The sequence below is a fragment of the Noviherbaspirillum saxi genome, assembly GCF_003591035.1.
Classification (GTDB): domain Bacteria; phylum Pseudomonadota; class Gammaproteobacteria; order Burkholderiales; family Burkholderiaceae_D; genus Noviherbaspirillum; species Noviherbaspirillum saxi.
Genome location: NZ_QYUO01000003.1, coordinates 1,153,271 through 1,267,823 on the forward strand (window position 1 = coordinate 1,153,271; position 114,553 = coordinate 1,267,823).

Genomic DNA, 114,553 nt, shown 5'->3' on the forward strand with positions numbered 1-114,553 from the left:
AAGGTAATTTAGTGGTCTGGACTGCCCGTTGAAATAAATCAAATGAGATAAACTTTTAGATATCACGGCTTTTTGTATATTTGGTGTTTTATATAGCACTCTGATTTTCCAGTACTTATTGGAGCATTACGTAATCTTTTCCATTTGGGATCAAGGCGTGATCGTCCGGTTTGTAGCCATCAGATCGCTCAACGGAAAAAGCCACTCTGCCAAGGGAGGGGTACTCGATCCATACGTAAACAAACTCATCGACCAGCATTGTGCGGTTTCCCCACGCCGGATCGGCGAGCAGGACACGATTGCCGCGCATTCCTCGAAAGACAACGAAGTGGTTATATCCGTTAGTTTTGATTGGCACAAGTAACGGAGCTCGTGAAACGAGATCCTTGAATTCCATCTTTCCAAGACCTATGCCTTTATAGCCAAGGGACTCGGTGTAACGCTTGAGGTCAAGTAGAGAAAAGCCTTCGCGGATCTGGATAAGTTGTGGGTTATCGATGTACTCCGGTCGATTCATTAACGTTACGGCAACTTCTTTTTCCGTCAGATTTTCACCATGCTGAAAATTCAAAAGAGTGGTGAGAGCGGCGGCTCCGCAACTTAAATCCCACTTCTGGATAACAACGTTTTGATGGCGAAATTCGAGCAGGGACCGCACGGATCCTTGGGCATGTATGGTGTCGACGGGGAAAAGAAAAGCAATTAGTATGTGCAACAAAAGGCGCACTCGTATTTTGGAGAACGCCGAATCGGCTGGTGAATAACGCGTAGTATCAGGAATAGTTGGCATAAACTCCGGCATTCTCATTTGCGACTCGATGATTGAATGTATTGGCGTGGTCATGGAATGCAGTAGGGTACAGATTAAATAAAGTCCAGAAGCATCGACTGCTGCTCTGGACTAAGTTCCTGATGGGGTAGGTAAACCTCGCCTGCATTACTATATTGAAAAACGCCTTCTCTCTCTTTTCAGGTGGGCCGAATAATCCGAACAGTATGTGTGAATGTTGTGCCGTTACCTCCCAAGCCAACTTGAGCAGTGAAGTGGCCGTCAATGACAACTACCACACCTGGCGTTGCTGACGCTTGGCTCATTGCCCAAGCAAGGGCGCCAATGGAAGAAAGCTGGCCGGCATTGGGAACCCCCGCGATGCTGCCCGCAGAGATGTGGTCCATCTGGTGTTCAGACAACGCTAAAGGCTCCGTTGCGCTGACTAGTGCGGAAGCTGCCAGCAAGGAAAATCCTGCTGCGCTCTGGACAAGCGTTTTTAACATGATGATTGCTCCTTTTAATAAAAGCCGGTAGATATGCAAAAAGCGACTGATTTTTGGGTACTGTGTGCTACCAGCATAACGCCTGATCCGGCTTTCCGAAGATGGGATTACCATGACTGGGCGCGCCAGCCATGGCACCCCTACCGCCTCATTTAGAAGCTGGATCCTGCCGACGCCGTTGTTGCCACAAACACGCCCGAGGCTAAGGACGCTGAGCTGGCAGTGGTGACCTTGGTTACCGAGCCCCAGCGATAACGAGCGTAGGTGCTAGTGTCTGCGCCGCTGGCGACAGTGCCGATCAAGGCAAATCCGCTAGTAGTTGCAATGGAGGTCTGACCAGCTGCTACAGAATCCATCTGGCTATCGCTCAGCTGTACCGGTTCAGCTGCGCTGGCTAGGCCGCCCAACGACATCAATGTGCTTGCAGCAATGGTGGTAAGGACTTTCTTCATGTTCGTTCTCCTAGTTACGGTTGATTGCACTACAAAGAGCCATCTGCATGACAGATGAATCAATCCCTGTTGCATTGACTCAGAAGCTGGATCCTGCCGACGCCGTTGTTGCCACAAACACGCCCGAGGCTAAGGATGCTGAGCTGGCAGTGGTGATCTTGGTTACCGAGCCCCAGCGATAACGAGCGTAGGTGCTAGTGTCTGCGCCGCTGGCGACAGTGCCGATCAAAGCAAATCCGCTAGTAGTTGCAATGGAGGTCTGACCAGCTGCTACAGAATCCATCTGGCTATCGCTCAGCTGTACCGGTTCAGCTGCGCTGGCTAGGCCGCCCAACGACATCAATGTGCTTGCAGCAATGGTGGTAAGGACTTTCTTCATGTTCGTTCTCCTAGTTACGGTTGATTGCACTACAAAGAGCCATCTGCATGACAGATGGATCAATCCCTATTGCATTGACTCAGAAGCTGGATCCTGCCGACGCAGATGCCAATGATCCAAAGCCGGTGGCAACGCTTAATGCGCCGGCTCGAGTAATACGCACTGACCCACCGGAATAAGCGTAGGTGGTTGCCCTTACGTGTGCCGTGCCGAATAGAGAAGAAGCGGAGCCGACGGCTGCCGATGTTTGTCCAGCTGACACGGTGTCCATTTGCGATTCGGTTAGCTGCATCGGTTCTACGGCGCATGCTAAATCTGATACAGAAAAGAGAGAACCCATGAGCATGGGTAAAAACGCTTTTTTCAGCATGTCAGTTCTCCTAAATAATAAAGGCGATTGCGTCCTTAGCCGGCTGGTTCTTGATGATCCGGAAAGGCGTGACGGAACTTTAGAGGAGGGCTGCGCTAAAAAAAAATAGAAAATATCGATCTACTAAGCGTTCAGGTGGTAGGTGAAAGGCATATGGCGTATAAAGAAGGACGACCTTGCCGCAGGAGGTTATCTCATGGCAAAGAAGCGGTATAAACGGGATTTTTAGGCACTGGAGCTACGTCCCAAGATAGCAGAAAAGTTTCTTGAGAAAGGTATGAAGCAGGCAGAGACGACGCGTGAATTTCATGTAAGCCGGAAAAGCGTATCTGTATGGGCTAAAGCGCAGGCCGTAAACAAAGAAGGATGGCGTCGCAAACTATTGGGCTCTCTCCCTGGCCTGAATCCGGCGCAACGGCAGTGGCTGTGCAAGGTTCCCGTCAGGAGAGCGCAGGCGAACGGATTTCCCAACGATGCCTGGACACGGCGTCGGATTGGGCAACTGATCGAGCAGGAGTTCGGCATCGCGTATGGCAAGACAACCATCTGGTGGCTGCGCAAAGCAATGGGTTTTTCCTGTCAACGCCCGGCGGGGCGTGCCAGCCAGTGATCTGAAGCCAACATCGGGAAAGGTCGTTGTTGACTATTTGCCTGGCTACGCACCTGAACTCAATTCCTCTGAATACATCTGGACCTATATGAAGCAACGAGAACTAGGCAACTTATGTCGCAGCACGATTGGCGAGGTCAAGGCATTCGCCTGCCGTCGCCTGAAATCCATGCAGCGTCGCGTCGGATTGATAGCATTGTTTTGGAAGCATGCTGGCCTGAAGCCCTACTGTCATCTATATCCTAAACACACGGTAAGTATGCATAAAATAAATCGATTGTTGTACGGTGTGAGGGGTGAGATAGCGCTGCTACTTATTGAGCGTGGTAAGCGAGCCATGAAGGCCGTCTGGACGTAGAGAAAGGAAGTGGCCAAAGTGGTGCCCAGCAAAAAGTAGTGGGGGCCATGTTGACGTCAGTGAACAGAACGGGCAGCAGAAAGGGGCTGCCGAATTACGCCTTCGATTTTAAAAAGGCGTCCGTTGCGGCGTGCCTATCTGGCGTGTCCATCGCTGGAGTCGCCATGCAGTATGGCGGTCTTGGTGGATGCTGTCTCGGCCCGGACCTCCTGCTTGCGCGGCCACTCCCCCCTTGAATTTGAGCGTGTAGCTTTGATGCACAATGCGGTCGAGAATCGCATCGGCCAGCGGGACGTTCAGGTATTCGTGTCAGTGTTCGATCGGAAGCTGGCCGGTGATGATCGTCGAGCGTGCGTCCACCCGGTCGTCGATGATTTCCGGCAGGTCGGCGCGTTCATCATGAATCAGTTTGATCCTATTTCTTCCCTTAGTTTGCTGGCAAAACGTTCTAACTCCAACGCGGCTTTTAGCAGATGACGTGAGCGATTCAGGAGCGTTTTTCCGTCCTCTGTCAGGATGGATTTTCGCCCTTCATTCTTAAACATGCGTACGCCAAGTTGCTCCTGAAGTTGTGCGATAGCGTAGCTAATCGTGGGCTGAGTCAGATGCAATCGCTTTCCTGCTGCCGCAAAGCTGCCGCTGTCATAAACCGCATGGAATATCCGCCACTGTCTTAGGGAAATCCGAGTGCCTATCCTGTCGTGAGATCTTCTTATCATGCGTGCATGCTGCTGTATGCTTCGTTGTAAATGTTTAGCTGAATCGAGGCTCTCCGCGTTATCCATACAATTTCCCTTCTATGCTAGACGTGTAAACGAAAATGTGTGATCGCAATGAGTTCGAAAAAAAGATACGCAACGCTTCTATAGGATTGAACATTCGTTCAATATGCGCGCGCAATATTGTCCGGTTGAAACTAATACAAATTCAATTGGTTAGCGCCGAGCGGCAATTCCGGAGCCGACCCATCTGGCTGCAAGGCGCATGAAATCTGGGTCTTCTCAAATACCGGGACAGAATGAATCTCTAGCAATGTGTGGAGCAAGGGCATTGAATTGAAGCTCCATCTTGACGATAGCGGTCAGCAGGTAGGTGAATGAACGCCGGAATGGCGCCGCGTAAGTCCAGCAGCGTATGCAGCTTGATCGCAGCCTTGGTCTTGCGAAACGGCGCCCAATCGAATAGGCTCAAGCACAAGTCGATGGTGGTGGCATCGAGCGCATAGACAGTCGCATCGAGATCGATGTCCAATTGCTCCTTCGCATAAAGCTCTCGGGCGCGTGTAAAGCACCGCATCGCCAGTGCATGATAGATGCGCCAGCCGCGCAGGTTCAATGCATCCGACAGCGTCGAGTGCGCCGGCACGTTCTTCAAACCCATGTGGAACAGCTTTGTGCGATTGGCCGCGAGACACACTTCGATGTCGCGCAAGGATTCGCGCCAGGTCAACTGCACAAAGTCCATCACGCGAAACAGATCGGCACAGCCCAAGGTGCGCACGCCTGCATCGCCACGATGACGTTGAATGATCCGGCCAACCGTCTTCCACGGCACAAACTCCATGACTTGCGCATACAGCGTCTTGCCCACGTTCATGCGTCACCCCAGGTCGTCTAAACCCGAAAGGATCGCAAATATTGAATTCCAAATTCAAATCGTGGACACCCATGATCCTCTCAAAACCCGCGTCAATATTGGCTTGGCAGCGTTCCTGCCTTAATTAAATCGGATATTACTGATACGCGTGAATGAATATGCCTGCGCATAAAGGCGCTCGTCGCAGACAATGGACTGAAAGTTAGGATCAATTTGCAACCAAATCAATACTTCTAGTGGAACGAAAGCCGGTGTAGTAATCATCGCTTAACTTAGATCAAACGCATTTATGACCACGATTCTTGTCATGCATATGGTTAGAATTCAGATCGGCAACAAGCCTGGCGTAGGCGGCACGATTGCACTCAACAAATCCCCCTGTGAACCCTGACACAGCCCACGCCAATTGCACGCCTGAGTGGCGAATATGATGTGCTGGTCCTACCGCCAGTTCCCCGGCCTTGCCAGGCAACAGCGGCTCCAGTTTTTCCATTGGTCGTCGCGCAGCAGCTTTCTGATTCCTTGCGTCTTCGGTATTCGCTGATTCAAATACCGAATGTAAACATACTTTTCTAATTGTTAACAGAGCCTAACAGGAGCGTGCCAAAGAAAATTCAAGTCGCTTCGTTTAGCGCGTGCATCAACACCGGCAGTATTGCCAGCATCTGGCGCTCGTTCCATACCAAATAGACCTCGGACTTGTATTTGGATTGGCCAAACGGCACGAAGCGTACGCCGCCAATTCCTGCATCGGCAAGTGCACGCGGTACCAAGGCGATGCCCATTTCCTTCGATACAAGAGAAACCACACTGAGCCAGTGCCGCACTTCGTGGCGGACCGCCGGTCGGAAACCCTGTTCCTCGCATAAACCCAGGACACGCTCGTAGTAATCAGGTGACGCACTTCGTGAAAACATGACGAGCGGTTCAGTTGACAGCTCGCGGAGGTCAATGGACTCTGCCCCTGCCATTGGATGGTTGCTCGGAAGGCAACAGAGAAACGGCTCCGACACATAAATTACCCGGTTCAGTTCCCGCGGGATGCGCTCCGTGTGCACGAACGCAAGATCGATTTGGCCGCGTATCAAGGCGTCCACTTGTTCACTTGAGTTGCCCTCGGACAGGGTCACTTCTACGCGCGGGTGCAACTTCTGAAAAGCTTTCAGGCGCTCCGGCAAGCCGCGAAACAGCATCGAGCCCACGATCCCGATGCGCACGCGACTGCCGGCCCCCTTTGCTATCTGCCTCACCCGTTCTTCCCCTTCTGCCGCTTCTGCGAGCAGGCGCAGTGCGATTTCACGGAACGCGACGCCGGCCGGGGTGAGTTTTACAGATTTGCTGTTTCGTTCAAAAAGTGCAGCACCAAGCGAGGCTTCCAGTTGCTGGATGTTGAGACTGAGCGGCGGCTGCGAAATCGCAAGACGCTTGGCCGCCCTACCAAAGTGGAGTTCATCGGCCAGGACAACGAAGTATTTGAGGTGTCGAAATTCCATGAGACAACGATTTTATTTATATATCGTATGATTATAAATCGATATTGGACATATATCGATCGTCGACGCAGAATGAATCAAGATCAACCAAGGAGACGCGAATGAACGCTTGTGACGCCACGCTTGACGATGCCATTCCAGATCGTTTCGGCACCAATTCCTTCGTTGAAGACCAGGAGCTTCAGTCGCTGCTGAAACTCTACCTGCCCCGAGATCTATGGGATCACCTGAAGCCTCATCTGCACCGCCTCGGCGAACTGACCGGCGGCGTTCTCGATTCCTTAGCCCACACGGCAGACCATAATCCGCCTACGCTGGAACACCGGACTCGCACCGGGAAGGATTTTCAGAGGATCATCAAGCATCCCGCTTATGTGGAGATGGAACGGCTGGCTTTTTCAGAGTTCGGGCTGGCTGCGATGTCGCATCGAGGTGGTGTACTAGGCTGGGATTCGCCTCTTCCTGCAGCCGCAAAGTACGCACTGACCTTCCTGTTCGTACAGGCTGAATTCGGGCTTTGCTGTCCGGTCTCGATGACCGACTCCTTGACCAGGACCCTGCGCAAGTTCGGTGATCCTGCCCTCGCTCAACGCTATCTACCTGCCCTCACATCGCAGGATCTCGATGCACTTGCGCAAGGCGCGATGTTCATGACGGAACAAGGAGCGGGATCCGACATTGCCGCAACCGCAACTATCGCCCGGCGCGACGGCGATGCCTGGACACTGACCGGCGACAAGTGGTTTTGCTCAAATCCTGACGCGGCGCTCGCCATGGTGCTGGCTCGAGTAGAAGATGCGCCCGAAGGCATGCGCGGCATATCGCTGTTTCTCCTTCCGCGCCGACTGGAAGACGGTTCGCCAAACTCTTACCGCATCATCCGGCTCAAGGACAAACTCGGCACGCGATCCATGGCAAGCGGCGAAATCCGGCTTGAAGGCGCAAGCGCCTACCTGGTCGGCGAACTCGGCCGGGGGTTCGTGCAGATGGCGGATATGATGAACAACTCCCGCCTCTCCAATGGTGTGCGCGCTGCCGGCATGATGCGACGCGCCGCAGCAGAGTCGCTTTATATCGCTCGCCATCGCAAGGCATTCGGCCGGCGCCTGATCGACATGCCGCTCATGCAGCGTCAGCTTGCGAAGATCATGCTGCCGGGTGAGCAGGCGCGCACCATGATGTTTCAGGCGGCGGATGCGCTGAGGCGCTCCGACGCCGGTGACAGCAACGCATATGCCTTGGTGCGCATCCTCACGCCGATGTTGAAATTTCGCGCTTGCCGCGACGCGCGTCGGGTCACCGGCGATGCAATGGAAGTACGCGGCGGCTGCGGTTACATCGAAGAATGGGGCGACGCGCGCCTGGTGCGCGATTCCCATCTCGGGTCGATCTGGGAAGGTACAAGCAACATCGTCGCGCTGGATGTGATCCGGGCAATCGTACGCGAAAACTCCTTGGCGGTGCTACAGGACCATCTCTCGACTCTGTTGCAGCAAGCAGCCCTGCACCCGGCTGTACATTCAAGGCTGCTGGCCCTGATCGCCGACGTATCCAAGCTCGCTGAAGAGGCTGCCGCAACAGGAGAAGAACGTTTGGCGCGTCAGGCGGCATCCGCCTTGTATCACCTCAGCTCCGCAGTGGCGATGGCATGGGAGGCAAGCAAAACCGGTTCACTGCGCCGCATGGTGCTGGCCCAACTCGTGATTCTGCACCGGCTATCGCCTCGCGATCCGCTTAAACCTGACAGTGATGCCGGGGTACGCATGCTGTTTGACGACTCCGCCGGCGGTCAGCCGGCAACGCTGTGCCTGCTTGATCACTGAAGCAAAACCTACCGAAGACAGAAACTAGAGGAGACCACAATGAAGATCGCTGCAATTATTCTTGCCACCCTGCTTGGCGCCGTGACACTTCCCGCCGCTCAAGCCCAGCAACAGGACGCGACATCAGGCAAACCGCTGTCGCTGGTTGTGCCATTCTCGCCGGGCGGCCCCACCGATGCGATGGCGCGGTCAATCGTGAACGAACTGAAAGACATCCTCGGACAAACGGTCCTCGTCGACAATCGCGCCGGCGCAGGCGGAAACATCGGCGCAGACTACGTGGCCCGGGCTGTGCCCGACGGGCAGACCCTCCTTTTCGGCACGTCCGGCCCGCTCGCCATCAATGCGAGCCTGTACAAGAAAATCAGCTACGACCCGCTGCGCAGCTTCACGCCCATCATCAATCTCGGCTACCTGCCCAACGTCCTGCTGGTCCATCCAAGCATCCCTGCAAAGAACGTGCAGGAACTCGTCAACTACAGCAAGGCTAATCCTGGCAAGCTGACCTACGCATCTTCGGGTAACGGCGCCTCCTCCCATCTCGCCGGCGTCATGTTCAACAAGCTGGCGGGCACCGACTTGCAGCACATTCCGTATAAAGGGACAGGGCCGGCCTTGAATGATCTCGTCGGCGGGCATGTATCGGCGGCCTTCACCGATGTGCTCACCGCCCTGCCCTTCATCAAGTCAGGAAAACTCCGCGTACTTGGCGTAACGACTACCGTGCCATCACGTGCACTGCCTGACGTGCCAACCGTGGCCTCCCAGGGGGTTAGCGGCTTTGACGTCAGTGTCTTTTTCGGCATCGTCGCCCCTGCCGGAACGCCGCCTGACGTGGTCGCAAAGCTGAACCGCGCATTTGCTACGGCATTGAAGCGGCCGGAACTGGCAAAGACGCTGGCGCAACAAGGACTCGAAATGCCCAGCAGCACCGACCCCGACAATCTGCGGACCTTCATGGCGAGCGAAATCGTTCGCTGGAAGGATGTCGTTAAAAGCTCGGGTGCACAACTGGATTGAACGAAATGGAAACCATATCGGCAGGGTCCCTGCAAGGGATCAAAGTAATCGACGCTTCGCGTATCCTCGGTGGTCCCTATTGCGGCCAGATCCTTGGCGACCACGGCGCCGACGTCCTCAAGATCGAGCCGCCGCAGGGTGACGATACGCGTACCTGGGGTCCTCCCTTTTTGAACGGAGTCGCATCCTATTACCTAGGGCTGAATAGGAACAAGCGCGGCATGCGCCTCGACCTGAGCGGTCCGGACGGGCGCGACGTTCTGCTTGAACTTCTGTCCGACGCAGATGTGCTGATAGAAAACTTCAAAACCGGCACGCTGGAAAAATGGGGCTTGGGATACGAAGCGTTGAAGGAGCGTTTCCCCCGCCTGATCCACTGTCGTGTCAGCGGCTTCGGCGCCGACGGCCCGCTTGGCGGTTTGCCCGGTTATGACGCCATGATTCAGGCCATGAGTGGGATCATGAGCATCAATGGCGAAGCGGATGGCGAGCCGCTTCGCGCCGGCCTGCCGGTAGTGGATATGGTGACGGGGCTGAATGCAGTGATAGGGATACTGCTCGCACTGAATGAACGTGCCCGAAGCGGGAAAGGACAGTTTGTCGAGGCCGCGCTGTATGACAGCGGGCTGTCCCTGCTTCATCCGCATGCCGCAAACTGGTTCTTGAACGACAAGACACCAAGGCGTACAGGAAATGCGCATCCCAACATCTATCCCTACGACAGTTTTCCGACCCGAACCGCGCCCATTTATCTCGCTGTCGGGAACGACCGCCAGTTCCAGATACTGTGCAGGGTATTAGGGGCACCGGAGCTTGCGTTTGAAAGTAAATTTATTGACGCCGGATCACGATCGGCGAACCGAGATCTCCTGCGCGACAAGCTAGTGACATTGCTCAAAGACTGCGACAGCGAGACCTTGATCGAACAGCTCCTGAAAGAAGGCATTCCCTGCGCCCCTATCCTCGATGTCAAGCAAGCGCTGGAGCATCCACACACAAAACATCGGGACATGCTGGTTCGTATGCCGAACGGGTATACCGGTCTGGGTTCGCCGATCAAGCTAAGTCGCACCCCGGCGACCTACCGGCTCCCTCCTCCGGACAATATTGACGACTGAAGTAGTGCCACCGCAAATCCAACGAAGGATAACAATGAGCCTCCAGAACAACAAAGTGCAATTCCATTGGGACGATCCGCTGCTGCTGGACCAGCAGTTGAACAATGACGAGCGCATGGTGCGCGATGCCGCCGCAGCCTACTGCCAGGACAAGCTGCAGCCGCGCGTGCTCGAAGCCTTCCGTCATGAAAAAACCGATCCGGCCATCTTCCGCGAAATGGGCGAACTCGGCTTGCTCGGCCCCACCATTCCCGAGCAATACGGCGGTCCCGGCCTGAACTACGTGTCCTACGGCTTGATCGCGCGCGAAGTCGAACGCGTCGATTCCGGCTACCGCTCGATGATGAGCGTGCAATCGTCACTGGTGATGGTGCCGATCTTTGAATTCGGCAATGAGCAGACCAAGGAGAAATACCTGCCCAAGCTGGCGACCGGCGAATGGATAGGCTGCTTCGGCCTGACCGAACCCGATCATGGCTCCGATCCGGGTTCCATGGTCACGCGGGCGAAGAAGGTCAATGGCGGCTATAACCTCTCCGGCAGCAAGATGTGGATTTCCAATTCCCCGATCGCCGATGTGTTCGTGGTCTGGGCCAAGGATGATGAAGGTGCGATTCGCGGCTTCGTATTGGAAAAAGGCTGGAAGGGATTGTCGGCGCCCAAGATCGAAGGCAAGTTTGGCTTGCGTGCGTCGATCACTGGCGAAATCGTGATGGATGACGTGTTCTGTCCGGAAGAAAACGCGTTTCCGGAAGTGCGTGGACTAAAGGGACCGTTCACCTGCCTCAATTCTGCCCGTTACGGCATTGCCTGGGGTGCCTTGGGTGCAGCCGAAGCCTGCTGGCATACCGCACGCCAGTACGTGCTGGACCGCAAGCAGTTCGGCAAGCCGCTGGCAGCCAACCAGCTGATCCAGAAAAAGCTGGCCGACATGCAAACCGAAATCACGATGGGTTTGCAGGGTTGTCTGCGGCTGGGGCGGATGAAGGATGAAGGCACGGCGGCGGTGGCGATCACCTCGATGATGAAGCGCAATTCCTGCGGCAAGGCCTTGGACGTGGCGCGGATGGCGCGCGACATGCTGGGCGGGAATGGCATTTCCGACGAGTTCGGTGTGATCCGGCATATGGTGAATCTGGAAGTGGTGAACACCTATGAAGGCACGCATGACATTCATGCACTGATCCTGGGGCGCGAACAGACCGGTATCGCCGCATTCTAACGGTCGATTGTTAAAGTCCGATATATAGGTTGATGCCACCGGCAGCAATAAGGAATTCAAACAAAGCTGGGAGTTCGCGCAGTGGGGACTGGGCGGAGCAAGCACTCGAACTTCGGCGGTTTCATGCCTCCAGTCAGACGACCTTCCGGCGTTTACGGCATCACGTGCAGCGGGTGTCTACTACGGACATAGAATTACATGCATGTTTACTGAGAAATCTCTTTCAACAAGTACTTCATGTTGTCTCTTTAGACGCCTTTGGCCATTCACAGAAGTATTCACAGCATCTCCGCCGCATATAGCGGTGAAGTGATGCGCAATACCATCTACCTCCGGTCGGTGATCCAATTCCTTCACGGTTCAGCTTCCAGGCTATCTTGGTATACGACTCTCCTTGTAACCGCATTGCAAGGACTGATTCGACGAATGTCTCATCCTTCAATCGTTGAGGAACAGATACGACACCCACTGTTCTTGACGGATCGTATCGCCGAATTCGGCCAGATGAAGTTCGCATTGCCGATTGCAGGCGGTTTAGCTCGTCGTGTAAATGCGATTCGGTCTTCATTTGAGCACAGCAGTAGGATCTAAAAAGCAGTTCCGCTTTAGGCTTAATGCACCTTGACGGCATGAAGCGCTTCGTGCCGACGACGTAAATTTCGTGTTTTTATTCAAAGTTTATAGCGGGATGGTACATGCGGAATTACGATCAAAGCTCGAAAAGCGAAAGCTGAAACTTGCTCCGCGTATAGCTCCGACCGCTCTGGCAGCCCGCGCCGTTGCTTACGGCACGGACCACAAGCACATGGCTACCTACTGTGTACCAAGTACGCTAGGCAGCGACTTGACCATCACTCAATGTTGATCTTCGCGTCTTTAACCAGACGGCCCAACTTCACGTTTTCGGCCTTTACGTGCGATGCCAATTCTTCAGGCGTAGAGCCCTGAATGACAAATCCCTGATCTGTAAGCGCCTTTGAAACTGACTCGCTCTTCATAGCAATGGCTACTTCTTTTTGGATTTTTTGCGCGAGCGGGGCGGGCAGGCCTGTCGGCGCGAACAGGCCGTACCATGAGGTCACTTCAAATCCGGGCAACCCCGACTCTGCTACCGTAGGCACTTCTGGCATCTGCGGGATCCGTTTTGCACTTGTCACGGCAAGCGCTTTCAACTTTCCGGATTTGATGTGTGGCAGCGAGGAAGGTAAAGCGTCAATCGTCGAACTCACATGTCCTCCTATCACATCAGCCAGAGCGGGACCAGTTCCTTTGTAGGGAACTATCGGAATGCTGATTTTCGCATCGCGCTTGATTGCCTCCTGCGCGAGATGGCCTGGGGAGCCCAATGCGGCAGTGCTGAAGGTAAACTTGCTCGAGTCAGTTTTTGCAGCCGAGAGAAATTCGGCTAAGTTCTTGTATGGCAGGTTCGGATTTGCCGTCATAATCATCGGCACTGAGCCAAGATTTGAGATTGGAGTGAAGTCCTTCTCCACCGTGTACGGCACATTCTTCAGCAGCATTGGGGTAACCAGAAACGTAGATGTCTGGATCAGAAGCGTGTACCCGTCCGCCGGCGATCGATATACGGAGGTGCTGCCGATTACGCCGTTGGCTCCTGGACGGTTGTCCACAATTACCTGCTGCCCGAACTGGGTTGACAATCTCTGTGCTAGCAGCCTTGCGATCGTGTCCACAGTGCCGCCGGGTGCGTATGGAACAACAATGCGTACGATTCGGTCCGGGAATGTCTCAGCTGATGTAACGCTAGCCGACACCGCTAGAAGCACGCCAATAAATGCTCGTTTCAAGAGTTTCATGTTCTCCGCCTTATAAAAATGACCAACTTTTATCAAAATCTACTGCCCGTTAAACCGAAATACTATTTTTCATTGATGGGTTGTTTCACCAAGTCTTATTCCCTACGCTAGCAGCGAGGGCAACTCGCTCGCTGAGGGAATAGAGCTGCGAGAGCTTTTACATCGTTATATTGAAATGCCCAAGGAATTACCTCCACTAATCTGACTGCATCGTACACAACATGATTGGCGCAAATATCTTCGTTGAGGACCACGCTATTCTTGGTCATTACCAAATATCGTCCTGACAGCTCTGACGTTTCGTCGAGTGGGAAGCCTCGATCACGGTGGACGATAGATGCATTGATCAATGCAATCTCCCATTCCCCACGCAAATCGTTCAGGTCTATTTCCTTTAACGATGGTTGGGCTGAAACATTTGAAAAGCCCAAGGACTTGAAGACGCCCGTTAGCAATCTGATCTGAAAATCATCCTCTTCCACGATGAGTAACCTATAGGGCGCTGGGCTATCTGATTGCAGAAGAGGATTGTTATCACAGGTGTTCATGGATTTCATTCCTCACACCCTTCCTATGAAGCGCGGTCAGCGCGTAGGTCGGTTCGCATCGCTTGACCGCTTTCCATCATCCACTGTTACGAAGGCCTGCCGCGACGCCGTTAATCGACAGCAGGAGATTGCGCCTGAGCCGATCGTCCGTCGAGTCGTTACGGAATCGCTTCAACGTATCAACCTGTAGCTGGTTCAGCATCCCCAGATAGACGCTACGCGGCGTTACACGCGTAGCGTGCTGGTCCTTCTCTACTCCCTTGATCACTTGAACCGCATGAACGGTACGATGGTACTCCTCAGCGACGCTCGCGAAGATCCGATCTCGGGTCAGCTGATCTTCAAGCAGACATGCGTACTTGTACACAATGGAGAGGTCAGTTTGTGCCAAAGCGGCCTCTACATTGGAGATAAGTCCTGCGAAAAACTCCCACTTACCGAACATTTCCTGCAATGTGCTTTCCCCTACTCCGGGAGTCTCATCCAAAAGTGCGCGTACAGCACTTCCGAGTCCATACCAGCCGGGTAGCATCGCACGGCATTGTGACCAGCTCAATACCCAAGGAATGGCGCGTAGATCCTCTATGTTACGGCTTGACTTTCTCGATGCCGGACGGCTACCCACATTCAGATTGGCGATCTCCGATACAACCGTGGACTCCCAGAAGTACCGGTCGAATCCCGGTGTCTCATAAACCAGAGAGCGATACGCGGCCATCGCACTTTTCGACAAGGCTTGCATAGTCAAAATGTACCGATTGTCTACTGCCGAACCGGCCGAAGTAGTCAGGCTCGCCTTGAGCGTGCCGGCAACCAGGCTTTCAAGCGTTCGCAGGGTCGCCTGCTGACTGCCATATTTAGCTTCAATTACTTCACCCTGTTCGGTTAGACGAATGGAGCCACGTACGGCGCCTGACGGCTGCGTCGATATAGCGCGAAAGCTCGGGCCACCACCACGTCCGATTGAGCCGCCACGCCCATGGAAAAATCGCAGGGGAATCTGGTGCGCGTCGCACACCTCAATCAGGGCAACCTCAGCTTGATACAGCTCCCAGTTTGATGTCAAAAAACCGCCGTCTTTATTGCTGTCCGAATAGCCAAGCATGATCTCGATCCCTTGTCCTCTACGGTCGAGAAGCTGCCGATATTCGTTATTGGAAAGTAAATTGTCAATGACCGTGGAAGCACGCTGCAAGTCGAGAATTGTTTCGAACAGGGGAACAATATTCAATGCCAATTCACCGGTTACGGGATTGAGCAATCCTGTCTCCTTCAGGAGCAGTGCGACTTCCAAGACGTCCGACGCTTCACTGGCCTTGGAGATGATGTAATTCTGAACTGCGTCCTTGCCAAAGCGTAGCTGCGATTGGCAGGCAGTATGGAAGATGGCAAGTTCGTCCTGCGTTTTCTGCGAATAGTCTGCGTATCGACTAAGAAGTGGGCGCTGATACATGAGCTCGCGAGACAAAAATTGTACTCTCTGGGACTCATCCAAGGATAGGTAATCAGTCTCTGGTGCTGCACGCTCCAGTAATTCCGCCACGACCCGCTCATGGACATCCGAGTTTTGGCGTAAATCTATGGGTGCAAGATGAAAGCCAAAAACACTTACCGCGCGTCTTAGGTTACGTAGCCTTCCTTCTGTGAGAAGCGAAGACCCACAATGCAATAACGATTGGTGGATAATATCTAGATCTGAAGAGAGTGCTTGCGCCGTTGGGTAAGCGATTGCAGCGGGCTTCGCCTGGACAGTGGACGGTTTGAGTAGCGAAGCACGTGTCTGCTCTAAACGAAGCTTGATACCGATCAGCGCCCGACGGTAGGTCTCATCGTTGTGGTGCGGAGAGCGATCGCCAGAGCGATTGGCAAGATCAAGCAACGCATCTGTGTGTCCAACTAACCAGTCTGCAAGCGACATTTCTGCAATCAGCTTTGAAAGCTGAGCTACGTAATAATCGAGCGCGCAACCACTGTGAATTACAAAGGCAGACTCAAGAACCTCCGCGGTGACAAAAGGGTTGCCGTCACGATCGCCGCCGATCCAGCTACCAAACTTGAGGAAGCTTGGCAGTTTATCTACCCAGGACTCATCCCCAACCGCGAGCGCATCTTCAAGACGTTCGTAAAATGCAGGCACTGCATCCAGAAGATGCTTTTCAAAATAGGCTACGCCGTTCTGTATTTCATCGACAACAGATAGCTTGTTAGTGCGAAGGATCCGGGTTTGCCATAACCCCAACAAAGCGCGACACAAAGCCCTTTCACAATCAGTTGGCGTCGTGCCAACGGCGAGTTCGTATTGCCTGCGGTCCAGCAACGCCACGATCTCTTCCTGCTTGTTAAGAACACTCCGGCGCCGCACTTCCGTAGGGTGAGCCGTAAAGACAGGGCTGATTAAGGCATTGTCCAATGCACGATGCAGAGTTGCGTCGTTCGATCCATCATCTGAAATCGACTTCAAAACATGAGACAAACTATCCAGTGCTGCTTCGGATGTCGCATCGTCACTGCGGCGCTCCAATTTTAACGAAGCACGATCCTCAGTGATATTCGCTAAAAGCAACAGATAACTTAACGCTCTTAATACTGGCGCGCGTTCTTCATCTGTTAACTGCTCCAGTGTGGCCACCTCGTCCGCGATCAGGTGATCGTCCTCTGAGCTGGTGCTCCCCCCTGAAAGCGCGTGGAGACTTGAGATCGCCACGTAGAGCTTGTCGCTCACGTTTTCGCGGATAATGTCGTTGAATAACTCGGCCAGAAGCTGCGCTTCACTTCGTACATGGGTTATAGCGATGTCGTCGTTTTTCATATTGCTCGTTGTTGTGGCGCATAGGCTAGCAGAACTTCGAAATGTGCCTGCCCTGTCGTTGGTAGTCTCGCGTGAGTAACCGATTCAGGTACGGCGACGAGGGTGCTCAGCGTTATCACTCAGTCCACGGTGTTCGCCAAGCGAATCCAGAATCTGCCTTCCCGCCTTATCGTCGGCATTGGTATCAGTGATCAGAATGGCGCGAAAGTCGTTGACATTCGTTTTTGTAGGCCCGGTAAACACCGTGTCACCAAGTCGTGCAAAAAAACTATAAGCATCATTTTCCCCAAGAAAAGTGCTAGCGTCCTTGCCTAGTTCACTCGCTCTACGAAGGGTGTCCGGCTCTGCGATCGCACCGGCGATGGCTTCCGTCCCATCAATGCCGTCTGTATCGGCTGCCAGGGCATAAACACCTGGCATACCATCGAGTTCGATCGCCAGCGCAAGGAGAAACTCGACGTTGCGCCCGCCACGCCCGCCACCTTTGACGGTCACCGTGGTTTCTCCGCCAGAGAGTATGACGTAAGGTCTCTTTACGCTGTCCTTGGCGGCTATTTCTCGGACCATATCTGCGTGTTCGCGCGCCACCGTCGAGGCTTCTCCTTCAATCGCGCCGCCCAGTACCAACGGCAGTACGCCCGCGCGGTCGGCTGCCTGGGCAGCGCCCCTCAAAGCGTCCATGGCAGTACCGATCACCATCGTCCGGTTACGCGCCAGCCCTTTATCATCGGGTTTGGGCGCTCGGGTCGTCTCGTTGAACAGCGCGGCCATGACGTTGGGTGACACGTTAATCTTGTACTTTTCGAGGATCTGCGCCGCCTGCTCCGAGGTGCTCCAGTCTGGGAACGTAGGACCCGAAGCTACAACGGAAGGATCATCGCCGGGCACATCGGAGATTACCAGGGTCACAACAGGAGCCGGATAACAGGCGAGCGCGAGGCGGCCGCCCTTGACGGCAGACAGATGTCGACGCACACAGTTCATTTCAGAGATCGAGGCGCCTGACTTCAAAAGGTCGCGATTTAGCTGGCGTTTATCTTCAACAGTAATGCCATCGATCGGTAACGAAAGCAATGCGGACCCCCCGCCTGATATCAGACAGATCACAAGGTCGTCTTCTGTCAGGTTTGATACAAGGTTAAGCATACGCTTAGCGACCTCGTTGCCGGCTTCATCTGGTACTGGATGAGCCGCCTGGACCACCTCGATCTGGCTGCAGTCCTCTTCATGCCCGTAACGGGTCACTACAAGACCCGACAAGTCCGCAGTCCAATTTCTTTCGACAGCGAGCGCCATCCGAGCCGACGCCTTGCCAGCACCAATTACTACCGTACGTCCCTTGGGAACAGAAGGTAAGTGAGGGGGCACCAAATTGAGTGGGTCCACCGCCTTCAATGACGTGAGAAACAGACCGCGCAAGAACGCGGAATATAATTTATCTGTAACCTCAGGAGTATCTACGTTAGTAACTTTATCGAGCATATCCATGTAATCCGGAAGTTCATCTCTCGCGAGCAGGCTAGGGCCATCACCTTTGCCTGCTCTTGCCTATTTAAAACTGATGACGGATGCCAACTGCATAGCTGTTGCCAGCACTGTTGCCCGTTACCTTGTCACGCAGATAGACGGCATAGAGGTCTGTACGTTTGGAGAGCGTATAGTCGTAACCGATTGCTGCTGTATTGCGAGTCGTCTCGCGCACTGGCGTTACATCGGCTTTTGTCTGTGACCAGGAAGCCAAGACCTTGCCGGCCTGCGAAACCGGAATGGATGCGCCCAGCTGGTATGTGCTCGACTCCAGGTCGGTGACAGTGCGCTCGGTTTTCTGGACCGATCCGAAAAGCTTTGCAAATGAGAAGTCGTAGCTCACGCCGCCCAGGTAAGCATACTGCCCCGTCGACGGTGCGGTTGCGCCCACTCGGACACGTTGTGCGGACGCGGTTGCAAGGAAAGGCCCTTGTGCATAACGGGCGGTAAGTCCTAAGTTGCCTACACCGTTGCTACCAGCGACTTCACCTAGTCCATAAATCGCCGTTGCGGAGAATCCGTTCATCGTCGGGATTGAGTACTGAATCGCATTATTCCAGACGGTGTCGCCGATGATCGTTCCGCCAAACGGCGCTATGTACGACTGCAGCACGACAGGGGAAAATACTGTCGAGGCGACGAACGGATTGACCGCTTGCATCGCGAGGTAGAACGGAGTGGTATGCCGACCTAACGTCAATTGGCCGAATCCACCTTGTATCCCCACCCAAGCACTACGGGACGCGAAGCTTGGATCGGTTGCATTGCGTCCTGCCGCGCCGGTATCCGGCTGGAAGAAGTTTTCGATCTGGAAGATTGCCTTCAGTCCGCCGCCGAGATCTTCCCGTCCGCGGAAGCCAAAATAGGAAGTTGTCAATCCGCCATGGCCGAGTTGGGTCACGCGCGGTGTCATGTCGCTGCGCTTAATGCTGCCTGCATACACTCCGACCAATCCGTAGATTTCTACATTCGATTGTGCCAGTGCGCTTTGCATTGGCATGGCGGTCAATGCCAGAGCTGCCAGACCAAGACTACACGCTTGAATTTTTTTAATGGTCATTTCTACTACGCCTCCATTTGTTATGCTGCGTGGAATGTTTAGTGAAGCCGAAATTAGCGCTCGGCTTCATCATGATTTGGTACTTCGCATCAGACGACGGTGGTATGTCGCTCGATGCAGGTGTCCAGCACCATTTCTCCAGGGCGATTCCACCACTGCTCCGAGAAAATTTCGACTTCGGCGAACCCGCTATATCCGGCAGCCTCGACCCAACTACGGCATTTTTTAAGCTCGATGACACCATCACCCATCATGCCGCGGTCATTCAATAAGTCCCGCGTCGGCGTAAGCCAGTCACATACGTGATAGGCGAGCAATCGGTCGCGGCCTGCACGCTGAATTTGCTGTTCGAGCTTTGGGTCCCACCAGACGTGGTAGAGATCAAGAGCGACCCCCAACATGCCGGTGCGTGCAGGATCGAGTGCGTCACAAATGTCCAACGCATGTTCCAGGGTATTGATACAGGCGCGCTCAGCGGCTTGCATCGGGTGCAGTGGTTCAATCGCAAGCGGCATGCCGACGTTCCGCGCATACTCAAGGCTTGCTGCAATGCCGTCCGCGACTTCCTGGCGTGCGCGACCAAGGTCTTTGTATGACGCCGCGCCGATCAAAGCACCTGGTAAAGCACCGACGACCAGGACAAGGCACGGCGCATCAAGGGTCTTGGCCTCATCGATCGCTCGCCGGTTATCATCGAGTGCTGCGAGCAGCCCCTGCTTATCAGGAGCGGTGTAGAACCCACCTCTGCAGTAACCGGACAAGACGATACCGGTCTCCCGCAAACGCTGGGCGGTTTCCTTCAGCCCGACGCTCGCCACCTGATCACGCCACGGGCTGATTGCGCGGATGTTGCGTTTTGCGCATTCGTCAATGATTCTGTCTAGCGACCACTGCTTTCGGACCGTCGCCGTATTAAGCGACAATGCTTCATGACTTGCTGTGAAGTCACGCATTGTGAACTCCGTGCACGGCCAATACCGCCGCCATGCGCCTTGCCGCCTCTTCCGGATTGCTCAGCAGGCCGGCCTGGTCCGCAAGGCGGAACAGTTCGGACAGATGAGGTAACGAACGGGCGCTTTGCTGTCCACCGATCATGGTGAAATGGTCCTGCATCCCGTTCAGGTATGCCATAAAGACAACGCCGGTTTTGTAGAAACGAGTCGGTGCAGCGAAGATGTGGCGCGACAAGGGGACTGTTGGCTCCAGGATGTCGTTGAACGTCTTCCTGTCGCCGGCTGCTAGCGCGGACAGTGCAGCCGATGCGGCCGGAGCAATCGCGTCGAAGATGCCTAGCAGCGCATGGCTGTATCCCTGATCATCTCCGCCGATCAACTCCGCGTAGTTGAAGTCATCGCCTGTGTACATCTTGACGCCGGGAGCCAACCGACGACGCATGACGATCTCTTTTTCCTTATCCAGAAGCGAGATCTTGACACCATCGATGTTGGCTGCATTGCGATTGATGACGTCAACAGCAACATCCATTGCCGCCATATGGTTCTGACTACCCCAGTATCCAAGGAGGGTCGGGTCAAACATCTCGCCTAGCCAGTGAATGATGACTGGATTACTGACTTGGGAGAGGATTCGGTGGTAGACCCGATGGTAGTCGTCCGGTGTTTTGGCCACACGGGCCAAGGCACGACTGGCCATCAGGATAATGCGTCCACCGAGCTTTTCGATGGCTTCGATCTGCTCTTCATAAGCTTTGATGACGTCATCGATCGAGCGAGCGTCTTCCGGCGCAAGATGGTCGGTACCGGCTCCACTGGCGATCAGGGCATTTGGAACATCACGTGCCGCATCGAGGGAACGACGGATTAACTCGAGCGACGTGGGCCAATCCGTCCCCATGCCGCGTTGCGCTGTATCCATCGCCTCGGCTACGCCGAGGCCCAGTTCCCACAGATAGCGACGGTAATTAATGGTGGCGTCCCAGTCGATGGCACTTTCAGTCCAGGGATTGTGCTGGGCGAAGGGATTAGCGACCATATGGGCCGCGGAATAGGCAATCCTTGTAAAAGGAACACGTGCGGGAACACGTGCGGCGGTATTGAATGACTTCGGCTCGCTCAGCTTGTATGGCTGGATCGATCCATCTGCGCCTGGTAGAGCGATCTGCAGGGATAATTTGCTTATTGCGTTCATTGCCGCGACTCCTTAGGCAGTCAGAGACGGGACATCGACCCAACGGCGCTCTTTCCACGATTCGAGCGCACATTCAACCATCTGCACACCCTTGGCGCCTTCGAGCAGATTCCATTTGAAAGGTGCATCTTCAACCACGTGACGGATGAACATTTCCCACTGAACCTTAAAGCCGTTGTCGAGGTTGGTTGTATCCGGCACCTTCATCCAGTCTTCGAAGAAGTTCAGTGGTTGCTTTGTATCGGGACTCCATACGGGCTTCGGTGTATTAACCCTCGATTGAGTGAAGCAATCGAACAGACCTGCTACGGCCGATCCATGCGTACCATCGACATGGAAGGTAACCAGGTCATCCCGGCGCACACGGGTAGTCCACGAGCTGTTGATCTGGGCGATGACGCCACCATCAAGCTCGAAGGTCGCGTACGCTGCGTCGTCGGCTGTTGCCTTGTACTTTTGACCCTTTTCGTCGAAGCGTTCAGGAATGTGGGTAGCGCCCAGGCAAGACACCGACTTGACTTCACCAAACAGATTGTCAAGCACGTAGCGCCAGTGACACAGCATGTCGAGGATCATGCCGCCGCCGTCTTCTGTGCGGTAGTTCCACGATGGGCGCTGGATCGGCTGGAGGTCGCCCTCAAATACCCAGTAGCCAAACTCGCCGCGTACCGACAACATTTTGCCGAAAAAGCCGGCGTCATTGAGGAGCTTGAGTTTTTGCAGGCCCGGGAGGAACAGCTTATCCTGAACAACACCGTGCTTGATGCCCTTTTCTTTAGCGAGTGTGTAGATATCGAGCGCTTCTTTCAGATTGGTAGCAACTGGCTTCTCGCAGTAGATATGCTTTCCAGCGTTGATAGCCTTTGCCAGAAGCGTAGGACGCATCTGTGTGGTCGCGGCGTCGAAGAAGATTGTGTCGTCCCTGTTCGCAAGTGCCTTATCAAGGTCGGTACCCCATCGTTCGATTCCAAACTTCTTGGCCAACGCTTCGATTTTCTCTGCGTCGCGACCAATAAGAATCGGATCTGGCATGACGCGATCGCCGTTCGAAAGAGTCACGCCCCCCTGTGCGCGGATCGCGACGATAGAGCGAATCAGGTGTTGGTTCATGCCCATACGTCCGGTGACGCCATGCATCACGATGCCCAGTTTTTTCACTGCCATTTTTTGCTCCTGTGTATGTAATAAATCTTCCTGTCGCCCTAGTGCTCTTCATGCGGCAAGGGCAAGCGCTGGTTCCTTCTTTAATCAGCTCGCGTTACTAAGCGCACTGATTTTTAGGCGTAAGGGTGCCCTTTGCCGACGGAAATCCGTCGGACATTTCTGCAAATTTAATCGTCGCCGGGCGTAGGTAAAAACCTAGCTGTGATGCCCGCCACAACAACCGTCATCGTCATGAACGCGAAGCTTGAGCATCTTTTGCGCGTTCTTGTAGAACAGTGCTGCCTTCTCCTCGTCGGTGAAGTTCAAGGTTTCAATCGCGGCAATGGTTTCCCGGATTACCAGCTCGCCCTGCTCCTTATCGAACGGACAGTCGGTGCCGAACAGCACATGATCAGTCCCGAAGAAATTGACTCCACACTGGATCGCTGACTTGGAACCAAGCACCGCGGTATCTGCGTAAAATTGCTTGAAGTAATCGACGGGACGCTTCGACATCGACTTCAGAATGGCTTCGTAATTCTCATCTGCCGTGCGGCTTCCCAACTCGTCCCAACCATATCCAACACGGCCTTCGAAGAAGGGAACCATCGCGCCACAGTGATGCGTAATAACGCGCAGATTAGGTAGGCGATCAAACATACCCGAAAAGACGATACGCGCCATGGCTGCGCTGGTCTCGTAGGGCCAGCCGAATGTCCACCAAATCTCATACTTCGATTTGTCCTCAGTCGGATAATCGGCGAACTTCGGCGGCCGCGCTGGGTGAAGCCATATTGGCTTGTCATGTTTGCCACTCACGAGGTCAAAAATCGGCGCGAAGTCAGGGTGATCAAGCGGACGACCGTTAATGTTCGTAAACAATTGGACACCCGAAGCGCCGAGGGCAAACGCGCGCTCGGCCTCCTCCAGGGATGCCTCGATGTTATTCATGGGTAGGGCGGCCACCCAAGCCGGAAACCGATCCGGGTACTGCTCAACGAGACCTGCAAGTCCATCATTGGCAATTCGCGCCAACTCTGGAGTCACGTCCGGGGAACCAAGCGTCTCGATAGGCGGCATGGAAAGGGTCAGAACCTGCTGATAGCCTGGATAGCGATCCATGATTTCGAGGCGCGCAGGGACGTTATGTAGAGTTTCAATATTGAACCACCGCTTCAGCGCCGCCTTGTCGGTCACGACCTCGTTCAGCTTTGAAAAATATGCCGGTGGAAATATGTGGGTAAAGATATCAAGCTTCATTAATAACGCTCCGATTAATGGGTGTGGCGATATAGGGTAATTCTTTCATTGAGCGCAGTACTGTACAAAGCGTACGAACGCCTGCATGTTGGTCGTTAGAGAAAATGCCGACTCGCTCATGGCGGCGTAGTGGCGACATACTGGTCCGCCTGATGAGCAAAGTGTGCCTCTGCGCGCACTGAACTTTGACTTTTCGCCCCACGAGTTACCGCCCTCCTTTAAGACCTCTTGACTGAAAAGTCCCAACAAAGCGCTGAAGCTAACCACCAAGTTCACTAACTGGTGAATAATCATTGCCGTTGCTGTCAAATTCAGCCGCTGTTATCTGAAGTAACTAACTGGTTACATAGTACCAGCGTGTTTTTTGGCTGTCAAAGAAAAATTTGGGTAATCCAATGCGTCGCATCACCAGCTATGAGTGCTTGCGATGATTTATGGCGGAATATATCTCGCGTGGCGTTGCTTACTCTGGCCCATTTACTAGGCTATAATTCACCCTGCAGTTAATTAGACCTCCGCGGCCTGCCCTTGCCGAGTGGAATCGAAACGAATTTGGATATGGATATGGATAATTTGGAAGAAGCATCCACGGCGCCGGTTAATCCGGACGTAGTAGGACGTAATGCAGCAAGAACTCGGCAGGCAATTATTGAGGCCGCTACCGAAGAATTTGCATCCCTCGGTTTAGGCGGCGCGCGAATCGACTCGATTGCGCTACGTGCGGGTACAAACAAACGCTTGCTTTATTACTACTTCGGGAACAAAGAAGCCCTTTTCCAAGCTGTCCTCGAGCGCGCCTATGCCAATATACGTACGGCAGAACGCGCACTGTGCCTCGATGAACTCAATCCGGTGGAGGCCATTCGGCAACTGGTCTCATTTACCTGGCATTACTACATCACTCACCCGGAATTCCTTACGCTCCTTAACAGTGAAAACCTGCATCAGGCTGTCCACTTGAAGCAGTCCACTGCGATTAAGGAAATGAACTCCCCGCTGATTGCTACTTTAGATACCGTGCTGGAAAAAGGTCGGACCGCAGGTTTGTTTCGGTCTGGCGTTGACCCGCTGCAACTGTATATATCAATCGCCGCCATGTCGTTTTTTTATCTATCAAACCACTATACGCTCTCAGCCGTGTTCGGCCGTGATCTGCGGCATCCGAAAGCGGAAGCGGAAAGGCTTTCTCACATGACCGATCTTGTACTCGGATATCTGTTGCGTGAATGATAGGTGTATCGAGGGAGCCATGTCGTCCACCGTTTGACCGTCAGTCCAATCCTTAAACCTTTTTAAATACCGGAAAAAGCGCATGAACAGCGATTCGACCATCATCTACACGCTAACCGACGAGGCGCCCCTCTTGGCGACCCACGCATTCCTGCCAATCGTCAGCACCTTCACCAAGCCGGCTGGTATCCGCATTGAACAGAGCGACATCTCGGTCGCGGCACGAATTCTTGGTAACTTTTCCGAGTATCTGACGCCCGAGCAGCGTGTCCCGGACACGCTCGCGGAACTGGGAAAGAAGACCCTCGAGCCAGACGCCAACATCATCAAGTTGCCCAATGTCAGCGCATCGATGCCCCAGCTGATGGCAGCAATCAGGGAACTGCAGGGCAAGGGCTACAATATTCCAGACTATCCTGCGGACCCCAAGACCGACGAAGAAAAGGAAATCAAAGCTCGCTACGGCAAGTGCATCGGCTCCGCCGTCAACCCGGTCCTGCGCGAAGGCAACTCCGATCGCCGGGCGCCACGTGCGGTCAAGGAGTACGCACGAAAAAATCCTCATTCAATGGGCGAATGGTCACAGGCTTCTCGCACTCACGTGTCGCACATGCACGATGGCGATTTTTATCACGGCGAGAAGTCAATGACGCTGGACCGTGCGCGAGACGTCAAGATGGAGCTCATCACCAAGAGCGGCAACACGCTGACCCTGAAACCGAAGGTGGCGCTGCAGGCCGGCGAGATCATCGACTCGATGTTCTTGAGCTGCAAGGCGTTACGCAAGTTCTACGAACGCCAGATCGAAGACGCACGCAAGTCCGGCGTCATGTTCTCGCTGCACGTCAAAGCCACCATGATGAAGGTATCCCACCCCATCGTATTCGGCCACTGTGTACGGATCTTCTACAAGGAAGCGTTTGAGAAACACGGCGCGCTGTTCGACAGCCTGGGCGTGAACGTCAACAATGGCATGGTCGATTTGTACAACAAGCTTGCCAAGCTTCCCGATTCGCAGCGCGAAGAGGTCATGCGCGACATCCACGCCTGCCATGAGAACCGGCCGGAACTCGCGATGGTCGATTCCGCCAAGGGCATCACGAACTTCCATTCTCCCAGTGACGTCATCGTCGATGCCTCGATGCCGGCGATGATTCGTGCCGGCGGCAAGATGTACGGCGCCGACGGCCGGCTCAAGGAAGTCAAGGCGGTGATGCCAGAGAGCACATTCGCACGCATCTACCAGGAGATCATCAACTTTTGCAAATGGCATGGCGCGTTCGACCCGCGTACGATGGGCACCGTGCCCAACGTGGGCCTGATGGCGCAGCAGGCGGAGGAATACGGTTCGCACGACAAGACCTTCGAGATCCCGGAGGACGGTGTGGCCAATATCACTGATCTGGAAACCGGCGAAGTGCTGCTGAAGCAGAATGTCGAACAGGGCGACATCTGGCGCATGTGCCAGGTCAAGGATGAGCCTATCCGCGACTGGGTGAAGCTCGCGGTCACGCGCTGCCGCAATTCGGGCATGCCGGCCGTATTCTGGCTCGATTCCTACCGTCCGCACGAGAACGAGCTGATCAAGAAGGTCAAGGCCTATCTGAAGGACCACGATACCAGCGGACTGGATATCCAGATCATGTCGCAGGTACGCGCAATGCGCTACACCCTCGAACGCGTGTACCGGGGCCTCGATACGATTTCTGTCACCGGTAACATCCTGCGTGACTACCTGACCGACCTGTTCCCGATCCTGGAATTAGGTACAAGCGCAAAGATGCTGTCCGTCGTGCCGCTGATGGCGGGCGGCGGCCTCTATGAAACCGGAGCCGGCGGTTCTGCTCCCAAGCATGTGCAACAGTTGGTTGAGGAGAACCACCTGCGCTGGGACTCGCTGGGTGAGTTTCTCGCGCTGGCGGTAAGTCTTGAAGATCTGGGTATCAAGACCGGCAACGTCAAGTCAACAACCCTCGCCAAGACGCTGGACGCCGCTACCGGCAGGCTGCTAGAGAACCGGAAGTCTCCTTCGCCCAAGACCGGCGAGCTTGACAATCGCGGTAGCCAGTTCTATCTGGCCATGTACTGGGCACAGGAATTGGCCGCTCAAAAGGAAGACGCCGAACTTGCCGCTTACTTTGCTCCGCTGGCAAAAGCACTCACCGACAATGAACAAAAGATCGTCGCCGAGCTGATCGAGGTGCAAGGCAAGCCGGTGGACATTGGCGGCTACTACAAAGCTGATGACGCTAAAGTGAAGGCCGTGATGCGTCCGAGCGCAACATTCAACTCATCATTGAAGGTAGTAAGCCTCTAAACGTTGGCTTATTTGATCAAAACAATTTGAAAGAGACAAACGCTCGGTATCACGCAGGAATGATACCGAGACCCAGTGAGGAGGTCGGGGCCGACGAGACTGAAACCGTCATCCTTCTACGGCGAGCACATTTACACACGCAAGCTGGATTCGGTTAATTGAGCCTCGTCTTCTCCATGAATAGGTCAAAGAATAGGACTATGCTGATTGTTAAATCCGCTGTGCCGTTGAATACCGTAATGGATTAGCCACTTAAAGTTATTGTTCACCACGTGATACATCCTTGACGGCCATTCGGTGCACTATTTGAAAATACTCATGGCGAGATGACAGCGGGCTTGCGCAACACCGACGAAGCGTTGCTCCAAGCCGCTGAAATCGACTTCGAGGAATTTTCCAATCAAATCGCTGGCTGCGATTTACTATGCGGCGTGAATGGATAAAGTCAAGTCAGGAACTGGCGTCTGAAAGCTTGAGGGTCTGGCCTGGGTAGATCCGGTCAGGATTCTCGATATTGTTCCACTTCAGGAGGTCTTGCGGTTTCACGCCGTGTTTGCGCGCAATGCCACCCAGCGTATCGCCCGCCGCCACAGTGTAAGCGCCGGAAGCACCGGAAGCTCCTCCGGCAGTGCCGGAAGCGCCGGAAGCGCTGGTAGTTCCGGAAGCATCGCCACTGGAAGGCTTCGCCGGTTCAGCAGCTGAGCTTGCTGGTGCACCGGAAGTAGGAGGCATACCTGAGGCCGCTGACTCGCCTGCGGTTGCTGGTGCACCGGAAGTTGGAGACGTACCTGAGGCTGCTGACTCACCTGCGGTTGCTGGTGCACCGGAAGTTGGAGACGTACCTGAGGCTGCTGACCCACCTGCGGTTGCTGATGCACCGGAAGTAGGAGGCATACCTGAGGCTGCTGACTCACCTGCGGTTGCTGGTGCACCGGAAGTAGGAGGCATACCTGAGGCCGCTGACTCACCTGCGGTCGCTGGTGCACCGGAAGTAGGAGACGTACCTGAGGCCGCTGACCCACCTGCGGTTGCTGATGCACCGGAAGTAGGAGGCATACCTGATGAGGCCGCTGACTCGCCTGCGGTTGCTGATGCACCGGAAGTAGGAGGCATACCTGATGAGGCTGCTGACTCGCCTGCGGTTGCTGGTGCACCGGAAGTTGGAGGCATACCTGATGAGGCTGCTGACTCGCCTGCGGTTGCTGGTGCACCGGAAGTTGGAGGCATACCTGAGGCTGCTGACTCGCCTGCGGTTGCTGGTGCACCGGAAGTTGGAGACGTACCTGAGGTCGCTGGCGCGCCGGAAGTCGCTGGCGCACCTGAAGTTGCTGGTGGTGTACTTTCGGTTGAAGGCGCACTTGAGGTCGCCGGGGGAGTTGCTGGCATGCTGGAGGTTGCCGGTGCGCTGGAGGTTGCCGGCGCGCCAGCAGGCGCGGTGGAAGCAGCTTCTTGCTTCCGTTCGCAGGCAAACAACAGGGGAAGCAGAAATACAATGAGAGGATAACGTTTCATGATCTGATTCCTTTTTCCGGAAGATCCCGATCGGCATTAAGCTATCAGACACAGGCCGCACCGTCAGGCCCTGCCCAGACTATCAAATTTTTGATTGACAGGCTGCGCAAAAGTTCCTGATCAAGCTGGCCGGCTCAACCTAGCACTAGCGCCATGGCAACTCGTCCCTTCTTGTTTCACTTGCTCTTTTGACGGGAAGCATCGGTGCGTTCATGCAAGGCCAACTTCGTAATGTAGGCAAAAGCTTGGTCCTCGCCTTCCAGCAGGCTGAACGGTTGCCTACATTAGACGATGCCCTCGCCGATGCGCTTTGCTATGCGGCGTGAGTGGATAAAGTCATGCTGAGGCTTGCCGCATAAAAATCATGCCGCCGACAACGCCTGACGCCGATTCCTCACGAGCAGGCGGTACATCAACGGCACCGAAACTACCGCTGCAGCGCAGATCCATAAGCTGATCGAGATCGGACTTTCCCACAGGATGGCCAGTTCGCCGTTGGTGATCGACAGCGCGCGGCGCAGGTTCTGCTCCATCATGCCGCCGAGCACAAAGCCGAGGATCAGCGGCGCCATCGGCACATCGCATTTGCGCAGCAGATAACCAACGATGCCAAGCAGCGACATCAGCACCAGATCGAAGGTGGTCGCATGCACCGAGTACACACCGACCGCGCTGATCGCGAGAATGCCTGGCACCAGCGACCAGTTCGGCACATTCAGCATGCGGGTGAAAACGCCGACCAGCGGGATGTTCATCACCAGCAGGATCACGTTGCCGATGAACATGGACGCGATCAATCCCCACACCAGGCCAGGCTGTTGCTCGAACAAGGCCGGTCCCGGTGTGATGTTGTACAAGGTTAGCGCGCCCATCATCACCGCTGTCGTGCTGGAGCCCGGCACGCCGAGCGTGAGCATCGGCACGAAGGAGCCGTTGGCGGATGCATTGTTGGCCGCTTCAGGCGCGGCAACGCCGCGGATATCGCCCTGGCCGAACGTGCCTTCCTTGTCGGTCAGACGCTTCTCCATCGAATAGGCGATGGCGCTGGCAACGGTCGCGCCCGCCCCCGGCAGCACGCCGACGATAAAGCCCACCACCGATGAACGCAGCGTCCCCCACCAGGTCAGCGCAAATTCTTTCCTGTTGAACAGCGTGCGGCCGGTGTTGGGAATGGTCGCGCCGCCATGCACCGCGCCTTCCAGCATCAGCAGAATTTCGCTGATCGAGAACAGACCGATCACCACCACGATGAACTGGATGCCGTCTGACAAGTGCACCGAATCGAAAGTAAAACGATACACGCCGGAATTGGGATCGACGCCGATGGTGGATAGCGCCAGTCCAATGGCCGTGGCGAGCAATGCCTTGACCGGCTTGTCGCCGACCAGCCCGGCGAGGCAGGCGAAGGAAAATACCATCAGCGCAAAGTATTCGGCGGGACCGAATGCCAGCGCCCATTTGGCAAGAAAAGGCATGGCGATCACCAGACCGGCGGTGGCAACCATCGAGCCGACGAACGAACTCCACGCGGAGATCGACAGTGCCACGCCGCCCAATCCCTTGCGAGCCATAGGGTAGCCGTCGAGCGCAGTCATGATGGCGGAGGCGTCGCCCGGCACGTTGAGCAGGATGGACGAGATTCGCCCGCCGTATTCGCAGCCGATATACACAGCTGCCAGCAGAATCAGCGCGGTCTCCGGCGGCAGCTTGAGCGCGAACGCCAAAGGCAGCAGCAGCGCCACGCCATTGATCGGCCCGAGCCCAGGCAGCAGCCCCACTACCGTGCCGATGAACGCGCCCAGCGTCGCCACCAGCAGGTTGATCGGCTGCAGCGCGACGCCGAAGCCGGTTGCCAGATAAGACAGGATATCCATTACAACCCCACTTGCGTTACAACCGGCTGCAATACGCCCCAGGGCAATACGACATCCAGCAATTTATCGAACAACAGGTAAAGTACAACGCTCATGCCTGCGCCGGCCAGTGCGCATTGCCGCCAGCTGCCGCCGAAAACGCGTCCAACCGGTAGTGTCATCACGAAGGTGGCAAGCATGAAGCCCAGCAGTTGGAACAGCAATGCGTAGATCAGAATCGCCGCAACGCACCAGGTCACCTTCGGCAGGTAGCTGCCGCGCCCGAAGCTCGCTGCAGGGCCGGGCCGCGCAGCCAGCCATGCGCCGCATCCGGTCATAAGAACAGTCAGTAGCAAGGGAAAGGCGCGCGGCCCGACCGGTTCGTATTCCACCGGCGCGGCATAGTCCCACGCCGCCAGTCCCATCGCGCCGCCGACCAGCATCGCCATGATGCCGAGAATGCGGTCGCTCATTTCGTGCCGACCAGGCCGAAGTCGGCAGCCAGCTTCCGATACTGCTGCGTGTAGCGCTTGACGTAGACATCAAGCTGGGTGCCGGTCATCGAGAACGGGTACAATCCGCGCTCTGCGCGCAGCTTGTCGAACTCAGGCGTACGCATGGCCTTGTTGAATGCCTCGGTCCACGCGTTGAAATCCGCATCACTGACCTTCGGTCCCATGTAGAAGCCGCGTACGATCGGCCATTCGACATCGAAACCCTGTTCCTTGGCAGTCGGTACCTCGGACAGCATGCCAGGCAGCCGCTTGTCGGACAGGACCGCGAGTACGCGAATATTCGCGCCCGCCTTGATTTGCGAAGCAGCTTCCGAAGCGTCGCCCGAATACACGTGCACATGGCCGCCCTGCAAGGCCGCGATACCTTCGCCGCCGCCTTCGAAGGCGACGAAACGCATGGCCTTGTGGCTCACACCAGCGGCCTTCGCGGTCAGCGCGGCCTTCATCCAGTCCTGGCTGCCGACGGTGCCGCCGGCGCCGAACACGACCTTGGTGGAATCGGCTTTCAGCGCTGCCGCCAGATCTTTCAGGTCTTTGTAAGGCGAATCCTTGCGTACGACCACCGCACCATAGTCAGCGCCGATGATGGACAACCAGCGCACGTCGCTGTCGGAATATTTGCCGAACTTGCCCTGCGCCAGATTGAGCAGCGAGCCGCCGGAGAAGGCGACGATGGTATTGGCCTCGGCCGGACGCTGCGCGACGATGGCGTTGTACGCGACCGCGCCGATACCACCCGGCATGTAAGTGACGCGCATCGGATCCTTGATCGCCTGCGCATCTGCCAGCGCAGTTTGCGCCAGCTTACAGGTGAGGTCGAAACCGCCGCCCGGTTTGGCTGCCGCAATGCATTCAGGTTTATCGAGCGGGCCCGCGACGACCGGGCCAAAGGAAAGGGACAGCGCCATCAGGCACAGAAATTTTTTCATTGCAGTCTCCTAGTCATGAGTTGTTTTATCGACGCATTGCCCGCGTCTTGGTCATGACTGTAGCAATGCGATCCTTTCAATCGCCTGTCGATTTTCGACAGTGGCCAGTTGCAGATACAAGGTCGCCACGCAGCCGGTTCCTGTTGCGACATTGGCAATAACGAGTTTTCCGCCGCACTGCTCGACTACCGCGCGTGCAATCGCCAAGCCGAGGCCGGAGCCGCCCAAGGTCGTATTGCGCGCGCGAAAGAAGCGCTCGCCCATGCGCGGCAACTGGTCCAGCGGAATACCCGGACCATCGTCGGTCACCGCAAACCACGCATTGCCGCACGACTGTCCGAGCCGGATCGATACATGACCTCGCTCGGGCGCAAAGCGTATCGCGTTGTGCAATAGGTTCAACGCCGCTTCGCGCAATAACCCGGCGTCGCCGAGCACAGGCAACGGTTTTTCCGGCGCATCGAAGGCAAGGTCAATCTGCTTTTCGCGCGCAGGCAACACCATCTCACGCGCCACCTGCTCCGCCAGAGATTGCAGGTCGACCGTTGAAATCGTCACCTCCGCCGCATCGGCCCGCGCCAGCGACAGCATCTGGTTGGTCCGGTGCGTGGCATCGTCCAGCTGTCTCGATATCGCGCCCAGCGCCTGCTTCACATTGTCCGGATCGATTTCTCGCAACGCATAATCAAGCTGGGTACGCAGCGTCGCCAGCGGCGTGCGCAACTGATGCGACGCATCGTCGACGAAGCGTCCGCGCGCATCCATGATTTGCTGGGTGCGCGCCATGTGCAGATTGATCGCCTCCACCAGTGGCCGCACATCGACCGGCACCGAAGCGGCATCGATTGGCGTGAGATCGAGCGGCGAACGCGAGCTCACCTCGTCACGCAGGCGAACCAGAGGTTGGATCGTCAGGTTCAGCACCAACGCCAGCAAACCGCCTGCCGCAAGCAGGAAAACGATATCGCGTCGTGCCGCCTGCCATACCAGTTTGTCGATGAACTCGGAGCGTGATGTGAGCGTTTCGGCAACCTTGATCACGATGCGTTGCTGCATGTTTGCACTGGCACCCACAGGCTTGTCGAGCTTGCGCGCGTAAGCGCCGATTCTTACCTTGTCGCCGAAATACTCGGCATCGTAGAAATACGGGACGCGCGACTTCAGCGCGACCGGCGGAAGCGGCAGGTCTGGGCTGCCTACGCCGGTCAGGCCGTCTTCCGTGCTGACATAGAAATGCACCTGGCCGGCGGCGGTCAACTCGAAAAATTCCAGCATCGTATATGGCAGCTCGACTGCGACGCCGCCCGATTCAGTGGAAATATTGGCATCGATCGCCTTGATCGCGCCGAACAGCGAGCGGTCGTACGCGGAATTGGCAGCGTCAACCGCAGTGCGATAAGTGGTCCAGAATTCAATCGCACCGATCAAGGCCAACACCGGCACCAGCAGCGTCAATACGGTACGCTTCAGGCTCCAGCGGAATAGCATTCCGTGACGCATCAGCGGTGTTCCAGCAGGTAGCCCAGTCCACGCAGCGTAACGATGTGCAACGCACTACCCTCCAGTTTCTTGCGTACGCGATAGATCAGCACCTCGACCGCCTCCGGCATCGCATCGACATCGTCTTCAAAGATCTTGTCGTAGATGTCTTTCTTCGACAGCGGCTCGCCGCTGCACTGAATCAACGCGTACAACAGCGCATGTTCGCGCTTGGAGAGCGAGAGCGGCTTGTCGTCCAGCGTGAACTGGCGTGTCACGGCATCGAATGCAAGCGGCCCACATGCCATGCGCGGATGTTCGCTACCGCGCGCGCGACGGATCAGCGCGCTCAGCCGCGCTTCCAGTTCGTCGATCGCGAATGGTTTCGCCATGAAATCATCGGCGCCCTTCTTCAGCGTGCTCACGCGTTCCATCAGCGAGTCGCGCGCGGTCAGGATCAGCACCGGCAATCGCATATCGATCTCGCGCAGCCTTGCCAGCACCGTATGGCCGTCGATGCCGGGCAGGCCGAGATCAAGAATCAGCGCGTCGTACTTGACCTGGCGGGCGCTGTTTTCCACCAGACGTCCGTCGGCGATCCAGTCAACGATATAACCGTTCTGCTTGAGCGCGCGGCATAGCCAGTTCGCCAATTCGTGTTCATCTTCTGCAAGTAATAATCGCATGAGCGCGTTCCCCCTCATTTTTCATACTGCGCCGTGAAGCTGTCAATTCGCTGTCGGTTTTAATCCCCTCCGGCGCTGCGGCAGGCTGATCGCGCAGCTGATTCGTAGACACAACTTACCACATCCCCGCCCGCGCAATAATTGCCGGGGGTTCTGGTCAGAATAGCAACCCGCAACGAGTCGCCCTCCTCGAACCGCTCAAACGCTGATCGTTGATAAACCCGGCCAGACAGTTGCTCAAAATTCGGCCGTGTACATGCCCTCCGTTCGCCTTATTCGAAAAGCCGCTTCGAAACATTGAAATAGGCTTGCAGGCCCGTGCTGTCTATACTCGGCACCATCAGCACTGGAGATGACATGCTCAAAAACGCCCTTACCGGAATCAAGGTACTTGATTTATCGCGCATCCTGGCTGGACCTTGGTGTACGCAGAATCTCGCAGACCTCGGCGCAGAGGTCATCAAGATCGAACATCCGCAACGCGGCGACGACACCCGAGGATGGGGACCACCGTACCTCGAAGGCCGTGGCGGACAAAATATGTCGTCGTACTTCATGAGTTGCAACCGGGGCAAACATTCCGTTTGCGCCGACTTCTCTACCCCTGAAGGTAAAAATCTCATCATCAGTCTTGCGAAGGATGCGGATGTCCTGGTCGAAAACTACAAGCCAGCCACTCTGGCACGTTATGGACTGGACTATAAGACGCTGTCACAAGAAAATCCTCGGCTTGTCTATATCTCGATCACCGGCTTTGGCCAGGATGGCCCGATGTCTGAAAAACCGGGCTATGACTATGTGTTCCAGGGGATGGGTGGCCTCATGAGTTATACAGGCCACGCGGACCGTATGTCGGGCGCGGGGCCGCTGCGGACGGGAGTCGCTGTCGTCGACCTCTGCACCGGGATGTACGCGACTTCGGCCGTCCTTGCCGCCCTTTTCCAGCGTGAACGTACTAACAGAGGCACATACATTGACCTTGCGCTACTTGATGTAGCGGTTGCGCTCAACGCCAACCAAGGGGCGAACTATCTGGTGTCTGGTGCGAATCCAGAACGGTCAGGCAACGCGCATCCCAACTGTGCGCCGTATGAAGTCTTCCGTTGCGCAGACGGTCACATGATCCTTGCCGTCGGCAACGACTCCCAATTCCAGCGCTTTTGCGAAGTTGCCGGCGTTCCGGCTTGGTCAGATGATCCCCGATTTGCCACCAACTCCAACAGAATCTCCAATCTTCCTGAACTCCGGAAGATGTTGACCGAAGTGTTCGTGACACGCACGAGGGATGACTGGGCTGCCGCACTCGACGCGGCGGGTGTTCCTTGGGGGCCAATTAATACGCTCGAGCAGGTCTTTGCGAACCCGCAAGTGAGGCACCGCAAGTTGATGCAACACGTTGCGCATCCCGACTTTGGCCCTGTACCCATGGTCCGGAATCCAATGCTGAGCAACGAAGACGAGCGGGAGATCGCTACGCCCGCACCGCCACGGCTTGGCGAACATTCATGCAAGTACGCCCCTGTACATGACTGATTAACCCACTTACCTGCTCATTCCAGAGCCTGAAGGAGACCCCCCTTGAAAAAGCCGCTTCTAGTCCTTGCAACCGCCGTAGCCTTAGGCACTGTTTCCACCGGTGTTCTGGCCGACGGCTATCCGGACAAAACTGTACGCATTATCGTGCCCTACGCGCCTGGTGGCACTACTGACGTCATCGCACGTATCGTCGGCGCCAAACTCGGCACGGTAATGAAGCAGCAGTTCATTATTGAGAACCGTCCTGGCGCCGGAGGCAGTGTCGGCAGCTCTTACGCCGCAAGGCAACCCGCAGACGGCTACACCTTGGTGATGCTGGTCGAAAGCTCACACGCGGTGAACCCTCAGGTCTACGAAAAGAGCCCGTATGATCCGGTGAAGGATTTTGCACCGATTAGCAATCTGGCAGACGTGCCAAATGTGTTGGTCACCAATCCTTCCGTACCCGCCACTGATGTGGCAGGTCTCATCAAGGAACTGAAGGCGAATCCAAAGAAGTATTCGTTTGGCTCCTCTGGAAACGGCGGACTAAGCCACATGAATGGCGAATTGTTCCTGACCGCAACCGGGACCTCCATGTTGCATGTCCCCTACAAGGGACTTGGCCCGGCGTTGACTGACTTGATGGCCGGCCAGGTTCATGTGGTCTTTGACAATATTCCCTCGTCGGCAAGCCTGATCAAGGCAGGAAAAATCCGACCGCTTGCGGTAGCTGCCAAAAAGCGCCTGGCTATTCTGCCGGATGTGCCGACATATGCAGAGGCTGGAGTAAAGGTCATGAACAATCCTTCCTGGTTTGGCATCGGCGCGCCCGCTGGCACGCCGGAGCCCATCCTCGAAAAGCTCAACAGCGCCATGCGTGAAGCGCTGGCCAGTCCGGATGTCGTCGCCGCTATCGAGAAGCAAGGCGCAATCCCCGGCTACACGACGCGCGCCGAGTTCACTGGCCTGATCAAGTCAGCAAACGAACACTGGAAGAAAGTCGTGCAGGACATCAAATTCGAGAAACTCTGAGTGGAGATCCAATGACTCAACAGGAAAGAACCAGGCACGCGTCCGTGTCGATTGAAGATGGGGTTGCGACCCTGACCATTACCAATGCCGGCGTCTTGAACATTCTGAGCACCGCGGTCATTCAGGATGTCACCGCACAACTCACGGCGCTCCGGTCCAATGCCGACGTGCGGGTGTTGGTACTGCGCGGCACCGGTGACCGAGGCTTGATCGCCGGTGCCGATATTAATGAGATGGCCGGTTTGACCCAGGAGAGCGGGGAGCGTTTCATCAGCAACCTGCGCGACATGTGCGACGGCTTGCGCCGTTTTCCAGTACCCGTCGTGGCGCGCATGCCCGGTTGGACGCTGGGAGGGGGTCTGGAAGTGGCGATGGCTTGCGATCTGCGGATCGCAACCAGGAGCGCGATGTTCGGCATGCCAGAGGTGAAAGTTGGCATCCCGTCTGTCATCCATGCGTCGCTTATTCCCAGGTTAATTGGTGGCGCGCGCGCGACTTGGCTGTTACTTACTGGCGAGAACATTGACGCCTCCACTGCACTTGACTGGGGCTTGGTGCACAAAGTCGTCCCCGACACCGAACTGGACGCGGCAGTGGCCCATACTGCTGCTCGGCTCGCTGAGATCGGCCCCGAGGTACTGAAGCAGCAAAAACGACTCTTGAGGGAATGGGAGGACCAGCTTCCCGACGTCTCGATTGAGGCCAGCGTCAAGGAGTTCGGCGCAGCATTCAAAACTGGAGAGCCGCAACGCTACATGCAGGAGTTCCTTGACAGAAAGGCGGCACGGGCGTAACTGAGTATGCTGGCAAGCTATGTGTCCTGTTCCGTTAATTCGTTGAAAATAAAAGCGGCGAAATTGTGTCGAGACAAGGAAAAAAGCACAGCAAGGCCGAGGCCTTGCGCGCATTTTTGACGCAGTATCGGCGCAATTGTCGTCGTCTTTTATTCAACGAATTTAGGAAACAGGACACTAAGTGTCTAGTGAAGCCGGGAACCCGGAATGAATTGATTCGCGCGTCTCACACACACGCGGATCATTCAACAGGAACTGGACCAAGGCGGCTGTGTAAGATGGAAGCTGTTGACCAGCCTGAAGAATCAGGTTGAGTTCACGCAGTGCCCATGGCTCATTCAACCGCACCTGTGCCACCCTCTTTGCACGCAGTGCCTCAATGGCTACGCTTTGGGGTACCAGGGCGATTCCGACTCCTTCCGAGACCAGTGTCAGAACCGCGTCAAAACTGTGTGCGTGAATGCGTACGTTGGGGTGTTTACCTGCTCGCTGTGCGACCTCTTGAAGGAACAGGTAATTACTGCTGGTTCTGTCCATCGATACAAAATCAAAGTCTAGGGCCGCCGCAAACCGAATTACCTTCTCCCGGCACAAGGGATGTCCAGTCGGCAGCACGAGAATGAGTACGTCTGTTGCATAGCGGACAACCTCTACTCCATCCGCTTCCACCGCACCTGCCAAAATTCCGATGTCTGCTTCGCCTGCAGCGATTGCGGCCGGAATGACTTTGCTCGCACGTTCGTCGAGATCAATATTGACATTGGGATTGCCAATCAGAAATCCACTGACGGCGGGAATAATGAAGCCGTTCAGTGAACTGCTGTTGGCAAGAAGGCGAATTTGCCCCTTTAAACCGGCGGAATAGCGGCCTACCTCGTCGTGCATCCTCTCGACGCCCAGCAACAGTCCCCGCACGTGGCGAGCAAGTGTCTCGCCTGCAGGCGTCAAATCCATTCCGCGCGCAGTCCTCAGAAAAAGTTGTGTGCCTATTGCCTGCTCGAGGTTCTTCAGCCTATAGCTAGCCGAGGACGCTGTGATATGCAGGCTTGATGCACCTGCCGAAAGATTTCGCGCTTCCGCAATGGCAAGGAAGAGCCTGAGATCGGTGAGTTCGTATCGCATAGGGCCCTGTGACAGTGAGAAATGCGAGGCCAAAGGTGAGTGTAACAGTTTGATGCGTACGAGACTTAAGGACGTTTTCGTGCCGAGAACACTCCGCTTGCCTTCAGGATACAGCATCCGTCTACCATGAGACGACATTCGGCAAACGAAAGCTTTCCCCCTCGCTTTTGCACCGAGACATGGGCCTCCAGCCAGTCCCCGGCATGAGCTGGGGCCAAGAAATCGAGGGACATATGGACAGTGACGATAGGATGCTGGCCAGCGCCGGAGACGTTAAAGCCTAATGCATTGTCGGCCAGCGTCGCCAGCATGCCGCCGTGCGCGATGCCGTGCATATTCGTATGAATGGAGCTCACACGTAGGGCAAGCACGGTCGCGTTATCCTGCCCCGGCCGCTGGTACAGCGGCCCCATGACGGACATGAAAGGACTTGCAGGTACGAATGGCGTATAGCCGGGAGGCACATCAGCCGTAACGATAGCGTCCATTGAGTAGCCTTTTCTTGGATTTATGTTGCCGCTACTTTACGCCGCAACAAGTATTTCTGCGTTCCATCCATCACCAGTTCACCCTTCTGATTGTGTACTGTGGATTTCATCGTGAGCACTCCCGTGGTTCTGCCTGGAACCAACTCTGCGACTTCTAGTGCCGAGTACAGCGTGTCGCCTACATACACCGGCTTTAGGAAGCGACTTGATTGTTCGATGAATGCCTTGAGCGATGCTTCCGTCATGTGCGGGAAAAGGCCGGCGCCCGCTGCGGTCTGGATCGCTATTTGAAAGCCGTGAGCCAGCATGTGCGGCATGCCTAATGCACGACAGTATTCAACGTCGTAGTGGATCGGATGATTGTCGCCGCTGGCAAGTTGAAACGCCGCGAACATCGCGTCGGTCATCGTGCGTGACGGAAGGCGGAAGACTTCTCCCACAACAAAGTCGTCGAAGTAACGTTGCTCACACATCTGAAAGTTGAGCGGATCGAATGTTGTTTTATCTGTCATGTTCTTCGCAGAAGCTGAAATGAATTGGAGGAGTGATGAGCTCTATCGCAATATGCAAGCCGCTTACAGAACCCATCTTTCGTTTGCAGCGCTAGGACTTATTCAACCGTGATTTGGGATTCCTTCACTACCTTACCCATACGCGTATGTTCATCCTTGATAAACCTGGCGAATTCTTGCGGACTGGTTGGGTGAGGAATGATGCCCATTTCGAGTAGCTTTTTTTGCAGAACGGGATGGGCCAGGTCCTTCGCAAGCTGAGCATTGACTTTGTTGACAACAGCGGCAGGCGTGCCCTTCGGGAAAAGCATCCCGATCCAAAAGCCGGCTGGAATCGTGGGAAAGCCGGACTCGGCGAGTGTCGGCGTGTTGGGGAATTGTTCCAAACGTTTACGCGATCCAACTGCCAGTATTTTCAACTTCCCAGCGTTGATTAACTGCTGAGTTACAGCCACGTTATCAAACATCACGTCCACATTTCCGGCAACCAGGTCGGTAAGTGCCTTTACACTGCCAGGGTAAGGCACATGGACCAGGTCGATCTTGGTCTCCTGTTTTAAAGCTTCCATTGCCAGATGAGAACTGGTGCCGTTACCAGTTGAAGCGTGATTCAACTTGCCGGGATTGCTCTTCGCGCTATTTACCAGCGATTTGATGTCGTTGAACGGCTTGCTCGGATTGACAACCAGAGCCAGCGGCACTTCAGCAACTAGTGAGATCGGTTCGAAATCTTGCAGTGGATTGAACGGGAATTCCTTGAACAGATGGGGGTTGGTCACCAAGCCGCCGGACGCTGCGAGGATCATGGAATGACCGTCGGGTGCCGAACGCGCCAGTGCATTCAGCGCGATGGTGCCGCCCTGTCCTGGGCGATTCTCGATAATTACCGGTTGCCCAAACGCAGCACTCATGCGTTCCGCCAGCAGCCGCGCAACCAAGTCGGTTGCTTGGCCGGCGGGGAAGCCGACCATCATCTTGATCACTTTATTTGGATACGTGGCCGGCGCTTGAGCGTGCGCAGAGGCAATCGTGACGCCAGCAAAGAAAGCAACGGGCAAAACAAGACGCATGAGTCTCCGGATATGTAATTTTGTCATTCCTATTTCTCCAATGGGGAATTCAAATGGCCTTGCAAAGCTGCCGATTGCCGCAAGTGACGCCTCACGTTCATCTGTGCGTTAAACGGACCGCCGCGCTTTCTGATCGGCCCGCCCTTCAAGTCCTGATGCCCTTGGGACTGGCCAGATGAAGAATGGGCATTGCGACGACTATCATCAGGTTTAACGGGCCATATGTCCAAGACTGATTTTTGATGCCATGTATAATACAAACCATATAGCAGCCAAACTCCGCTGCGACTTTTATTGCAAAAACAGCCATGGCAATCGATCTACGAAGCATGCGAAGTTTTGTGGCGGTGGCATCCGCCGGCTCGATTTCACGGGCCGCCGAGCATCTGCATATTGCACAGCCGGCACTTAGTCTTCAGATTAAGAACATTGAAGAACATCTTGGTGCGCAACTATTTGAACGCACCACCAAAGGGGTAACGCCGACGGCTGCCGGTCAGCGCTTTCTAGTCCATATCATTGACATCCTCAAACGTGTCGATGTCGCGTATGAGGATGTACGTGAAGCGGTCAACGAGCCTACGGGCCGCGTGGCCCTTGGTCTTTCGCATTCGATGAGTAAGATCCTGACCATCCCGCTCGTTTCGGCGATCCTCCGTCGCTGGCCAAAGATCCAGTTCCAGATGATTGAGATGAGTACGGGCTATATTCCTGAACACCTTGTCAACGGCCGTCTCGATCTGGGTCTTACCTTCAATAGCGAGGAAGCGACTGGTATTCGATACACGCATCTCGTGGACGAAGAGCTAGTTCTCGTCACTTCGTCATCGCAACGACGGGCGGCGCTGGGCAGCGACGCCGCTAGGCGCAGACAGGTCAGGTTGAAAGAGTTGTTGCGCTTCCCGATGATCTTGCCGACGGCTGCGCACAGCCTGCGCAACTGTATTGATCAATCGCTGATGAGGCATTCCCTTACGCTCCCGGTAGTCGCGGAAGTCAATACCATCCCTCAGCTAATCGAGCTTGCCGCGCAAGGATTAGGGTCCACGATTGTGTCATATGCTTCTGTCGCTGCCGAGCATGCTGCCGGCCGAATAGAGGTACTGCGGATCAGTGATGAACGCCTGTTCCGACCCGTCTACCTTTGTCGCTCTGCGACTGCGCCACTGTCGATTGCCACCGCACTCGTTCAGGAGCTGATTATAAGCACAGCAACGGAGATGATTCGGTCAGGGGAATGGCCAACGGGTTTTAAGTCGCACTAGTCGTGGCGACGTCCGATGGGGAGTGTTAAAAAGGCAGGGGTTTCCTTTCCACCCCTGCGCAAAGAAGCTCCAGAAAACGACTTATATGCTCCGGCAACTCGCTCATCTTATTGTTGTATGCAGCAAGATTCTGCGAGAGATCACCATTGATTACCGCACACCGGACTTGGGCAAGCAGTTGTACTCCACGCGGCGTCCAACGCATCTGCTGTCGTTTGCACATGCGTGCATTGACGACCTGGTTGACTGGCGATTCCGCCTTGGCCGTTGAAACCGGCTTGTCTTCCCTCTTCCGCCTTGCATAAGCAATCACGGAGTTCTTGTTGCCTTCGATGTAGGACCAGAGATCTCGCAGTCGGTAGTTGAGATGGCTCAATCTATCCCCAAAGGCTGGGCTTTCCGGGAAAATAATCCGGCATAGCATTAGATAGTGTCGTCACAAGATTTCCATCCATAAGGCAAGGCAACGAATATGGACAGCGGCTAGAAACGAGGCCGCGTTCTTGGCATAGCGCGTGGCGACGCCACGCCAGCGCTTGAGATGGAGAAAAGCGTTTTCCACCAAGTGCCGTAACCTGTAGAGATCCTTGTCATACTGCCGCTGCGCTTTCCGATTCTTGCGCGGCGGGATCTGGGCTTGCATCCCCTGGCCGCGTGCTTGCTCCACAATGGCATCGCTGTCGTAACCCTTGTCGGCCAGCAGATGCCCGGCATCCATGCCCTCAATCAGTTTTCCAGCCTGTGTGCAATCTGCAATGGAACCTGATGTAACAAGCACTCTGACCGGCATACCATGCGCATCCACGGCCAAATGTATCTTGGTGTTGAGCCCCCTTTTGTGCGCCCTATGTCCTGATTGCCGCCCCGGGCTCCCGCGGCGTGCGCATGCACCTTGATGTGACTGGCATCGATCATCAGCCATTCAAAGTCAGGTTCGGTGATCAGTGCTTCCAGCAATCCTTCCCACACCCCCCGGTCGCGCCACCGGCAAAAGCGCCGATGGGTGTTCTTCCAGTCCCCGTAATCCGACGGAAGATCCCGCCAAGGCGCTCCTGTGCGCAAAATCCAAAAGACGGCATTGATGAATTGCCGGTTGTCTCGCGCTTTCCCTCCCCAGGCACCTTCCCGCCCAGGCAAACGCGGTTCGAGCAATTCCCACACACGATCGGACAGGTCATGGCGGCGATGGGCTGCGATAGTCATTCAAGATCCTGCACCGTTGAAACGCTTCATTATCGCAAATTTATTGAATCTCGTGACGACACTATCTAGTGTAGTGCTTTCGAAATCATTGAACTATGTTCCCTGCGCGTTGCCATAACATCATTCTTTGAGCGGAGCGAATGATGAACGAGGCCACGACGATCAAGTTGAGCGGTGAACAGCGCAGTGAACTGGAGCGCCGCGTGAGGTCGCAGACGATCGATGCGCGGGCTGCCCGGCGCGCACGAATCGTTTTGCTGGCGGCTGACGGCGTGGGCAATCATGAAATCGCCCGGCGCATGGAAATCAGTCGGGGCCAAGTCATCGCGTGGCGTCGCCGGTTCGCGCAAGGCGGCGTCGCCGCCATTGACGGCGACCTGCCGCGCAGCGGGCGCAAACGGCGGATTGACGCCGCCGAGATCGTGCGCCTGACCACGCAGACGGCGCCGAAAGGCGCGACGCACTGGAGCACGCGCACCCTCGCGGCGGAGATGGGCATATCCGACACGACGGTCCACAAGGCATGGAAAGCCCATGGCCTCAAGCCGCATCTGGTCGCCACGTTCAAGGTTTCCCGCGACCCGAGATTCGCGGAGAAGCTGGAAGACATCGTCGGGTTGTACCTCAGTCCGCCGGAGCATGCGCTGGTGTTGTGCTGCGACGAAAAAAGCCAGGTGCAGGCGCTCGATCGCACGCAGCCGGGACTGCCGTTGAAAAAAGGCAAAGCCGCGACGATGACCCACGATTACAAGCGGCATGGCACGACCACGTTGTTTGCGGCAATGTGCACGCTCGACGGCGCCGTCATCTCGCGCTGCGCGCAACGGCATCGCCATGGCGAGTGGCTGGACTTCCTGCGTCAAATCGATCGGGAAACGCCGAAGGAAAAGGAACTGCATCTGATCTGCGACAACTATGCCACCCACAAGCATCCCACCGTGCGGGCGTGGCTGGAGAAGCATCCGCGCTTCCATCTGCACTTCACTCCCACCTCCGCCTCCTGGCTCAACATGGTCGAACGCTTCTTCCGCAGCCTGTCGACCGATCGTCTGGAGCGCGGCGTGTTCAGGAGCGTGCCCGAACTGATTGCCGCCATTGACGAGTACATCGCTGTGCATAATGAAAATCCCAAACCCTTCGTCTGGACTGCCAAGTCCAATGACATCCTGCAAAAAGTCATTCGCGCCAACCGCCGCCTTGGTTCAAAGAAAAACGAAGCACTACACTAGCATTACGCTTGATGGTTATGCTGCCTCCCACCGGGCAGTACGCGAACTCGCAGCAGAGAATCCCATGCTGGAAAAGACCAAGCTACGGTCGTCGAAATACCTGAATAACATGGTCGAGCAGGACCACCGGAACGTGAAGTTGCGCATTGTGACCATGCTTGGTTTCAAACAGTTCAAGTGCGCCGCCTCTATGTGGGCAAGCCGTGCGCTTCGCTTGCCCCCTCTCCAGCAGAAATAAATCCACATCAACCGCGCGATGCGCGTGCGCTAAACGCAATCCGGACGGCCCGGCAAAACGGCCCGAAAACGCGGTTGCAAAAACACGAAAAATCCCGCATTCTTCACCCTCGTTCGAGCCCCGAAATCGGCCTCTTCAAAGTGGCGCCGTTATGCCGAATATCGGTAGCACCAATGTGCCGAATAGTGACAACATGCTCCGGTGTACGCGAGATCGGCATTATTTGGAATATTTCTCCAAGGGAATTCTTATGGCAGCGATCTCACCCAGTCCCATTCAAAGCTTGCAATTGGCTCGACGCGCATTGGCGGAGGATGCCCCTCTGCCCGACGGTGTACTGCCGGCCCACCTGCAACGTTCCTGGGAGCGGACACGGGCGGCCGGAATGCGGCCGGACGATCAAGCGCTGTTTCATCATGCCGTCAGCTACGAGGAGATGTCCCGGATACGGGAAGCGCACCACGCACTGATTGAACTGGCGATGGGTGATCTGGAGGCGCTGTGGCGTTCGATGAGGTCGCCGCATTGGGTGATTCTGCTCACGAACACCGATGGCACGATCGTGCATTCCATCGGTCATCACGAGCTTGCGCCCCGGGAGCTCCGGCTTCCGCTGCGTTGCGGGCGCCGCTTGCTCGAACGCGAGATTGGCACGAATGCCCCCGCGATCGTGACCCGGGAGCCGGCTGCCATTGAAGTCCGTGGGGGTGAGCACTTTCTCGACGAATTGCATCGTTTCTCCTGCGCGGCCGCGCCCATCTTCGACCTGAATGGGCAACTTGCGGGGGTGTTGGATGTCACCGGTTTCGATGCGCCGAGAGATGCTCGCGTTTTCAATCGTGTGCGTATGGCGGCCCTGTCGATCGAATCACGCATGTATGAACAAGCGAAGACCGGATTTTTGATTTCATTGCACGAAGACCCGCGCTTCATTGGGACGCCTGTACAGGGTTTGGTGCTGGCCCGGGAAGACGGCGTTGTGATGTCCGCGAACCGCGCGGCGGCGGACATGCTGGGAATCCAAGGCACCGATTTGCGTTCAGCCCTGCACTTGAGCCAAGTGTTCGATCAGGAATCGCTGCAACGTCTGCGGGACATCCGGGCGCCGCGGGAGCGTGGGATTGGCGCGACTATGCCCGGGTCCATCCATGCCGTCAATGGGGCGCAGTTTTATTGCGATGTCAAAGCCCTGTCTGGTGCTTCAAAGCGCGGGTCAAGCAGCGCGCGGCAACAATTACGCGGCCCGGATCCCCAATGGCAGACGGAATTCGAGCGAGCCAGTCGCGTCTTCGCCCACGGACTTCCGGTCCTGTTACAGGGTGAAACGGGCACTGGCAAGGAATGGTTTGCCCGAGCGCTGCATGAGACGCATCGGCCTGGCAAGCCGTTTGTGGCGATCAACTGCGCTGCACTGGCCGAAGGCGTCGCGGAGGCAGAACTGTTCGGGCATGTCGAAGGGGCGTACACCGGAAGTCGCAAGGGTGGTGCTAGCGGGCAGCTGGAGCAGGCTCACGGCGGAACGCTGTTTCTGGATGAAATTGGCGACATGTCTGCCACTTTGCAGACCCGGTTGCTGCGCGTCCTCCAGGAACGAAGCGTGACCAGGCTCGGGGCATCGAAAGAGCTGAAACTGGACGTCCTCGTCGTGTCAGCAACGCATCGGGAGCTGGCAGAACTGGTTTCCGCGGGAAAGTTTCGTGAGGATCTCTATTTCCGTTTGAACGGCCTCAAGGCCCGTCTGCCCGCGCTGCGTGAGCGTCAGGATTTCGACGCCCTCATTGACGAATGCGTGGACGAGACCGCCATCGATGGTCGGCCGGCGCGTTTGCCAGGCGACGTACGCCGTCTTCTGCAAGCCTACACGTGGCCGGGAAACCTGCGCCAACTTCGGCATGCATTGCACGTGGCCAGTTTGCTGGCAGGACCAGGCGGGGAGATCAGCGTCTACATGTTGCCCGAGGAGCTTCGTGCCACCGGAGGCGCGGCAAAATCCGCGAAAGAAGTTGTCACGCAGGCCTCCTCCAGCCACGATGCGCACAACAGTAATCCGATCCAGTCGCGCGATGTGGTGCATCGTGAATGGATCATGCGGGCGCTGGCTGAGCACGATGGCAACATCAGCGCTGCAGCAAAGGCCTTGGGTATTTCGCGCACGACGCTCTACAAATACCGTGGCCACTGAAGCGCAATGCTCAGCCTTTTGTACAGTAACTGAACATGGAATTGCTCATCGAATCGTTCTAAAACTGGACATCTACGGCTGCGCTGAACAATCAGCAGCCTATGAGGGCCTCTTGCCAAAAACGAATACTTAGCCATCATTGCCCAGTGACTCACAGCGGAATCGGCCGCCTGCGGAGGCGAATTAAACCGGGAATTCCCTGACTGGTCTGTATCTTGCATATTGTCTGCTCCCGGGCATGTGACCCAACAACCAGCAGGAGACAGCAATGAGCAATATTCCCTATGCAATGACAATCGATGGCCAGCGCGTGTTCGCTACCGAAGTCGCTACCGCAATCAACCCGGCCACTGAGACACCGATCTGCGACTACCCGCTCGGCACCCGCAAGCAGCTTGACGCCGCCGTCGAAAGCTCCCACCGCGCCTTCCTTGGTTGGAGGGTCACCGACCTGCGGGAACGCCAGCAGATGGTGAGCAAGCTCGGCGACGTCATCGAGCACAACTACGAGGCGTTCATCCGTCTGCTCATAACGGAACAGGGCAAGGGACGTGCAGCCGCTGAATGGGAAATAGGCGGGTCGATTCACTGGCTTCGTGAGATCGCCAAGCAGTCGCTGCAAGAGGAAGTCGTTGAAGACAAAGACGGCAACCGCATCATCACGCGCTACACACCGATTGGTGTGATCGGCGCTATCACACCGTGGAACTTCCCGCTGCTCTTGGCCGTGTGGAAAATTGCCCCCGCCCTGGTGGCCGGCAACACGATGGTGGTCAAGCCCTCGCCCTACACGCCGCTGTGCACGCTGTGGTTCGGCGAGCTTGCCCAGTCCGTCTTGCCGCCAGGCGTCTTGAACGTGGTTTCGGGCGGCAACGAGCTGGGCCAATGGATGACGGAGCACCCCGACATCGGAAAGATTGCATTCACCGGCTCCACCGATACCGGCAAGAAGGTCATGCAAAGCGCATCGATCAACCTCAAGCGCGTGACCCTGGAACTCGGCGGTAACGATCCCGCAATCGTGTTGCCCGATGTCGATCCCAAGAAGATTGCCAAGGATCTCTTCTGGGCATCGTTTGCCAACAGCTCGCAGTTTTGCGTGGCTTGCAAGCGCCTGTATATCCACGAAGACGTATACGATGACGTGGCACGAGAACTGGTGGCGTACGCAAAGACCGTGAAGGTGGGAAATGGCATTGACGTAGGGGTGGAACTCGGGCCGCTGCAAAACAAGATGCAATACGAAAAGGTCTGCAATCTGCTGCAAGATTGCAAGGACCGTGGCCTCAAGTTCCTGCTGGGCGGCGAGGTGTCTCACGGCACACCGGGGTACTTCATTCCGGTGACGCTGATCGACAATCCGCCCGAAGATTCGCGCTGCGTTGTGGAAGAGGCATTCGGCCCCGTGCTGCCGCTGTTGAAGTACCGTGATATCGATGAAGTAGTGGCCCGCGCCAATGCCACCATCTATGGTCTGGCAGCATCCGTGTGGGGGCAAGATACGGTGAAGGCTGAAAAGATTGCGCAACGCATTGAGGCCGGAACTGTCTGGATCAACCAGATACACACTTTCGCTCCGAACATCGCTTTCGGTGGGCACAAGCAGTCTGGCGTTGGCATCGAGAACTCACTTCATGGGCTCGCCGAGTATGCGAACACACAGACGATGATGCGCAAGGCCCTGGCCTGACCGACAAGGGAGAATTTCCATGAAAGCATCCATTGGAGAATTGATCGTCGGAGCAGCCGGTCGTTTTGGGGACAAGACGGCTTTGATCTTCGAGGGGAAAACCTGGTCGTTTCGTGAAATCGAGCACGCCTCGTCAAAGTTTGCGTGGCACCTTCAAGCACTTGGCATCAAGGCCGGCGACACGGTGGCCTTGTATTCGCCCAATTGCCCCGAATGGATCATTTCCTACTACGCCGTGCTAAGAATGGGGGCGATCGTCAATCCGCTTAACCTCATGCTCACGCCACAGGAGGCGGCGTTCGCCATGGGTGACTGTGGTGCCGTGGCGGTCGTTGGCACGGCAGAGAAGATTGCTGCACTGACTCCGCTCCTCGGTCAAACGCGCTTGCGTCACACCATTGCCTATGAGGGGGCGAACGCGAAGGGGGCCCTGGACTTTCACGGCTTGCTGGCATCAGCGAGAAGCGACTTTCAGGCCCCTGCGATTGAACCATCGCAGACAAGCACGGTGGCCTATACATCCGGCACCACCGGGCACCCCAAGGGCGCGGTGATTTCTCACCGGGCGATCCTGATGAACACGGCGATGACGGCGACCATGCACGTTCGCACGGCCAGTGATACGGTGGTCAGTGCGCTGCCTCTTTCTCACGTCTATGGCAACATCGTCATGAACGCGGCGATGGCTTATGGCATGACCTTGGTGCTGCACCGGACATTCGATGTGGAGCGTGTCTTGCAAAGCGTCCAGGACCACCGTGCAACAATGCTGGAGGGCGTTCCCACCATGTACATGTACATGCTGAATTCACCTCGCCTGCGGGAGTTCAACATGTCTTCCCTGACGCGTTGCACGGTGGGTGGGCAAACGATGCCCGAAGCGAAGATGCGCCAGGTCGAGGATGCGTTTGGATGCCCCCTTATCGAGTTGTGGGGCATGACGGAGTTGGGCGGACTGGGCACCACGCACAGCTTGTACGGCTCCCACAGACTGGGGTCCATTGGCATTGCCTTGCCGCACCTGGAGGCGCGGATCGCTGCGCCTGATGACCCCCACCGGGCTGTGGCCTCCGGTGAAATCGGAGAACTGCAGATCCGCGGCGCAATGACGATGCGCGAGTACCTTGGCCGCCCTGAAGCAACGAAGCAAGCTTTGGAGCCCGATGGGTGGCTGCACACGGGCGACCTCGCGCGGATGGACGACGAAGGCTATATCTATATCGTCGATCGCCTAAAGGACATGATCATCACGGCGGGGTTCAATATTTACCCGGCCGAAATCGAACGGGTGATTGCACAACGTCCCGACGTGGCGATGGTCGCGGTAGGCAGCATGGCCGACGAGAACAAGGGAGAACTGGCAAAGGCCTATGTCGTTCCGCGCCAAGGCGCGCTCCTGGATTTGGTCGCGCTCGAAACGCATTGCCGCGAACACCTGGCGGCCTACAAGGTGCCCAGGGCCTTCCAGATCGTAGCCGACCTGCCCAAGACGAGCAGCGGAAAAATTCTTCGCCGCGAGTTGCACACGCTCGATGAGCGCTGACGAGTGATGGCCCCATTCGAAAAACTTAGAAAACCCAAAACTTCCAACAGGAGAGAACGCAATGCCTTCCATTCAAGCTGCAGTTGTCAGAGAAAAATCCGGCCCGTTCCATATCGAGACCATTGAGCTCGACGATCCTCGCGATGACGAGGTGCTGGTCAAGATTCACGGGACGGGCGTGTGCCATACCGACCTCGTCGTTCGCGATCAGTACTTCCCGACGCCGCTTCCCGCAGTGCTTGGGCACGAAGGCGCTGGAGTGGTCGTCAAGGTCGGCGCAAAGGTGACCAAGGTGGCTCCTGGCGACCATGTGGTGCTCACCTACGCAAGCTGCGGCATGTGTGCCAACTGTCAGAAGGGCTTGTTCGGCTACTGCCCGGACCTGTACGGCCGCAACTTCACCGGGGCGCGCCCCGATGGCTCGTCTCCGTGCTGCACCAAGTCCGGAGAGCGGGTGAGCGGCTACTTTTTCGCGCAGTCGTCGTTCGGCGATCACGCACTGGCATCGCAGCGCAACGTCGTCAAGATTCGAAACGACGTTCCCATCGAAATGATGGGCCCGCTCGGCTGCGGCATTCAAACCGGAGCGGGTGCGGTCATCAATGCCTTGAAGCCCGGCGCGGGTAGCAGCATTGCCGTGTTTGGCGCAGGGTCGGTGGGCCTGGCGGCGGTCATGGCCGCGAAGGTGGTCGGATGCACGACGATCGTAGTGGTCGACCTGAATGAGAAACGCCTGACGTTGGCTCGGGAGCTTGGCGCCACGCACACGATCAACGGCGGCACGCAGGACATTGCGAAAGAGATTGCGTCGGTCACGGGGGATGGCGTGCAATTCGCGCTCGAATGCACCGGCCTGCCGAAGGTCGTGCGGCAGGCGGTGGACAGCCTTCGTCTGACGGGCATCTGCGGTGTAATTGGAGTTTCTCCATTGGGAACCGAGTTTTCGCTGGACATGAATGCGGTTCTGTTTGGGCGGACGGTGCGAGGCATCATCGAGGGAGACAGTATTCCTGACATCTTCATACCGCAACTGGTCGAATTGTGGAAACAGGGACGGTTTCCATTCGACAAGCTGATCAAGTTCTACCCTCTGTCTGAGCTCAACAAGGCAGTGGAGGACTCGGAACGGGGCGATGTCTTGAAAGCGATTGTCACACCATGAAGCTCCGGTGAACAATTGATGTTCACCATGTGTCCATCAATTGTTCAGTGAGCATTGCACTTGCCCGGGGCACCGGTGCTTAAACCGACTCTTCTGGCCGCCGAACAAGGGCATTCCCTTGTTGGCATGGCCATGCTAAATACCGAACTGGCCGTCAGGTCAAACTAACCAAAGGAGAACTTCATGCAATTTTTCCAGTCTGCAGCGATTCTGGCTACGGCGGTGCTGGCAAGCGCCTGCACCACAACGCCCCCCCCACCAACGTCCCCCGCGGCAGTCGGCGAGAGGCTCCATGGCTCGGGCTATCGCCTGGTCAATGGCTACCTTCAGAAGAGCGACTGGGTGGACAGCCTCGCCCTGCTGCCTGCACCGCCTGCCGAAGGCTCGCCCGCTATGGCCGACGATGTCGCGGCTTACCACAGGTTTATCGCGCTGCGGGGCACACCACGTGACGCGATCGCCACGAGAGACGCGAAACTCAGCTTTGCGAAGGCCGAAGAAACCCCCTTCTCCTGCGCACTGGGCATCCCGATCTCGGAAGAAGCCACGCCGCACGTGAACATCCTGTTGCGCCGCGTGCTGACCGATGCGGGCACCGCGACTTTCGGCGCGAAGGACCACTACAAGCGCACCCGCCCCTTCATGGCGTTCAAAGGGCACAGCTGCACGCCTGACGAAGAGCATGTTCTGACGAAGGACGGTTCGTACCCGTCGGGCCACTCGTCCGCTGGCTGGGCCCAGGCGCTCGTTCTGGCCGAGATCGCGCCCGACCGCCGCGATGCCCTGCTTCAGCGCGGGCGTGCCTATGGACAGAGCCGGGCGATCTGCGGCGCGCATTGGAAGAGCGACATCGTGGCCGGCCGCATGATTGGCGCCGCCATGGTGGTGAAATTGCACAACAACCCACAGTTCATGGCGCAACTCGAGGCCGCACGCGGCGAGATCGCAAAGGCCCGTGCTGCGGGCAGTAAACCCACGAGCGACTGTGCGACGGAAGCGGCTGCGCTGACGACAACGAGCAAGCTGGAGCCATGAGCCTGACGCTGTCAGCGGCACGTTCCTCCGTGCCGTTGACAGTGTGGAGTGCTGGCGCCGACCAGTGGATGGACGCCCCGCTCGTAACGGCATCAATGAGCACGATGCCGCTGCTCCCGAAGCGAGGCCCAATGAACATGCACTGTCCACCATTTAGGATGCGGCGCTTCTATAGATCCAGGCTGAGCGCCGCCACCGGCTTCCAGCAAGCGATTAAATGACCGCATTGCACGCTGTGCGCTTCCGGGAAGCTTCAGCAGACGCATGTCATGGTGCAGCCCGAGAATGAGTCCGTAGATCTCGTACACCAGCATTTCCGCATCGAGCTTCGCGGGTAAATGACCAAGCTCGATAGCCGTCTTTATGTAATGCAGCAGCCATGCTTGCCAATCCTTGATCATCGCTACCAGCACATCCCGAACGGCGCCGGAGCGATTCTCGTATTCGGCCGCAGCGCTGATATAGATACTTCCGATGCCGGAATCATCGGCTTCAAACTGCACCCAGCGCATGAAAACTTCTGTCAGCCGCGGCAAGCCCGCGTGTTCCTCCAGGCCTGGATGAAACACTGCCCGTTCAAATTGCACACGGTACAGTTTTAGCGCTTCTATCAACAGTTTTTCGCGTGAGCCAAAGCGTGCGAAAACACCGGTCTTGCTCATTTTCATTTCATCGGCAATGGCGCCGATTGTCAGTCCTTCCAGGCCCGTGCGCCGGGCCATTGAAAGTGCGCACCGGAGGATCAGTGCGCTGGTCGCTTCGCCTTTGGTTGGAAGCTTCTCTGAGTAGACTTTTGAATTCATGCCGTACTGGAACTCTTGCGCCCTACCCGGTTGCCGACGTTCTTGCGCCAATGCTCGAACTCGGGCTCGAAGCAGTTCACTTCCAGATCGATAATCTTCTCTTGCAAATAAGCCTGCGCATCGCGAATCGCCAGGTTGTAGATACTAGGCGCAATCTCATCCAGAATGAATTGCAGCAGCAAGCCTGCCTTCAGGTCGCCAATAGGATCGTCCATGTTCTCGCGCCAGTAGCGCTGGATCGAGTCCGCCATTTGCTGCTGCGCATCCTTGGGCAGTTTGCCGATATCCATCAAGCTGCCTTGCGTTCACGCGCCATCGTCAGCGCCGTATCCTCGATCATGTCTTCTTGCCCGCCTACCATGCCGCGCCTGCCTAGCTCGACCAGGATTTCGCGCGCGGAGATGCCGTACTTGGCTTCCGCTCGTTTGGCAAACAAAAGAAACGACGAATACACGCCCGCATAACCAAGCGTCAGCGCATCGCGGTCGATACGGATAGGATGGTCCATGATCGGCACCACCAGGTCTTCCGCGACATCGGAAATGCCGAATACGTCGACGCCGGTTTCGATGCCCATGCGGGCGCATACGGCGACCAACACTTCCATCGGCGTATTTCCGGCGCCGGCGCCGAGGCCTGCAGCGGCCGCATCGATGCGGCGCGCGCCATATTCAATGGCGACCAGCGAGTTGGCAACACCCATCGCCAGATTATGATGGCCGTGGAAACCGATCTCGGTTTCCGGCTTCAATTTTTCGCGCAGCAAACCGATGCGTGCGCGTATATGCTCTGGCAGCATGTAGCCGGCGGAGTCGGTCGCATAAATGCAGTTGGCGCCGTAGGATTCCATCAGGCGCGCCTGTTCCAGCAGCTTTTCAGGCTCCGCCATATGCGCCATCATCAAAAAGCCGACGGTATCCAGCCCCAGTTTGCGTGCCAGGCCGATGTGCTGTTCAGACACGTCCGCTTCGGTGCAATGGGTGGCGACACGAATAGTCGCAACGCCGCAGTCATGCGCCATATGTAAGTGGTCGATGGTCCCGATTCCTGGCAACAGCAAGGCCGAAGCACGTGCGTTCTTCAACAGAGGAATCACGCCGCGCAGGTATTCCTCGTCGCTATGCGCGGGAAAACCGTAGTTCACCGATGCGCCGCCCAGTCCATCGCCGTGCGTGACTTCGATCAGTGGCACGCCGGCGCGGTCCAGGCCGGTGGCGATATCCTGCATTTGCTTGAGGGTGATCTGGTGCCGCTTCGGATGCATGCCGTCGCGCAATGACATGTCATGCAACAGGATTTTCGTTCCGCGCAAATTGTTTTCCATGTTTCTTTCCTTTCTGATGTTTACGCGGCATGCAGCTTCTGGGCAAACAGTTCGGCAGTCCGTGTTGCGGCCGCTGTCATGATGTCAAGGTTGCCGGCGTATGTCGGCAGATAGTCGCCAAGTCCAAGCACCTCGACATAGATGGATACCCGCTTGCCGTCGAATACCGGACCGTTCCTCAACGTATAGCCGGGTACATACTGCTGCACCGATGCGATCATGCGGTGCACCGATGCTGTGATTGCTTCCTGGTCCGGTTCGTCCACGGTCAGGCAGTGAATGGTGTCACGCATGACGATCGGCGGTTCCGCCGGATTGATCACGATAATGGCCTTGCCCTTTTGCGCACCGCCGACACGTTCGATCGCGCCGGCGGTGGTACGTGTGAATTCATCGATGTTCTTGCGTGTGCCAGGACCGACCGAGCGCGAGGACACGGTGGCAACAATCTCGCCGTACGCAACCGGCTGCACCCGTGATACCGCATGCACCATCGGAATCGTCGCCTGTCCGCCGCAAGTCACCATATTGAGATTGTTAATACCGGTGACATCTTCCGGCAGGTTAACGCTCGGTACACAATACGGCCCGATCGCCGCCGGCGTCAGGTCGAGCATCAGCACGCCAAGTTCGTTCAGCTTGCGTGAGTTTTCGGCGTGGACATAAGCTGACGTCGCATCGAAGGCGATACGGATATCATCCCTTTTCACATGCGGCAGCAAGCCATCGACGCCATCGGCGGTAGTCAGCAGGCCCATTTCCCTTGCGCGCGCCAATCCTTCGGAATCCGCGTCGATACCGACCATCCAGGCCGGTTCAAGCCATTCGCTGCGGCGCAGCTTGTATAACAGATCGGTCCCGATATTTCCCGAGCCGATCAATGCACATTTGATTTTCTTCATTGGTTTTTCATCCCGGTTCTGTGAATACCTATTCATTTGAACGACACGCTGCATGCGCCGATACCGCCGATGCGCATCCGCAGGGAATCGCCTGCCGTGACCGGAATCAGCGGCGCCAGCGATCCGGACAGGATCGGTTCGCCAGCCTTCAACGGGATGCCGCGTGCACCGAGTTCGTTGGCCAGCCATGCAACCGCATTCGCCGGATGACCGAGCGCTGCCGCGCCGGCACCGGTAGCGACGACTTCACCGTTCTTCTCGATCACCATGCCGCATACCGCGAGATCGATCGTCTGCGCATCGACGCGGTCCTTGCCGATCACAAACACGCCGCAGGACGCATTGTCGGCAACGGTGTCCTGGATCCGGATATTCCAGTCCCGGATACGCGAATCGACGATTTCAAAACAGGCGGCCACTTCCTTGGTCGCATCCATCACCTGTGTGATGGTGACTCCCGGCCCGCACAGATCTTCCTTCAGGAAAAATGCAATCTCACCTTCGGCACGGGGCTGGATCAGCGACTCCATCGGAATCTCGGCGCCGTCTTCATACTGCATGCCGGACAGCAGAATGCCGAAGTCGGGCTGATGGACGTTCAGCATTTGCTGCACCACTTTGCTGGTTACGCCGATCTTTTTGCCGATCACATGCTCCCCTTGCGCAATGCGGCGTGCCACCATGCGCTGTTGAATCCGGTAGGCATGGTCGATCGTAAGGTCCGGCATGCTGCCGCTAATCGGTGTCATTACCCGGCGTGAACTCCATGCTTCGTATAAGGCATCGCCGATGTGATCCAGTGCTGCGTCATTCATCATGTATATCCCGTGCGCTTATGCGCTGTGGTAGCAGACACCGCAAAGACGGTGTCCTGGTGCAAGATCAAAGTCCTTTTTGGCGTGCAGCATCCGGCGTGAACTGCGACGGCTCCAGCTCGCCGGTGTTGATGCGCGGCGCATTCTTTTGCTCGTTGACCAGTCGGTCGGCCATATAGGTACCCGACTGCAGGTCGTGATATAGCGCGACACCGGCATGATAGCCTTGCAGCTCATACGCATAATAGAAATTCATCGTTCCCTGACGCCACAACTGGCCACGCGCGTCATAGTTATCCACCATCACCGCGTTCCAGCTATCTTCGTCGGCGTAGTACACGCGCTTCGCATACTGATGGCGCACGCCCTGCTTCAGGTTTGCTTCCAGCACCCACACCCGATGCAACTCGTAGCGCATCAGTTCGGGATTCATATGCCCCTTGGTCAGCATGTCCGCATACTTGATCTTGGGATCGTTGAGTTTGTAAGCGTGATACGGAATATAGATCTCGCGCTTGCCCACGATCTTCCAGTCATAGCGTTCCGGCGAGCCATTGAACAGACGGTCATCGTCAACGGTGCGGAAACCACCCGGGCCTTGCGGCATGTCGAAGCCGAAGCTCGGCAATTGCCGCACACGGCGCGTCCCCGGATTGTATTGCCATGCCTGGCGCGGGCGGCTGGCAAACTCCCAATGGTCGTAGCCGACGATGATCGTTCCTTTCTCGCGCTCCGGCAGCAGCGTGCCGGTATTGAAGAAGATTGCGGTGCCGTTCCAATCCTTGCGGTTGACTTTTTGATTATCCACCGCCGATAACATTTTGTAATCGACGCGTCCCCATGCGATGTTGCCGTCGGGGTAGACCACAGCCTGGTCGTAGATCGCTACTTCATTGGATGCTTTCGGCGACGACAGCATGTTCCAGACCAATTCCAGTCCATTCTTCGGAATCGGAAATGCTGGACCGCCGTACACACCCTTGACGCCGGCGCCGCCATCGATTACTTCCGCCTGCGCTGCATTCTCCTTCATATTCGCATGCACCTTGTCGGCATAGCGGAAGTCGCGATGACTCGGATACACCGGCATGCGGAACGTGTCCGGATATTTCTTGAACAGGGCCTTTTGTCCTTCGCTCAAACGATCGGCATATTGCGCCATGTTTTTTGCGGTGATCACGAACAGCGGTTTTTCATTTGCATAAGGGTCCGGCGCGTGTTTGCCGGTGCCGCCATAGCTGACGCCAGGCGGCGTGCCCAGCCATTTTCCGGAATACGGCGGGATACTGCCGTCCTTGTTGCCTTCGCGTTCCGCGCCGATTGGCGTGAGCGTCGTGCCCAAGGTGTTGATTTCGTCCGCATTCAGCTTTGCCATGGCAGGCATGGCCGCCGCCAGTGCAGTGGCCGTCATCGCGGGCAAGGCGAGTTTGTACAGCAATCGTTTCATAGAACCGCTTCCTTTTGAATGTGGTGGACTTGCGCGTGCAGCGCAGCGCACCTGACTCTTTTGTTCGATAGCAGTATCGGTTTTCGACTTGTTCGAAACATCGTTTAAACGGACTAGCCTTGGTCGTGGAGAACGGTCATGCCTCGCATAGTCTGGACGGACGATGAGTTGCGCATCGGCTCTTCGTAGCATCGAGAAAAAATATAAAAAGAGAAAGCCCGCTGCACAGCGAAGATTCCGAACACAACAGGAAAAGGAGAGACGATGTTGACCCATCTGCAGCGCCTTGAAGCCGAGAGCATCCACATCATGCGGGAGATCGTCTCCGAGTGTGAAAAGCCGGTGATGCTGTATTCGATCGGCAAGGACAGTGCCGTCATGCTGCATCTTGCGATGAAGGCGTTCTATCCCGCCAAACCGCCCTTCCCGCTGCTACATGTCGATACCACCTGGAAGTTTCGCGAAATGATCCAGTTTCGTGACGCGATGGCGGAACAGCTCGGCATGGAATTGATTGTCCATATCAACCCCGAAGGTGTTCGTCAGAATATCAATCCATTCACGCATGGCTCCGCCGTGCATACCGATATATGGAAAACCGAAGGCTTGAAACAGGCGCTTGACAAGTACGGGTTCGACGCGGCCTTCGGCGGCGCGCGGCGCGACGAAGAAAAGTCGCGCGCAAAGGAGCGCATCTTTTCGATACGCTCCGAACAGCATCGATGGGATCCGAAGCTGCAGCGTCCCGAGCTCTGGAAGCTCTACAACGCGCGCAAGCGAAAAGGGGAAAGCATTCGCGTATTTCCGCTTTCCAACTGGACGGAACTGGATGTTTGGCAGTACATTCGTTTGAATAATGTCCCGATCGTGCCGTTGTATCTGGCGAAAGAGCGTCCGGTCGTCAAACGCGACGGTACACTGATCATGGTGGATGACGAGCGCATGCCGCTGCGCCAAGGCGAGGTGCCGCAGCTGAAGAAAGTGCGTTTCCGTACCTTGGGCTGCTATCCGCTCACCGGTGCGATCGAAAGCGATGCGGACAATTTGACGGCGATCATCCGCGAAATGCTGCTGGCGCGGACATCCGAACGCCAGGGTCGCCTGATCGACCACGACTCCGCCGGTTCAATGGAAAAAAAGAAACAGGAGGGATATTTCTGATGGCACACGTATCTGATCTGATCGCCGAAGATATCGACCAGTACCTGACACTGCATGAACACAAAAGCCTGCTGCGTTTCATTACCTGCGGCAGCGTCGATGACGGCAAGAGCACGTTGATCGGACGCATGTTGTACGAGTCGAAAATGCTGTTCGAGGACCAGTTGAGCCAGCTTGAAACCGACTCGAAAAAAATGGGTACCCAAGGCGGGGATCTCGACTTTGCATTGCTGGTCGATGGCTTGTCCGCCGAACGTGAGCAAGGTATTACCATCGATGTCGCCTACCGCTTCTTTTCGACCGACAAGCGCAAGTTCATCGTGGCAGATACGCCGGGTCATGAACAGTACACCCGCAATATGGTCACCGGCGCGTCGACCGCTGATGTGGCGATCGTCCTGGTCGATGCTCGCAAAGGTATCCTGACGCAGACGCGCCGACATAGCTATCTGGCGTCACTGGTCGGGATTCGGCATATAGCGCTGGTCATCAACAAGCTGGACATGGTTGGCTATGCGAAGGAGGTTGTCGACCGCATCGATGCGGAGTATCGCAGTTTCGCGAAAGCCCTTGGCTTGCAAAACATCGTCACCATTCCTATGTCGGCGCTGAAGGGTGACAACATCGCCGAACGCAGCGCCAACACGCCCTGGTATCAGGGGCCCACGCTGATGTCTTACCTCGAAACGGTGGAAATCGATGACGCCGGGTCGCAATGGCGGCCATTCCGCCTGCCGGTGCAGTGGGTGAATCGCCCCAACCTCGACTTTCGCGGCTATGCCGGCATCGTCGCCGGCGGCATCGTACGGCCGGGCGACCGTCTGCGCGTACTGCCGTCAGGCCGGGAGAGCCGCGTCGCGCGCATCGTCAGCAGCGAAGGAGATCTCGCGCAAGCGGTAAACGGCCAGTCGATCACAATTACACTTGAAGACGAACTCGACATCAGCCGCGGTGACGTCCTGGCGTCGCCGAATGCACTGCCCGGTGTGGCCGATCAGTTTGAAGCGGCGGTGATATGGATGAACGACGAACCGATGTTGCCCGGGCGCCCCTATCTGCTGAAGATTGGCACCAAAACGGTGACAGCGACAAGCGCTCCGCCAAAGTACAAGATCAACGTCAACACGCTCGAACATCTCGCCGCGCGGAAACTTGACTTGAACGATATCGGCGTCTGCAACCTGAGCTTCGACCAGCATGTCGCATTCGATCCCTATAGCGAAAACAGGGATACCGGCAGCTTCATCATGATCGATCGCCTAACCAATAATACGGTCGGCGCCGGCATTCTGCATTTTGCGTTACGACGTTCACAAAACATTCATTGGCAGGCGATCGATGTCAACAAGCAGGCGCACGCCAGCCTGAAGGGACAGAAACCCTGCGTGCTGTGGTTTACCGGTCTGTCGGGCGCCGGCAAGTCGACTGTGGCCAACATGGTGGAAAAAAAGCTGCATGCGCTCGGCAAACACACCTACCTGCTCGATGGCGACAATGTGCGGCACGGGCTGAACAAGGATCTCGGTTTTTCGGATGCTGACCGGGTCGAGAATATCCGGCGCGTTGGCGAAGTAGCGCGGCTGATGGTCGATGCGGGGCAGATCGTGCTGGTGTCGTTCATTTCGCCATTCCGCGCCGAACGCAGGATGGCGCGCGAACTGGTCGAACAGGACGAGTTTGTCGAGATCTTCGTCGATACTCCGATCTCCGTAGCGGAACAGCGCGATCCGAAAGGCTTGTATAAAAAAGCACGCCGTGGCGAACTAAAGAACTTCACCGGGATCGATTCGCCTTACGAAGCACCTGAGTGTGCGGAAATCCGGATCGATACGACCGCCCATTCTCCGGATCAGGCGGCGGAACTGGTTATCCAACATTTGACCGAGCGTGGCGTGATATGACGCATTTTTACGCTTTCAATGGCGATGCGGACGGCCTGTGCGCACTGCAGCAACTGCGGCTCGCCGATCCGCAGGAAGTTCGCCTGGTTACCGGCGTCAAGCGCGATATTCAACTGCTGAGACGGGTTGATGCAGAGGCCGGCGACACCGTCACCGCGCTCGATATTTCACTCGACCAGAATCGTGGTGACTTACTGCGGTTGCTTGATGCCGGCGCATCGGTACGCTATTTCGATCACCATCATGCGGGCGAATTGCCTGAGCATCCGGCCTTGATGGCCTGCATCGACGAGCGCGCGGAGGTCTGCACCAGTATCCTGGTCGATCATTATCTGGCCGGACGCCATCGTATGTGGGCGATCACCGCTGCTTTCGGCGATAACCTTGGCACGGTCGCTGCTGCCATGGCGCGCGATGCCGGTCTTGGGAACGCGGCGGCATCGACCTTGCAGATGCTGGGCACCTGCCTGAACTACAACGCGTATGGCGAAACCATCGCCGACCTGCATATCGATCCCGTCGAGCTGGCACAGCAGATGATGCCGTTCGCTGATCCGCTGGAATTTGCCGCATGCTCGGAAGCCTATGTTCGGCTCACGGCGGGGTATCGCGACGACATGGAACGGACGCGCGATCTTTCGCCGGCGCACCAGTTGCCGGGTGCAACCATGCTGGTATTGCCGAATGCGCCATGGGCCCGGCGTGCCATCGGCGTATTGGCGAATGAACGGATGCAGACTGATCCAGACAATGCGCTTGCGATTCTGTCACCGAAATCAGGCGGCGGGTATACGGTCAGTGTGCGGGTGCCGGCGCATAGCGCGTCCAGTGCGGCGGATTTCTGCCGCACTTTCGAGACCGGTGGCGGCCGGAAAACGGCTGGCGGGATCAATCACTTGCCGGAGGCCGATGTTGAACGCTTTACAGACAGGTTCGACGCCTGCTTTGCTAAGCGTTAGAACTCCGGTTTGTCATCCCCGCACCAGTGCCTGTCAGCTTCTCATGCGTTGTCAACTAAGCGGGTGGTCAAAAGTCTTTTGACATTTCGCCGATCCGGTTTATCGAGCTCGGTTCGGCACCCTTCTCCCGCAGGCGGGAGAAGGGCGGGGGATGAGGGGATATGTCAAGACCGCATGAGATATTGGAAGCTCCCTCACCCCCGCCCCTCTCCCGCTTGCAGGAGAGGGGAGCCGTGCTCCGTGTCAAAAAACTTTTGATATCTTGCTTAGATTATTCCGGACACCAGTACGCTTTCGCGACGACGACGGAGAGTAGCGCGAGAGGCTGTTATACAAACTCGTGCTTGCCTCTTGTCCGCTGTGCGGCATACAGCAATTCCGCGCGCTGTTTCACGCCGAGTGCCACCGCGTCGAAGCCCTGCTTTACCCACGCTCCGAAATTCTTCATCGTGGCATCAGCATTCAATCCGAGAAAAATATCGGTGGTGTAATACACGCAATGGTCCTCGCCCATGGCCTCGATATACTGGTCGCGCCGTGCCGCATCCTTCGATTGCGCGGTCGGCCGCATTTCCCATGACAGCAATGCATGCGGCTCAAATGCGACCAATGTTTCGACCACGTGAAGATGTTCGCCCGGACGCGTCGGATCGGGCAGATACAGATTGACCGGCTCGCCCAGTTGCAGCGACGATTCGACCCGCACCGTATACGGATTCCATTGCGGGTAACTGGCAAGATCCATCAGGACATCCCACACCAGCGATGCGGGAGCGTTGATTTCCACCTTGACCGAAGTAACGAGATTTTCTGCCTTGCACATGCCGATTCTCCTGCGTTGGTAAATGGTTCAGCCCATGTACTCGCCACCGTTCGCGTCGAGCGACGCGCCGCTGACGGCATTGGCATAGTCGGAAACAAGGAACAGCGCCGCCTTCGCGCAATCGTCGTCGGTCGGGATGCGGCCGAGTGCGATGTTGGCAACGATGGGCGCGATCAATTGCTCTTCCGGCATTTGATACTCGGCGGCGGAACGCTTGATGTAGCCTTGTACCGGCTCGCCCCACATCCAGCCCATGAAAATATTGTTAACGCGAATGCCATGCGGACCAAGTTCCTTCGCCAGGTATTTGACGGCTACCGCCAATGCGCCCTTGGACGCCGCATAACCGGATTCACCGGGAAACGGCCGGCGCGCCGCGGCCGTATTGATCATTGCAATTGCGCCGCTGCCCTGAACTTTCATTTGCGGCAGCACTTCCTGCGTCAGCGTCATTGTGCCGAACAGATTGATATCGAATACCGAGCGCCATACCTCCAGATCAGCCGATTCGATCGGTTCAGGAAAATTGCCGTGCGTAAAAGCACTGTTGAGCAAGCCATCGATACGGCCGAAACGCGCCGCCGTCTTATCGACCAGTCGCTTGCATTGGGCGCGGTCGGTAATGTCGGTTACCACCTTCAGCACTTCGCAGTCACTGCCAAGTGCGTAGATGCGGCGTTCCGCATCGTCCAGCTTGGCGGCGGTACGCGCGGCGATCGCCACCGCGCGTGCGCCTTCGCGCGCCGCCTCAACCGCGAGCTTGACGCCGAGGCCCGGACCGATGCCGGACACGATAATCACCTTGTCTTTCAAAAGCATGCTGTTTGTCTCCTGCTGTTATTTTTAATGGGAACGGATATTGCCCTGCTCCAGGTAGCGTGCGCGATACTCGAGATAGTCTTGCTCAAGCTGCGCGTTGCTGAGGCCGAACTGCGCCACCGAATAATCATGCGGCGCGCGCTGATCGCGGGCGTTGTGCGTCAGCCATTGCCGCATTAATGCTTCCACGCCGTCCGTCAGTGGCATGCCGAGAAACGCATAGATGGCCCGCACCACGTCCATCGGCTGCTTGACCGTATCGATGTAAGCGACATCGAAAAAACGCGGCTCAGGCAATGCATCGCGAAACTGCATCGTGTGCCGCAGGCTGCGTGCAAACTGGCGATTCCATTGCTGTCCTGCCGTCGCCGCATCGGCATGGTCACTATAGATGCGCCACAGCGTATGCACGAAGCTCGCCAGCGAAGGAATGGTTTGCAGCGGATCGCGATGGGTCTGAATCACGCGCACGTCTGGAAATAGTTTGAACAGTGCCGGCATCGCGTGCAAGTGATGCGGCGTCTTCAGCACCCAGCGCTCCGCATGCATCCCGCGCCGCTTTTTTTGCCACTGCATGAACTGCAGCAGTTTTTTCAGGTAGGTATAGGCAGGTGCATAGTCCTGCCCCTCACGCCACGCCGTATAGGAAGACACGTTTGCATACGCGTCCATCGCGCCGAAGAAAGTGTGCTCCATCAGCATCACTTCTTCATCTGCCTGTTCGGCATCGAGCGGATGGATGGACAGCAGCTGCGGCATCGCCGCAATCATCATCTCGACCTCTGCCCTGGCCTGTGCGATACGCGGGTCGGGAGAATCGGGCGCAACCTCGGATTGCGGCACCGGATGACGGCTTTCCCACCACGCAAGCGAATAAAAGCGCGGATCGCGGGCGAGGATGCGTTGCAGCAACGTGGTGCCGGTACGCGGCAGGCCGACGATCACCACCGGCTGCACAATCACTTCATCGAGGATGTCGGGATGGCGCTTGCAATAGGCTTCGACCTGCAGGCGATTGCTTAGCAACTCCACCAGTCGTTGCTGCAATAAGGACCGCCCCTGTTCCGACAGCCGCGCGTCACGATCCAGCGAAGCCAGCATCATGTGCAGCGCGGGCCGAAAATGCGCATCGCCGAAGTCGCTCAAGCCGCCGCTGTGCGCCGTCGCCTGCATCATCAGTACATTCATGTCGAACTTGCGGTTATCAGTCATGTTCGCCTTTCCTTTTCAGGTCCGACAGCTTGACCACGCGCGTCGTCGGATGCACATGTTCTTTCGCATCGACCCAACGCATGCACATCGTGCCGACGCGATGGCCGGCTGTTTCCAGCCAGTTCGGCAGTCCCGGATCCGTATGTGACAGCACCAGCGTGACGCCGCCCCGCGCGTCTAGCTGCGCGCCATGCTTGTTGATGCCTATGCGGTGGTAGCGGTAGTCGAGCGATTCCATCCAGTAGTTATTGATTTGCAGGTTCCAGAAGCGGCAATCCGGGATGCGTTCGATTTCGATCAGCAAGGCTTCGTCGTCCTGCAGCGACCAGTACGAGTGGTAATAGAAAATATTCGGATCGCCGCCGACCGCCTGGCACACGGCCTGGTTCGCCGGCGGAAGCTGATTCGGATGGGACTGGTAGCCGTTCGCCCAGTCGGCAAACAGTTTTGCGGTGTTTTCGACGAAGTGGGCCGCTTTCAGCAAGCCGCCATGCAGCTTCAGCGGATCGAGTGGCTGCGGCTTCTGATCCGAGTCGATACGCTCGATGCTCAGCCGCGCCAGCTTTTCATTATTGCGGTCGAGGAAAGTCTGGCGCACCACCAGCGCATTGCTGTCGGCTTCCAGCGGCAACCAGTTGCCTGCCGCCTGCGTCTGGCTCAGTGTCAGCTCGAAATTGCCGTCCGCATCGAACTGCATATGCTGGGTGTCGATGAATCCGGTTTGCGTCATCCTGCCGTCGGTTTCGTAACCGCCTTTCTGGCTACCGAAGCTCAGGTATGCCACGCTGCCGCGATGTCCGCGCACCAGATAGTCGTTGTGGCCGTTCAGCCGCGCATACTGGTAAAGATTATCGGGGTTGTCTGCGCCGATCTTCGCGGTTTCATGCGACGGGATCAGGAAGCCGGGGAAGTCCGGGTCCGCGTACTCGACATGCATTTCCAGTGCGATGCGCATCAACCGGCTGAGATAGCGAAAGCCCTCGGCGCGGTTGAAGGCGTCGTTCGGCGCTTCCGGCCGCAGTATTTGCTGGCCGGCGCGTTTCAGGATGTCGCAGAAGGCATCCCAGGTTTGACCGGAAACGAGCTGTTGTTCCACGGATTCTGTCATGCCCGCTCCTGTGGTGAGAATCGACGGCCGGCGAATACAATCTTTTCGAGTCCTTCGGACAGTTCGCTCACCAGGGTCGATGTCACCACGCAGCGCGTATTGGCGATCTTCCAGGCGCCATCGAGCTTGCGGTAATCGTCTTCATAGTAGGCACCGAGCTGCGTGACGGTACGTTCGCGCGTATTGATCTGGTGATAGAACAATCCCCAGGTGCCGTGTGCATGACTGTCGTCGGCCACCGTGATGCATGGATTGACGCCATGATGCATTTCGACGATATGTTCATGGCAAGCCATCCGGGTAAACAGTTCGACCAGCTCGTCGCGATGGTGAAACACACCGATCGCGCCATAATCGATCAACACTTCGCCGGGCATGAAGCAGGCAGCGACCGCCTGCGGATCCTTGCGGTCGCAACTCAAGAAATAATGCGCCTTCAGCGTACGTATGGCTTCCAGATCTTCCAGCGCGCGCACGCGCGCCTCCAGCACCGCGATCGACATCGCCGTACTCCTTTCATCTCGGACTTGGGATTGAACGACCGGCTTGTTTGCAACTAAAACGGCGCCGGATGCATCCGGCGCCGCAATGGTTATCGGTCTATAGGCCTTTTTGGCGCGCCGCATCCGGCGTGAATTGCGATGGATCCAGCTCGCCGCTGTTGATGCGCGGCGGGCCCTTTTGCTCGTTGATCAAACGGTCCGCCATATACACGCCCGACAGCAGGTCGTGATATAGCGAGACGCCGGCCTGATAGCCTTGCAGGTCATACGCGTAGTAGAAGTTGACCATGCCGACGCGCCATAACTGGCCGCGCGCGTCATGGTTATCTACCAGTACCGGATTCCAGCTATCCTCGTCGATGTAAAACACGCGTTTCGCATACTGATGGCGCACGCCCGGTTTCAGATTCGCTTCCAGCACCCACACCCGATGCAATTCGTAGCGCATCACGTCCGGATTGATATGCCCCTTGGGTAGCATATCGCTGTACTTCAGCTTTGGATCGTTGATCTTGTAGGCGTGATACGGGATATAGACTTCCTTCTTGCCGATGACCTTCCAGTCATAGCGTTCCGGCGAACCATTGAACAGACGGTCATCATCGACGGTGCGGAAACCGCCCGGACCTTGCGGCATGTCGAAACCGAAGCTCGGCAATTGCCGCACGCGGCGCGTGCCCGGATTGTATTGCCATGCCTGGCGCGGATGATTGACATAATCCCAATAGCCATGGCCGACGATAATGCTGCCTTTTTCGCGCTCCGGCAACAACGTAAGAACGTTGAAATGGTCAGACTTGCCGTCCCAGTCCTTGCGCGCCGTGTTCAAGTCGTACACGCCGGCAAAGATCTTGTAGTCGACCCTGCCCCACGCGATATTGCCATCGGGGTAAACCACCGCCTGGTCATAGGTCGCCATTTCATTGAATGCCTTCGGCGACGACAGCATGCTCCACAACAGTTCGATACCGTTCTTGGGAATCGGAAACGCCGGACCGCCGAACACGCCTTTGACGCCGAGGCCTCCATCGGTGACCTCTGCCTGTGCCGCATTTTCCTTTATGTGCGCATACACCTTGTCGGCATAGCGGAAGTCGCGATGGCTAGCATAGACCGGCATGCGAAAGGTCTCGGGATATTTCTTGAACAGCGCCTTTTGCCCTTCGCTCAAGCGATCCGCGTATTGCGCGATGTTTTGCGCGGTGATCACGAACAGCGGTTTTTCATTCGCATACGGGTCCGGCTGGTGCTTGCCGGTGCCGCCATAAGTGATACCGGGCGGCACACCCAGCCATTTGCCGGAGTATGGCGGAATGGAACCGTCCTTGTTGCCTTCGCGCTCGGCGCCCATCGGTGTCAACGTGGTGCTCAGCGTCTTGATCTCGTCCGCGCTCAGCTTCGCCGAAACCGGCGCCGCGATCATCAGTGCAGTCGCTGTCAATGCAGGTAGCGCGACTTTATATAGCAATGGTTTCATGTGCATCCTCTTTCTCGAATAGGGTTAAACAATCGTGAAGCCCAAATCTGAAACTGTTGCATCAAAAGCTGTACTTGGCGCTGAGCGCGAGATAATCGCGGTCGGCCAGCGGGCGCAATCTCGCATCGGCGCTGCCGAGGAATGCGTTATAGGAAAGACCGATTTCCAGGTTGTTCAGATACTTGAACGTGGTGCCGACGCTCAAACGCTTGTCGCCCTCTCCGGTCAGGCTGCCGAAGCTGGCGGCCACGGCAGGCACGCCGTTGACCAGGTGCTGGAAAGTGATCGGCACTGCCATATCCCAGCCGTTGAACACGTTGTTGTAGTTGAGTGTCCATGCGATCGCATAAGCCCATGAGGATCTGCTGTTGCTCAACTGGTTAAAGCGCATGCCGGCCATGTCTACTGCTTCCACGCTGCTGACCCGGTGCACGCCAATCTCGCCGACCAGCGTCATCGCGTCGGCCAGCGGCGTTTTTTCGAAAGTCTGTATCGCTGACACCTGTCCCTGCCACGACTTCGAGCGGGTCGCCGTCGGTCCGAGCAAGGTGTCGACCAGCACGGGCGCGCCGTCGCGATAGCTGACTTCGCCCGCCAGGCTGATGCCTTCCAGCTGCGTCGAGAAGCTGACGCCGGTGAGCTTGATATTGTCGAAATACTTGACCTGGTAACCGACCGGCAGCGCCTGGAATTGCGGCGGCAGCACTGCGGAAGTAATCGGCGGAATGCCGAACGCGGCATTGCCCGGATAGAGCGTGGCGACACCGAGATTGGTCACGACGCTCGGATTCTTGTCGTGATAGCGCAGGTGATACGCGCCCAGCTCGGTTCTGTCGCTGATGCGGAAGCGGCTGCCGATACCCCATTGCCCGCTATCCTTCGGACGGATGTCGGGGCCGCGCACGGCGGTCAAGGCGGTCGGCAAGCCTGGCAGGCCGGCGGTTGCCGGGCTCATCAGCAGTGGATTCGCCAGCGTGTAAATGCGATCGGCGCCAGGTCCGAGCATGTCGGCAAAACTGAAATAACTGCCTGCCGGTGACAACTCGGTTGGCCGGTACTGGTACTGGTAATAGCCGAGCAAGCTGACGTTGTCGGAGAGCGACCATTGGCCGGAAACCTGCCCGCTAGGCAATAGAATGTCCTTGACCTCCGCACCCGGCACATTGGCCTTGGTCGCGTCGGCCGGTGCCTGGGCACCGGCAATATTCGGGAAGTACAGCGATTCGCCCCATTGCACCACATGGTTACCGGCACGCAGATTGACCTTGCTGTCGCCGGCATTGAAGTTGCCATACAGATAGGCGTCGAGCAAGCGCGCGCGTCGGCCCTCATAGTCGCGCGCGCCGGATGTGAATTCATTGAACGGCCCCGATTTGTTAACGGTGCCGGGCGAGTTATTGTCGTTGCCGCGATTGTAGACGCTGTCGTAGAACGCGCTGCCGCGGACGAACAGACCGACGTTGTCGTGCTTAAGATGGCCTTCGAGCAGGACACTCATGCGATTCGTGGTCAAACTGTGACGCTTGAAGTTGCGATCTCCGTCATCGCTATTGATGGTGGTCGGCAAACCGGCTGCGCCCACTGGTCCATTGATCAGTGCATCCGATGGCGATTTGGCCCGGACGCCGACGCCGTAACTGACGGTCGCGCCATAATCGAAACTGGTGTTGTCGCCGATTTGTACCGTAGCGGCGGCAAACGCCGATGGCGCGCATGCCATCACCAGCACGGCCTCGGCAATGCCTCGCAAACGCAATGGTGCTTTGACCTGTTGAATACGCTTCATACCTCTGTCCTCCTCGTTGTTGAACCCGATCGGTTTTTTGATTTTTTTACCCGGTCACGGATGGCCTTGCGTTTGCACACATGACGATCTTGCCGGTTCGAGCGTTCAGTATCGAATCTCGGTTATTGCAGAACATCGTTTAAATGGACTAGTGATCCGACGTTCTTAATTTTTTTACGCTGAATTACCGGCTTATGGGTTCCTGCCTGCGCGGGAACGACGGGATACAACAAGCTGTACTTTAAGGGACGTGCCCCCGCCAACATTGCGGCAACCCGAAAACGAGGAAAGATGCTTTCTAGTCTTTTCAGACGATGCCTCCGTACACATTCAATGAAAGCATCAAGCAGTTGTTTCCATTTCGGCAGAATCGGAAGTCACAACCATGGATCGATGAGTGATGGCGATTCTGCAAAAGAAACAACACCGCTTTTATCGAAGGCTACGTGCCAGAGATACAAGAGAAGCAGATAAAAACTTTTACATCTAGGAGATCACCAATGCGTATACCCAAGCCGTCATCCATCCTGGGACTGTCCCTGGCGCTCGCCATCGCGGCACCCGCCCAAGCACTGAATATCGTCATCACCAACGATGATGGCTTCGAGGCATCGTTCATCCATGCGTTGTATCAGCGCCTGAAGGCGGCGGGACATAGCGTCATCATTTCCGCCCCGACGGCAGACAGCAGCGGCCAGGGCGGCGCGCTCAACTTCCTGCGGCCGGTCACGACCATGACGAAGGATTCGCGTGCGGGCGCCGTCAAGGCAGGTGCGCCTGGCATTGGCACCCTGGCAAGCGACGCCGACGTGCATTACGTCGACAGCACGCCGGTCGCCAGCGCGTTATACGGCATCGACGTGGCAGCGCAAAGAAAATGGGGCAAGGCTCCCGATCTGCTGGTGTCCGGCATCAACTACGGCAACAATACCGGCATCATCAACAATGGCTCGGGTACGGTCAATGCCGCCCTGATAGCGATCAATCGCGGCGTTCCGGCAATTGCCGCCAGCGCCGAGGCGCCGACCTCGTATCGCTCCCACGACAAACTGGTTGCCGGCGATGTGGAATATGAAAACGCCGATATCGTGGTGCGGTTGGTGAATGAGCTCGACAAGCAAAAGAGCGTTGCAGGCGGAAAACTGCTGCCCGATGGGATCGGGCTGAATGTCAACATGCCGAAGTTCGCCAAGGGCGCTGCGGCAAATCTGCCGATCAAGTTCAGCAAGGAAGGCATTGCCAGCAGCGCGATGCCCTTCTTCGTTCCCGATCTGTCCAAGGATGCGATGGCCAACAGCTACATTCCGGGCGGCGCGCCGCCGTTGCCGGGCGTGACGCTGTATATCGGCGGCACGCCGCCTGCGAACGTGATCATGCTCACCGATACCGACCCGACGTCGGAACAGAATGTCGTGAAATCGGGCGCGGTTGCAGTTTCGGTAATCAGCGTGAACCACCAGGCCGATCGTGCGCCGGAAGCGGCGATACGCCTCAAGCTGAACAACCTTGCCAAGTGAGGCCGTCCATGAATTCACGATTCATATTGTGCGCGGGAGCACTGCTTGCACTGGCCGCTTGCGGCGGCGGGAATGACAACCCGAATAGCGTCGCCTTGTCCGGGACGACAACGGCCGGCTCAAGCGCCATGCTGATCGAGGGCGATCCTGCGGGTACTTTCGGCGAATCCTTCATCGGCAGCGACGGCAATGGCGTCATGTTGATCGAAAACGACGATCTGCGTCCTGCCGCAGCCTATTACGAGGTCAAGGGCAACGCGGTACGCAGGGTGCCGGCAGCCGGGTCCGCGCTGGAAGTCCGCGCCGTTCCGGGCAGCGCAGTCCCGGTGAAGGTCAAGGCCATCACACTGGCCGATCTGGCCGGCAGCCATATGGCGATCAACCGCGACAATACCGTTGCCGGCTTTACGGTATCGGCCGATGGCGCGGTGTCCGCTGGATCTGCCAAATGCGGCCTCACCGGCAGCATCCAGCGTACATCGTCTATCGTCGGCGCATTGCCGCTCACGGTCACGCTGAACGGCTGCGGCACGGCGGACGGGACCTATCAGGGTTATGCAATCAAGGCCGGGGAATACGCGCCTGCCGCATTCCGCATCGTTGGCGAAAATGGCGTGTCGTTTATCGACATGCTGGCGTTCAGATAGTCGGGAAAACCGTCCCCTGATGCCGGAACCGGCATCAGGGAATACGCGGTTCCCGCCGATGCCCGGCGAGCGTACCGCTGGTTTTGCACAACTGGCCTTCCTGAAGCGGCCGCCGCGGCTCACACCCGAAGCCTGGCTGGATATCTGGCACAACCAGCATACGCCGGTGGCGATTGATACCCAGGACAACTTCCTGTACATGCAAAACGTCGTGGTGCGTCCGTTTACCTATGCGGCGCCGCCCTATGATGCGATTGTCGAGGAATGCTTTTCCTCCGCGGCAATGAGCGATCCTCATGCATTCTTTGACGCAAGCGGCGACGACGAAAAATTCAAGCGCAATCTGCAGGCGATGATGGAAAGCTGCCAGGGGTCCTTTTGATTTCCATGCAATTTACGACGGTAGCCACCCCTAGCATTCATGCGGATTCCAGCCTGGCCGGACTGGTTTATAAAGAAATATCTCCAGCCAGCTCCCGCTTGACCCGCTGCAGTTCCGTTTCCAATTCGGTCTGCAGCTTCTGATTTCGGTCAATCTCTTCAAGCTTGCCTGCCTTCGATATTCGCAACCAGTTCGTCAATGTCTTGAGAGGGATCGACAGTCGTCGCGATGCCTCTGACGCCACAACTGCCTCCGCCAGCTTTACAGCTTCCTCCCGAACTTCCTTTGTGTAACGCGCTTTCGGCATTCGATTCATCTATGTCTCCGTTTCTCAATTCTACGAAACGTTGGCATACACTTTTTTCAGCCGACCTCCACGTGCGCAAACGGTTCCCTCCGGTGCGAGCCTGCTATTTCATGCCACCTTTCCAACGCAGATGGCTTTCCGTTGCGCCCGACAGGCGCGCCAGCTGCTCGATGCTAAGCCGTTCGCCATCGACCATCGCCCCGGCCTCGCCCCGTTGGCTGGCCGCGTGCAGCCGCCGCGCGTAAGCCATGTGGTTCTCCCCTTCTCGGCGCGGATATGCCAATCGGATAGGTTCCAGTTCCGGCGGCAGCCCCTGCAGCTGCGGATCCAGGCGCAGATTGGCTTCCGTTGCGCCCGACAGGCGCGCCAGCTGCTCGATGCTAAGCCGTTCGCCATCGACCATCGCCCCGGCCTCGCCCCGTTGGCCGGCCGCGTGCAGCCGCCGCGCGTAAGCTATGTTGTTCTCCCCTCCTCGGCGCGGATATGCCAATCGGATAGGTTCCAGTTCCGGCGGCAGTCCCTGCAGCTGCGGATCCTGGCGCAGACTGGCTTCCGTTGCGCCCGACAGGCGTGCCAGCTGCTCGATGCTAAGCCGTTCGCCATCGACCATCGCCCCGGCCTCGCCCCGTTGGCCGGCCTCGTGCAGCCGCCGCGCGTAAGCTATGTGGTTCTCCCCTTCTCGGCGCGGATATGCCAATCGGATAGGTTCCAGTTCCGGCGGCAGTCCCTGCAGCTGCGGATCCAGGCGCAGACTGGCTTCCGTTGCGCCCGACAGGCGTGCCAGCTGCTCGATGCTAAGCCGTTCGCCATCGACCATCGCCCCGGCCTCGCCCCGTTGGCCGGCCGCGTGCAGCCGCCGCGCGTAAGCTATGTTCATCTCCCCTCCTCGGCGCGGATATGCCAATCGGATAGGTTCCAGTTCCGGCGGCAGTCCCTGCAGCTGCGGATCCTGGCGCAGCTTGGTTTCCGTTGCGCCCGACAGGCGCGCCAGCTGCTTGATGCTAAGCCGTTCGCCATCGACCATCGCCCCGGCCTCGCCCCGTTGGCCGGCCTCGTGCAGCCGCCGTGCGTAAGCCATGTTCTTCTCCCCTCCTCGGCGCGGATATGCCAATCGGATAGGCTCCAGTTCCGGCGGCAGTCCCTGCAGCTGCGGATCCAGGCGCAGATGGCTTTCCGTTGCGCCCGACAGGCGCGCCAGCTGCTCGATGCTAAGCCGTTCGCCATCGACCATCGCCCCGGCCTCGCCCCGTTGGCCGGCCGCGTGCAGCCGCCGCGCGTAAGCCATGTTGTTCTCCCCTTCTCGGCGCGGATATGCCAATCGGATAGGTTCCAGTTCCGGCGGCAGTCCCTGCAGCTGCGGATCCTGGTGCAGATGGCCTTCCGTTGCGCCCGACAGGCGCGCCAGCTGCTCGATGCTAAGCCGTTCGCCATCGACCATCGCCCCGGCCTCGCCCCGTTGGCCGGCCGCGTGCAGCCGCTGCGCGTAAGCTATGTTCTTCTCCCCTCCTCGGCGCGGATATGCCAATCGGATAGGTTCCAGTTCCGGCGGCAGTCCCTGCAGCTGCGGATCCAGGCGCAGATTGGCTTCCGTTGCGCCCGACAGGCGCGCCAGCTGCTTGATGCTAAGCCGTTCGCCATCGACCATCGCCCCGGCCTCGCCCCGTTGGCCGGCCGCGTGCAGCCGCCGCGCGTAAGCCATGTTGTTCTCCCCCTTGGGGCGCGGATACGCCAACCAAATACGCTGCCGTTCCTGTTTCGTCAGCACGGGAACACCATCGCCGTTGCCCGCCCACTCTGCACCGACAACGCTACGATCGGTGCGATCGCGCAGCCTGCTGCGCTGGTTCAAAAATTGTTCCGCAGAGCCTGAGCTGCTGCATTGTGCACCTCTCGGCTCCGGCAGCGTTGAAAGAACCGCATGGCCCGGCAGGCTGGACGCATCGAACATGGGCTCGTCTCCCACCTCCTCCTCTGCAACCCAGGGTGCCTTGCGCTTGCGTGATGCAGTCGTCTCTGCCTGCATGACGGCATCCGCCCCGATGGGCTGGTCGCCGGTAGCGGCGTCAACTTGCGGGGATTCGAAGCGGAGGACCTTCTCTTTCTCGAGTGCGCTGATGTGGCAGAAGCGCACAACGCCAGCAGCATCAATGCCTAAGTCCACCGAACACTGCGACGGCATCTGCACCATCCTGCCAATGAGCTCAGGGAGAGTGACAAGGTAGGTGATGCGCCTTCCCTCTTGGCCGTTCCCTTGAGGCACGCCAGAGCCTGTAGGCGCGGCTTTGAGCACTCTTTGCAGCAGTAGCAGATCTGCGGTGGACAGTGCGCCGTCCATGCCTTGGCGGGATAACCCCTCCCGAGGCATGGACGGCGACACCGCACCGTATGCGGTGCGCTGGAGATGCTGGATTACCGGCGGACCCATGCCGCTCCCTCCCGTCTGCGGCCAGTCGAAATCTGGTATCGCAGAGATACTGACGGTGCTCTGGCTGACAGGCCAATGTCGTATCTGTGCCAGGACGCCAGGTACGGCTGGCGCTGCCGCGGCAGTGATGTCGGATTGCTTTGGCGAGCGGATAATGGGAACCATGGTGATATTCAAATTGTGTGAAGGAAAACGTGAATGGGATGCGCCGGCATGCCGTTTCGAGCGAAGCCGTTCCGCGTGCTTATGTGGTTCCACGTGCGCAAACGGTTCCCTCCGGTGCGAGCCTGCTATTTCAGGCCACCTTTCCAACGCAGCTTGGTTTCCGTTGCGCCCGACAGGCGCGCCAGCTGCTCGATGCTAAGCCGTTCGCCATCGACCATCGCCCCGGCCTCGCCCCGTTGGCCGGCCGCGTGCAGCCGCCGCGCGTAAGCCATGTTCTTCTCCCCTCCTCGGCGCGGATATGCCAATCGGATAGGTTCCAGTTCCGGCGGCAGTCCCTGCAGCTGCGGATCCTGGTGCAGACTGGCTTCCGTTGCGCCCGACAGGCGTGCCAGCTGCTCGATGCTAAGCCGTTCGCCATCGACCATCGCCCCGGCCTCGCCCCGTTGGCCGGCCGCGTGCAGCCGCCGCGCGTAAGCCATGTTGTTCTCCCCCTTGGGGCGCGGATATGCCAATCGGATAGGTTCCAGTTCCGGCGGCAGCCCCTGCAGCTGCGGATCCAGGCGCAGATTGGCTTCCATTGCGCCCGACAGGCGTGCCAGCTGCTCGATGCTAAGCCGTTCGCCATCGACCATCGCCCCGGCCTCGCCCCGTTGGCCGGCCGCGTGCAGCCGCCGCGCGTAAGCCATGTTCTTCTCCCCTCCTCGGCGCGGATATGCCAATCGGATAGGCTCCAGTTCCGGCGGCAGTCCCTGCAGCTGCGGATCCAGGCGCAGATTGGCTTCCGTTGCGCCCGACAGGCGCGCCAGCTGCTCGATGCTAAGCCGTTCGCCATCGACCATTGCCCCGGCCTCGCCCCGTTGGCCGGCCTCGTGCAGCCGCCGCGCGTAAGCTATGTGGTTCTCCCCTCCTCGGTGCGGATATGCCAATCGGATAGGTTCCAGTTCCGGCGGCAGTCCCTGCAGCTGCGGATCCAGGCGCAGATTGGCTTCCATTGCGCCCGACAGGCGCGCCAGCTGCTCGATGCTAAGCCGTTCGCCATCGACCATCGCCCCGGCCTCGCCCCGTTGGCCGGCCTCGTGCAGCCGCCGCGCGTAAGCTATGTGGTTCTCCCCTCCTCGGCGCGGATATGCCAATCGGATAGGTTCCAGTTCCGGCGGCAGTCCCTGCAGCTGCGGATCCTGGCGCAGATGGCTTTCCGTTGCGCCCGACAGGCGTGCCAGCTGCTCGATGCTAAGCCGTTCGCCATCGACCATCGCCCCGGCCTCGCCCCGTTGGCCGGCCGCGTGCAGCCGCCGCGCGTAAGCTATGTGGTTCTCCCCTCCTCGGCGCGGATATGCCAATCGGATAGGTTCCAGTTCCGGCGGCAGTCCCTGCAGCTGCGGATCCTGGCGCAGACTGGCTTCCGTTGCGCCCGACAGGCGCGCCAGCTGCTCGATGCTAAGCCGTTCGCCATCGACCATCGCCCCGGCCTCGCCCCGTTGGCCGGCCGCGTGCAGCCGCCGCGCGTAAGCCATGTGGTTCTCCCCTTCTCGGCGCGGATATGCCAATCGGATAGGTTCCAGTTCCGGCGGCAGCCCCTGCAGCTGCGGATCCAGGCGCAGATTGGCTTCCGTTGCGCCCGACAGGCGTGCCAGCTGCTCGATGCTAAGCCGTTCGCCATCGACCATCGCCCCGGCCTCGCCCCGTTGGCCGGCCGCGTGCAGCCGCCGCGCGTAAGCCATGTTCTTCTCCCCCTTGGGGCGCGGATACGCCAACCAAATACGCTGCCGTTCCTGTCTCGTCAGCACGGGAACACCATCGCCGTTGCCCGCCCACTCTGCACCGACAACGCTACGATCGGTGCGATCGCGCAGCCTGCTGCGCTGGTTCAAAAATTGTTCCGCAGAGCCTGAGCTGCTGCATTGTGTACCTCTCGGCTCCGGCAGCGTTGAAAGAACCGCATGGCCCGGCAGACTGGACGCATCGAACATGGGCTCGTCTCCCACCTCCTCCTCTGCAACCCAGGGTGCCTTGCGCTTGCGTGATGCAGTCGTCTCTGCCTGCATGACGGCATCCGCCCCGATGGGCTGGTCGCCGGTAGCGGCGTCAACTTGCGGGGATTCGAAGCGGAGGACCTTCTCTTCCTGGAGTGCGCTGATGTGGCAGAAGCGCACAACGCCAGCAGCATCAATGCCTAAGTCCACCGAACACTGCGACGGCATCTGCACCATCCTGCCAATGAGCTCAGGGAGAGTGACAAGGTAGGTGATGCGCCTTCCCTCTTGGCCGTTCCCTTGAGGCACGCCAGAGCCTGTAGGCGCGGCTTTGAGCACTCTTTGCAGCAGTAGCAGATCTGCGGTGGGCAGTGCGCCGTCCATGCCTTGGCGGGATAACCCCTCCCGAGGCATGGACGGCGACACCGCACCGTATGCGGTGCGCTGGAGATGCTGGATTACCGGCGGACCCATGCCGCTCCCTCCCGTCTGCGGCCAGTCGAAATCTGGTATCGCAGAGATACTGACGGTGCTCTGGCTGACAGGCCAATGTCGTATCTGTGCCAGGACGCCAGGTACGGCTGGCGCTGCCGCGGCAGTGATGTCGGATTGCTTTGGCGAGCGGATAATGGGAACCATGGTGATATTCAAATTGTGTGAAGGAAAACGTGAATGGGATGCGCCGGCATGCCGTTTCGAGCGAAGCCGTTCCGCGTGCTTATGTGGTTCCACGTGCGCAAACGGTTCCCTCCGGTGCGTGAGATCGGTCGGAATTTGTGTATGCCAACACGGCGTCAAGCAGCGATCTTTTGTTGAAGGTATTACTGCATGAATGCTGCCGGCGACAGGTAGCTCAACCGTGCCTGCCGCCGCTGGCGATTGTAAAACCGGTCGATATACTCGACGATCTCGCACTAGGCCTGCCTTCAATCGCGTCCAGCTTCACATCGCTGGCGACCACTGGCAGCAGATCTTCCGGCGCCAAGTGGCCGGTCGGCACATGCAGATGCTGATCCCGCATGTGCGCTAGGCGAAGATGCGCTTTGCGTAAGTCCTATTAGGGCCTGTTGACATTCAGTTTGGCACTCCCAACCTGAATGTCAACAGGCCCTAGCCCGAACAGGGAAGGGTGTCGAACTACTAGGGCGTGTCATCAATTTGCGGAAACGAAACTCGTCCGTCCCTAACCGCCGTCCTCTTCGTCTTGGACGGCAAGCCGCGGAGATCGATCCGACCGGATGAAATCAACACCAGATACCAGGCCTTCTGGGCTGCCGAAGCGTGACGGTCCGCCTCGCCGAGCAGGCGGATGTTGCGCTGGAAGTCGCGAATCATGTCTTCCATGCGCGCCAGCGAAGACTCGGAAAGCTTGACCATCTCGGCGCCCCACGGCGCCTTGGACTGCAATGCATCGAGCGCGAAATAGCCGGCCTTGAGCCACTGGGCGAACTGGGTACGCATCGGTCCGTCCTTGCGCCATTCGATATCGCGCACCGTCAGCAATCGCACTTCGTTCCCCGGCAGCAGATCAATCAAGCGCAGTTTGTCGAGCCGGGTCAGGTAAACGATCAGTGCAGCAGGTTCCAAGCCCTGCTCGCGCCACAATTCGTCCGGCGACCAACCGCGCAGGATGATGGTGAAGATGAATACCAGGATCTGGTCTTGCGCGAGCGCCTGCTCTTGCTCGATGCTGAGCTGACGCAGGCGCGCGTCGGCGTCATGCGCGGCGAATTCGATCAGTTCGATCAGGCTCACATCGACAAATGCGCACAGGTCTTCGAGACGCTCCACGGTAATGCCCTTGCCCGCGAACCAGCGCTTGATGGTCGGCTCGCTCACTGCCAGCGTCCGCGCAATGTCGCGGTAGCCGATTCCCCTGGCACGCAACAGGCGCCTGAGCGAGTTCACCAGCAGCGGGAGTTGGCGGTCGCTTTTCTTTCGCATCATGTCTTTTCCGAGAGAGCGGCACCGTGAACTTGATGCCTGATTGCACTAAATTGCGTATTTGATCAGAATCGGATCATCAGATGATCCTTTTTTGAAAGATTACCAACAAAAAGAAATTCGCGCCACGATCGCCATGTACTACTAACGACAACGGAGGAAGACGCATGGCAGATATCTTGATTCGAGGCGGGACGGTGGTGGACGGCACGGGAACAGCGGGATTTCGCGCCGATGTGCGCTTGCGCGGCGACACGATCGCCGAGATCGGGCCCGACCTGCAGCACCGGAGCGAACGCATCGTCGATGCGGCCGGTTGCTATGTGACGCCCGGTTTCATCGAGGCCCATACCCATTACGACGGGACTATGTGGTGGCAGCCCGATCTCGATCCGCTACCCGGCTATGGCGTCACGACGACCGTCATGGGAAATTGCGGCTTCTCGGTAGCACCGGTGTCCGACGACCCGGCCGTGCGGATGGAAATGGTCAAGATATTTTCCTTTTTTGAAGATATTCCCAGCGAACCGTTCGTCAGTGAAGTCCGATGGGACTGGAAAACCTGGTCGGAATACAAGCATTCGCTGGCCAGCAAAGTCAAGGTGTCGGCCAATGTCGCCAGCTTCGTCGGGCATATCGCGTTGCGCCTGGCGGTGATGGGCGTGCAAGCCTGGGAGCGGGCCGCCACCGCGACGGAAATCGAGCGCATGGCGGCACTGCTTGAAGACGCGCTGCGAGCCGGCGCCTTGGGCCTGTCGTCCAACCTGCACGATCACGATGGCGATGACCGGCCGATACCGACGCTGATGGCCGACGACGCCGAATTCAAGGCGCTCATCGCGGTGCTGGACTGCTTTCCCGGCAGTTCGCTGCAAGTGATCGTCGACACCTTCATGCGCAAGACCGGCCCGCAAGCCACCGATCGGATCGCGCGCCTGTGTGAAGGGCACGCGGTGCGGGTGCAGTGGGCTGGCGTGCCGACGCTGCAGTTCCAGAAAGACATCCAGGCTCCGATGATCGAACAGCACGAGCGCTTCAAGCGCGAGGGACGCGACTTCTGGACCGGTTTCACCCATGTCTCTCCGACCTATACGCTGAGCGTGAACCGCTCGCTGATCTTTGCCCAGTCTAACGATTACGCTTGGCACGAGGTGGTGACAGCGGAAACCGAAGCCGCCAAGCTGGCGCTGTTGCGCGATCCGGAATGGCGCGCACGCGCCCGCCATTCCTGGGACCATGAGGCGTGGCGCCACTCGCCGATGGCGCGTCCGCAAGACCTGCTCCTGCTGAATTCCGACAATGGCGTCGGGCCAATCAAGCTGAGCGTGGCCGAGTATGCCGAACAACTCGGCGTGCATGCTTCGGATGCGATGGCGGAATGGCTGATCAAGAACGGCCTGCAATCCACCGTGCATCTGGCACCCTTCGCGATGGACGAAGAAATGGTGGTGCGCCTGCTAAAGGATCCATACACGGTCGGCAACATCAGCGATGCGGGCGCTCATGGCCAGATGCTTTGCGGCGGCGGTGAAAACATGGTGCTGTTTACCCACTATGTGCAGGAAACAGCAGCACTGACAGTGGAAGAAGCAGTGCATGTGCAGACCGGCAAGCTGGCGAAACATTTTTCGCTGCACGATCGCGGTGAAATCAAGGTGGGCAAGCGTGCCGATATCACTGTCTTCCATCTGGACGAAATCAAGCACCGTGAAATGAAGAAAGTGTTCGATGTGCCTGACGGGAATGGCGGCAATATCTGGCGCTGGACGCGCGACCCGGCCCCGGTCCGTCTGACGGTGGTCAACGGCATTCCGACCTTCGAGGGCGGCAAGTTCACCGGTGCATTTCCAGGGCAACTGATCGGACCGGTGTTGCAGAACGTCGAGTGATTGGACAGTTCCTTTCCTCGACATCCTTGACTACCCTCTCCCGCCTGCGGGAGAAGGGAGCCCTAGAACAACCTACGAATCAGGAGCTGCCGCATCATGTCAAGTATCCAACCCATCCCAATGAAATTTCGCGTGCCCGAAGTCGCTTTCCCCAAGGGCTGGTATTGCGTCGCCGATGTCCATGAGGTCAGCGCCGACAAGCTCAAACCCGTGAGTTACCTGAACCAGCAACTGATTGTGTATCGCACGCAGTCGGGTGCGGCCCAGGTGGCCGATGCCTATTGTCCGCATCTGGGCGCGCACCTCGCTTCACACGACGGCTGCATAGCGGACGGCGCGATTGTTTGCCCCTTCCATAAATGGAAATGGGATGGTGCTCAAGGCCATTGCACCGACATTCCGTACGCCGGCATACCGCAGTCGCGCAGCCTCAAGCTGACGCTGTACCCGACCCGAGAAGTCGACGGCATGGTGCTGATGTGGTATCACCCGCAGGGAGCGGCGCCGGATTTCGAGCCCTACGCGAGCACCGCGCTGCAGCGGGATAAATGGGTTTTGTTCGACACCAGGGTATGGACCAGCACCAGCCCCTATCGCGATATTTTCGAGAACCTGTTCGATACCGCGCACATCGTGCAACTACACGGCGCCAGCAAAATGCCGGTGATGCGCAGCATGGACTCCAAGCCGCATGGCTTGTTCGTCGACTACCAGATCGACCCGGACGCCGAGCAGTTCAGCATCAAGAATCTCGAAGTTCACTTCACCGGCGTCACCGCGCTCAACCAATTGTTCGAAGGCCGGGGATGGGCCACCAACTTCGTCATCTCCGCCACCCCGATCGATAACGAGAGCTTCTTGCAAACGATACGCCTGTACGTCAAGGATCTTGGCTCCAGGGAGATCAACGAACAGATCGGCAAGCCGTGGCTCGAGCGTTTCACATTCGAAGTCGAACAGGACTTCAAGGTGCTCAATTACAAAAAGCATCTGACCCAGCCCAAGCTGTGCGGCGGCGACGGGCCGATCTATCAATATCGTGAATACGCGCAGCAGTATTACGTCTGAGCCGGGGTGCAAATAAACGGATCGCGGACACATTACGGAATCGAGCCATGGAGGAGACAAATCGATGAATCGCAGAACACTCTATGTTGCACATGCCTGCGCAGTGAGCGCAGGATTCGGCACCCCGGCCCATGCCAGGGCAACTGCGCAGGAAGTGCAGTCGCTGGGTAATGAGCTGACCTGCATGGGGAGCGAAAAAGCGGGGAACAAGGAAGGCACGATCCCCGAATTCAGCGGCAAGTGGACCGGTGTGCCGCCGGGCGTCAACTACAAGGGAGCCGGCAATACCTATCCGGACCCCTATGCCCACGAGAAGCCGCTGTTCGTGATTACCGCCAAGAATATGCAAAGCTACGCGGACAAGCTCTCTGACGGACAGAAGGCGCTCTTCAACAAGTATCCGGACACTTTCCAGATGCCGGTTTATCCCACCCATCGCGATTTCGGCTACCTTGGCGCGGTGTGTGAACTGGCGAAAGAGAATGCCGCCCAGGCGGAACTGGAAGACAGCGGTGCGGGACTGCAAGCCATCAATGGCGCACCGCCGTTTCCGATTCCTAAGAATGGCTTGGAGCTGCTCTGGAATCATCAACTTGCGGGCTCGGTATATACCTATCGCGGCTTGCAGGATCAGGCGGTGGTTTATCCCAACGGCGAGATTGCCTGGGGCCGCGTACATTTCGAAGTTTTCCTGCCGGCTTTCGCGCCCAATACCAAGAGCAAGACGAATGGCATTTACGCGCACTTCAAAACCAAGATCCTCCTGCCCGAGCGGCAGAAAGGCGAGATCGTGGTCGGCAGCGAGCATTACAACCATCGGCAGACGCCGCGCATAGGCTATATCTACAACCCAGGTACGCGGCGGGTACGCCAGTTGCCTGCATACGGCTTCGATATGCCGCAGGGGCCGGGCGGCTTTCGCACCATCGATGACGACCGCCTGTTCAATGGCTCGCCCGAACGCTATGACTGGAAGATCCTGGGGAAAAAAGAAATGATCGTTCCCTGGAATGCCTATCGCATCCAACAGCCGAACGTAAAGTATGCCGATCTGCTCAAGCCGCATCACGTCAATCCCGACTACATGCGCTATGAACTGCGCCGGGTCTGGGTGCTGGAAGCCAAGTTGAAGGACGGCTTCCGGCATCAATATGCGCGTCGCGTGATGTATCTCGATGAGGATAGCTGGAACGGCATGATGGCGGACCACTACGACATGCGCGGCCAACTCTGGCGTGTCGCGATGGTGAATTATTTCTACGCCTACGATGCCGGCATCTACATCAACAGCACATCGATTTATCACGACCTGAATTCGGGTGCCTATATGACCGACAAGATGACCAATGGGCAGGCGCCTGTAATCAATGCCGGCGGCGTGACGCCGGTGAATTTCACACCTGATTCGGCGCGCATGGAAGGTTTGTAATCACGGCCGCCGCACACAAAAAACGCCCGGCCATGTGCCGGGCGGCGATTGTCTTTTTGAAAATTACTTATAGTATCTACGCTCCGGCAGCCGCCGCCAGAAACGCCGGCCGCTCGCCGCCACCGTCCATCACCAGGTTGCTCCCCGCCGCATACGCCGCCGCCGGCGAAGCCAGGAACAGGCATCCCGCAGCAATATCGGCCGGTGTTGCCAAACGGCCAAGCGGAATGGTCTTGGCGACGGCGTCGATGCCGGCCTCGTCGCCATAGTGCTCGCGCGCATCGTCGGTCAACACCAGACCCGGACTCAATGCCACGACGCGCACCTTGGGTGCCCACTCGATTGCGAGCGAGCGCACCAGGCTGAGCACGCCGGCCTTGGCGGCGCCGTAGGCGGCGGTGCCGGGTGAAGGACGCAATGCGCTGATGCTGCCGATGAACAGGATCACGCCGCCTTCCGCCTGCTTTTGCATCAATGCATTCGCGCGCTGCGCGAGGTCGAGCGGCGCCAGCAGGTTAAGCCGAATGATCGATTCATGAAAGCGCGGCGAGGCATCGGCCGCCAGCACCGGCGGACTACCGCCGGCGTTGTTGACGACGATGTCGAGCCGGCCGAAATCTGCGGCGATGCGCTCGACCATGCTCTTCACCTGTTCGGTGTCACGCACATCGACCGGCATGAACATGGCCTGGCGTTCCTCACTCTGCACCGGCTGCTCCGGTGCGCGCCGTCCGCAAACCACAACGTGGGCGCCACCCGCCAGAAACGCTTCGGCAATCGCGCGCCCGATGCCGCGCGTGCCGCCGGTCACCAGCACGACCTTGCCGGCAAAATCCCCGTACATATCGCTCTCCTGTCCTAAGAACTCATTTCATAATGAGTTCTAAAGCTGCATGGTAAGCAATGGACGTCCCGCGCACATAGTCTGAAGGGACGATGTGCGGCCAGATCAGGGAATTTCATGTATCAACAGCTCGGATACCCGCTGCAACAAAGGGCCATATTTGGTGGATTAGCTGGCCCGCCGCAGGGAGGTAGGCGCCTGCCCGGCCCAGCGCCGGAAGGCGCCACCGTTGCTGAAACCCAGCTGACCGGCGATTTCTTCCACCGTCATATCAGTCTGCCGCAGCAGCCGCTCCGCTGTCCGCCGCAAACAGTCATCACGCAAGCTTGAAAGCGAACTGCCCTCGGCTTGCAACTGCCGGCGCAGGCTGGATTCGCTGAGATTCAGCAACTCTGCCAGAACTGCGCCACTGGGCAGCGCCACGCGTTCAGCCAGTGCTGCCTCCAAATGGGCATTCACCCGTTGAGTCAGCGGCGCCATACCCGCCGGCCCTGCCATCACATCGAAGGGAAACCGCGCCAGAAACGCAGGCAGGTCCCGAGCCTGCCGTATCACCGGTCGAACCAGCAGCCTTGCATCGAAGGAGAACCCGCAAGACTTCTGCCCCATCACTACCGGCGCCTCAAACAAGCCCAGAAATGGCCCCGCGTCCTCGCGCCGGGGATGGGAAAGGAACACCTCCGTCGGACGCAAGGGCTCGCCGATCAGCCAGCCAAACAGCAACAGATACGAGTAAAGGCCGGTGATATCCACCAGGCATGCCGCAATGCTGTGGCGCCGACGCAGGGAGTTCATGCGAAACACCACTGTGTTCTGGCGCCGCTCCAGCGCCAGTTCGCCAGCCCGCGGATGCAGCATGGCGCAGAACTGCACCGCCAGCTTCACCGCCTCGTCCATGGTTCTCGCACTCAGCACGCAACGGCAGAGCAGATCCACTTCTGCGTGAGACATGGGCGGATGACCATCGCCACGAGCCACCCGCTCCTCGAGGGCGCCAATGGCCTCTCGATAGAGCTCGACGAAACCCACCGCAGACAATGTGCCGCTGGGATCCGCCTGACCCAGCTCCCGCAAGAGCCTCGCTGCAAGCGCGTCGGGCATTCCCCGCCTTGATGGCGATGGCTGCTGCTCACGTCTGGCCATCAGAAATCCTCCGTACTGAACGAACGGGTAGTGAGCCATGACCGGATTGATACTGTCAAGCGCGACTCGCGGCGCGTACAGTTCACGCATACCGCCAGGCTGCTCCGCTGGCGTCAACGCAAGAGAACCGGCCTCCAAGTTTGGCCATACATATACAGGTGATCGATGATCCAGTTGCTGGACGAAATCGTGGTGGCGCCAGACTCTCTCCCCGCCCTGCGCGCACTCCTTCATGAGCGCTATTTACCGGACGCCCGGGTACGCAATATGCGGCTCGCCGGCGAGTGGGTGTCGCCACCGGTGACAGTGGCCGGCGAACCCCACACTCTGTGGCTAGCCTGGCAGCTGCCAGACATCGGGACATGGTGGGCTATGCGCCAGCAAGCCAGCGTCGCCCCCGCCGTGGAAGCACTGTGGAAAGATGTGGATGCCATCTGCTTGCGCCGCGCTCGCCATGTGCAGATACCCGCCAGCAATGCGCCCGCCACTGTTGTGGAGGCTTCCTCCCATGCCTGAGACCGCCCAGCTCTATCTTGACGAAGGCGCCGATCGCGCTGCCTTTGAAGCCGCATTAAAGACGCTGCCCGGGGGCCATGCCGCCAACCTGCCGGGCTGCTGGGGCGCTGGTGAATACACCTGGGATTCCGCATCCGCTGTCAGTGCAAGGGCGAGTCTGGAAAGTCTGCCCGGTGTGTCCCGGGTGGACGCTGTGCGCTACACGCCAATTGGCGGTGGCTTACACGATCCGGACCTGGCTCAGGGTGTCAAGCGTACCTTGTTGCTGCGCGTATGGCCCCGCACGGACACCGCGCGTATTGAGCGCTTCGAGCAAGAGCTACTGCAAATGCCGCATTACATGGGGGGCATACGAAACTGGTCTCTGGGTCGCTGCGAACCCGGCAGCGCATGGACACACGTCTGGCAGCAGGAGTTTGCCGACGTGGCCGCTCTTTTCGGCGAATACCTGATGCATCCTTATCACTGGGCCTGGGTGGACCGCTGGTTCGATTCCGAGCACCCGGAGCGCATCGTGGACGGCGCTTTAAGCCATGCTTTTTGCCCCATGGCCGGGCCTGTACTGGCTTCCCTGACCTGAACCGGAGAACACCATGAACACACTGCCGGGCAAGGTCGCCCTGGTTCTCCCTGGCCCGGTCGCCCACGATCCCATCATTTACCAAGTGGGCGAGGACATGCCACTCGCCCAATAACCAGGAAGACTTACATGCGTGCCATCGTGATACACCGCTTCGGCGGGCCGGAAGAACTACAAATGGCGGAAGTACCCAGCCCCGAACCCGGCGCGGGAGAAGTGCTGATCCGGGTGATGTTTGCCGGCGTTAACCCGGCGGACTGGAAATGCCGGGAAGGCCGGCTACAGCATTATTTCAATTGTCAGTTTCCGTTCATCGTCGGCTTTGATGCGGCCGGTGTCGTGGAACGCGTGGGTAAGTCCATAACGGAGTACGCCGTGGGCGACACCGTACTTACCTCCTCCAACCAGGGCCGTGGTGATTGGGGAAGCTATGCAGAGTATGTGAAGTCCTCCACCGCCACCGTTGCTCCGCTGCCCAAGGGTATCGATTTCGCCCAAGGCGCTACCATTCCCACCGCCGGTGCCACCGCTTGGGGCGCCGTGCATGATGTGGGCGCGCTGAAAGCCGGGCAGAAGGTGCTGATCAATGGCGGCTCCAGCAGTGTGGGCATCTTCGCCATCCAGCTTGCCAAGGCGGCAGGTTGTGAGGTGACTGCCACCTGCGGGCCGGCCAATCAGGACTTCGTCAAGAGCCTCGGCGCGGATCACGTTATCAATTACCGCAGTGAGGATGTACTGAGGGAAGCTGTTGCCTGGGCGCCCGAGGGCGTGGATCTGTTGGTGGACGTCGTCGGCCTCGGCAGCCTGCCGGCAGATTCCACCCGGGTTATCCGCCCCGGTGGCGCCTTGGTCTCCATAGAGACCCTGATTCAGGATATCGCTGGCTTCGATGCCGCTCTGGCCAAGTCGCGCAACGTGCGCTTGCTCTCCAACATGGCTGTTGCGGCGCGCATTCCCGAGCACCTTCGCGGCGTGGTGGATGCAATAGCCCAGGGCAAAGTAAAAACGCCGCCTTATGAAATCCTGCCCCTGGAACAGGCCGGCGAGGCCCACCGCCGCGTGGCGGCCGGCCATGTACGTGGCAAGTTATTGCTGCGGGTTGGTGCGGAGTGAACGTAGGGACCGCGCAGAAACAAGTTCGCACATTTTGGCTGGCCCTATCCGGCGCGCTGCGGCGTTGCTCGTCGTCGCCATAGCTCGCTATGACTCCTCCTCGCGCCTTGCAGCGCATCCGGATAAGACCGCCAAAATGCACGAACTTATTCCTGCGCGGTCCCTTAGGAAAACATTCATCTTTATTACTGAAATGTCAACCAACTGAAGGGAATTATTGCAATGAACCATATGCTCAGACCACCGTTCCACCGATTCCTGCCGATTGCATCGATCGCCTCGCTGTGCGTCCTTGCATCCTGCGGCGGCGTCAACGCGGACCCGGTAAACATGTGCGGCAAGCCCAGCCTCGAAGACCGCGCAGAAATCCTCGACCTCATTGCGAGATATGGACCGTATATCGATTATCGCGAAGCCAAGCCGTGGGCATCGTTGTTCACGGAGGATGGTGAACTGAACTATCCGAAGTTCGGCGACACTACCGGTGCCCGGGAAGTCGTCAAGGGTCGCGATGCACTCGTGGCCTTTGCCTCGCAGAGTTCGGCACCTAACCTGGTATTTGCTCACTATCCCGGGCAGACGATTCTCGTTAGCGTCCGCACCGATCAGGTCAAGGCGCTCACCCCGGTAGCGACTGCGATGGTCAAAACCAACGCGCAACTGGCCGCCAACTACAACGGGTTGGGCGTCTATGAGGACGTGATCGTCAAGACTGCCAATGGTTGGCGCTTCCGGAGTCGCAGCGCCAACATCTACGCTGCTCTGCCGATGTCGCGGGATTTCCTGCCTTGCAATCCAGCGACGATGTAAACGGCGCCGCCATCACGCTGGATCAGGCAACGGGCGTCTCGCGCACATAGTCTGAAGAGACGATGCGCCGCCTTGGGTCGTTTGCAATGATGGTTCCATCAAAGGAGGGGCTGCTGATATGACCCAAAAATTTCCCATCCCGTTCGGGAAAGAGGCGACGCTGAAGAACGGTCTGAAAATCCACTACCACGAGGCCGGCGGCGGCGCGCCAGTGGTGTTCCTGCACGGCAGCGGGCCGGGCGCCAGCGGCTATAGCAATTTCAAGGGCAACTATCCGGAATTCGCCGAAGCGGGCTGGCGCACCATCGTGCCGGACTTGCCCGGCTACGGCCTGTCGTCGAAGCCGGAAGACGCCGAATACGTGCTCGATTTTTTCGTCGACGCGCTGCATCAGTTCCTGCAAGCGATCGGCGTCACGCGCTGCACGCTGGTCGGCAATTCGCTAGGCGGCGCGATCGCGATCAAGTACGCACTGGATTTTCCGGCTGACATCGCCGGCCTGATCCTGATGGCGCCGGGCGGCGTCGAAGAGCGCGAAACCTACTTCCAGATGGAAGGCATCCAGAAGATGGTGGCCTTGTTCGCCGGCCGCCAGCTCGACGCCCCCACGATGCGCGGCCTGATGTCGCTGCTGGTGCACGATCCTGCACTGCTCACAGATGCCTTGATCGCCGAACGCGTCGGCGTATGCGACACGCAGCCGACCACAGTGCTGTCGACCATGCGCGTACCCAACATGACCGAGCGCCTGCACGAACTGCCCTGCCCGGTGCTCGGCTTCTGGGGCACCGACGACAGGTTCAATCCGGTGTCGGGCGTGATGAAACTAATGCAGCACTGCCGCGATGCGCGCTTCCTGCTGGTCAACCGTTGCGGACACTGGGTGATGGTGGAGCACCGCGACACCTTCAACCGCATGTGTCTTGATTTCTTATCTGAATTAAAGGAACAACAATGAAGTTCTCCCTGATCTATGAAGCGCAGATGGTCGATACCTCGCGCGCCAATGAAGCCAAGGTTTTCCACGACACCATCGAGCAATGCTTGCTGGCGGAAGAACTCGGTTTCGACAATGTGTGGGCGGTCGAGCATACTTCGCTGACGCAGTATTCGCACATGTCGGCGCCGGAAACCTTCCTCGCCTTCCTCGCCGGCCGCACTACCCGTCTCGGCATCGGCCACGGCGTGGTCTGCCTGCCGCACAAGATGAACCATCCGATCAAGGTGGCCGAACGCATCGCCACGCTCGACATCCTGTCCAAGGGCCGTCTGCACTTCGGCATGGGCAAGGGCGGCACGCAGCAGGAAGCCGGCGCCTTCGGTGAACAGCTCGACAAGCTGCAACCGCAGATCGATGAGTCGATGGATATCATTCCGAAGATGTGGCGCGAAGGTGTTTTCGAGTACAAGAGCAAGACCACCGGTCTCGAGATTCCGCCGCGTCCGATCCATCCGAAGCCGTACCAGGATCCGCATCCGCCGATGTACATGGCGTGTACGCGGCATGAAACGCTGGTCACCGCCGGCAAGCGCGGACTCGGCGCGCTGGTACTCGGCTTTGGCGGACCGGAAGATATCCGCAAGAAGGTGCAAACCTATCATGACGCATTCGCCCATCGCGATATCAAGGAACAGGTCGGCGAGTTCGCAACGCGCCACGTCGCCGCACTATGCCCGGCCACCGTGCTCGACGATGCCGAACGCGCGCGCCGCGTCGGTGTACGCGGTCAACGCTTCTTTGCCGAGTCGCTCGCGCGCTGGTACCAGAACGGACCGGAACCGCAGGTCGACGATCTGGACGCCGAAGAAACCATCCACATCATGGACAAGTCGCGGCAGCAGGTCGAAGCCTATCTCGGTCAGGAAAAGATTTCGTACGGCACCGAAGCGACCGGCATGTACAACGCGGAGCATGCCTACGGCAGCGCCGAGCAATGCATCAATTACGTGCAGCAACTGATCGACGCCGGCGCCGACGAGATCCTGTTCCTGGTGCAGATGGGCACCGTCCCGGCCGAGATCCAGTTGGAGACCGTGCGCAATATCGGTACCAAGGTGATTCCGCATTTCCGTACGCAAGCCAACAAGGCTAAGATAGCTTCCGATAAGGCGGCCGCGTCGGTTGCCGTCAATGTGGAGGCATAACATGAAGCAAGTTTCACGTCTTTTTTCCCTGAATGGCAAGGTCGCCCTGATCACCGGCGGGGCGCGCGGCATTGGCGGCGCCACCGCGCAATTGCTGGCGGACGCCGGTGCCAAGGTGGCAGTGGTTGACCTGCTGGAAAACGAGGGAGTGGAATCGGTGCGCGAGATCGAGGCAGCCGGCGGCGCCGCGCGCTTCTGGAAGCTCGATGTCAGCGACGAAGCAGCGGTCGCGCGCGTGTTCGCCGAAGTCGAGGCGCATTTCGGCCGGCTCGACATCCTGATCAATAACGCCGGCATTGAAGGCGAAAACATCCCGACGCACCAGATGACGCTGGAACAATGGGAACGTGTGATGCGCATCAACGTGACCGGCACCTTCCTTTGCACCAAGCATGCCATCGCGGCCATGGAGCGCGCGGGCGGCGGCGCCATCGTCAACGTATCGTCGATGTATGGCGTGGTCGGCGGCCCTGATGTGCCGGCCTATCATGCATCGAAGGGTGCGGTACGTCTGATGGCAAAAACCGACGCACTGCTCTACGCGACCAAGAATATCCGCGCCAACTCCATCCATCCGGGCTTTATCCGCACGCCGATGGTGGAACATGCGCTGAGCAAGCTCGGCCCGCTCGAACATGTGATCGCCGGCATGGCGCAGCTCAACCCGGTGCAGCGCATCGGCGTGCCGGAAGATATCGCCGCCGGTATCCTGTACCTGGTGTCCGATGCCGGCCGTTATGTGACCGGTACGGAACTGATCATCGACGGCGGCTATACCGCGCGTTAAGCCTTCCTCCGAATGGGAAACTCAATGATCCAAACCATGATGAAGCAATTGCTCGGCACGATACGCGCAGACGTGTCGCCCGAGCAGGTAAAGGCCGCGGTAAACGGCTATCTGGACAGCTGGCGCGACAATGATGCCGAAGCACGCGGCGCATTGTTTGCCGACGATGCGGTATTCGAAGATCCGGTCGGTACCCCGCCTATCGTCGGCAAGGCGGCACTGTTCGCATTCTGGCAGCGCACGGCAGCGGTACCAACCCGGTTCGAGCCGACGCTGGAGCGCATTGTCGTCTGCGGCAATGAAGCATTGGTGGAGTTCACGCTGCGCATCAGCATCGAAGGCACGCCGAGCTGCACCATCCGTATCCTGGAAAACTTCAGGATCGACAAGCAAGGCAAGATCGCGCATCTGCGCGCATTCTGGGACGAGCACAGCGTCGCATAGCAGACCATTTCGAAAAGCCCGATCATGCACACCATCCCCCCGCTCCATTCGACCCGGTAAAGATCGGACCGATTGCATTGCGCAACCGGTTCATCAAATCCGGCGCGATGGAAGGCATGTGCATGAACGGCGCACCGACCGAGGCGCTAGGCTTGAATCGCATCGCGGCATCCGGCTGAGATCCGAGGTTCACTCCGCCGACTGTTGTCGAAAAAGATATAACGCAGATGAATGGGCAATATGGGTTGCAACCGATACTTTTATAACGACCTCAGCCCTACAATGACAGCGTAGTAATTCATTTTCGTTAGGAGGAATATCATGACTACGCTAACGATCGGTCCGTCCCGTTCCTATACCGAGAACGTTCGCCGTGCCGCGCAAGACCTGATCGATGCCCTTTTTGCCATCAACAAAAAGACGGTAGCGATTAAGGAAAAGAGCGCCCCGGCCCGATCATCCATGTCCGATGCCTATGCCGATGTCTTAGGCTTTCAGGACTCGGCCAAAACAACACGTCAACGCCAGCGTCGCGCAAGAAATTCGGCGCTGATTCCATATGCCCATTGGTCCGCAAGCTGGTACTCGGACAAGGAGTGATGCCCGTAAGGGGTGTAACGAAGCAAGATGGAAGGAGAGGGGCATCCTCCATTCCATTACGGTCGCCACTCCGCATACTCGTCGGCATGCCGCCCATACCAGTGACTATCAGCCGACTTTCCGATTACGGGAAGCCTGTGCGCGCTTGTTGCGCTCTTGTCGCATCTGCAGCATCTGATTCGTATTTGCAAAATCATCTAGCAACGAACTAAGCGTTGCCGACAGATGTTGAAAGTCTTTCCCGGAAAGATTCTGGAATAGATTGTCGTTGACGAACAATCGTTCCGGTTCGACATCGCGAATCCTGGTTTCGCCTTCTGGCGACAACCTGAGTAGCGTGCTGCGTGCATCATTGGGATTGGGCCGCTTTTCAACCAGCCCGATATTTTCCAACTTCCTTACTTCAGCTGTGATGAAAGCTCCAGTGACGTGCAAATACCGCGCAACGTCACTCACGCTGACCCCCTCTTCGCCCTGATTGCGGGCAATGATCATCAAAATATTGTATTGAGGCGAAGTAACGCCTACATGCGCTGCAAGGTAGGCGCGTGCAGTCTCGAGCTGGGTCGCCAGCACGGAAAAGTCATATAGAAACTGCCGGAATCGATGGTCGGTATTTCCTCCCTCATCAAGTAATTCCAGTTTTGAAGTGCTTGGCCTTAACTGGAATTTGCCATTGCTCTCCGCCACGACCGGTTGACGGATTGTGGAGAGTTCGTCAGTTTCTTCCAATTTCTTTGCAGAAACGACTTTCCTTGGACGAGTAGACGCAGTCGCTTTCTTTTGAGTCATAAAGTTCAAGCCAGAAGGCATAAAAAAAGAGTGTACCTCAAACTTACCTAATATTTTTACATAAGTAACTTATGTAATTTACTTGACTAAGTTTGTTTGTAGCTCTATTCTTCGATCATGAATTGAGCACAGCGATTCAGTTCCGGGGGAATTCCCTTTAATCATCGAGGAGACGTCATGATCAGGAAGAAAAAGCTCGCGTCAGCGCTCTTGTTGGCGCTCGCCGCAATCGCCCAGGGCACACTTGCCCAAAACACCGTATCAGGCAACGTCATCAAGATTGGTGTGTTGACCGATATGACGTCCCTGTTTTCGGATATCGGTGGAATGGGCTCAGTCACCGCCGCAAAGATGGCCGTTGAAGATTTTGGCGGCAAGGTCAAGGGTATGCCGATCGAGCTGGTATTTGCGGATCACCAGAATAAAACGGATGTAGCGGCCGGCAAGGCGCGTGAATGGTTTGATACGCAGAACGTCGACGCCGTCGTGGATCTGCTTCCTTCCTCGGTGGCGCTGGCGGTAGCAGAAGTCGCACGGCAAAAGGACAAGATTGCACTCGTTAGCGGCGCAGGTACGTCGCGACTGACCAACGAGAACTGCTCGCCTAATACCGTCCATTACACCTACGACACCTATGCGCTGGCGAGCAATACGGTCAATGCGCTGGCGAATCAGGCCAATGACTCCTGGTATTTCCTGACCGTCGACTATGCGCTTGGCGCTTCGCTGGAAAAGGATGCCACCGATGCGATCACGGCAAACAAGGGCAAGAAACTGGGCTCCATTCGCCATCCGACCAATGCGTCCGATGTCGCTTCCTACCTGTTACAGGCACAAGCGTCGGGTGCCAAGGTGATCGCACTTGCCAATGCTGGCGGCGACCTGGTCAGCATCATGAAGCAGGCGGATCAGTTCGGCCTGCTGAAGACAAAAAAGCAGACCATCGCCGGCCTGCATGTCTTCATCTCGGATGTGCACTCCATGGGTCTGCCGGTTGCCCAAGGCATGGTGCTGACCACGGGATTTTACTGGGATCTCAACGACCAGACCAGAAAGTGGTCTCATCGCTTCTTTGAGCGCCAGAAGAAGATGCCGACGATGAACCACGCTGGAATTTACTCATCGGTCATGCACTATCTGAAGGCGATTGAGAGCGCGGGAACGGACAATGCGGCCACAGTGATGGCCCGCATGAAGAGTACGCCCATCAATGACTTCTTTGCGCAAAACGGCCGCATCCGCGAAGACGGCCGAATGGTCCATGACATGTATCTCGTTGAAGTCAAGTCACCCCAAGAATCGAAAAAACCTTGGGACTACTACAAGGTCAAGGCCACCATTCCTGCCGATCAAGCATTCCTTCCGCTCTCCAAGAGCGTTTGTCCCCTCATCAAAAAATAGGAACACATCATGTCACGTACCGCGAAAACCCATCTCGAAAGTTTGAATGACGGGCGCGAAGTGTACATCAATGGTGAACGCATCACCAATCATGTGCAGCATCCTGCCTTCAAGAACAGTGTGCTATCCGCCGCCAAAATGTATGATTTTCTTCACGAGCCACAGAACGTTGATCATCTGACGTTCCGCTCTCCGAAGACCGGCGAAGCCGTCAGCAAAATGTGGCAGTTGCCGACAACGTATGCAGAACTGGTCGACCGCCGGAAGGCGCTCGAAGCCTGGTCGGAGCTCTCCTGCGGCTTCTTCGGCCGCTCGCCCGACCATGTCGCCTCTGCCCTGTGCGGCATGTACATGGGTATGCCCTTGTTTGAGCGCCATGGTAAGGAACGCGGGGCCGCGCTGTCTGCCTACTATGAATATGCACGCGACAACGACCTGTACCTGACGTACGTCATCGTCAACCCGCAGGCCGATCGCAGCAAAAGCGCTGCCGAACAAGCCGAGGAATTTCTGGTCGCCGGTGTTGTCGATGAAGACCACGAAGGGATCACCATTAAAGGTGCCAAGATGCTGGGCACCGGCTGCCCGATGGCCAATGAAGTCATGGTGGCCGCCATCCAGCCCTTGAAGCAAGGCGACGAAAAATACAGTTTCACGGCAATGGTGCCGCTCAATGCCAAAGGCGTGAAACTACTGTCGCGGAAATCGTATGAGCAAAACGCGGTGTCGAAGTTCGACAATCCGCTGTCGTCATCTTTCGATGAGAACGACGCAGTACTATATTTCGATGAAGTCAAGGTGCCGTGGGAGCGCGTCTTTGTCCATAACGATGTGCGCATGGCATCAGCGCAATGGCACGAGATCCCGACGCATTGCTACCAGAACTACCAGTGCCAGGTCCGGCTTGTCGTCAAGATGCGTTTCCTGCTCGGCCTGACCAGAAAGATCGCAGAAACCAATGGCGTCATCGGTTTCCCGGCCGTCCGGGAAGCGCTGGGACAAATGGCCGCTGAAGTGTCGATGGTTGAGGGCATGCTTGAAGCGATGGAAGCATCGGGCAAGCACTACGGTCCCTATTATGTGCCGAGCGCCGAGCGCCTGTATGCATCTAACGTATTGACTCAGCAACTCTATCCGAATTTCGTGCAGAGAATGCGGGAGCTCGCCGGCGGTGGCCTGATCATGCTGCCCTCGTCCGTGTCCGACATGCTCAACAGTGAAACGGCATCGTACATCCGCCAGACCCAAATCTCTCCGGCAACCGATTCGCTGGGCCGGGTCAAGCTGTTCAAGCTTGCCTGGGACGCAATCGGCTCCGAGTTCGGTTCGCGCCACGTGCAGTACGAAATGTTCTATTCCGGCGCAAACATGGTCACCCGTGCACATGCCTATCGCACGTATGACTGGGACAAATCGCTCAGCCTGGTCGACAAGTTCATGTCCAGCTATGACCTCGATAGCCCGAAAAGCAATACTGGTTACATTGCCAAAGCCGCATAAAGGTGCATCATGACTACCACTACTTTCGATCCACGGGAATTCCGTAACGCGCTTGGTTGCTATGCCACAGGGGTCGCGATCATTTCCGCGCGCACGGAAGCTGAGACGGATGTCGGCGTCACCGTCAATTCCTTTTCTTCCTTGTCGCTGGACCCGCCGTTGATCCTGTTTTCCGTTGCCAAGACTGCCAATATCCTGGCCACCTTCCAGAAGACAGCGCATTTCGCGGTCAACATTCTGAGCGAGGATCAGCGCGCGCTGTCCAATATGTTCGCCAAACCATCGACCGCTGACTTCACTAAGGCAAGCTATCGCCGCGGCTCAAATGGCGCGGCGCTATTTGATGAGGCTCTCGCCCATCTAGAATGCTTCAATTTCCAGCAAGTCGACGGTGGCGATCACGTCATTTTTGTCGGACGAGTCGAATCGATGGCAGTGCTGGTGCCCCGTAACCCGCTCCTTTTCTATCGTGGCGCGTATGGCACTTATGAACGCAATGAAGTCCCTCCCCCGTCGACAGCTAAACGCGTTGTCAGCACCGCAGAACAGGTAATCCGCATATGAACACGTATATCGAGCAAGAGGACGAGCAAACCAGCACGCTTAAGTTCTGTATCAATGAAGAACGGCGTGTCGTCACAGTGAAAGATCTCGTCATTGCGGGTTGGGCCGGCCGGAATCCGGCTGCCATTGAACATCATATCCAGGAACTGGCTGCTCTCGGCGTAGCACGCCCACGCAACATTCCTAGCTTTTATCGGCTCAGTGCCAGTCTGCTGACTACGGATCGTCAACTCGACTTTGTCGGCAACGACAGCAGCGGCGAGGTCGAGTGTGTGCTGGTGTCGCTTTCCGATGGCATGTATGTAGGTGTCGGGTCCGACCATACCGACCGCAAGGTGGAAGCCTACGGCGTGACGGTGTCCAAGCAAATGTGCCCCAAGCCCATCGGTCGCAATCTCTGGAAACTCGATGCCCTGCTGGACCATTGGGATCGTCTCGTATTGCGTTCATGGGTCACCAGAAACGGCGAACGCATGCTGTATCAGGAAGGATCGGTCACCGGCTTGCTTCATCCGCTCGATTTGATGCGCCGCTTCAACGAGCAGGATCATCTGCAGCCGGGAACCGTCATGTTCTGCGGAACATTGCCTGTAAAAGGCCAAATCGGCGGCGGGGAACTCTTTGAGATCGAACTGGAAGATCCGGTACTGAACCGTCATTTGAAACACCAATATTCCGCACGCACACTCGCTTACGCGGATTGAAAGGAAACATGATGCCAATCGAAAAAGAACACAAAGAATTTTATACCGTTGATCTCGGCAGTAACTGGGAAACGCCGCCCGGCTATCCGTCCGGTATCAAGCAACAAATTCTCGCGGGCAGCCTCGACGAAAAAGCCAAGCGCGGCACGCGTACCCGGCACCTTCGTTTTGAACCCGGCGTCCACACCACCGCGCCGTTCAAGCATGACTATTGGGAAGAAGTGTACCTGGTTTCCGGCGATCTTACCGTTGGCAACGATGCCCAGGGCAACGGCGGGGTCAGCTATGGTCCGAATACATTTGCATGCCGCCCGCCCGACACGCCGCACGGCCCGTTCAAGTCTGAAAACGGCTGTCTTCTGCTCGAGATCCATTATTACGACGAGACCGGAACCCAGTCATGAAGATGGCCATGCGCACGCTTGCATCACGGATGCGCTTGCTCGCCCAGCGTGAGCAATCCAGCGTCAATATGACAGCGGAGGCGCTGGCTGCCGCTACCGATCCCGCTGGCGAAGGCAAGCGTACCTTTACCCGGGTCTATGAGGAGCAAGCGATCGCAACGGCTGAACAGGTCGACCAGCGGCGTGCAAATGGCGAATCCCTCGGGCCGCTGGCAGGCATTCCGGTCTCCATCAAGGATCTGTTCGACGTCAAGGGCGAAGCGACCCTAGCAGGCTCAATTGCCTTATCTGACGCAAGTCCCGCCGAAGAAGATGCCGCCGTGGTGGCTCGCCTGCGTTCAACCGGCGCTGTCATTGTCGGCCGCACCAACATGACGGAGTTTGCGTACTCCGGTCTCGGTATCAACCCGCACTACGGCACGCCGCTCAATCCCTGGGACCGACAGGTCGGCCGGATACCCGGTGGCTCGTCGTCCGGGTCAGCTATTTCGGTAACGGATGGAATGGCAGCCGTGGCCATCGGCACTGACACAGGCGGCTCGGTACGCATTCCGGCTGCGCTCTGCGGCCTGACCGGTTTCAAACCTACCATGCGCAGATTCTCTACGGCGGGTGTGTTGCCACTGTCGCCGGCCCTCGATTCGGTTGGTGTCATCGCACCAACCGTCCAGTGCTGCGCCACCGTCGACAGTATCCTGACGGCCTCTCCCGCGCGGCTCTTGGCCGACATCGACATACGGACCCTACGCATTGGCGTACTTCAAGGATATGTCCTCGACGGGCTGGATCCCCATGTGGCTAGGCACTTTTCGGACGCCGTCAGCGTCCTTGAAAAAGCAGGCGCTATGGTGTTCGATGTCGACTTTGCCGAGTTGTCGCAGATTCCCGAAGTCAATGCACAAGGCGGGTTCGCGGCCGTGGAGTCGTACGCCTGGCACCAACATCTTCTGGAACGTTTTGCCGGCAGATACGATCCGCGTGTGCTGTCACGCATTTTGCGTGGCCGGGCGATTACGGAACAAACTCATGACGAACTGCTTGCTGCGCGACGACGCATCGTCATGGCTGCTAACCAGCAGTTTGTCAACACTGACGTATGGATTCTGCCCACCGTTCCCCTGGTTGCTCCACTGGTTGCCGACCTCGTCAACGATGACAACGCCTATTACGCAGCGAATGCCGCCATGTTGCGCAACCCGAGTGTCTTCAATTTCCTAGATGCGTGCGCACTATCGGTGCCGTGCCATCTTCCCGGTGAAGCACCGGTGGGGCTCATGGTGGCGGCACCTGGCGGCGCCGACGAACACTTGCTCCGTGTAGGTACGGCAATTGAAAAAACCCTTGCGCACGCTGGACGGGCAATCGTACCCGATTAGCATCAAACGCCTATATCTCTGAGCACATTTACTGAATACGGTATTGCCATGAACACATCGTTGAACCCCAAGACCTTGCCGGTCTATCTCGACTATTCCGCCACCACGCCGGTTGACCCGCGCGTTGTCGGCAAAATGCTGCCGTATTTGACTAGCCAGTTCGGCAATCCGGCTAGTCGTTCGCATGTTTATGGCTGGATCGCTGAAGAAGCCGTAGAAGAAGCCAGGTCCCATGTCGCCCAACTCCTTGGTGCCGATCCCAGGGAAATTATCTGGACGTCTGGCGCCACTGAAGGAAACAATCTGGCAATCAAGGGCGCCGCTCATTTCAATGCGTCCAAAGGCAAGCACATTATTACGGTTCGCACCGAACACAAGGCGGTACTCGACACGGTGCGCGAACTGGAGCGTCAAGGCTTTACTGCGACTTATCTTGATCCGGAACCCGACGGCTTGCTGGATCTGGACAAGCTCAAGGCGGCAATCCGGCCCGACACAATCCTGGTCTCGGTAATGATGGTCAATAACGAAACCGGCATCATCCAGGATGTCGCCGCCATCGGCAAGCTGTGCCGCGCCCATGGAATTACGTATCACTGCGACGCGGTTCAGGCGGCGGGAAAGATTGATATCGACCTGAGCAAGCTCGATATCGACCTGTTGACCGTGACCGCGCACAAGCTGTATGGCCCTAAGGGAATCGGCGCCATGTTCGTCAGGCGCAAGCCGCGTACCCGTATTGAAGCCCAGATCCATGGTGGAGGCCATGAGCGCGGCATGCGTTCCGGCACCCTGGCGGTCCATCAGATCGTCGGTATGGGCGAAGCGTTTCGTATGGCACGCGAGGAAATGGCCACCGAGATGCCACGCATCGGGCGGATGAAGCAAGCCTTGAAGGATGGCATCCTGGGACTTGAACATGTCTATCTCAATGGATCCGAGGATCATTGCGTGCCTAACATCCTGAACGTCAGCTTCATGTTTGTCGAAGGCGAGTCACTCATCATGTCGATGCGGGATGTTGCCGTATCGTCCGGTTCGGCTTGTACGTCTGCAAGTCTGGAGCCATCGTATGTGCTCAGGGCGCTGGGACGTTCCGATGAGCTCGCTCACAGTTCGATCCGCTTCAGCCTGGGACGGTTTACGACAGACGAAGAGATAGCGCGCGCGGTCGAGGCAGTCCGGCGCGGTGTGCTCAAGCTGCGCGAAATGTCGCCGCTGTGGGAAATGCACAATGCCGGCATCGATCTGTCGACCGTGCAGTGGTCAGCGCACTAACAGGAGCAAAGCTATGGCATCCCTCTTCGGAACGAGCGTGGCGCTATGGCGGAGCTTCCTGGGGCGGGCTCCTGCCGAGCCACAGAACCACGATCCTGATGGCGCTACGGGATTGGCGAGTCCAGACGGAGCCGACGAGCGTACGCACCGATTGGCGCCTTTTCCATCAGGCGACGCCAAAGACAACGAATCGCCGCCAATTTTCTTTTTATAACGACTCCCGCTCATCCTAGACAGGTAGAGAGAGGCGGAAGCATTTTTCTTCCAGGTGGAGACATTACGCAATGCATACTTACATCCTTGAGGCCCTAGGCCTGACGAAGGATTTCAATGGCTTTCGTGCGGTCGATAATGTCGACATGCGCGTGAAGGCCGGCGATATCCATGCCCTTATCGGGCCCAATGGGGCGGGAAAGTCAACCTGCTTCAATTTGCTGACGAAATTCTTAAAGCCCACGTCAGGGCAAATACTGTTCAATGGCCAGGATATTACCGCGGAGAGTCCCGCGACCATCGCGCGCAAGGGAATCATCCGGTCGTTCCAGATCTCCGCGGTATTCCCACATTTGAGTGTAAGGGAAAATGTCCGCGTCGGACTGCAGCGGCGGTTAGGCACGTCGTTTCATTTTTGGAAGAGCGGCACGCATCTGAACCAGCTTAACGAGCGTGCCCATGCCCTGCTGGAAGATGTAGGTCTGGCTACCTTTACCGATACATTGGCCGGTGAATTGCCGTACGGACGCAAGCGGGCCCTGGAGATTGCCGTAACATTGGCCATGGACCCGCAAGTCATGTTGCTGGACGAACCAACGCAAGGCATGGGTCATGAAGACATCCACCGGGTCGCTGCCCTGATCAAACGCGTGTCTTCTGGGCGCACGGTGTTGATGGTTGAACACAACATGAGTGTGGTGTCGGGAATTAGTGACCGGATCTCCGTGTTGCAGCGCGGCCGCCTACTGGCTGAAGGGACCTACCGTGACATTTCGGAAAACCCGCTAGTCATGGAAGCCTACATGGGAACGGTGTCTACACAGCTTTGCCAGGAGGCGGCATGAACACGATCAATCGAAGAGAGATCGCCCTGGATGCGAGCGCTTCTGCAAACCGAGCCCGGCAGCCACTTGCTCTTGAAATTGCAGGATTAAATACCTGGTATGGAGAATCGCATGTACTGCATGACGTGAACCTTCAGGTGAAGCAGGGCGAGGTCGTCAGTTTGTTAGGCCGCAATGGCGCCGGACGCACGACCACGCTGCGAGCGATCATGGGCTTGACCGGCCAGCGTATCGGTTCCATTAAAGTCAATGGAGTCGACGTGATGTCGCTGCCGACCCACCGGATTGCACATCAGGGTATCGGTTATTGTCCAGAAGAGCGTGGCATCTTTGCGTCCCTCTCTACCGAAGAAAACCTCCGCTTGCCCCCGAAACTTTCCACCGGCCATGCAGGCATGTCGCTTGAGGCCATCTACGAGATGTTCCCCAATCTACTGGAGCGCCGGCACAGCCAGGGCACGCGCCTGTCCGGTGGCGAACAACAGATGCTCGCCATTGCACGCATTTTGCGCACCGGTGCCAGGCTGCTGCTGCTTGATGAAATCTCTGAAGGCCTCGCCCCGGTGATCGTACAGGCGCTTGCCAGGATGATCCTGTCGCTTAAGGCAATGGGTTACACGATCGTCATGGTGGAACAGAACTTCCGCTTTGCCGCGCCGTTAGCGGACCATTTCTATGTGATGGAACACGGGCAAATTGTTGAATCATTCGCCGCCCACGAGCTTGATGCCAAGGCAACAGCTCTGGCCGAACTGTTGGGTGTCTAGGAGGACTCATGATGGAAATCTTTGGTATTCCCCTGCCTGCTTTGACTGGCCAATTGCTTCTTGGTCTGGTCAACGGCTGTTTCTATGCCATGCTGTCGCTTGGTCTGGCTGTGATATTTGGTCTGCTCAACGTGATCAACTTTTCACATGGCGCTTTTTACATGCTGGGCGCGTTGCTGGCATGGGTCGGCCTGAACAATTTCGGTATCGATTACTGGGCCATGCTGGTATGCGCGCCAATCCTGGTGGGTTTGTTCGGCATGGTATTTGAAAGAACGATGCTGCGGCGCCTTTACAAACTGGACCATCTGTACGGCTTGCTATTGACGTTCGGGATTACGCTGGTCCTCGAAGGCTTGCTGCGCTCGGTCTATGGCGTATCGGGACAACCGTACTCTGTGCCCACCGCGCTGCAAGGGGTAACTGACCTGGGCGTCATGCTGATCCCAACTTACCGACTCTGGGTGGTGTTCGCATCGTTAGGCATCTGCGCCATCACTTGGCTTCTGATTGAGAAAACCAAAGTGGGCGCTTTCCTCCGAGCTGGCACGGAGAACCCACGATTAGTCGAGGCTTTTGGGGTCAATGTCCCGCTGATGGTGACGCTGACCTACGGGTTTGGCGTCGCAATGGCCGCGCTGGCCGGTGTGCTGGCTGCTCCAATTGTCCAAGTGTCGCCCCTGATGGGCTCAAACCTGATCATTGTCGTCTTCGCAGTTGTTGTTATCGGTGGCATGGGTTCCATTGCCGGTGCCGTCATTACCGGACTTGGACTTGGCGTCATTGAAGGTTTGACTCGGGTGTTCTACCCGGAATTTTCGTCGACCGTCGTCTTCATCGTGATGGCGATTGTCCTAATGGTACGTCCGAACGGATTGTTCGGTAAGGAAATGGCATAAGGGGCCCTATTGTGAAAACAAAACTGCTGACGTTGGTCGGGTGCCTGGCACTCATTGCCCTGCCCTATCTGGTTTATCCCGTCTTCTTGATGAAGATCTTATGCTTTGCCTTGTTTGCGTGTTCATTCAATCTCCTGATTGGATATACCGGGCTGCTTTCCTTCGGCCATGCGGCATTCTTCGGAGCCGCAGGCTATATTGCGGGCTATCTGCTGCGTGACGTTGGTCTGACGTTCGAGGTCGCCGTACTGGTTGGTACGCTAGGCGCAGGAATCATTGGCTACATCATGGGTGGTCTAGCCATTCGCCGGCGTGGAATTTATTTCACGATGATTACGCTGGCTTTGGCGCAGATGGTGTACTTCGTGTTTTTGCAGGCGCCTTTTACAGGAGGCGAAGACGGTTTCCAGAACGTACCACGGTCATCGTTATTTGGGTTACTGAATTTGTCTAGCGACACGACCATGTACTACGTCGTGGTCGGCATCGTCATCCTGTCTCTTGTACTGATTCATCGGATCATTTCCTCACCCTACGGCAATGTATTGGCTGCTATTCGGGAAAATGAGCCGAGGGCCATTTCGCTGGGTTATGACGTCAACAAATACAAGCTGCTGGCCTTTGTTCTGTCGGCAATGATTGCCGGACTGGCAGGCGCGACGAAGGCCGCCGTACTTGGATTTGAGACGCTCGCCGACATACATTGGTCGACCTCGGGCCTGGTTATCCTGATGACCCTAATCGGCGGTAAAGGTACCTTTACCGGTCCTCTGGTCGGGGCCTTTGTGATCATCTTTTTGGAAAACAAGCTTGGCGAGGCAGGTACTTTCCTTGCGCACTTGACGGGCATTGAAGGCTTCCAAGCAATCGGAGAATCCATCACTACCGTCATCGGGCTGATCTTCATCGTATGCGTACTGGCGTTCCGCAGAGGGGTCGTCGGTGAATTGATGGACAGGCTTACCCAGCGCAATGCCGTTTCTTGAATAAGCAACAATCATATCTAAAGGATAAATAATGTTTCGTCATTTCGGCGCGATGTTTGCACTACTGATTGCATTAGGTAGCTTTCCCGCACACGCTCAACAGCGTGCCACTGCCCAAGAAGCGGTTGCATTGGTAAAAAAGGCTGCGGCACACATTCAGAAGGTGGGATTGGACGCGGCTCTGAAAGACTTCAACAATAACAAGGGTCAATTCGTCGATCGCGATCTTTATATCGTAGTACTTGATATGAGTGGACGAAACCTGGCTCACGGCGCGAATGCTCGTATCGTCGGCAAGGATCTGATCGATTTCAAGGATGCTGATGGCAAACTCTTCATCAAGGAAGAACTTCAGCTTGCCAAGACCAATGGTTCGGGCTGGGTAGACTTCAAATTCGTTAATCCGACGAATCAGAAGATTGAAAAGAAGGCCCAATATCTCGAGCGCGTAGGCGAAGTCGTTGTAATGAGTGGGATCTATAAGGAGTAGCGATTAAAGGTTGCCCCTCAAGTAGCGGTTCTAGATTGTCTCTTCCGTTCCTGGTAAAGGGTTTCGGAATTCGCCCGGTCCCGTCGATGCGCGACCGGGTATTTTTTAATGTAATAAGCTATTGGTGAGTGCAACCTGTACAGAGTTGTACGCGCTGGTGACCGATATGCTTCTGAAGTCATCATGTCCATTGCCTGCACCGTTCGCTCAGAGTGCGGCCTGCTCCAGAAATTGCCGCGTTTATTCGGTCACTTGATTTGGATGGGCCTGGTATTGCTCAGCGATCTCGGTAAGCGTCTTATCGTCACCTAACGTCGCTATGGCCACTTTCGCCTTGATGCTTCCTGAGGCCGGCCGAAAAAGTGTATGCCAACGTTTCGTAAAATTGAGGAACGGAGGCATACACTTTTTCGGCCGGCCTCACGTTCACTCCAGTTGAGATTGCGCTACCGGCTCGCGGTGGCTGCCCATCGCCTGAACCTTTCAAACGGGCCGCTCGTCGGTTTACCAAACCACGCTTTCCAGCAATTCAAGCCGCCTGGTTAGGCAATTGATCCATTTGCGCCTGCAAATCGGAAGAGAACTGCACAAGCTCGACAAAATGTCCGAGCTCTTCGCGCATGTCGATATAGCCGAATTTCACGATAGGCGCGACTTCGCCAAGTACGCAAAACGCATGGCCCTTGGCGCGCACGGTTTCCAGCGCCTGTTGCCATTTCTCGTCGTCGCCATGCACCTTGAATCCGAGGTGGTGAAAGACAAGTGCGAATCCTTCCGTTGCGGGCAAAGCATTGCGGTAAATATCCACTGCACCCGAAACGGGTTCGATGATCTCGATCTGCGTGTCGTTCACCCGCGCCAGGCCAACCTTGATCTGGGCCTGCTCACGCACGCCTTGCGCAAGGACGTCCATCGTCGACTCGAATCGCGTGAACTCCTTGATCTCCAGTTCGTTTCGAAAATAGTCGATCGCCTTTTCCAGATCGTTCGTCACATAGGCAAGCTGGAAAAAATTACCGAGGTAAGCGGCCAATGTCATTTGGTTCGCAAGTTTCATACAGGTTAGTCCTTTGCGTTAGCGGCATACGGACGCGGCATCCACCAGCATGCTCTCGCCCGACACAAACGACGCGGCATCGGAACTGAGCCAGACTGCCGCCTCCGCGATTTCTTCAGGCCGCCCCATTCTTCCTCCCGGTAACGAAGAAACCAGCGCCCTCTCCAGCTCCGTGCCCTCGCCCGCGAACGTGCGTAGCATCGGCGTATCGGTGACGCCAGGACAGATTGCATTGACGCGAATGTTCTGGCCGATGAACTCCTTCGCCGCCACCTTCACGAGTCCCAGCACGCCATGCTTGGCGGCCGTGTAATGCGGCATGCCAGGCGCACCGACGACGCCGGCACCGGACGAGGTATTGACGATGCTGCCGCCACCGGCCTTGAGCATGTGCGCGATTTGATGCTTCATGCACAAAAAGACGGAAGTGAGATTCACCGCGATCAGGCGATTCCAGTCTTCAAGCGACAGCGTATGGAAGCCGACATACTGGCCGGTAAAGCCGGCGTTGTTGAACGCGCAGTGCAATCCGCCAAAGGTAGCAACCGTTTGTTGTACCGCAGCCTCGACCGCTTCTTCGGAACTCACGTCAGCGCGTATGAATATCGCAGTGCCACCTTCAGCCTGAATCTGGTTGACCGTTTGCATACCGGTTTCGGGATTGAGGTCGACCACCGCGACAGAAGCACCGCGCGCGGCAAATAGTTTGGCGGCTGCACGGCCGATACCGTTGCCGGCCCCGGTAACGAAGGCGGTCTTGCCGACAAAGTCCTTCAGTCCTTGCGTTGTACGTGACGGGTTCAAGTCGTTGTCTCCTGAGTTTGTTTGATTGGTGGCCTCGATCGAATGCCATACTATGTTGATGCATCCGCCGTCGAGCGGCATCGTCTGAAGAGACTATGAATGGAAATGACAGTGAACGTACATTGCGACGCATGCCTGGTCGCGCATAGAGGCTTTAGATTTTGAAGTTCCGCTGTGCCGATGCCAAAAGAGCGAGCGGCAAGGCGGATAAAGAAGCGCAGATGTCTGAGCCGAAGTCCCTCTGATTACACTGTCGGCTCGGTACGGCATCACCACTGACCAAATCAGCAATTCAACTCTCGCGCACACCCAGCGTCGCCACGCTGTTCAGAATAATCCGCACCAGCTCAGTCTGTCGCGTCACATCCGTTTTAGAAAAGATCGCCCGCAAATGCGCCCGCGCGGTATTGCGGCGGATGCCCAGTTCCAACGCCGCTTCTTCCAGCGACAAGCCGTCGGCCAGCAGCATCGCCAGATTGGTTTCCGCCGGTGTGAAGTTGAACAACTGGCGCACGATGTCGTGCGGCGCCTGTGCTTTCTGTTCCGGATCGCGGATATACAGCACTGCCGCTGGCCGGTGCAGCCGTTCCGACCATTCATTCGGCGGCACGCTGTGCACCACGACGCCGAGATTGCGCCGTCCGGACGAACGCGTGATCGAAATCGCATCGACCAGCGCCGCGCTGGAGTTGCCATTGCCATTTAGCGTGTTCTTGATCAGACGCTGTAATTCACGGTTATCGGCCAGGTGCGTCGCATGCGGCATGTTGTTGACGATACGCATGCCGTCGCCTACCTGGAGGATGGTATCGGCCATGCGATTGGTTTGCAGAATGCGGCCGTTCTCGTCGAGGATCACAGTACCGACCATGAGCCGGTCCATCGCGCCCGCATACAGTTTGCGTTCCGACTCGACCCGGTCGAGCCGGCCGTGAAGATGTACCGCGCGTTTGAAATGCGGCAGCAGCATCGTGCAAAACGCTTTGTCGCGCTCGGAAAAATTTGGTCCCGAGCGCGGCCGGCACACGCGCAGGCGGCACTCACCGCCGTCGGACGTACGCACGTCGGCCCCCATGATGTGGTGCACATCGAAGGGCTGCAGAAACTCGCGGTAAAACGAAGTTTCCACCCAACGGGCCTCCTCAATGATTTCATTGATGGTAACCATGCGGTCGGACGGCAGCCCGACGAACGGATCCATCGCATAGAAATGGCTGTCGTAGGAAATCTGCCCTTCGGTGGTGACGTCGCCCACATTCACCATCAGTCCGTGATCGCCGGCACGCGGCGGGCGCAGAATCAGCGTAACGTAATTGGCTTGCAACTCGCTACGCATGCGCATCAGGCATTTCTGCCAGGGGATGGTTTCCAGCAAGCCGTCATACACTGCGCCGATCAGATCGGTGAAAACATCCATTGAAATTACGGGAGCTAAAGTTTTCATGGGCAGAATGTCCGCGTCTCTAACCGGCCTGATGTATTCCGCAATTTCCGCTACGGCTCGCATGGGCGTCTCCCGATCAAGAAGGCGTCAATTCGAATTCTCGCCGCGCCTGCATCGCCGGGGTTACCGTCTCCGCGTCCATATAGAACTGCTGGTACCAATCGCGCAACTGATAGACCGGTCCGTCCGCTTCACACAACAACGGATTGTCGGTGCGGGTCTTGTTGTGCCAAATCTCAACGTCTTCGTAGAAGGCGTCTTGGGCGAGTCTAACATATTGGGCAGCGGCTTCACGGTTCTGTTCGTCGTTCATGCCCGGGAATTTGCGCACCAGTACGCCATAGCGCAATTCGAAGCTGTTGATGTCGATCGGCACATGACAATTGAGCAAAACCGAGTCGACCGGATAGCCGTTCATTTCGCCTTGCATGACCGTGATCTGGTATGCCGGCCCGTAGTAGGTCGCGGTGCTGGTCAGCACGCCATCTTCCGCCAGCCGCTTGCTCCGGCTTTCCATGATCTGCGTCGCGACATGGTTTTCAAATACGTTGGCAAAGCGCGTCACGAATGCGCCGTGCACCACGCCGAAATGCACCATGTCGGCAACGTTGTCGATCAGTTCGCGGCAATTGGTCTGGATGACCATCTTGTCCACGGCCCACGGCGTCCACTCGTCGGAAAAGCAGGCATCGATGCGCGGGATCGCGACTTCCGGCGGTGGCGGATTGCCTTCCGGATCGTGCCAGACAAACAGCAAGTGATTTTGTTCGCAGGTAGGCCAGGCACCGATGCGCGCCTTGGGTGGCACCCGCTTGCAATACGGAATTTCCTTGCATGCGCCGTCGCTGCCCCAGCGCCAGTCGTGGAACGGACAGGCCAGCGTATCGCCCTTGACCGTGCCGCGGCTCAAATCTGCGCCCATGTGCGGGCAAAATGCATCAAGGATATGGATGCCGCCGCTCTCCCCCTGATACGCGACCAGGCGCTTGCCGAAAATGTTCAGCGTATGCGGCTTGCCGTCCTTGTAGTCCTGGGCCAAGCCCAGACAATGCCAGCCGCGCGCATACCGCTCCTCTAAAGGACGCGCTTCGATTTTGTATGCTTTTGCCATGTTCTCTCCTGTATTTGTTGGGACATGTTCCAAAAATAAACGGACGACGTGGCAGCGGCATCGTCTCTTCGGACGATGCCTGGCGGGAGCAGTGCGGGGATATTCTGTTCCATTCCCTCACTGGAGCCGCCATGCCTTCCTCCTCTTCATGCGCCGTGGTCACAGGCGCCGCCAGCGGCATAGGCCGCGGTATCGCCTACGCTCTGGCCGCACGCGGCATCAATCTGGTATTGAGCGACGTGGATGGCGCCGGACTGCATGCCGTAGGTACCGATATCCTGCAGTCGGCGCCATCGATAAAAGTTCGGCAACTAGTCACCGATGTATCCGATCCGCATCAGATCGAGTTGTTATGCGAGCGCACATTCAGCGCATATGGCCGCGTCGACTGGCTTTACAACTGCGCCGGCATCCTGGTCAGCGGACCGAGCTGGGAACTGGACGAAGCCGCGTGGAAGCGCGTGCTCGACATCAATCTGTGGAGCGCCATCCACACGGCGCGTGCCTTCGTGCCACGCATGATCGCGCAAGGCTTCGGACATATCGTGAACGTATCGTCGCTGGCCGGCCTGTTGGTCGGGCCGTGGCTGGCGCCGTACACCGTGTCCAAGCATGGCATGGTCGCGCTGAGCGAAAGCATGCAGCAGGAATTCACCGCGCTCGGCTTGCCGCTGACGATGTCGATCGTCTGTCCGGGCCCTGTGCAAACCAATATTTTTCATCATCTTGCGCAGCGACCGGCGGAATCGCATGTTGCGCATGCGAACCAATATCTGCGCACCCTCGGCGAGAACGGCATGACGCCGGAGCAACTCGCGCAGATCGTGTTGGATGGTGTCGATGCCAAGAAACTGTGGATCTTCCCGCATGCAGATGTGCTCAAGCAATCATTGCGATCCCGGATGGAAACCCTGCTGGCGGCCGAGTAAGCGCTTTTCGATTCATACCCCCTCTTTTCAGGAGCACCCATGGCAATTGATCCGCAAGCAGCGGCGATTCTGCAAATGTTCGCCGCGATGCCCGAACCCGACTACGCAAGCCTGGATGGCGTCAGCTACCGCGCAATGATGGCGCAGCAAAGCCTGCCCGTGTCGAACGAGCCGGTTGCGAGTATCACCCATCATCAAGTGCCGGTCGCCGGCGGCGACATCACACTCCGCGCCTATCGCCCCGGTCCCGGCACATTGCCGGCGATCGTGTTTTTCCATGGCGGCGGCTGGGTCTCGTGCAGTCTGGACACACATGACAATCTGTGCCGGCGCCTGGCCAACCGCAGCAACTGCATGGTGATCTCGGTCGATTACCGGCTGGCGCCCGAGTCGCCATTCCCCGGACCGGTGGAAGATGCCTGCGCCGCGCTGCGCTGGGTACACGCACAGGCGGCATCGCTGGGCCTTGACCCGAACCGGCTCGCGGTGTCAGGCGATAGCGCAGGCGCCAACCTGGCCGCCGCCTGTGCGTTGCTGTCGCGCGATCGGGCATTGGAACTGCCGCGCCTGGCGCACCAGCTGCTGTTCTATCCCGTGATGGATGCGGCCTGCGATACCGCGTCCTTCGATGCCTATGCCAGCGGTTACTTGCTTACGCGCAATTTGATGCAGTGGTACTGGAAGCAGTATCTGCGCAAGCCGAGCGACGCCGCCGACATGCGCGCCTGCCCGGTGCGCGCAGACAGTTTTACCGGATTGCCGGACGCCACCGTGATCACCGCCGAATACGATCCGCTGCGCGACGAAGGCATGCGCTATGCGGAATGCCTGCGGCAGGCCGGCGTGCCGGTCCAGCATAAGTGCTGGGACGGTGTATTCCACGGCTTTGCCAGCATGACCGGCCTCATGACGGCCGCGGATGAGGCTCTCGAATTTGCAGCGCGGGCGATACGCCATGCGATGGTGGACTAGCGATGCACATGCACTCCATTCCGACACTCATCGATGCGATACGCGCCGGCCGCATCGTGGTACTGGTCGAAGACAGCGAAGACGATAGCGAAGGCGTGCTGGTCATGGCGGCCGACGCCGCCACCGAAGCAAGCGTCAACTTCATGGCGCGCGAGGCACGTGGACTGATCTGCCTCGGTTTGCCGGAGGCACGGTGCCGCGAACTGGAATTGCCGCCGATGGTGCCGTCCGCCCGTCAGCGGACCCGCTTCACGGTATCGATCGAAGCGCTGCACGGCGTTACTACCGGCATTTCCGCCGCCGACCGCGCGTTGACGCTACAACTGGCGGCAGCGCCAACCACCCGTGCCGCCGACCTGGTGCAGCCAGGCCACATCTTTCCCATCATGGCTGCACGTGACGGCGTGATGCGCCACGCCGGCTTTGCGGAAGCCGCTTGCGACCTCGCACACCTGGCCGGTCACACGGCTGCCGGTGTGGTGGTCAGCATCCTTGACGACGACGGCGAATCCGCACGCGGCCCGGCGCTTGTTGCGTTCGCAAAGGCACACGGCTTGCCGATTGGCAGCCTGACTGACTTGATTCATCACCGCATCCTGACCGAAGGATTGATCGCGCGCACGCTGGAACGGACGATCAATACCAGCCATGGCCAGTTCCAGCTGGTCGCGTATCACGACACCATCATCAATGCCGTGCATACGGCGATGGTACGCGGCGATCTGTCCGGCGAGCACTGCGGCGACGCTCCACTGGTGCGCGTGCAGGGCACCGAAGTACTGCGCGATGTACTGGAAACCGATTTTTCCAGCGGGCGTCGTTACTGGAATGCACGCCGCGCGCTGCAACGGATTGCCCAAGCCGATCGCGGCGTACTGGTGCTGCTTGCGCACGAAGATGCAAGTGCCGAAATCTTGCAGGATATCGAACGCTATACCGTCGCAGATACGCCGCGCGCACCGCAATTCGCGCAGCGCATGCTCGGTGTCGGAGCGCAGATCCTGCGCGATCTGGGGATACAGAAAATGCGCCTGATGAGCCATTCGGTGCCGTATCGCGCTTTGGCTGGCTTCGATCTTGAAGTCGCTGAATTCGTGCCGTTCGACGGACACGCAGCAAGCTGATCCACTTCCCGAAAGGTAAATAACATGAACTTTGCCAACATGAAGATCGGTACCCGCCTGGGTGCCGGGTTCGTCTTCACGCTGACTCTCCTGATCGGCGTCACGCTATTCGGCATCGACCGTATGGAGCAAATTCAACAACGCCTGCGGGAAGTGGTGAACATCAATAATGCCGAGACAAGGCTCGCCAACGAAATGCGCGATTCGGTTGGCGAGCGGATGATTGCATTGCGCGATCTCACCTTGCTGACAGAAGCGGTCGAGATGCAACCGGAAGTCGAACGCCTGAAGGCGGAAGCACACAAATATGCGCAGGCCAAAGCGCAATTGACGCGGATGGTTACCGCCGGCACACAGGCGAAGCGCGCGCAAAACGCCGTTCTGGTCCGTATAGGAGAAATCGAGGCCACCATCCTGCCATTGATGGATCAGGCGGCCGATTGGGGTATGAACGGGCGGACCGTCGAAACCACGACCATTCTGACCCGTGAAATCCGCCCGCTGCAAAAGAAATGGAGCGAGGCGCTCAACGAACTGGTCATGCTGCAGGCGAAGCGCAATGAGCAGGCAGCCGCTGAAGCGGAGCAGGCATTTTCCAATGCACGCAGGCTGATGCTCGCCATCAGTGGCGCAGCGATCTTACTGGGAGCCCTGATCGCATGGCTGACCACGCGCAGCATTACGCGACCGATCAGGAAAGCGGTGCGGATCGCGCGGACGGTGGCGGCCGGCGATCTGACCAGCCGCATCGAAGTACGTAGCGGTGATGAAACCGGCCAGTTATTGCATTCCTTGAAGCACATGAATGACAGCCTGGCAGGCATCGTCACCGAAGTGCGCGGCAGCGCCAACACCATCGCCGCCGCCTCAGGCGAGATTGCGCACGGCAACCTCGACCTGTCGTCGCGCACCGAGGCGCAGGCAGGCTCGCTGGAAGAAACCGCATCCGCGATGGAGGAACTGACCGTCGCGGTAAAGCGGAATGCCGACAATGCGCGTCTTGCCAGTGAACTCGCGACGTCCGCTTCCGACGTCGCGGTGAAGGGCGGCGCGGTGGTGTCGCAGGTGGTGAATACCATGGGCTCCATCAATACCTCCGCAAAAAAGATTGTCGACATCATCGGTGTCATTGACGCCATCGCGTTCCAGACCAACATCCTGGCGCTGAACGCAGCAGTCGAGGCCGCACGTGCCGGCGAGCAAGGCCGAGGATTTGCCGTGGTCGCCTCTGAAGTGCGCACGCTGGCCCAACGTTCTGCCAGTGCCGCGAAGGAAATCAAGCACCTGATCACCGACGCGGTAGAAAAAGCCGACATCGGAGCCACGCTGGTCGATCAGGCCGGTGCCACCATGCAAGAGATTGTCGAAAGCGTCCGCCGGGTCACCAGCATCATCGGCGAGGTCACAGCCGCCAGTCACGAGCAGACCACCGGCACCGAACAGATCAATCAGGCGATCGGCCGGATGGATCAGGCAACGCAGCAGAATGCGGCGCTGGTCGAGCAGGCTGCGGCGGCCTCGGATGCATTACAAACCCAGGCCGCCAAGCTGGCGCAGGCGGTAAGCGTATTCAACCTGGATGCGGCTGGCGCGGACCGGTTGCTGCAATTGGCGCACGCCGGTTCTGACGAACCTTGAACACCATCTTGGTATTGCCGCTCTAGTCTTTTTGGACGATGCGAGACCGGCAGGCCGATGCAACTATGAAAACAAGACCGCTGCAATGTACGGCGGTTTCCGGCCCCTCAATGGCATGGATATGGAGACCATCATGAAAACTGACATGTTGCATCGCAACGATACCGCCTCATCCCCGGCAAGCGAGCATGCACCAACCACGCCGAAGCCTCCGCAACGCGACCTCATGATCGGGAAAGCACTCGCGATCATCAGTGTCTTTGTGCTGGGCGCAGTCGCCATTGAATTGTTCTACAACTCTGTTGTGGAGCGCATTGAAGTGGAGCGCAGCGTATCGTATCCGTCGCATTTCATGTCGTCTGCCTATGCCGCGGATTTCTGGAAAATATTCATCCTGCATGCCAGATGACCCTGGCCCCATTCCCACTATCTGTTCCACGACCATTTGGCCACTTCCTCGCCCAGTGGCGTTGAAGCAGAAAAAGCTGCCGCAACAAAATCGACAAATGCGCGTACCCGCGCCGCTGTCTGTACCTGGTAGGGAAACACCGCGTAAATGTCGGCTGGCGGCGTCTGCCAGTTTGGCAGAACCTGCCGCAACCGTCCGCTTTGGAGATACTTGGCAATGTCCCATTCGGCGCGCATCAACAATCCATGACCTTCGAGTGCCCAGTTCACAGCAATCTCGCCATCATTGGTGCTCAGGGCGCCCCGTACCTTGACCGTCTCGGTGCGCTGACCCCACGTCAGGTGCCAGATTCCATAGCCTTCCTCACCTTGGCGAATGCCGATGCAATTGTGCTTCGACAGATCGTTGGGGACGCGCGGTGTGCCGTATTGGTCCAGGTAAGCAGG

Annotated in this window: 107 protein-coding genes and 5 pseudogenes (1 of these 112 only partly in view); 54 read left to right on the plus strand and 58 right to left on the minus strand. The window is 57.5% G+C overall.

All coding sequences use genetic code 11. The annotated features are described in order from the left end of the window. Positions 1-115: 115 nt before the first annotated feature. The 5 genes from D3871_RS28305 to D3871_RS30070 all read right to left on the minus strand — a co-directional run bounded on the left by D3871_RS28305 (position 116) and on the right by D3871_RS30070 (position 2,476). Positions 116-802, minus strand: coding sequence for a C39 family peptidase (locus tag D3871_RS28305; RefSeq protein ID WP_199724950.1), 687 nt, complete (start codon positions 800-802; stop codon positions 116-118). Between the two features lie 167 nt (positions 803-969). Beyond that, a complete protein-coding gene (locus D3871_RS28310) occupies positions 970-1,389 on the minus strand; it encodes a hypothetical protein (protein WP_147376935.1) in 420 nt (139 codons plus the stop codon). A 38-nt stretch (positions 1,390-1,427) separates the two neighbouring features. Continuing rightward, positions 1,428-1,727, minus strand: coding sequence for a hypothetical protein (locus tag D3871_RS28315; RefSeq protein ID WP_119772401.1), 300 nt, complete (start codon positions 1,725-1,727; stop codon positions 1,428-1,430). Between the two features lie 79 nt (positions 1,728-1,806). Then, on the minus strand, positions 1,807-2,106 hold the full coding sequence (locus D3871_RS28320; RefSeq protein ID WP_119772403.1) for a hypothetical protein: 300 nt from the start codon (positions 2,104-2,106) through the stop codon (positions 1,807-1,809). A gap of 79 nt (positions 2,107-2,185) precedes the next feature. Continuing rightward, entirely contained in the window at positions 2,186-2,476 is a 291-nt protein-coding gene (locus tag D3871_RS30070) for a hypothetical protein (protein ID WP_147376936.1), read from the minus strand. A gap of 277 nt (positions 2,477-2,753) precedes the next feature. On the opposite strand from D3871_RS30070, the gene D3871_RS28325 reads away from it, so the two are divergent. Continuing rightward, positions 2,754-3,086, plus strand: coding sequence for a winged helix-turn-helix domain-containing protein (locus tag D3871_RS28325; RefSeq protein ID WP_119772405.1), 333 nt, complete (start codon positions 2,754-2,756; stop codon positions 3,084-3,086). A gap of 586 nt (positions 3,087-3,672) precedes the next feature. Here D3871_RS28325 and D3871_RS31890 read toward each other — a convergent pair. From D3871_RS31890 to D3871_RS28345, 4 genes and pseudogenes are all read right to left on the minus strand, one after another. Beyond that, a pseudogene (locus D3871_RS31890) lies at positions 3,673-3,840 on the minus strand (ATP-binding protein); the annotation flags it as partial. 8 nt (positions 3,841-3,848) lie between these two features. Beyond that, complete coding sequence (locus D3871_RS28335) at positions 3,849-4,229, minus strand: LysR family transcriptional regulator (protein ID WP_119772406.1); 381 nt, start codon at positions 4,227-4,229, stop codon at positions 3,849-3,851. 304 nt (positions 4,230-4,533) lie between these two features. Further along, positions 4,534-5,040: pseudogene (locus D3871_RS28340) on the minus strand (DUF4372 domain-containing protein); the annotation flags it as partial. A 614-nt stretch (positions 5,041-5,654) separates the two neighbouring features. Beyond that, on the minus strand, positions 5,655-6,533 hold the full coding sequence (locus D3871_RS28345) for a LysR family transcriptional regulator (RefSeq protein ID WP_119772410.1): 879 nt from the start codon (positions 6,531-6,533) through the stop codon (positions 5,655-5,657). Between the two features lie 101 nt (positions 6,534-6,634). On the opposite strand from D3871_RS28345, the gene D3871_RS28350 reads away from it, so the two are divergent. From D3871_RS28350 to D3871_RS28365, 4 genes are read left to right on the plus strand one after another with little or no spacing between them, the layout of a single operon-like run. Further along, a complete protein-coding gene (locus D3871_RS28350) occupies positions 6,635-8,356 on the plus strand; it encodes an acyl-CoA dehydrogenase family protein (RefSeq protein WP_119772411.1) in 1,722 nt (573 codons plus the stop codon). A gap of 39 nt (positions 8,357-8,395) precedes the next feature. Then, a complete protein-coding gene (locus D3871_RS28355; RefSeq protein ID WP_119772413.1) occupies positions 8,396-9,376 on the plus strand; it encodes a Bug family tripartite tricarboxylate transporter substrate binding protein in 981 nt (326 codons plus the stop codon). A gap of 5 nt (positions 9,377-9,381) precedes the next feature. Continuing rightward, complete coding sequence (locus D3871_RS28360; RefSeq protein ID WP_119772414.1) at positions 9,382-10,494, plus strand: CaiB/BaiF CoA transferase family protein; 1,113 nt, start codon at positions 9,382-9,384, stop codon at positions 10,492-10,494. Positions 10,495-10,528: 34 nt separating this feature from the next. Next, a complete protein-coding gene (locus D3871_RS28365) occupies positions 10,529-11,716 on the plus strand; it encodes an acyl-CoA dehydrogenase (RefSeq protein ID WP_119772416.1) in 1,188 nt (395 codons plus the stop codon). A 235-nt stretch (positions 11,717-11,951) separates the two neighbouring features. Here D3871_RS28365 and D3871_RS31830 read toward each other — a convergent pair whose 3' ends face one another. The 10 genes from D3871_RS31830 to D3871_RS28415 form a co-directional block, all read right to left on the minus strand. Further along, complete coding sequence (locus D3871_RS31830) at positions 11,952-12,347, minus strand: recombinase family protein (RefSeq protein ID WP_119772418.1); 396 nt, start codon at positions 12,345-12,347, stop codon at positions 11,952-11,954. Between the two features lie 220 nt (positions 12,348-12,567). After that, a complete protein-coding gene (locus D3871_RS28375) occupies positions 12,568-13,533 on the minus strand; it encodes a Bug family tripartite tricarboxylate transporter substrate binding protein (RefSeq protein ID WP_233575847.1) in 966 nt (321 codons plus the stop codon). 107 nt (positions 13,534-13,640) lie between these two features. Then, positions 13,641-14,090, minus strand: a complete 450-nt coding sequence (locus D3871_RS28380) for a hypothetical protein (RefSeq protein WP_147376937.1) — start codon at positions 14,088-14,090, stop codon at positions 13,641-13,643. Between the two features lie 67 nt (positions 14,091-14,157). Then, entirely contained in the window at positions 14,158-16,890 is a 2,733-nt protein-coding gene (gene ppc, locus D3871_RS28385; RefSeq protein ID WP_119772421.1) for a phosphoenolpyruvate carboxylase, read from the minus strand. 84 nt (positions 16,891-16,974) lie between these two features. Beyond that, on the minus strand, positions 16,975-18,378 hold the full coding sequence (locus D3871_RS28390; protein ID WP_233575848.1) for a glycerate kinase type-2 family protein: 1,404 nt from the start codon (positions 18,376-18,378) through the stop codon (positions 16,975-16,977). Positions 18,379-18,442: 64 nt separating this feature from the next. Further along, positions 18,443-19,477 (minus strand): porin, encoded by a 1,035-nt coding sequence (locus D3871_RS28395; RefSeq protein WP_119772422.1) that lies wholly within the window; start codon positions 19,475-19,477, stop codon positions 18,443-18,445. 89 nt (positions 19,478-19,566) lie between these two features. Continuing rightward, positions 19,567-20,430, minus strand: a complete 864-nt coding sequence (locus tag D3871_RS28400) for a sugar phosphate isomerase/epimerase family protein (protein ID WP_119772424.1) — start codon at positions 20,428-20,430, stop codon at positions 19,567-19,569. Further along, entirely contained in the window at positions 20,423-21,625 is a 1,203-nt protein-coding gene (locus D3871_RS28405) for a dihydrodipicolinate synthase family protein (protein WP_119772426.1), read from the minus strand. The genes D3871_RS28400 and D3871_RS28405 overlap by 8 nt, the downstream gene beginning before the upstream one ends. Before the next feature lie 12 nt (positions 21,626-21,637). Continuing rightward, positions 21,638-22,789: a Gfo/Idh/MocA family protein gene (locus tag D3871_RS28410; protein ID WP_119772428.1), complete on the minus strand. Its 1,152-nt coding sequence runs from the start codon at positions 22,787-22,789 to the stop codon at positions 21,638-21,640. A gap of 195 nt (positions 22,790-22,984) precedes the next feature. Next, entirely contained in the window at positions 22,985-24,028 is a 1,044-nt protein-coding gene (locus D3871_RS28415) for an amidohydrolase family protein (protein ID WP_119772430.1), read from the minus strand. A 558-nt stretch (positions 24,029-24,586) separates the two neighbouring features. Between D3871_RS28415 and D3871_RS28420 the strand changes: the two genes are divergently transcribed. After that, positions 24,587-25,258 (plus strand): TetR/AcrR family transcriptional regulator, encoded by a 672-nt coding sequence (locus D3871_RS28420; RefSeq protein WP_119772431.1) that lies wholly within the window; start codon positions 24,587-24,589, stop codon positions 25,256-25,258. 82 nt (positions 25,259-25,340) lie between these two features. Beyond that, positions 25,341-27,575, plus strand: a complete 2,235-nt coding sequence (locus D3871_RS28425; RefSeq protein ID WP_119772432.1) for an NADP-dependent isocitrate dehydrogenase — start codon at positions 25,341-25,343, stop codon at positions 27,573-27,575. 450 nt (positions 27,576-28,025) lie between these two features. Here D3871_RS28425 and D3871_RS30440 read toward each other — a convergent pair whose 3' ends face one another. After that, positions 28,026-28,307 carry a LysM peptidoglycan-binding domain-containing protein gene (locus D3871_RS30440; protein ID WP_158598109.1) on the minus strand — a complete coding sequence of 94 codons (282 nt, stop codon included), beginning with the start codon at positions 28,305-28,307 and terminating at the stop codon, positions 28,026-28,028. A gap of 386 nt (positions 28,308-28,693) precedes the next feature. Between D3871_RS30440 and D3871_RS30445 the strand changes: the two genes are divergently transcribed. Further along, positions 28,694-29,071 carry a hypothetical protein gene (locus D3871_RS30445; RefSeq protein ID WP_158598110.1) on the plus strand — a complete coding sequence of 126 codons (378 nt, stop codon included), beginning with the start codon at positions 28,694-28,696 and terminating at the stop codon, positions 29,069-29,071. A gap of 378 nt (positions 29,072-29,449) precedes the next feature. Here D3871_RS30445 and D3871_RS28435 read toward each other — a convergent pair whose 3' ends face one another. From D3871_RS28435 to D3871_RS28455, 5 genes are all read right to left on the minus strand, one after another. Beyond that, positions 29,450-30,961, minus strand: coding sequence for a tripartite tricarboxylate transporter permease (locus tag D3871_RS28435; protein ID WP_119772436.1), 1,512 nt, complete (start codon positions 30,959-30,961; stop codon positions 29,450-29,452). Further along, complete coding sequence (locus D3871_RS28440) at positions 30,961-31,413, minus strand: tripartite tricarboxylate transporter TctB family protein (RefSeq protein WP_119772438.1); 453 nt, start codon at positions 31,411-31,413, stop codon at positions 30,961-30,963. The genes D3871_RS28435 and D3871_RS28440 overlap by 1 nt, the downstream gene beginning before the upstream one ends. Beyond that, entirely contained in the window at positions 31,410-32,363 is a 954-nt protein-coding gene (locus D3871_RS28445) for a Bug family tripartite tricarboxylate transporter substrate binding protein (protein WP_233575916.1), read from the minus strand. The genes D3871_RS28440 and D3871_RS28445 overlap by 4 nt, the downstream gene beginning before the upstream one ends. Positions 32,364-32,435: 72 nt before the next feature. After that, the gene (locus D3871_RS28450) at positions 32,436-33,884 is read right to left on the minus strand and encodes a sensor histidine kinase (RefSeq protein ID WP_233575849.1); all 1,449 of its coding nucleotides are present in this window, start codon (positions 33,882-33,884) and stop codon (positions 32,436-32,438) included. Further along, positions 33,884-34,549, minus strand: a complete 666-nt coding sequence (locus D3871_RS28455) for a response regulator (RefSeq protein ID WP_119772441.1) — start codon at positions 34,547-34,549, stop codon at positions 33,884-33,886. The genes D3871_RS28450 and D3871_RS28455 overlap by 1 nt, the downstream gene beginning before the upstream one ends. Positions 34,550-34,906: 357 nt before the next feature. Between D3871_RS28455 and D3871_RS28460 the strand changes: the two genes are divergently transcribed. Genes D3871_RS28460 through D3871_RS28470 form a run of 3 tightly spaced genes read left to right on the plus strand, consistent with a single transcriptional unit; the run spans position 34,907 to position 37,893 of the window. Continuing rightward, positions 34,907-36,082: a CaiB/BaiF CoA transferase family protein gene (locus tag D3871_RS28460; protein ID WP_119772443.1), complete on the plus strand. Its 1,176-nt coding sequence runs from the start codon at positions 34,907-34,909 to the stop codon at positions 36,080-36,082. 45 nt (positions 36,083-36,127) lie between these two features. Next, positions 36,128-37,099: a Bug family tripartite tricarboxylate transporter substrate binding protein gene (locus D3871_RS28465; RefSeq protein ID WP_119772445.1), complete on the plus strand. Its 972-nt coding sequence runs from the start codon at positions 36,128-36,130 to the stop codon at positions 37,097-37,099. Between the two features lie 11 nt (positions 37,100-37,110). Beyond that, positions 37,111-37,893 (plus strand): enoyl-CoA hydratase, encoded by a 783-nt coding sequence (locus D3871_RS28470; RefSeq protein ID WP_119772447.1) that lies wholly within the window; start codon positions 37,111-37,113, stop codon positions 37,891-37,893. 177 nt (positions 37,894-38,070) lie between these two features. Here the strand turns inward: D3871_RS28470 and D3871_RS28475 are convergent, their stop codons facing one another. The 4 genes from D3871_RS28475 to D3871_RS28490 all read right to left on the minus strand — a co-directional run bounded on the left by D3871_RS28475 (position 38,071) and on the right by D3871_RS28490 (position 41,112). Beyond that, positions 38,071-39,015 (minus strand): LysR substrate-binding domain-containing protein, encoded by a 945-nt coding sequence (locus tag D3871_RS28475; protein ID WP_119772449.1) that lies wholly within the window; start codon positions 39,013-39,015, stop codon positions 38,071-38,073. Between the two features lie 65 nt (positions 39,016-39,080). Next, on the minus strand, positions 39,081-39,503 hold the full coding sequence (locus D3871_RS28480) for a PaaI family thioesterase (protein WP_119772451.1): 423 nt from the start codon (positions 39,501-39,503) through the stop codon (positions 39,081-39,083). Positions 39,504-39,523: 20 nt separating this feature from the next. After that, complete coding sequence (locus D3871_RS28485) at positions 39,524-40,015, minus strand: MaoC family dehydratase (protein ID WP_119772453.1); 492 nt, start codon at positions 40,013-40,015, stop codon at positions 39,524-39,526. A gap of 98 nt (positions 40,016-40,113) precedes the next feature. Then, positions 40,114-41,112, minus strand: coding sequence for a Bug family tripartite tricarboxylate transporter substrate binding protein (locus D3871_RS28490; RefSeq protein WP_119772454.1), 999 nt, complete (start codon positions 41,110-41,112; stop codon positions 40,114-40,116). 281 nt (positions 41,113-41,393) lie between these two features. Here D3871_RS28490 and D3871_RS28495 point away from each other — a divergent pair, with 281 nt between their 5' ends. Then, entirely contained in the window at positions 41,394-42,350 is a 957-nt protein-coding gene (locus D3871_RS28495; protein ID WP_119772456.1) for a LysR family transcriptional regulator, read from the plus strand. Positions 42,351-42,375: 25 nt separating this feature from the next. Here D3871_RS28495 and D3871_RS28500 read toward each other — a convergent pair whose 3' ends face one another. Then, a complete protein-coding gene (locus tag D3871_RS28500) occupies positions 42,376-42,726 on the minus strand; it encodes a hypothetical protein (protein WP_147376938.1) in 351 nt (116 codons plus the stop codon). Between the two features lie 60 nt (positions 42,727-42,786). Beyond that, positions 42,787-43,553 (minus strand): IS5 family transposase gene (locus D3871_RS31835; RefSeq protein ID WP_119772460.1). Its coding sequence is split into 2 segments (ribosomal slippage): positions 42,787-43,190 and positions 43,190-43,553, totalling 768 coding nucleotides; the frame shifts between segments, so codons are not numbered across the junction. A 143-nt stretch (positions 43,554-43,696) separates the two neighbouring features. Here D3871_RS31835 and D3871_RS28510 point away from each other — a divergent pair. The 7 genes and pseudogenes from D3871_RS28510 to D3871_RS28540 all read left to right on the plus strand — a co-directional run bounded on the left by D3871_RS28510 (position 43,697) and on the right by D3871_RS28540 (position 52,632). Continuing rightward, on the plus strand, positions 43,697-44,782 hold the full coding sequence (locus D3871_RS28510) for an IS630 family transposase (protein ID WP_119771405.1): 1,086 nt from the start codon (positions 43,697-43,699) through the stop codon (positions 44,780-44,782). Then, positions 44,781-45,020: pseudogene (locus D3871_RS30665) on the plus strand (DDE-type integrase/transposase/recombinase); the annotation flags it as partial. The gene D3871_RS28510 and the pseudogene D3871_RS30665, both read left to right, overlap by 2 nt. A 250-nt stretch (positions 45,021-45,270) precedes the next feature. Further along, complete coding sequence (locus D3871_RS28520; protein ID WP_158598111.1) at positions 45,271-47,202, plus strand: sigma-54-dependent Fis family transcriptional regulator; 1,932 nt, start codon at positions 45,271-45,273, stop codon at positions 47,200-47,202. A 268-nt stretch (positions 47,203-47,470) separates the two neighbouring features. Beyond that, on the plus strand, positions 47,471-48,892 hold the full coding sequence (locus D3871_RS28525) for an aldehyde dehydrogenase family protein (RefSeq protein ID WP_119772463.1): 1,422 nt from the start codon (positions 47,471-47,473) through the stop codon (positions 48,890-48,892). Between the two features lie 19 nt (positions 48,893-48,911). Then, positions 48,912-50,435, plus strand: a complete 1,524-nt coding sequence (locus D3871_RS28530; protein ID WP_119772465.1) for a class I adenylate-forming enzyme family protein — start codon at positions 48,912-48,914, stop codon at positions 50,433-50,435. A gap of 61 nt (positions 50,436-50,496) precedes the next feature. Continuing rightward, complete coding sequence (locus tag D3871_RS28535; RefSeq protein WP_119772467.1) at positions 50,497-51,597, plus strand: NAD(P)-dependent alcohol dehydrogenase; 1,101 nt, start codon at positions 50,497-50,499, stop codon at positions 51,595-51,597. Between the two features lie 183 nt (positions 51,598-51,780). Then, positions 51,781-52,632 carry an acid phosphatase gene (locus D3871_RS28540; protein ID WP_119772468.1) on the plus strand — a complete coding sequence of 284 codons (852 nt, stop codon included), beginning with the start codon at positions 51,781-51,783 and terminating at the stop codon, positions 52,630-52,632. 92 nt (positions 52,633-52,724) lie between these two features. Here D3871_RS28540 and D3871_RS28545 read toward each other — a convergent pair whose 3' ends face one another. The 6 genes from D3871_RS28545 to D3871_RS28570 form a co-directional block, all read right to left on the minus strand. Beyond that, entirely contained in the window at positions 52,725-53,435 is a 711-nt protein-coding gene (locus D3871_RS28545; protein WP_119772470.1) for a TetR/AcrR family transcriptional regulator, read from the minus strand. Continuing rightward, positions 53,432-53,725: a DUF2164 domain-containing protein gene (locus D3871_RS28550; RefSeq protein WP_119772472.1), complete on the minus strand. Its 294-nt coding sequence runs from the start codon at positions 53,723-53,725 to the stop codon at positions 53,432-53,434. Before D3871_RS28550 ends, D3871_RS28545 begins: the two co-directional genes overlap by 4 nt. Then, a complete protein-coding gene (dmpG, locus tag D3871_RS28555) occupies positions 53,725-54,759 on the minus strand; it encodes a 4-hydroxy-2-oxovalerate aldolase (RefSeq protein ID WP_119772474.1) in 1,035 nt (344 codons plus the stop codon). The genes D3871_RS28550 and dmpG overlap by 1 nt, the downstream gene beginning before the upstream one ends. Positions 54,760-54,779: 20 nt before the next feature. Then, the gene (locus D3871_RS28560; protein WP_119772476.1) at positions 54,780-55,661 is read right to left on the minus strand and encodes an acetaldehyde dehydrogenase (acetylating); all 882 of its coding nucleotides are present in this window, start codon (positions 55,659-55,661) and stop codon (positions 54,780-54,782) included. Between the two features lie 32 nt (positions 55,662-55,693). Further along, complete coding sequence (dmpE, locus tag D3871_RS28565; protein ID WP_119772478.1) at positions 55,694-56,476, minus strand: 2-oxopent-4-enoate hydratase; 783 nt, start codon at positions 56,474-56,476, stop codon at positions 55,694-55,696. A gap of 67 nt (positions 56,477-56,543) precedes the next feature. Then, entirely contained in the window at positions 56,544-57,923 is a 1,380-nt protein-coding gene (locus D3871_RS28570) for a DUF1329 domain-containing protein (protein WP_119772479.1), read from the minus strand. A gap of 234 nt (positions 57,924-58,157) precedes the next feature. Between D3871_RS28570 and cysD the strand changes: the two genes are divergently transcribed. The 3 genes from cysD to D3871_RS28585 are packed head-to-tail and all read left to right on the plus strand — an operon-like array spanning position 58,158 to position 61,944. After that, entirely contained in the window at positions 58,158-59,084 is a 927-nt protein-coding gene (cysD, locus tag D3871_RS28575; RefSeq protein WP_274381791.1) for a sulfate adenylyltransferase subunit CysD, read from the plus strand. After that, positions 59,084-60,985 (plus strand): sulfate adenylyltransferase subunit CysN, encoded by a 1,902-nt coding sequence (gene cysN, locus D3871_RS28580; RefSeq protein ID WP_119772483.1) that lies wholly within the window; start codon positions 59,084-59,086, stop codon positions 60,983-60,985. The genes cysD and cysN overlap by 1 nt, the downstream gene beginning before the upstream one ends. Continuing rightward, positions 60,982-61,944 (plus strand): acetyltransferase, encoded by a 963-nt coding sequence (locus D3871_RS28585; protein ID WP_119772485.1) that lies wholly within the window; start codon positions 60,982-60,984, stop codon positions 61,942-61,944. Before cysN ends, D3871_RS28585 begins: the two co-directional genes overlap by 4 nt. A 328-nt stretch (positions 61,945-62,272) precedes the next feature. Here the strand turns inward: D3871_RS28585 and D3871_RS28590 are convergent, their stop codons facing one another. From D3871_RS28590 to D3871_RS28620, 7 genes are all read right to left on the minus strand, one after another. Then, positions 62,273-62,767, minus strand: coding sequence for an SRPBCC domain-containing protein (locus D3871_RS28590; RefSeq protein ID WP_119772486.1), 495 nt, complete (start codon positions 62,765-62,767; stop codon positions 62,273-62,275). A gap of 27 nt (positions 62,768-62,794) precedes the next feature. Beyond that, the gene (locus D3871_RS28595; protein ID WP_119772488.1) at positions 62,795-63,586 is read right to left on the minus strand and encodes an SDR family oxidoreductase; all 792 of its coding nucleotides are present in this window, start codon (positions 63,584-63,586) and stop codon (positions 62,795-62,797) included. 24 nt (positions 63,587-63,610) lie between these two features. After that, a complete protein-coding gene (locus D3871_RS28600) occupies positions 63,611-64,798 on the minus strand; it encodes a sulfotransferase family protein (protein ID WP_119772490.1) in 1,188 nt (395 codons plus the stop codon). Beyond that, positions 64,791-65,906: a DUF1214 domain-containing protein gene (locus D3871_RS28605; RefSeq protein ID WP_119772492.1), complete on the minus strand. Its 1,116-nt coding sequence runs from the start codon at positions 65,904-65,906 to the stop codon at positions 64,791-64,793. The genes D3871_RS28600 and D3871_RS28605 overlap by 8 nt, the downstream gene beginning before the upstream one ends. Beyond that, a complete protein-coding gene (locus D3871_RS28610) occupies positions 65,903-66,409 on the minus strand; it encodes a nuclear transport factor 2 family protein (RefSeq protein ID WP_119772494.1) in 507 nt (168 codons plus the stop codon). Before D3871_RS28610 ends, D3871_RS28605 begins: the two co-directional genes overlap by 4 nt. Before the next feature lie 97 nt (positions 66,410-66,506). Further along, a complete protein-coding gene (locus D3871_RS28615; protein ID WP_119772496.1) occupies positions 66,507-67,892 on the minus strand; it encodes a DUF1329 domain-containing protein in 1,386 nt (461 codons plus the stop codon). 55 nt (positions 67,893-67,947) lie between these two features. Then, on the minus strand, positions 67,948-69,672 hold the full coding sequence (locus D3871_RS28620) for a DUF1302 domain-containing protein (RefSeq protein ID WP_119772497.1): 1,725 nt from the start codon (positions 69,670-69,672) through the stop codon (positions 67,948-67,950). 500 nt (positions 69,673-70,172) lie between these two features. Here D3871_RS28620 and surE point away from each other — a divergent pair, with 500 nt between their 5' ends. The 3 genes and pseudogenes from surE to D3871_RS28635 form a co-directional block, all read left to right on the plus strand. Beyond that, a complete protein-coding gene (gene surE, locus D3871_RS28625; protein ID WP_119772499.1) occupies positions 70,173-71,189 on the plus strand; it encodes a 5'/3'-nucleotidase SurE in 1,017 nt (338 codons plus the stop codon). 8 nt (positions 71,190-71,197) lie between these two features. Next, positions 71,198-71,836, plus strand: coding sequence for a hypothetical protein (locus D3871_RS28630; protein ID WP_119772501.1), 639 nt, complete (start codon positions 71,198-71,200; stop codon positions 71,834-71,836). Positions 71,837-71,876: 40 nt separating this feature from the next. Further along, a pseudogene (locus D3871_RS28635) lies at positions 71,877-72,203 on the plus strand (EthD domain-containing protein); the annotation flags it as partial. Between the two features lie 100 nt (positions 72,204-72,303). Here D3871_RS28635 and D3871_RS28640 read toward each other — a convergent pair. The 5 genes and pseudogenes from D3871_RS28640 to D3871_RS28655 all read right to left on the minus strand — a co-directional run. After that, a pseudogene (locus D3871_RS28640) lies at positions 72,304-72,534 on the minus strand (transposase); the annotation flags it as partial. A 94-nt stretch (positions 72,535-72,628) separates the two neighbouring features. Continuing rightward, entirely contained in the window at positions 72,629-75,115 is a 2,487-nt protein-coding gene (locus D3871_RS28645; protein ID WP_119772505.1) for a hypothetical protein, read from the minus strand. Between the two features lie 125 nt (positions 75,116-75,240). Next, positions 75,241-77,727, minus strand: a complete 2,487-nt coding sequence (locus D3871_RS28650) for a hypothetical protein (protein WP_119772507.1) — start codon at positions 77,725-77,727, stop codon at positions 75,241-75,243. 214 nt (positions 77,728-77,941) lie between these two features. Then, a complete protein-coding gene (locus D3871_RS31895) occupies positions 77,942-78,109 on the minus strand; it encodes a hypothetical protein (RefSeq protein WP_158598112.1) in 168 nt (55 codons plus the stop codon). Positions 78,110-78,228: 119 nt separating this feature from the next. Then, positions 78,229-79,035, minus strand: a complete 807-nt coding sequence (locus D3871_RS28655) for a helix-turn-helix domain-containing protein (RefSeq protein WP_119772509.1) — start codon at positions 79,033-79,035, stop codon at positions 78,229-78,231. A gap of 164 nt (positions 79,036-79,199) precedes the next feature. Here D3871_RS28655 and D3871_RS28660 point away from each other — a divergent pair, with 164 nt between their 5' ends. From D3871_RS28660 to D3871_RS28670, 3 genes are all read left to right on the plus strand, one after another. Beyond that, on the plus strand, positions 79,200-80,921 hold the full coding sequence (locus tag D3871_RS28660) for an N-acyl-D-amino-acid deacylase family protein (protein WP_119772510.1): 1,722 nt from the start codon (positions 79,200-79,202) through the stop codon (positions 80,919-80,921). 96 nt (positions 80,922-81,017) lie between these two features. Beyond that, the gene (locus D3871_RS28665; protein ID WP_119772512.1) at positions 81,018-81,989 is read left to right on the plus strand and encodes an aromatic ring-hydroxylating oxygenase subunit alpha; all 972 of its coding nucleotides are present in this window, start codon (positions 81,018-81,020) and stop codon (positions 81,987-81,989) included. Positions 81,990-82,053: 64 nt separating this feature from the next. Then, the gene (locus tag D3871_RS28670; RefSeq protein WP_119772513.1) at positions 82,054-83,418 is read left to right on the plus strand and encodes a DUF1329 domain-containing protein; all 1,365 of its coding nucleotides are present in this window, start codon (positions 82,054-82,056) and stop codon (positions 83,416-83,418) included. A 76-nt stretch (positions 83,419-83,494) separates the two neighbouring features. Here D3871_RS28670 and D3871_RS28675 read toward each other — a convergent pair whose 3' ends face one another. Further along, positions 83,495-84,262 carry an SDR family oxidoreductase gene (locus tag D3871_RS28675; protein ID WP_119772515.1) on the minus strand — a complete coding sequence of 256 codons (768 nt, stop codon included), beginning with the start codon at positions 84,260-84,262 and terminating at the stop codon, positions 83,495-83,497. 168 nt (positions 84,263-84,430) lie between these two features. Continuing rightward, complete coding sequence (locus D3871_RS28680) at positions 84,431-85,495, minus strand: helix-turn-helix domain-containing protein (protein WP_233575853.1); 1,065 nt, start codon at positions 85,493-85,495, stop codon at positions 84,431-84,433. A gap of 75 nt (positions 85,496-85,570) precedes the next feature. Here D3871_RS28680 and D3871_RS28685 point away from each other — a divergent pair, with 75 nt between their 5' ends. From D3871_RS28685 to D3871_RS28720, 8 genes are all read left to right on the plus strand, one after another. Beyond that, positions 85,571-85,921, plus strand: coding sequence for a hypothetical protein (locus D3871_RS28685; protein ID WP_119772517.1), 351 nt, complete (start codon positions 85,571-85,573; stop codon positions 85,919-85,921). Next, positions 85,914-86,501, plus strand: coding sequence for a Dabb family protein (locus D3871_RS28690; protein ID WP_119772518.1), 588 nt, complete (start codon positions 85,914-85,916; stop codon positions 86,499-86,501). The genes D3871_RS28685 and D3871_RS28690 overlap by 8 nt, the downstream gene beginning before the upstream one ends. Before the next feature lie 129 nt (positions 86,502-86,630). Continuing rightward, positions 86,631-87,614, plus strand: a complete 984-nt coding sequence (locus tag D3871_RS28695) for a quinone oxidoreductase family protein (RefSeq protein ID WP_119772520.1) — start codon at positions 86,631-86,633, stop codon at positions 87,612-87,614. 222 nt (positions 87,615-87,836) lie between these two features. Then, positions 87,837-88,424, plus strand: a complete 588-nt coding sequence (locus D3871_RS28700; RefSeq protein ID WP_119772522.1) for a nuclear transport factor 2 family protein — start codon at positions 87,837-87,839, stop codon at positions 88,422-88,424. 118 nt (positions 88,425-88,542) lie between these two features. Next, positions 88,543-89,382, plus strand: coding sequence for an alpha/beta fold hydrolase (locus D3871_RS28705; RefSeq protein ID WP_119772524.1), 840 nt, complete (start codon positions 88,543-88,545; stop codon positions 89,380-89,382). Further along, positions 89,379-90,569 carry an LLM class flavin-dependent oxidoreductase gene (locus tag D3871_RS28710; RefSeq protein WP_119772526.1) on the plus strand — a complete coding sequence of 397 codons (1,191 nt, stop codon included), beginning with the start codon at positions 89,379-89,381 and terminating at the stop codon, positions 90,567-90,569. Before D3871_RS28705 ends, D3871_RS28710 begins: the two co-directional genes overlap by 4 nt. Position 90,570: 1 nt before the next feature. Further along, positions 90,571-91,356, plus strand: coding sequence for an SDR family NAD(P)-dependent oxidoreductase (locus D3871_RS28715; RefSeq protein ID WP_119772528.1), 786 nt, complete (start codon positions 90,571-90,573; stop codon positions 91,354-91,356). Positions 91,357-91,380: 24 nt separating this feature from the next. Next, the gene (locus D3871_RS28720; RefSeq protein WP_158598113.1) at positions 91,381-91,800 is read left to right on the plus strand and encodes a nuclear transport factor 2 family protein; all 420 of its coding nucleotides are present in this window, start codon (positions 91,381-91,383) and stop codon (positions 91,798-91,800) included. 22 nt (positions 91,801-91,822) lie between these two features. Here D3871_RS28720 and D3871_RS30455 read toward each other — a convergent pair whose 3' ends face one another. Next, complete coding sequence (locus tag D3871_RS30455) at positions 91,823-91,993, minus strand: hypothetical protein (RefSeq protein WP_158598114.1); 171 nt, start codon at positions 91,991-91,993, stop codon at positions 91,823-91,825. 128 nt (positions 91,994-92,121) lie between these two features. Between D3871_RS30455 and D3871_RS28725 the strand changes: the two genes are divergently transcribed. Continuing rightward, positions 92,122-92,400, plus strand: a complete 279-nt coding sequence (locus tag D3871_RS28725; protein ID WP_119772532.1) for a hypothetical protein — start codon at positions 92,122-92,124, stop codon at positions 92,398-92,400. A gap of 108 nt (positions 92,401-92,508) precedes the next feature. On the opposite strand, the gene D3871_RS28730 is transcribed toward D3871_RS28725, so the two are convergent. After that, entirely contained in the window at positions 92,509-93,192 is a 684-nt protein-coding gene (locus tag D3871_RS28730) for a MarR family winged helix-turn-helix transcriptional regulator (protein WP_158598115.1), read from the minus strand. A gap of 177 nt (positions 93,193-93,369) precedes the next feature. Here D3871_RS28730 and D3871_RS28735 point away from each other — a divergent pair, with 177 nt between their 5' ends. The 12 genes from D3871_RS28735 (at position 93,370) to D3871_RS28790 (ending at position 104,619) form a co-directional block, all read left to right on the plus strand. After that, positions 93,370-94,593, plus strand: coding sequence for an ABC transporter substrate-binding protein (locus tag D3871_RS28735; RefSeq protein WP_119772536.1), 1,224 nt, complete (start codon positions 93,370-93,372; stop codon positions 94,591-94,593). Positions 94,594-94,602: 9 nt separating this feature from the next. Beyond that, positions 94,603-96,093: a 4-hydroxyphenylacetate 3-hydroxylase family protein gene (locus D3871_RS28740; protein ID WP_119772538.1), complete on the plus strand. Its 1,491-nt coding sequence runs from the start codon at positions 94,603-94,605 to the stop codon at positions 96,091-96,093. A 9-nt stretch (positions 96,094-96,102) separates the two neighbouring features. Beyond that, positions 96,103-96,657, plus strand: coding sequence for a flavin reductase family protein (locus tag D3871_RS28745; protein WP_119772540.1), 555 nt, complete (start codon positions 96,103-96,105; stop codon positions 96,655-96,657). Beyond that, a complete protein-coding gene (locus D3871_RS28750; protein WP_119772541.1) occupies positions 96,654-97,361 on the plus strand; it encodes a DUF2848 domain-containing protein in 708 nt (235 codons plus the stop codon). The genes D3871_RS28745 and D3871_RS28750 overlap by 4 nt, the downstream gene beginning before the upstream one ends. A gap of 11 nt (positions 97,362-97,372) precedes the next feature. Then, entirely contained in the window at positions 97,373-97,765 is a 393-nt protein-coding gene (locus D3871_RS28755) for a cupin domain-containing protein (RefSeq protein WP_119772876.1), read from the plus strand. Next, on the plus strand, positions 97,762-99,141 hold the full coding sequence (locus tag D3871_RS28760; protein ID WP_233575854.1) for an amidase: 1,380 nt from the start codon (positions 97,762-97,764) through the stop codon (positions 99,139-99,141). The genes D3871_RS28755 and D3871_RS28760 overlap by 4 nt, the downstream gene beginning before the upstream one ends. A gap of 48 nt (positions 99,142-99,189) precedes the next feature. After that, the gene (locus D3871_RS28765) at positions 99,190-100,419 is read left to right on the plus strand and encodes an IscS subfamily cysteine desulfurase (RefSeq protein ID WP_119772543.1); all 1,230 of its coding nucleotides are present in this window, start codon (positions 99,190-99,192) and stop codon (positions 100,417-100,419) included. A gap of 284 nt (positions 100,420-100,703) precedes the next feature. After that, entirely contained in the window at positions 100,704-101,477 is a 774-nt protein-coding gene (locus tag D3871_RS28770; protein WP_119772545.1) for an ABC transporter ATP-binding protein, read from the plus strand. After that, positions 101,474-102,244, plus strand: coding sequence for an ABC transporter ATP-binding protein (locus tag D3871_RS28775; RefSeq protein ID WP_119772547.1), 771 nt, complete (start codon positions 101,474-101,476; stop codon positions 102,242-102,244). Before D3871_RS28770 ends, D3871_RS28775 begins: the two co-directional genes overlap by 4 nt. Positions 102,245-102,255: 11 nt before the next feature. Further along, complete coding sequence (locus D3871_RS28780) at positions 102,256-103,143, plus strand: branched-chain amino acid ABC transporter permease (protein ID WP_119772880.1); 888 nt, start codon at positions 102,256-102,258, stop codon at positions 103,141-103,143. Positions 103,144-103,154: 11 nt separating this feature from the next. Further along, positions 103,155-104,129 carry a branched-chain amino acid ABC transporter permease gene (locus D3871_RS28785; RefSeq protein WP_233575855.1) on the plus strand — a complete coding sequence of 325 codons (975 nt, stop codon included), beginning with the start codon at positions 103,155-103,157 and terminating at the stop codon, positions 104,127-104,129. Between the two features lie 31 nt (positions 104,130-104,160). Next, complete coding sequence (locus D3871_RS28790; protein ID WP_119772549.1) at positions 104,161-104,619, plus strand: cache domain-containing protein; 459 nt, start codon at positions 104,161-104,163, stop codon at positions 104,617-104,619. A 529-nt stretch (positions 104,620-105,148) separates the two neighbouring features. On the opposite strand, the gene D3871_RS28795 is transcribed toward D3871_RS28790, so the two are convergent. The 4 genes from D3871_RS28795 to D3871_RS28810 form a co-directional block, all read right to left on the minus strand. After that, the gene (locus tag D3871_RS28795; RefSeq protein ID WP_119772551.1) at positions 105,149-105,676 is read right to left on the minus strand and encodes a VOC family protein; all 528 of its coding nucleotides are present in this window, start codon (positions 105,674-105,676) and stop codon (positions 105,149-105,151) included. Positions 105,677-105,694: 18 nt separating this feature from the next. Next, a complete protein-coding gene (locus D3871_RS28800) occupies positions 105,695-106,480 on the minus strand; it encodes an SDR family NAD(P)-dependent oxidoreductase (RefSeq protein WP_233575856.1) in 786 nt (261 codons plus the stop codon). 292 nt (positions 106,481-106,772) lie between these two features. Continuing rightward, positions 106,773-107,924, minus strand: coding sequence for a helix-turn-helix transcriptional regulator (locus tag D3871_RS28805; RefSeq protein ID WP_119772884.1), 1,152 nt, complete (start codon positions 107,922-107,924; stop codon positions 106,773-106,775). A 76-nt stretch (positions 107,925-108,000) separates the two neighbouring features. Next, a complete protein-coding gene (locus tag D3871_RS28810) occupies positions 108,001-109,035 on the minus strand; it encodes a 3-ketosteroid-9-alpha-monooxygenase, oxygenase component (protein WP_119772555.1) in 1,035 nt (344 codons plus the stop codon). Positions 109,036-109,166: 131 nt separating this feature from the next. On the opposite strand from D3871_RS28810, the gene D3871_RS28815 reads away from it, so the two are divergent. The 5 genes from D3871_RS28815 to D3871_RS28835 all read left to right on the plus strand — a co-directional run bounded on the left by D3871_RS28815 (position 109,167) and on the right by D3871_RS28835 (position 114,107). Beyond that, the gene (locus D3871_RS28815) at positions 109,167-109,964 is read left to right on the plus strand and encodes an SDR family NAD(P)-dependent oxidoreductase (protein WP_119772557.1); all 798 of its coding nucleotides are present in this window, start codon (positions 109,167-109,169) and stop codon (positions 109,962-109,964) included. A 39-nt stretch (positions 109,965-110,003) separates the two neighbouring features. Further along, positions 110,004-110,936 (plus strand): alpha/beta hydrolase, encoded by a 933-nt coding sequence (locus tag D3871_RS28820; protein WP_119772558.1) that lies wholly within the window; start codon positions 110,004-110,006, stop codon positions 110,934-110,936. Positions 110,937-110,944: 8 nt separating this feature from the next. Then, complete coding sequence (locus D3871_RS28825) at positions 110,945-112,060, plus strand: 3,4-dihydroxy-2-butanone-4-phosphate synthase (protein WP_338016873.1); 1,116 nt, start codon at positions 110,945-110,947, stop codon at positions 112,058-112,060. 24 nt (positions 112,061-112,084) lie between these two features. Further along, the gene (locus D3871_RS28830) at positions 112,085-113,698 is read left to right on the plus strand and encodes a methyl-accepting chemotaxis protein (RefSeq protein ID WP_119772562.1); all 1,614 of its coding nucleotides are present in this window, start codon (positions 112,085-112,087) and stop codon (positions 113,696-113,698) included. Between the two features lie 133 nt (positions 113,699-113,831). After that, positions 113,832-114,107 (plus strand): hypothetical protein, encoded by a 276-nt coding sequence (locus D3871_RS28835; RefSeq protein ID WP_147376939.1) that lies wholly within the window; start codon positions 113,832-113,834, stop codon positions 114,105-114,107. A 17-nt stretch (positions 114,108-114,124) separates the two neighbouring features. Here the strand turns inward: D3871_RS28835 and D3871_RS28840 are convergent, their stop codons facing one another. Continuing rightward, positions 114,125-114,553: the final stretch of a LysR family transcriptional regulator gene (locus D3871_RS28840; RefSeq protein WP_119772566.1), read on the minus strand. 516 nt of this gene lie beyond the right edge of the window; only the last 429 of its 945 coding nucleotides appear in the window; the start codon falls outside the window, past its right edge; it ends in the stop codon at positions 114,125-114,127.

Bases quoted from the DNA above. Each gene is read 5' to 3' on its own strand.
- D3871_RS28620 (WP_119772497.1), bottom strand. From the start codon at position 69,672: ATGAAGCGTATTCAACAGGTCAAAGCACCATTGCGTTTGCGAGGCATT.
- D3871_RS28390 (WP_233575848.1), bottom strand. From the start codon at position 18,378: ATGGATATGCTCGATAAAGTTACTAACGTAGATACTCCTGAGGTTACA.
- D3871_RS28375 (WP_233575847.1), bottom strand. From the start codon at position 13,533: ATGAAACTCTTGAAACGAGCATTTATTGGCGTGCTTCTAGCGGTGTCG.
- D3871_RS28455 (WP_119772441.1), bottom strand. From the start codon at position 34,549: ATGCGATTATTACTTGCAGAAGATGAACACGAATTGGCGAACTGGCTA.
- D3871_RS31830 (WP_119772418.1), bottom strand. From the start codon at position 12,347: ATGCCGTCAAGGTGCATTAAGCCTAAAGCGGAACTGCTTTTTAGATCC.
- D3871_RS28720 (WP_158598113.1), top strand. From the start codon at position 91,381: ATGATCCAAACCATGATGAAGCAATTGCTCGGCACGATACGCGCAGAC.
- D3871_RS28510 (WP_119771405.1), top strand. From the start codon at position 43,697: ATGAACGAGGCCACGACGATCAAGTTGAGCGGTGAACAGCGCAGTGAA.
- D3871_RS28380 (WP_147376937.1), bottom strand. From the start codon at position 14,090: ATGAAATCCATGAACACCTGTGATAACAATCCTCTTCTGCAATCAGAT.
- D3871_RS28525 (WP_119772463.1), top strand. From the start codon at position 47,471: ATGAGCAATATTCCCTATGCAATGACAATCGATGGCCAGCGCGTGTTC.
- D3871_RS28740 (WP_119772538.1), top strand. From the start codon at position 94,603: ATGTCACGTACCGCGAAAACCCATCTCGAAAGTTTGAATGACGGGCGC.
- D3871_RS28660 (WP_119772510.1), top strand. From the start codon at position 79,200: ATGGCAGATATCTTGATTCGAGGCGGGACGGTGGTGGACGGCACGGGA.
- D3871_RS28750 (WP_119772541.1), top strand. From the start codon at position 96,654: ATGAACACGTATATCGAGCAAGAGGACGAGCAAACCAGCACGCTTAAG.
- D3871_RS28630 (WP_119772501.1), top strand. From the start codon at position 71,198: ATGAATTCACGATTCATATTGTGCGCGGGAGCACTGCTTGCACTGGCC.
- D3871_RS28695 (WP_119772520.1), top strand. From the start codon at position 86,631: ATGCGTGCCATCGTGATACACCGCTTCGGCGGGCCGGAAGAACTACAA.
- D3871_RS28530 (WP_119772465.1), top strand. From the start codon at position 48,912: ATGAAAGCATCCATTGGAGAATTGATCGTCGGAGCAGCCGGTCGTTTT.
- D3871_RS28610 (WP_119772494.1), bottom strand. From the start codon at position 66,409: ATGTCGATCGCGGTGCTGGAGGCGCGCGTGCGCGCGCTGGAAGATCTG.
- D3871_RS28805 (WP_119772884.1), bottom strand. From the start codon at position 107,924: ATGAAAACTTTAGCTCCCGTAATTTCAATGGATGTTTTCACCGATCTG.
- D3871_RS28725 (WP_119772532.1), top strand. From the start codon at position 92,122: ATGACTACGCTAACGATCGGTCCGTCCCGTTCCTATACCGAGAACGTT.
- D3871_RS28560 (WP_119772476.1), bottom strand. From the start codon at position 55,661: ATGAAGAAAATCAAATGTGCATTGATCGGCTCGGGAAATATCGGGACC.
- D3871_RS28730 (WP_158598115.1), bottom strand. From the start codon at position 93,192: ATGACTCAAAAGAAAGCGACTGCGTCTACTCGTCCAAGGAAAGTCGTT.
- D3871_RS28400 (WP_119772424.1), bottom strand. From the start codon at position 20,430: ATGCGTGACTTCACAGCAAGTCATGAAGCATTGTCGCTTAATACGGCG.
- D3871_RS28760 (WP_233575854.1), top strand. From the start codon at position 97,762: ATGAAGATGGCCATGCGCACGCTTGCATCACGGATGCGCTTGCTCGCC.
- D3871_RS28755 (WP_119772876.1), top strand. From the start codon at position 97,373: ATGCCAATCGAAAAAGAACACAAAGAATTTTATACCGTTGATCTCGGC.
- D3871_RS28590 (WP_119772486.1), bottom strand. From the start codon at position 62,767: ATGTGCAAGGCAGAAAATCTCGTTACTTCGGTCAAGGTGGAAATCAAC.
- D3871_RS28360 (WP_119772414.1), top strand. From the start codon at position 9,382: ATGGAAACCATATCGGCAGGGTCCCTGCAAGGGATCAAAGTAATCGAC.
- D3871_RS28615 (WP_119772496.1), bottom strand. From the start codon at position 67,892: ATGCACATGAAACCATTGCTATATAAAGTCGCGCTACCTGCATTGACA.
- D3871_RS28325 (WP_119772405.1), top strand. From the start codon at position 2,754: ATGAAGCAGGCAGAGACGACGCGTGAATTTCATGTAAGCCGGAAAAGC.
- D3871_RS28310 (WP_147376935.1), bottom strand. From the start codon at position 1,389: ATGGTAATCCCATCTTCGGAAAGCCGGATCAGGCGTTATGCTGGTAGC.
- D3871_RS28655 (WP_119772509.1), bottom strand. From the start codon at position 79,035: ATGATGCGAAAGAAAAGCGACCGCCAACTCCCGCTGCTGGTGAACTCG.
- D3871_RS28815 (WP_119772557.1), top strand. From the start codon at position 109,167: ATGCCTTCCTCCTCTTCATGCGCCGTGGTCACAGGCGCCGCCAGCGGC.
- D3871_RS28745 (WP_119772540.1), top strand. From the start codon at position 96,103: ATGACTACCACTACTTTCGATCCACGGGAATTCCGTAACGCGCTTGGT.
- D3871_RS28335 (WP_119772406.1), bottom strand. From the start codon at position 4,229: ATGGATAACGCGGAGAGCCTCGATTCAGCTAAACATTTACAACGAAGC.
- D3871_RS30440 (WP_158598109.1), bottom strand. From the start codon at position 28,307: ATGCCTCCTACTTCCGGTGCACCAGCAAGCTCAGCTGCTGAACCGGCG.
- D3871_RS28440 (WP_119772438.1), bottom strand. From the start codon at position 31,413: ATGAGCGACCGCATTCTCGGCATCATGGCGATGCTGGTCGGCGGCGCG.
- D3871_RS28665 (WP_119772512.1), top strand. From the start codon at position 81,018: ATGTCAAGTATCCAACCCATCCCAATGAAATTTCGCGTGCCCGAAGTC.
- D3871_RS28540 (WP_119772468.1), top strand. From the start codon at position 51,781: ATGCAATTTTTCCAGTCTGCAGCGATTCTGGCTACGGCGGTGCTGGCA.
- D3871_RS28545 (WP_119772470.1), bottom strand. From the start codon at position 53,435: ATGAATTCAAAAGTCTACTCAGAGAAGCTTCCAACCAAAGGCGAAGCG.
- ppc (WP_119772421.1), bottom strand. From the start codon at position 16,890: ATGAAAAACGACGACATCGCTATAACCCATGTACGAAGTGAAGCGCAG.
- cysN (WP_119772483.1), top strand. From the start codon at position 59,084: ATGGCACACGTATCTGATCTGATCGCCGAAGATATCGACCAGTACCTG.
- D3871_RS28700 (WP_119772522.1), top strand. From the start codon at position 87,837: ATGAACCATATGCTCAGACCACCGTTCCACCGATTCCTGCCGATTGCA.
- D3871_RS28765 (WP_119772543.1), top strand. From the start codon at position 99,190: ATGAACACATCGTTGAACCCCAAGACCTTGCCGGTCTATCTCGACTAT.
- D3871_RS28520 (WP_158598111.1), top strand. From the start codon at position 45,271: ATGGCAGCGATCTCACCCAGTCCCATTCAAAGCTTGCAATTGGCTCGA.
- D3871_RS28435 (WP_119772436.1), bottom strand. From the start codon at position 30,961: ATGGATATCCTGTCTTATCTGGCAACCGGCTTCGGCGTCGCGCTGCAG.
- D3871_RS28365 (WP_119772416.1), top strand. From the start codon at position 10,529: ATGAGCCTCCAGAACAACAAAGTGCAATTCCATTGGGACGATCCGCTG.
- D3871_RS28835 (WP_147376939.1), top strand. From the start codon at position 113,832: ATGAAAACTGACATGTTGCATCGCAACGATACCGCCTCATCCCCGGCA.
- D3871_RS28675 (WP_119772515.1), bottom strand. From the start codon at position 84,262: ATGTACGGGGATTTTGCCGGCAAGGTCGTGCTGGTGACCGGCGGCACG.
- D3871_RS28795 (WP_119772551.1), bottom strand. From the start codon at position 105,676: ATGAAACTTGCGAACCAAATGACATTGGCCGCTTACCTCGGTAATTTT.
- D3871_RS28820 (WP_119772558.1), top strand. From the start codon at position 110,004: ATGGCAATTGATCCGCAAGCAGCGGCGATTCTGCAAATGTTCGCCGCG.
- D3871_RS28670 (WP_119772513.1), top strand. From the start codon at position 82,054: ATGAATCGCAGAACACTCTATGTTGCACATGCCTGCGCAGTGAGCGCA.
- D3871_RS28690 (WP_119772518.1), top strand. From the start codon at position 85,914: ATGCCTGAGACCGCCCAGCTCTATCTTGACGAAGGCGCCGATCGCGCT.
- D3871_RS30070 (WP_147376936.1), bottom strand. From the start codon at position 2,476: ATGCTGAAAAAAGCGTTTTTACCCATGCTCATGGGTTCTCTCTTTTCT.
- dmpE (WP_119772478.1), bottom strand. From the start codon at position 56,476: ATGAATGACGCAGCACTGGATCACATCGGCGATGCCTTATACGAAGCA.
- surE (WP_119772499.1), top strand. From the start codon at position 70,173: ATGCGTATACCCAAGCCGTCATCCATCCTGGGACTGTCCCTGGCGCTC.
- D3871_RS28780 (WP_119772880.1), top strand. From the start codon at position 102,256: ATGGAAATCTTTGGTATTCCCCTGCCTGCTTTGACTGGCCAATTGCTT.
- D3871_RS28645 (WP_119772505.1), bottom strand. From the start codon at position 75,115: ATGGTTCCCATTATCCGCTCGCCAAAGCAATCCGACATCACTGCCGCG.
- D3871_RS28475 (WP_119772449.1), bottom strand. From the start codon at position 39,015: ATGCGATACGAACTCACCGATCTCAGGCTCTTCCTTGCCATTGCGGAA.
- D3871_RS28345 (WP_119772410.1), bottom strand. From the start codon at position 6,533: ATGGAATTTCGACACCTCAAATACTTCGTTGTCCTGGCCGATGAACTC.
- D3871_RS28305 (WP_199724950.1), bottom strand. From the start codon at position 802: ATGCCGGAGTTTATGCCAACTATTCCTGATACTACGCGTTATTCACCA.
- dmpG (WP_119772474.1), bottom strand. From the start codon at position 54,759: ATGGAAAACAATTTGCGCGGAACGAAAATCCTGTTGCATGACATGTCA.
- D3871_RS28415 (WP_119772430.1), bottom strand. From the start codon at position 24,028: ATGAAGCTTGATATCTTTACCCACATATTTCCACCGGCATATTTTTCA.
- D3871_RS28595 (WP_119772488.1), bottom strand. From the start codon at position 63,586: ATGCTTTTGAAAGACAAGGTGATTATCGTGTCCGGCATCGGTCCGGGC.
- D3871_RS28405 (WP_119772426.1), bottom strand. From the start codon at position 21,625: ATGAACGCAATAAGCAAATTATCCCTGCAGATCGCTCTACCAGGCGCA.
- D3871_RS28395 (WP_119772422.1), bottom strand. From the start codon at position 19,477: ATGACCATTAAAAAAATTCAAGCGTGTAGTCTTGGTCTGGCAGCTCTG.
- D3871_RS28650 (WP_119772507.1), bottom strand. From the start codon at position 77,727: ATGGTTCCCATTATCCGCTCGCCAAAGCAATCCGACATCACTGCCGCG.
- D3871_RS28680 (WP_233575853.1), bottom strand. From the start codon at position 85,495: ATGCGTGAACTGTACGCGCCGCGAGTCGCGCTTGACAGTATCAATCCG.
- D3871_RS28735 (WP_119772536.1), top strand. From the start codon at position 93,370: ATGATCAGGAAGAAAAAGCTCGCGTCAGCGCTCTTGTTGGCGCTCGCC.
- D3871_RS28450 (WP_233575849.1), bottom strand. From the start codon at position 33,884: ATGCGTCACGGAATGCTATTCCGCTGGAGCCTGAAGCGTACCGTATTG.
- D3871_RS28410 (WP_119772428.1), bottom strand. From the start codon at position 22,789: ATGGCAGTGAAAAAACTGGGCATCGTGATGCATGGCGTCACCGGACGT.
- D3871_RS28460 (WP_119772443.1), top strand. From the start codon at position 34,907: ATGCTCAAAAACGCCCTTACCGGAATCAAGGTACTTGATTTATCGCGC.
- D3871_RS28810 (WP_119772555.1), bottom strand. From the start codon at position 109,035: ATGGCAAAAGCATACAAAATCGAAGCGCGTCCTTTAGAGGAGCGGTAT.
- D3871_RS28495 (WP_119772456.1), top strand. From the start codon at position 41,394: ATGGCAATCGATCTACGAAGCATGCGAAGTTTTGTGGCGGTGGCATCC.
- D3871_RS31895 (WP_158598112.1), bottom strand. From the start codon at position 78,109: ATGCGGGATCAGCATCTGCATGTGCCGACCGGCCACTTGGCGCCGGAA.
- D3871_RS28775 (WP_119772547.1), top strand. From the start codon at position 101,474: ATGAACACGATCAATCGAAGAGAGATCGCCCTGGATGCGAGCGCTTCT.
- D3871_RS28710 (WP_119772526.1), top strand. From the start codon at position 89,379: ATGAAGTTCTCCCTGATCTATGAAGCGCAGATGGTCGATACCTCGCGC.
- D3871_RS30445 (WP_158598110.1), top strand. From the start codon at position 28,694: ATGAGGCTGCTGACTCGCCTGCGGTTGCTGGTGCACCGGAAGTTGGAG.
- D3871_RS28825 (WP_338016873.1), top strand. From the start codon at position 110,945: ATGCACTCCATTCCGACACTCATCGATGCGATACGCGCCGGCCGCATC.
- D3871_RS28790 (WP_119772549.1), top strand. From the start codon at position 104,161: ATGTTTCGTCATTTCGGCGCGATGTTTGCACTACTGATTGCATTAGGT.
- D3871_RS28600 (WP_119772490.1), bottom strand. From the start codon at position 64,798: ATGACTGATAACCGCAAGTTCGACATGAATGTACTGATGATGCAGGCG.
- D3871_RS28425 (WP_119772432.1), top strand. From the start codon at position 25,341: ATGAACAGCGATTCGACCATCATCTACACGCTAACCGACGAGGCGCCC.
- D3871_RS28535 (WP_119772467.1), top strand. From the start codon at position 50,497: ATGCCTTCCATTCAAGCTGCAGTTGTCAGAGAAAAATCCGGCCCGTTC.
- D3871_RS28550 (WP_119772472.1), bottom strand. From the start codon at position 53,725: ATGGATATCGGCAAACTGCCCAAGGATGCGCAGCAGCAAATGGCGGAC.
- D3871_RS28490 (WP_119772454.1), bottom strand. From the start codon at position 41,112: ATGACAAAATTACATATCCGGAGACTCATGCGTCTTGTTTTGCCCGTT.
- D3871_RS28315 (WP_119772401.1), bottom strand. From the start codon at position 1,727: ATGAAGAAAGTCCTTACCACCATTGCTGCAAGCACATTGATGTCGTTG.
- D3871_RS28355 (WP_119772413.1), top strand. From the start codon at position 8,396: ATGAAGATCGCTGCAATTATTCTTGCCACCCTGCTTGGCGCCGTGACA.
- D3871_RS28420 (WP_119772431.1), top strand. From the start codon at position 24,587: ATGGATATGGATAATTTGGAAGAAGCATCCACGGCGCCGGTTAATCCG.
- D3871_RS28830 (WP_119772562.1), top strand. From the start codon at position 112,085: ATGAACTTTGCCAACATGAAGATCGGTACCCGCCTGGGTGCCGGGTTC.
- D3871_RS28705 (WP_119772524.1), top strand. From the start codon at position 88,543: ATGACCCAAAAATTTCCCATCCCGTTCGGGAAAGAGGCGACGCTGAAG.
- D3871_RS28715 (WP_119772528.1), top strand. From the start codon at position 90,571: ATGAAGCAAGTTTCACGTCTTTTTTCCCTGAATGGCAAGGTCGCCCTG.
- D3871_RS28485 (WP_119772453.1), bottom strand. From the start codon at position 40,015: ATGACAGATAAAACAACATTCGATCCGCTCAACTTTCAGATGTGTGAG.
- D3871_RS28685 (WP_119772517.1), top strand. From the start codon at position 85,571: ATGATCCAGTTGCTGGACGAAATCGTGGTGGCGCCAGACTCTCTCCCC.
- D3871_RS28470 (WP_119772447.1), top strand. From the start codon at position 37,111: ATGACTCAACAGGAAAGAACCAGGCACGCGTCCGTGTCGATTGAAGAT.
- D3871_RS28585 (WP_119772485.1), top strand. From the start codon at position 60,982: ATGACGCATTTTTACGCTTTCAATGGCGATGCGGACGGCCTGTGCGCA.
- D3871_RS28570 (WP_119772479.1), bottom strand. From the start codon at position 57,923: ATGAAACGATTGCTGTACAAACTCGCCTTGCCCGCGATGACGGCCACT.
- D3871_RS28480 (WP_119772451.1), bottom strand. From the start codon at position 39,503: ATGGACGCTATCGTTACGGCTGATGTGCCTCCCGGCTATACGCCATTC.
- D3871_RS28770 (WP_119772545.1), top strand. From the start codon at position 100,704: ATGCATACTTACATCCTTGAGGCCCTAGGCCTGACGAAGGATTTCAAT.
- D3871_RS28605 (WP_119772492.1), bottom strand. From the start codon at position 65,906: ATGACAGAATCCGTGGAACAACAGCTCGTTTCCGGTCAAACCTGGGAT.
- D3871_RS28350 (WP_119772411.1), top strand. From the start codon at position 6,635: ATGAACGCTTGTGACGCCACGCTTGACGATGCCATTCCAGATCGTTTC.
- D3871_RS28445 (WP_233575916.1), bottom strand. From the start codon at position 32,363: ATGGCGCTGTCCCTTTCCTTTGGCCCGGTCGTCGCGGGCCCGCTCGAT.
- D3871_RS28320 (WP_119772403.1), bottom strand. From the start codon at position 2,106: ATGAAGAAAGTCCTTACCACCATTGCTGCAAGCACATTGATGTCGTTG.